This window comes from Herbaspirillum sp. SJZ106, from assembly GCF_006715495.1.
GTDB lineage: Bacteria > Pseudomonadota > Gammaproteobacteria > Burkholderiales > Burkholderiaceae_D > Herbaspirillum.
Window position 1 is genome coordinate 67013 of record NZ_VFNI01000004.1, and the last position, 112994, is coordinate 180006.

Sequence of the window (112994 nt, forward strand, 5' to 3'; positions counted from 1 at the left end):
CGACAAGGCAGACAAGGCAGACAAGGCAGACAAGGCAGACAAGGCAGACAAGGCAGACAAGGCAGACAAGGCAGACAAGGCAGACAAGGCAGACAAGGCAGACAAAGGCGAGAAACAGGACAAGGCCGCGAAAGAGCCGAAAGATGCCAAGGAGGCCCGTCATCTGGCCGCCAGAGGCGACGGCAAGACCGGCGGCGACCGCAACGAAGCGGTGGCAGAACCCATATCGGCAGCCCCGGCTGCCACGCAATCCAAGACAGCATGACAGACACTCCAATGCCCGGCACTGAGCCGGCACCGGCGCCGGGCGATTACCGCTGCGGCTATATCGCCATCGTGGGCCGTCCCAACGTCGGGAAATCGACCCTGATGAACGTCCTGGTCGGCGCCAAGGTCAGCATTACCTCGCGCAAGGCCCAGACCACGCGCCATCGCATCACCGGCATCCAGACCATCGGCGATACCCAATACGTCTACGTCGATACGCCGGGCTTCCAGACCCGCCACAGCAATGCGCTGAACAAGACGCTCAACCGCACCGTCACCAACACGCTGACGGCGGCCGATGTGATCCTGTTCGTGATCGAGGCCGGCACGTTCGGCCCGGCCGACAAGCAGGTGCTGGATCTGCTGCCGGCCAATGTGCCGTGCATCCTGGTACTGAACAAGTCGGACCGCAGCAAGGACAAGGCCACACTGATGCCGTTCGCGCAGGAAGTCGCCTCCCATCGCGATTTCGCCGCCGTGGTGCCGGTCTCGGCCAAGCAGCGTTTCCAGCTGGATCGCCTGCAGGAAGAGATCCGCAAGCTGCTGCCGCACAATCCGCCGATGTTCGACGAAGACGACATCACCGACCGCAGCGAGAAATTCCTGGCCTCCGAGATCGTGCGCGAGAAGGTATTCCGCTTCGTCGGGGAAGAGCTGCCCTACACCAGCACCGTGCTGGTCGAGAAGTTCGAGCAGGAAGGCAACCTGCGCCGCGTGTTCGCCGCCATCCTGGTCGAGCGCGACACCCACAAGGCCATGGTGATCGGCCAGAAGGGCGCGCGCCTGAAGGAAATCTCGACCCAGGCCCGGCTCGACATGGAGCGCCTGTTCGGCGGCCCGGTCTATCTGGAAATCTGGGTCAAGGTCAAATCCGGCTGGGCCGACAACGAAGCCGGTTTGCGCGCCTACGGCTACGAGTGACCTGGCCGGCAGGCGCAGCAGCGCATTCAATGGCATACCGCCGCCCAGCTTGACGCGGCACAACGCATTCAGGACGGATATTTGATGACTACCGTGCTTTCCGAATCCCAGCTTGCCGCCCAGGTTGACGGCGTCGCCGAACAGGCGCTCCATGTTGCGCCGGCCAGGGCCGAAGCCAAAAAGCCCGCGCGCGCACCGGCGCGCAGCCGCGCCGTGCCGGAGAAGGAGCACCGGATCCAGGCGCAGCCGGGCTTCATCCTGCACAGCTACCCCTATAAGGAAACCAGCCTGATCGTCGACGTGTTTTCACGCGACCATGGCCGGGTGGCGCTGGTGGCCAAGGGCGCCAAGCGCCCGCATTCCAAGCTGCGCGGCGCGCTGCAGACGTTCCAGCCGCTCTCGCTGTCGTGGAGCGGCAAGTCCGAAGTGCGCACGCTGACCGACGCGGAATGGGTAGGCGGCCTGCTGCCGCTGGAGAAGTCGGCGCTGCTGTGCGGCTTCTACCTCAACGAATTGCTGGTCAAGCTGCTGGCGCGCGAAGATGCGCACCCGGCGCTGTTCGACCATTACGTGGCCACCCTGAACAAGCTGGCACATGGCGAGAATGCCCCCATCGTGCTGCGCCAGTTCGAACGCTTCCTCCTCAAGCAAACCGGCGTGGCCGGCAACTGGAGCCTGTGCACCGTCAGCGGCAAGACGGTACGGCCGGATGGCGTCTATGTGGTCGATCCGGAGCAGGGCACCCGCCCCGAGCGCCTGTCCGACCGGGCGCCCAAGGTGTCCGGCAAGACCCTGCTGGACATGGAGCGCGAAGACTACAGCGACCCGACTACCCAACTGCAAAGCAAATTCCTGATGCGCTACCTGCTGGCCCACCATCTCGGCGGCGCCCAGCTCAATACGCGCCAGATCCTGATTGACCTGATGCAGCTTTGATCCGGCTGGCACAGGCAAGCCGTTCGCATCCCGGATTGGCGCATGGTTTGATGCGGCCCCACCGGGCATGCGCCGATATGGATAAAATCACCGGTTTCCCGGCGCCGTGCAGGCGCCACTTTGACAGAACCAAGCACACACGATTCCAGACGCCATGAGTTTCCTGCAGCCGGCCGGCCCATCCATTGAACTGGGCATCAATATCGACCACGTCGCCACCTTGCGCAATGCCCGCGGCACGGCCTATCCCGATCCGCTCAAGGCCGCGCTGGAAGCGGAAGAAGCCGGCGCCGACGCCATCACGCTGCACCTGCGCGAAGACCGCCGCCACATCCGCGACGCCGACGTCAAGGCGATCCGTCCGCTGCTGACGACTCGCATGAACCTGGAAGCGGCGGTGACGCGCGAGATGATCGATTTCGCCTGCGTCATCAAGCCGCAGGACGTCTGCCTGGTGCCGGAAAAACGCACCGAGGTGACTACCGAAGGCGGCCTCGACGTGATCGGCCATTTTGCCGAGGTGCAGGCGGCGATCCGCCAGTTGCAACAGGAGGGCGTGCGCGTTTCCCTGTTCATCGATCCCGATCCGCAGCAGATCAGGGCCGCGGCCGAAGCAGGCGCGCCGGTCATCGAACTGCATACCGGCCGCTATGCCGACGCCGCCAGCCAGAAGGAACAGCAGGACGAGCTGGAGCGTATCCAGAGCAGCGTGCTGGAAGGCATCAAGCTGGGCCTGAAGGTCAATGCCGGGCACGGCTTGCATTACACCAACGTGCAGGCGATCGCCGCCATCCCGCAAATCGCCGAGCTCAATATCGGCCATGCGGTGGTGGCGCATGCGGTGTTCGCCGGCTGGCGCAATGCCGTCTCCGAGATGAAGGCGATCATGGTCAAGGCGCGCCTGGCCGCCATCGGCAAGGCCTGAAGGCGGCGCACGCATGATTTACGGCATCGGTACCGACATCCTGCAGATCTCGCGCGTGCAGGCCGCATTGGGCCGCCACGGCGACCGCTTCGCCGAGAAGATCCTGGGGCCGGAAGAAATGCAGAAATACCTGCGCCGCAAGGCCAAGGTCGAAGCGCGCGGCATCCGTTTCCTCGCCACGCGCTTTGCCGCCAAGGAAGCCTTTTCCAAGGCGATTGGCATGGGCATGCGCATGCCCATGACCTGGCGCGCCATGCAGGTGCTGAACGCGCCCAGCGGCAAACCGGTAGCGGTATGCAGCGGCGCCCTGAAGGCGTGGATGGAGCAGCAGGGCCTGTCCGCCCAGGTATCGATTACCGACGAGGCGGAATACGCCGTCGCATTTGTCATTGTGGAGAAGTCATGAGTAAAGCAGGCAAGGCCCTGGGGCCGGTCATGCTGGATGTGGTCGGCACGCGCCTGGAGGCGGACGATATCAAGCGCCTCCAGCACCCGCTGACCGGCGGCGTGATCCTGTTCACCCGCAATTATGAGAATCGCGCCCAATTGGTCGAATTGACCGCGGCCATCCGCCGCGCGCGTCCCGGCATACTGATCGCGGTCGACCATGAGGGCGGCCGCGTGCAGCGCTTCCGCACCGACGGTTTCACCGTGCTGCCGGCCATGGGCAAGCTGGGCCAGGCCTGGGACCGGGACGTGCTGCATGCCGCCAAGCTGGCCACGGCCACCGGCTTCGTGCTGGCCTCCGAACTGCGCGCCTGCGGCATCGACCTGTCGTTCACGCCGGTACTGGACCTCGATTATGGCGAGTCCACGGTCATCGGCGCGCGCGCTTTCCACCGCGACCCGCGTGTGGTCACGCTGCTGGCCAAGAGCCTGAACCACGGCCTGGCGCTAGCGGGCATGGCCAATTGCGGCAAGCATTTCCCCGGCCATGGCTTTGTCGCGGCCGATTCGCATGTGGCTATTCCCGTGGACCAGCGCGAGCTCGACGCTATCCTCGGCGAAGATGCGATGCCCTACGACTGGTTGGGCATGAGCCTGGCGGCAGTGATGCCGGCGCACGTGATCTACCCCAAGGTGGACAAGCATCCCGCCGGTTTTTCGAAGAAGTGGCTGGGCCTGCTGCGCCAGCGTTTCGCCTTCCAGGGCGCCATCTTCAGCGACGACCTCAGCATGCACGGCGCCAGCGTCGCCGGCAGCGCGCTCGATGCGGCGCAGGCCGCCATCGACGCCGGCTGCGATGTCGCGCTGATCTGCAATTCGCCGGACAAGGCCTGGAAGATCCTCAACGGCCTCAAGGGCGGCGCCGATGCCGCCTCGGCGGCGCGCCGCGCGGCGCTGGCGCCGACCTCCGCCGCATTGGACTGGGATGCATTGCAGGCCGATGCGCGCTACCGGGCCGCGCGCGAGCTGGTGCTGTCGCTGTAGTCGCGCCATACGTTTCGCCGTCCAGCCGCCATGCCAGAATCCACCGTTACCCCGCCCGATCCGCGCGAACTCGTGCTGGAGACGGTCGCCCGGCTGCCGCACCTGCCGGGCGTCTACCGCTATTTCGATGCGCAGGACAACGTGCTGTACGTCGGCAAGGCGCGCGACCTGAAGAAGCGCGTTTCCAGCTACTTCCAGAAGACCCTGACCAGTCCGCGCATCGCCATGATGGTCGAGCGCATCGCGCGCCTCGAGACCACCGTCACGCGCAGCGAAGCCGAGGCGCTGCTGCTGGAAAACAACCTGATCAAGACCTTGCGTCCGCGCTTCAACATCCTGTTTCGCGACGACAAGTCCTACCCCTACCTGAAACTCACCGGCCATGCTTACCCCCGCATGGCCTACTACCGCGGCGCGGTCGACAAGCGCAACCAGTACTTCGGACCTTTTCCCAACGCCGGCGCGGTGAAGGAGTCGATCCAGATCCTGCAGAAGGTATTCTTGCTGCGCACCTGTGAAGACACCGTGTTCGCCAACCGCACACGGCCCTGCCTGCTGCACCAGATCCACCGTTGCAGCGGGCCGTGCGTGAAGCTGATCAGCGCCGAGGACTACGCCATCGATGTCGAGAACGCCGCCAAATTCCTGCGCGGACGCCAGGGCGAGGTAATGGAAGCGCTGGAGCAAAAGATGCACGCCTTCGCGGCAGACCTCAAGTTCGAACAGGCGGCCGCGGTGCGCGACCAGATCTCGTCGCTGTCGTCCGTGTTGCACCAGCAGAGCATGGAGACGGTGAGCGACGCCGACATCGACATCATCGCCGTGGTGGTGCAGGGCGGGCGCGCCTGCGTCAACCTGGCGATGGTGCGCGGCGGGCGCCATCTGGGCGACCGCGCCTATTTCCCGACGCAGGTGGACGATGCGCTGGCCACCGGCGAAGAGAGCATCGAAGTGGAAGTGCTCAAGGCCTTCCTGGCGCAGCATTACATCGACAAGTTCATTCCCGCCTCGCTGATCGTCAGCGCCGAGTTCGACGATCCGGCACTGATGGTGGCGCTGATGGAGCAATGCGGCCATCGCATCGCGCTGACCTTCCAGCCCCAGGGCCAGCGTCGCCAATGGCTGGAGATGGCGATCAAGGGCGCGGAGCTGTCGCTGGCGCGGCTGCTGTCGGAGCAGGGCTCGCAGCAAGCGCGCACGCGCGCGCTGGCCGAAGTGCTGGGACTGGAAGGCGAAGACCTGGAAAACCTGCGCGCCGAATGCTTCGACATCAGCCACACCCAGGGCGAAGCGACCCAGGCATCGTGCGTGGTGTTCCACCACCATGCGATGCAGAACGGCGAATACCGCCGCTACAACATCAACGACATCACGCCCGGCGACGACTACGCGGCCATGCGCCAGGTATTGATGCGCCGCTACGAGAAGGTCGCCAACGGCGAAGGCGTGATGCCGGATATCGTCCTTATCGATGGCGGCCGCGGCCAGGTGGAAATGGCGCGCCAGGTGCTGACCGAACTCGGCCTGAACATCAGCCTGATCGTCGGGGTGGCCAAGGGGGAAGGGCGCCGCGTCGGCCTGGAAACGCTGGTGTTCGCCGATGGCCGTCCCTCCCGGGAACTGGGCAAGGAATCGGCTGCGCTGATGCTCATTGCGCAAATCCGCGATGAAGCCCACCGCTTCGCCATCACCGGCATGCGCGCCAAACGCGCCAAGGCGCGCCAGACTTCGCGCCTGGAAGAAATCGAAGGCATCGGCGCCAAGCGGCGGCAGCGTTTGCTGGCGCGCTTCGGCGGCTTGCGCGGCGTGGCCGATGCCAGCGTGGATGAGTTGGCGTCGGTGGAGGGCATCTCGCGCCAGCTGGCCGAAGAGATCTACCGCCAGCTGCATTGAGCTTGCCAAGCGAGGCTTTGCATTGCCCCATGCGCCGCGGACGGGGCGACTCTGCTACTATTCGGTAAAATTTTTTGTGTACGCCGACCCAACACCAACAAGACGTATGCCTTTCAATATTCCCATTTTGCTGACCTGGCTGCGGGTTGCGCTGATTCCGCTGGTCGTCGGCGTGTTCTACCTGCCGGAAATCGGCCTGAACCGCTTTGAGCAAGGCATCGCCTCCACCATCGTGTTCATCGTTGCCGCGCTGACCGACTGGTTCGATGGTTTTCTCGCGCGCCGCTGGAACCAGACTTCGGCGTTCGGCGCCTTCCTCGATCCGGTGGCCGACAAGCTGATGGTGACCGGCGCCTTGCTGGTGCTGGTGCATCTGGGCCGGGTCCATCCCATCATCGCTTTCATCATCATCGGCCGCGAGATCGCGATTTCGGCGCTGCGCGAATGGATGGCCCAGATCGGCGCCTCCAAGTCGGTGGCGGTGAGTTCGCTGGGCAAGATCAAGACCACCGCGCAGATGCTCGCCATCCCCATGCTGCTCTACTACGATACGCTGCTGGGGGTGGTCGACACGCGGCTGTGGGGCGCCATCCTGCTGTTCATCGCGGCGGTGCTGACGGTGTGGTCGATGCTCTACTATTTGCGCAAGGCGATGCCGCTCATCAAGAAGGTGCATGAAAATAGTAATTGATAGTTGACAATTTCAGAGCGCGTCCTATAATAGCGTTCTGTTGTCGATGCGGGAGTAGCTCAGTTGGTAGAGCGATACCTTGCCAAGGTATAGGTCGAGAGTTCGAGACTCTTCTCCCGCTCCAGGTTACTTGGAAAAAAGGAAGCCTAAAAAAGCTTCCTTTTTTTATTGTACGAGGCGCGCACGCATCAGCGATGTGGTCGCAATGAAGGTTGGATCAGTCGATAAGATGTTTGCAAAGAAGTCGTTTGCAAACAACGCGCGTTTTAGGTAGTATGCGTGTCCCCAAGGCGGGGTAGCAAAGTGGTTATGCAGCGGCCTGCAAAGCCGTCTACGCCGGTTCGATCCCGACCCCCGCCTCCAAAACTCCATGCGGGAGTAGCTCAGTTGGTAGAGCGATACCTTGCCAAGGTATAGGTCGAGAGTTCGAGACTCTTCTCCCGCTCCAGATTTCAAGGAGGAAGCCCGCTTCCTCTGGTTGTGCAAACGCAGTACGGTTCCATGCGGGAGTAGCTCAGTTGGTAGAGCGATACCTTGCCAAGGTATAGGTCGAGAGTTCGAGACTCTTCTCCCGCTCCAAATTGTAAAAGAGGAAGCCTGATGGCTTCCTCTTTTCACATCTGCTTCCGGAGTTTCCGGTTTCATCCCCCAGGTTGTCACGCATCCATGCCGCCCCGTCCAGCGGCAGAAAATTGTTTATAGGAAATGTCACGTCGCATAGCATCATTTTTTGAGTGCGGACAACGAAAAGCAACATATCCCCTCCTGCGCGGATGCCCCGGATTGCCAGCGCAGGGTTTCCCATCTACATTGGCAAGTTCAGGCTTGTTGCCTGTCTATCCATATCATTCGGGGGAAACATGGACAGTTTTCAAAAAGAGATTGATGAAAGAACCAATCTCACTGCATCCAACAAGTTCGAGCTTCTGCTGTTCCGTTTGGGGTCGGATGCCTATGGGGAGCGTTCCGAACTGTTCGGCATCAATGTGTTCAAGATCCGCGAAATCGTTCCGATGCCGCCTGTCACCACGGCGGCGGGGACGCAATCGCCGATGCTGGGGATGGTCAACATACGCGGCCAGATCATATCGGTGATCGACCTGCCGGCCGTGGTCGGCTGTGTGCCCAAGACCGGCCTCAACATCCTGCTGGTGACCGAATACGCGCGCAGCACGCAAGCCTTCGCGGTGGAGTCGGTGGATGAGATCGTGCGCCTGGAATGGAGCCAGGTGCTGTCGGCCGAATCCAAGACCGGCGGCAACTTCGTCACCAGCATCGCACGCCTGGACGCCGATAAAGACGCCGGCAGGCTGGCCCAGGTGCTCGATGTCGAACAGATCCTGCACGAGATCATGCCGACCGACCGCAACATGAAAATGGAAAACCTGGGCAAGGGCAGCAAGCATGGCATAAAGGCCGGCACCGTTGCCATCGCCGCGGACGATTCCAAGGTCGCGCGTTCTTTGATCGAGCAGGGGCTGCGCGCCATGGAGATCCCTTTCGAGATGCACATTACCGGCGCCGAGGCCTGGGCCAAGATACAGAAGATGGCGCAGGAAGCGCGCAGCGAAGGGCGGCCGATCACGGACAAGATTTCCTTCGTGCTGACCGATCTGGAAATGCCGGAGATGGACGGCTTTACCTTGACCCGCAACATCAAGCGCGACGAATTCCTGAAAAGTCTTCCTGTGATCATCCATTCTTCGCTGTCGGGTTCGACCAATGAAGACCACGTCAAGAGCGTGGGCGCGGATGCGTATGTCGGCAAGTTCGAGGCCAATGAACTGGCCGCCACGATTTTCGGTGTGCTGGAGCGCGCGTCGGGCTGAGCGGCGAACCTCGCCGGAGGCCGCGGCGGCCATCCAAGGGAGCCCGGGATGGGCTCTTTTGCCAGATGGGAGCGATGTCTTGCCGGCCGCCGCCAGGCGGGCAGGTTGTCCGGCCGGCCGCTGAAAGGGGCCGGCAACGATTGGCCGGGCGCCGGCAATCCTCGCCGGCCGTTGCTCCACCGAATCGAGCCGATCTCTTATACTGTCGCTCTTTCGACTACGCCATGTCGCGCAGCAAGCCGCGACAGGCCCCGCATCCCATGCAGATTCCCGCCATTCCATCGATCCACGATCCCGAGTTGGCGGCGCGGCTCGACCATCGTATCGACGACAAGACCAAGCCGCAAGGCAGCCTGGGCGTGCTGGAGCGGTTGGCGCGCCAGATCGGGCTGATCCAGCGCAGTGAGCGTCCGGCGCTCGCTAGGCCGGCCATCGTGGTTTGCGCCGGCGACCATGGCGTGACTGCGGAAGGAATTTCCGCCTATCCCCAAAGCGTGACCTGGCAGATGGTCGAGAATTTCCTGGCCGGCGGCGCGGCTATCAACGTGTTCGCTCGGCAGAATGACTGCGCATTGCATATCGTCGATGCCGGGGTGAACCATGACTTTGGCGAGCGCCTCGGCCTGGTTGACTGCAAGGTGGCGCCTGGCACCAGAAATTTCTGCGAACAAGCGGCGATGAGCGATCAGGATTGTGCACGCGCGCTGCAGGCCGGCATGCGCTTCGTCGACGGCCTGGACTGCGACGCGCTCGGGTTCGGCGAGATGGGCATCGGCAATACCACCTCGGCGGCGGCGTTGATGGCTGCCTTCACGGGGATTGCGGCCGCCGATTGCGTGGGCGCCGGTACCGGCTTGGATGCCAAGGGCATCGCGCACAAGCGCGACGTCGTCGAGCGCGCCCTGCGCCGGCATGCCGATGCCAGGGCGCCATTGGAGGTGCTGGCGGCATTGGGCGGCTTTGAAATCGCCTTCATTGCCGGCGCCATGCTGCGTGGCGCGCAAAGGCGCATGGTATTGCTGGTCGATGGCTTCATCGTCACCTCGGCCCTGCTGGCCGCGGCGGCTTTGCAGCCCGAGGTGCTGGACTATTGCGTGTTTTCGCATTGCTCCGGCGAAGCCGGCCATCGCCGTATGCTGGACTACCTCAAGGCCCGACCGCTGATGCAACTCGACCTGCGCCTGGGCGAGGGTACCGGCAGCGCGCTGGCATTGCCGCTGTTGCGCGCTGCGGTGAATTTCCTGGAAAGCATGGCGACCTTTTCCGCGGCCGGCGTCAATGGCAAAAATGGCTGAGCATCCGCTGTCCGGGCAACCATATCCTGCGCCCGCCAGCCGTGGCCTGGCGCATCAGCTGCGGCTGTTTTTCATCGCGCTGCAGTTTTTCACGCGCTTGCCGATCCCGCGCTGGGTCGGTTTCCATCCGGACTGGCTGCAGCGCTGCACGCGTTATTTCCCGCTGGTCGGCTGGATCGTCGCCTGGGTGACGGCACTGGTATATGTGCTGGCGGCCCAGTTCTGGCCGCAGGCGGTGGCGGTGCTTTTATCTGTCGCGGCGGGCATCTGGCTGACCGGCGCTTTCCATGAGGACGGCTTTGCCGATGTCTGCGATGGCCTGGGCGGCGGCATCAGCCGGGAGCGTGCGCTGGACATCATGCGCGATTCGCGCGTGGGCGCCTATGGCGCGATCGGCATCGCCATGCTGCTGGCATTGAAGCTGGTGGCGCTCAACGCCATGCTGCCGTTGCAGCTGCTGGCCGCGCTGGGCATCGCCCATCCGCTGTCGCGCTGGCTGGCGACTTGCCTGATCTGGCGGATGGATTACGTGCGCGAAGAGGGCAAGGCCAAGCCGCTGGCGCAGCACATGAAGGGCGGCGAATTCCTGCTCGCGACCGTGTTCGCCGTGTTGCCGGTGATCGGCGTGGCGTATTGGGGACTGATGTCCTGGCAGCGCATCGCCGCCGGCCTCATCTTGGCCGTGGTCGCTACGGCGTGGCTGGCGCGCAAGTTCAGCCGGCGCCTGGGCGGATATACCGGCGACTGCCTGGGCGCCGTCCAGCAATTGAGCGAGACCGCTTTCTACCTGGGTGCGCTGGCCGTGGCTCCCGGCTTTATCGGGAACTGAGCCATGCAACTCCATCTGGTCCGCCATCCGGCGCCCATCCTCGACAAAAGTTATTGCTACGGCAGCAGCGACGTCGCCGTGGCGCCCGACACGCTGGCGTCGTGCTGTGAACGCGTCAGCCTGTTGCTGCCTCGCGCAGCGCCGATTATCTCCAGCCCCTTGCAGCGCTGCGCCGACCTGGCGCTGGCCCTGGCGCAGGCGCTGGATATCGAGAGCATCACCCTCGATCGCGGCTTGCAGGAAATGCATTTCGGCACGTGGGAGCTGCGCGCCTGGGACGATATCGCCTGGGCCGAAGTCGAGGCCTGGAACCGCGATCTGCTGCACCATGCGCCCGGCGGCGGCGAGACGCTGCTGGCGGTGGCCCGGCGCGTATGGGATGTTTTCGATGCGCTGCGTCGCGCTGGCGATGCACAAGCCATCGCGGTATGCCACGGCGGTTCGATCCGCATGCTGCGCGCCTGCGCGGCATGGCATGCCGAACACGGCGCCGATGCCGCGCCCGATGCCGGCGCGATGGAGGCGATCGCCCTGCGGGCCGCGGCTGACAAGCGCGATATCGGATTCGGCGAACTGATTACGCTCGAGATCGACGCCTTGGCGCCGGGCTGATTCCGGCCGCCGCCGATCTCAGATATTTCCTTCTCAGATCTTTCCTTCCAGGCGCAGCGACTCCACCGCGAACTTGATCAGTTCGGCCTGGCCGTCGATATTGAGCTTGCGCTTGATGTTGAGCCGGTGGGTTTCGACGGTGCGCACGCTCAGGTCGAGTTCGCGCGCAATCTGCTTGTTGGATTCGCCGTTGGCGATATGCTTGAGCACCTCGCGCTCGCGCAGCGTCAACAGGTCGCGTTCCGGCAGCGGTTGGGTCAGCTGGCGCAGCAGTGCGGCGCTGTAATAGATCCCGCCCGATTTCACGGTTTCGATGGCTTGCACGATATCCTGGCTGGGGGCGTCCTTGAGCACGTAGCCGCGGGCGCCGGCCTGGATCGACTGCATCACGTATTCGCCCTTGTCATGCATGCTCAGGATCAGCACCGCGATCTCCGGATGGCGGGCGTGGAACTGCGCCGTCAGTTCGATGCCGTTGGTGCCGCGCATGTTGATGTCCATCAGCGCGAGGTCGATATTGCACTGGGCCGCGGCCGCCAGCGCTTCTTCCGCATTGCCGGCTTCGGCCACTACCGCCAGGCCGGGCACCGCTTCCAGCCGGGCGCGCAAGCCGTCGCGCACCAGCGGGTGGTCATCGATCAGCATCACGCGGGTGGTGGCGCAAGGAACGGGCGCTTGGATGTCAGGCATGGGAGCGTTCAAAAGGAGAGTGGCGGGGAACCAGGGCGGTGACCTGCGTGCCGGCCGGGGATGAGTCCAGGGCGAGTTCGCCGCCCACGGCTTCCATGCGTTCCTGCATGTTGCGTAGGCCGATGCCGCGCCGCGGGTGGTCGTCGACCTGGTCGACATTGAAGCCGGCACCGTTGTCGCGCACCTGCAGCATCACGAAGGTTTTCCCGCCGTGCAGGCGCACCGTGATCTCGGTGGCGCCGGCATGGCGCGCGATATTGGTCAACGCTTCCTGCGTCACGCGAAACAGCACGGTATTGACGACGTCCGGCAGCGGGCCGGTGTCGCCCTCGGCGTCGAAATGGATCGTCGTGCCAGCGTCGGCGCCGGTGGTTCCGCGCCATTCCCCGCACAGGTGTTCCAGCGCGGCCGCCAGCCCCAGGTCGTCCAGGATGGCCGGGCGCAGGTCGTGCGAGATGCGCCGCACTTCGGCCAGCACGCCGTTGATTTGCCCGGCGGTTTTTTCAAACGCCCCGCGCGCGGCCTGCACCTGTTCCGGCGTGCCGTTGAGGCGGATCAGCGCGGCTTCGATCTGCAGCTTGATCGATACCAGCCACTGGCTGATGCCGTCATGCAGGTCGCGCGAGAGGCGCGCGCGCTCGTCTTCCTGGGAACGCACTACCCGTTGCGCCAGTTGCCGCAGCTTGGCATCGGCGACGCGGTGTTCGCTGATGTTGAGCAGCAGTCCCGACAAGGCCACCGCCAGCGCGCTCAAGACCGCGATGATGGCGATCATCAGCATGGTCTGGTGGACGTGGCCGGAAATCTGGTTGTCGATCTCCGACAGCGCCGCGTCGACATCGTCGAGATAGATGCCCGTGCCGATCACCCAGCCCCAGCGCGGCAAGCCCGCCACGTAACCGAGCTTGGGCGCGACGTTCTTGCTCGATGGTTTTTGCCACAGGTAGCGTTCGTAGCCGCCGCCCTGGTTGGCGCGCTCGATGAGGTGCTGGATGGTCGGGCTGCCCGAGGCGTCGTGCCAGTCCCACATTGCGGTGCCGACCAATTCAGGTTGGCGCGGGTGCATCACGTTGCGGCCGTTCTGGTCGTAGACGAAAAAATAGCCATCGTCGCTGAACTCCAGGTCGGCCAGGATGCGCTTGGCTTCGTTGCGGATCGCCTCATCGCTGCGGCCGGTGCTGTAAAGGTGGCTGACCGCGTGGATGGCCAGATCCACATAGTGCTTGAGCTCTGCATTCTTGCTGGCCAGATAGGCGGCTTCGATCGAAGCGCGCTGCTGGCGCCCCAGTTCCACTGCCTGGTGCCGCACCACCAGTGCGATGGCGGCAATGGCCAGGCACAGCGGGACAATGGCGAGGAAGATGATTTTCTGGCGCAGTTTCATGACGCGATTCTACCGAATGCTTTTTCACATTCGTCGAAAAGAAGGCGCATTTGCAACGCCGGAGCGGCCCCGGCGCCACGTTTTCCACAGGAATGGAGGTCGATTCGATGCCGTTCTCGGTAATTCTACGTAGAGGCTCTGCGTAGTCCTGCGCTTGTGGGGCCGGCCATCGATATCGAATACTACTGCCCGTTTCTCGAATATTTTTTACGCCGCAGAACGAGGACAAAACGGTGGCATCCACCGCGTTCCCGCCAGTGCGAGAAACGCCCGTTCGAGGACGGGACGCGCCAAGGCAAACACACAATAAAACATTCCTATCACCAAGATCCCCTTCGCGGGAGGAGAACAATGAACCGGACTATTTCCAGGCTGGGCTGGCTCGCGCTGGCCCTGGCAGGCGCATGTGCATGCGCCTACGTTGCGTTGCAGCGCGGCGAATCGATCAACGCGGTATGGCTGGTGGTGGCCTCGGTGTGCGTCTACCTGATCGCCTACCGCTTCTACAGCAAGTTCATCGCCGAGCGGGTACTCGGGCTGGACGGCCAGCGCATGACGCCGGCCTACAAGTTCAACGACGGCCTGGATTACGTGCCGACCAACAAATACGTGCTGTTCGGCCATCATTTCGCCGCCATTGCCGGCGCCGGCCCGCTGGTGGGACCGGTGCTGGCCGCACAGATGGGTTACCTGCCGGGCATGTTGTGGATTTTGGCCGGCGTGGTGTTCGCCGGCGCGGTGCAGGATTTCATGGTGCTGTTCATCTCCAGCCGCCGCGACGGCCGCTCGCTGGGCGACCTGATCAAGTCCGAGCTGGGCCAGGTGCCGGGCGTGATCGCGCTGTTCGGCGCCTTCATGATCATGGTGATCATCCTGGCGGTGCTGGCGCTGATCGTGGTCAAGGCGCTGGCCGAGTCGCCCTGGGGCACCTTCACCGTGGCGGCGACCATTCCCATCGCGCTGTTCATGGGCGTGTATTCGCGCTACATCCGTCCGGGCCGCATCGGCGAGGTGTCGTGGATCGGCTTCGTGCTGCTGATGCTGGCCATCGTCGGCGGCCAGTATGTGCAGGAGCATCCGGCGCTGGGCCACATGTTCACCTTCGACGGCAAGCAACTGACCTGGATGCTGATCGGCTACGGTTTCGTCGCCTCGGTGCTGCCGGTGTGGCTGCTGCTGGCGCCGCGCGATTATCTCTCGACCTTCCTCAAGATCGGCACCATCGCGGCGCTGGCGCTGGGCATCGTGTTCATCGCCCCGCACCTGAAGATGCACGCGGTCACGCGCTTCATCGATGGCAGCGGCCCGGTGTGGTCGGGCTCGCTGTTCCCGTTCCTGTTCATCACCATCGCCTGCGGCGCCGTCTCCGGTTTCCATGCGCTGATCTCCTCGGGCACCACGCCCAAGCTGCTGGAAAATGAAAAGCACGCGCGCTTCATCGGCTATGGCGCGATGCTGATGGAATCCTTCGTCGCCATCATGGCGCTGATCGCCGCTTCCTGCATCGAGCCGGGCATCTACTTCGCCATGAACAGCCCGGCCGCGCTGATCGGCACCACGCCGGAGAATGTGGCCCAGGTGATTTCGCAATGGGGCTTCCACATCACGCCCGAGATGCTGACCCACACCGCGCAGGCGGTCGGCGAGCACACCATCATCTCGCGCGCCGGCGGCGCGCCGACGCTGGCGGTCGGCATGGCGCAGATCCTCTCCGGCGTGACCGGCGAGGCGATGATGGCGTTCTGGTACCACTTCGCCATCCTGTTCGAAGCGCTGTTCATCCTGACCGCGGTGGATGCGGGCACGCGCGCCGGCCGCTTCATGCTGCAGGACCTGCTGGGTGCCTTCATCCCGCCGATGAAGCGCACCGACTCGTGGGCCGCCAGCCTGATCGCCACCGGCCTGTGCGTGGCCGGCTGGGGTTACTTCCTGTACCAGGGCGTGGTCGATCCGCTGGGCGGCATCAATACCCTGTGGCCGCTGTTCGGCATCTCGAACCAGATGCTGGCAGGCATCGCGCTGGTCCTGGCCACCTGCGTGCTGTTCAAGATGAAGCGCGACCGCTTCGCCTGGGTGACGGTGGCGCCGACCGTGTGGCTGCTGGCATGCACCCTGACGGCCGGCTGGCAGAAGGTGTTCGACGACAATCCGCGCGTCGGTTTCCTGGCGCATGCCGCCAAGTACCAGGCCGCGCTGGACGAAGGCAAGCTGCTGGCGCCGGCCAAGTCGATCGAACAGATGCGCCAGGTGATCTTCAACGATTACATCGATGCCGGCCTGGCGGCGATGTTCATGCTGGTGATGGTGAGCGTGCTGGTGTTCGGCATCCGCACTGTGCTCAAGGCGCGTGCGGCCAGTCAGCCCAGCGTGCGGGAAGCGCCGTATGAATCCCTGCCGGCAGCTGCCGTGCAACCGTGACAGGAGCCCGGCCATGAAAATCTCGGGAGCGCTCGCGCAACTGCTGGCCTGGCGTCGCCAGGCCGGCCGCACGCTGAACCTGATGGTCGGCATGCCGGAGTACGACAATTACGTTGCCCACGTGAAGCATGCCCATCCCGACCAATGCGCGATGAGTTATGAGGAGTTCTTCCGCGAAAGGCAGGAAGCGCGCTACGGCGGGAAAGGGCGGGTGGGGCGCTGCTGCTGACCAGGCGCGCATCTGGCCGCACAAGCAAGGAGGCTTCGGGCCTCCTTTTTTGTGGGCCGGCGCCGACGCTTGCGCCATGCCGCGCCGAGGAGAGGGGGCTGGCATGACAAAATGGCATCTTTTGCGGCGCCGCAGTTTTATCCGCCGGCGTGTCCAAATTACGGGCAAATTATTGGAAACCCTTGCCGTGAAAGGATGTCCGATACCCGATAACTGCTTGTCCACAGACTTGTTCACAGCTTCTGTGAGTAACTTTTCATCCGGGGGACAGGCCCGCTCAGGATCGGCGCGCATTTGCGTATAATGCCGGGCTGCCGCAGGCCTGTTGATAGCCTGGCATGATTCCTTTTCCAACAACGAAACGATGCGACGATTGCTGTTACTGCTGCTGACCTTCCTGCTCCCGCTGCAATTGCTGGCGGCGACGGTTGGCGACCTGCCGCCGGCAATTGCCGGCGGGCAGGAGCAACGTTGCGCGTGGGAACCGGGGGCGGCGGCATTGCCCGGCTCCCACGGTTCCTCCGGTTCTATTGCGGACGGCATCGCCCCGGCGGCCGATGCGGTACAGGACATGCTCGCCGTTGCCATGGGGGCCGTGCTGGCGGCGGAATTGCCGCAACCGGCTGTCTCCGTCTCTGCCGCCGACCAGCCGGGCCTCGGCGACGAGGACGGCGATTTCCCCGCCCCCCAGGCGGAGAGCGAAGACCATACCATGCCGGCGCGCATTGCCACGCCGGACGCCTCCTGGCAACCGTTCCCCCATCTCTTCACGGCCCCGTCGGGCTGGCTGTCCTTCCTGCGCGACCAGTTGCGTCCGCCCCCATTAGCCTGATTTCATTTTTCGTGCGCTGACGGCGTGCGCGGCGGCTGTGCCGCCGGCGCGCCTGCGCATGGTTTCGTCTGCCGCCCATTCCGCACGGGAGCGGGCGCATCATCATTCAATCGGGAAAAACCATGAAACGCATCATCCTGTTCCTCGTCACCAACCTTGCCGTGATGCTGGTGTTGAGCTTTACCGCCAGCCTGCTCGGCATCAATCGCTACCTGACCGCCAATGGCATGAATTTCGGCATGCTGCTGGCGTTCTGTGCGCTGATCGGCTTTGGCGGCTCCTTTATCTCGCTGCTCATGTCCAAGACGATCGCCAAGTGGTCGACCGGCGCGCGCGTGATCGAGCAGCCGCAAAATTCCACTGAACTGTGGCTGGTCAATACCGTCCAAAGCCTGGCCACCCGCGCCCGGTTGCCGATGCCGGAAGTCGCTGTCTATGACGGCCCGCCGAATGCCTTCGCCACCGGCGCCAGCAAAAGCAATTCACTGGTGGCGGTGTCCAGCGGCCTGCTGCAGGGGATGACCAAGGAGGAGGTCGAGGCGGTGCTGGCGCACGAAGTGGCGCACATCGCCAATGGCGACATGGTCACGCTCACGCTGATCCAGGGCGTGGTCAATACCTTCGTCATGTTCATCGCCCGCGTGGTCGGGTATTTCGTCGACTCGGCCTTGCGCCGCAACAGCGAGCAGTCCGGGCCGGGCATCGGCTACATGGTGACCGTGATCGTCTGCGAGATTGTGTTCGGCATCCTGGCCAGCGTCATCGTCATGTATTTTTCGCGCCAGCGCGAATTCCGCGCCGACGCCGGCGCCGCTGCCCTGATGGGTTCCAATGCGCCGATGATCAATGCCTTGCGCCGCCTGGGCGGCATGCAGCCTGACGGCTTGCCGCAGAACCTGCAGGCATCCGGCATTTCCGGCCGCGAGTCGTGGCTGGGCCTGTTCTCCAGCCACCCGCCGCTGGCATCGCGCATCGCCGCGTTGCAGGCGCGCCGTTGATCGGCGCTGCCGTCCGCACGGCGTCGCGCCATGCGCCGTGCGGAGGGCCGGAGGCGTCCGTGATAGTCTTTAGGCCGTCGCCGGTGCAGTCTCTGCCGTCTTTTGTGCTGCCGTTCCAAAAAACAATTCAAATCATCCACCTCGAAAGGACCATTGACTGATGCCTCATCACACCCCGCTGATCGCCACCATTGTCGGTGGCCTGGTGCTGGCGTTCATTTTCGGCACCCTGGCCAATCGTTTCAAGATGCCGCCGCTGATCGGCTACCTGGTCGCCGGTATCGCGATCGGCCCGTTCACGCCGGGTTTCGTCGGCGACGCCGACCTGGCGCAGGAGCTGGCCGAGATCGGCGTGATCCTGCTGATGTTCGGCGTCGGCCTGCATTTTTCGCTCAAGGACCTGCTCTCGGTAAAGAACATCGCCATTCCCGGCGCCGTGGCGCAGATCGCCATCGCCACCTTGCTTGGCATGGGGTTGGGATGGGCGCTGGGATGGCCGGTCGGGGAGGGATTCCTGTTCGGCCTGGCCTTGTCGGTGGCCAGCACGGTGGTGTTGCTGACGGCGCTGCAGGAGCGGCGCCTGGTGGAAACCAAGCGCGGGCGCATTGCCGTGGGCTGGCTGATCGTGGAAGACATCGCGATGGTGCTGGCGCTGGTGCTGATCCCGGCGTTGAGCGGCATCCTCGGCGGCAAGGGCGAGGCCATGAGCGGCAATGCCTTGCTGCTGACGCTGGGCATGACGCTGGGCAAGGTGGTGGCCTTCGTGGCGGTGATGCTGATCGTGGGGCGCCGGGTGATTCCGTGGGTTCTGGAGCGGATTGCCGATACCGGCTCGCGTGAGCTGTTTCGCCTGGCGGTGCTGGCGATCGCGCTCGGGTTTGCATTGGGTTCGGCGTATGTGTTCGGGGTATCGTTCGCTCTGGGCGCTTTCTTCGCCGGCATGATCTTGTCGGAGTCCGAACTCAGCCACCGCGCCGCGGAGGAGTCATTGCCGTTGCGCGACGCTTTCGCGGTGCTGTTCTTCGTCTCGGTGGGCATGCTGTTCGACCCGTCGATATTGCTGCGCGAACCGTTGCTGGTGTTGGCCACCGTGCTGATCATCGTGGTCGGCAAATCGCTGGCGGCATTGCTGATCGTGCGTATTTTCGGCCACCCGATGTCGACTGCGCTGACCATCTCCGCCAGTCTGGCGCAGATCGGCGAATTCTCCTTCATCCTGGCGACGCTGGGCATCTCGCTGGACCTGCTGTCGCCGATGGCGCGCGACCTGATCCTGGGCGGCGCGATTCTTTCCATCCTTATCAACCCGCTGCTGTTTTCGCTGCTGGACCGCCTCAAGGCGCGTCTGGAAGCCCGCGAGGGCGTCGAGGCGCCGGCCGAAGCGGCACAGCAGGCAGTCGATCTCGAAGGCCATGTGGTGCTGGTCGGTTACGGCCGCGTCGGACGTGGCATTGGCGAGCAATTGCGGGCCCAGGGCAGGCCCTTCGTGGTGATCGAGGCGCAGATCGAGAATGTCGAAGCCTTGCGCGCCGAAGGCATCCCGGTGTTGTATGGCAATGGCGCGCAGGCCGATCTGCTGGAGCCGGCCGCTATCGAACGCGCGCGCTGGCTGCTGGTAGCCATTCCCGATGTATTCGAAGCCGGCCAGTTGATCGAGCATGCGCGTGCCGCCAATCCTAGCCTGCAGGTGGTGGCGCGGGCCCATTCCGATGCCGAAATCGAGCATCTTGAGAAGCACGGCGCCAACCAGGTAATCATGGGCGAGCGCGAGATTGCCCGCGGCATGCTGGGGGCGCTGGGGCAGGGCGCCTGAGTCCGGCGGACTGGCGGGCGCGCAGGAGCCGGTGGCCAAGATCCATGGCGCTCTGCAGCATTCGCCAGGCCATGATAAAGTCCCGTTTGCCGCGCCGATAGGGTTTGCGCCCGAGGCGCGGCAACAAGTTCTCGGGGCGGGGTGTAATTCCCCACCGGCGGTGATCATGCGACGCCTGTACGGCGCTGGCATGTAGCCCGCGAGCGCCCGGCATGCCGATTCCTTTCGGCGCCGGGGTCAGCAGACCTGGTGCGATCCCGGGGCCGACGGTCACAGTCCGGATGAAAGAGAACGGGATGCGCGATACCGCGCACGCGCGCAGCGCGTGCGGCCGCGCATTCCCACGCCCTGTTTATTCATCGAACAGGAGTCCTGAACCGTGTCTCAAGCCACATCTCAAGCCGCACCTCAAGCAGTATCGCAAACCGCGTCCCACGCCATCCCCCATCCGCGTTTTTCTTTCGGCCATGCCGACCACGGCAAGCGCATCGCCTTTGTCCAGGCCAGCTGGCACAAGGAGATCGTCGACCAGTGCCGCATTGCCTTCACCGAGGAAATCGCCAGGCTGGGCTGGCCCGCCGACAGCATCGATTTCTTCGAGCTGCCGGGGGCTTTTGAAATCCCGTTGCATGCCAAGGTCCTGGCCAAGAGCGGCAAGTATGCGGGCGTAGTTGCCAGCGCCCTGGTCGTCGACGGCGGTATTTATCGCCATGATTTCGTCGCCCAGTCGGTGGTCTCGGCGCTGATGCAAGTCCAGCTGGAAACCGAAGTGCCGGTTTTCTCGGCGGTATTGACGCCGCATCATTTCCATTCGCATGGCGAGCATCAAACCTTCTTCCATGAGCATTTCCTGGTCAAGGGACGCGAAGCGGCCCATGCTTGCGCGACGACTGTCGCCAAACTGGCAGAAATCAGGGCTGCCGAAGGCGCCAAGCCGTCGTTGAACGCGGCCTGATTGGGCCACGATCCGGCGCGCAGCGGCCAACCAGCCCGCTGCGCGCCGGATCGGATTGCCTGGTGTTAATTTTCCTGATGCTTGTGAAGCATTTGCTTACAAACATTACGCCTTTTCTCTAGCAGGGCATCGCGCCGGAGCATATATTCTGGATACGTATTTCAGAATGGATAAAGGAGCTATCGTGAAAAAGTCGATTCCCATGATTGCCGGCATGTTTGCCATCGCGGCAGTGGCCGGCCTGTCCGCCGCGCCGGCCATGGCCGGGCATGTCTCGATCGGCGTGAATATCGGCGTTCCGGGCGCCTATTACGCAGCTCCGCAGCCGGTATATGTCCAGCCTGCGCCGGTGTATGTCGAGCGCGACTACTATCGCCGCCATCGTCATTGGCACCGTCCGCCGCCGCCTCCGTACTGGCATCGTTGATGTGCGGCAGGACGGCTGGGTCTGCAATGATCCAGCCTATCAAAAATGGCGGCCCGGGCCGCCATTTTTATTGTCTTCATCACCTGATTTTACCGATGCCGGCCGCCTGAGCGGCTATTTTTTCGGTTGCGCCTGATCGTCTTCTTCGGTATCGACCAGCAGGTAACGCTCGGCCGCACCGAAGAAACGGTCATAGAAATCGGGGGAGCGAATGGTTTCGCTGGAGACCCGCACCAGGGAATCGTCGCTGGAGCCGAAAGGCATCGAGACCGACCCTAGCACGCCCACGCCAAGACTGGCGGAGGTGTTGCTCTTCTTTAAGGCGAACCCATCCTGGGTGGCGCTGACGAACATGGTCGAGCTTTTGCCGTTGCCATTGGAGGCGCACACGACATGGAACGCGATTTCCATATGTTTGTCGCTGGCCGGCTGGAAGCTCTTGTTGCCATCCATGGTGTTTTCGGTGGTCTTGCTGATGACATAGCCCTGGCCCAGCAACGCCCGGCGCGCCGCTTCGCAGACCGCCTTTTCGGTGCCGGGGAAACTGCGCGAGAAGGCGCTGGTGTCGCTGAATTCTTCCTGGTGGTAGAACGCGGCCTTGTCGGTGGAACAGGCCGACAGGCCCAAAGAGAACACGGCAATCAGGAGCAGGGGATAAGGAAAGCGCGGGCGGGGCATGCAACAAATCTCCGACAACAGGTGGCCTGAATTGTAAGGGATTCGATGCGCGACGGGTTCGAAGAGTTCGTAAATATCGGTAACGGAGCCGTAAGCGCCAGAAACGATGGCGATCTGCCGTGCATGTGCGCGCTTTCCACTTGTTTGCAGCGTTTTGCCGCCGCGCCGGATGCTGCGATTGCGCGCCAGGCCTGCTATCCTGTTTGGCATCATGTCTGTCGGCGCGCCGGATAAGCGCTTCTCAAGCGCTTTTTCTGCAGAGCTCGCCAAACAATCCTCGGGCGCATCCTATGAATTCATTGCAAACTCTCTTCGGCATCGAACATCCATTGATCCAGGCGCCGATGGCCGGCGTTCAACTGCATGGGCTGGCGGCGGCCGTATCCAACGCCGGCGCGCTCGGCTCCCTGCCTGGCGCCATGCTGGCGCCAGCGGCGCTGGCCGAGGAGCTCGGCAAGCTGCGCGCGGCCACGGATAAGCCCTACAACGTCAATTTTTTCGCCCACACCAATCCTGAGCCCGATGCCGTCCACGAGGAGCGTTGGCGCAGGGCCTTGTCTCCATATTATGAAGAGTTCGGCATCGATGCCTCGTCCATTGCCGCAGGCCCCGGCCGCCAGCCGTTCAGCCCGGCGGTGGCCGATTTGCTGGAGGCATTCAAGCCCAAGGTGGTCAGTTTCCATTTCGGGCTGCCGGCGCCGGAGCTGATGCAGCGGCTGCGCAGCTGGGGTGCGCGCATCATCGCTTCGGCCACCACGGTGGAAGAGGCGAAGTGGCTGGCCGAACGCGGCGTCGATGCCATCATTGCCCAAGGCGTGGAGGCAGGCGGCCATCGCGGCATTTTTCTTTCCGACGACCTGACGACCCAGGTCGGGACATTTTGCCTGGTGCCGCAGATCGCCCGCGCCGTGAAACTGCCCGTGATTGCCGCCGGCGGCATTGCTGACGCCAACGGCGTGGCGGCGGCCATGGCGCTGGGCGCGGCCGGCGTGCAAGTCGGCACTGCCTACATGCTGTGTCCGGAAGCGATTACCGGCGCACTGCATCGCGCCGCGTTGAAGAGCGAACGCGCGCGCCATACGGCCTTGACCAATTTGTTTACCGGACGTCCCGCGCGCGGCATCGTCAACCGTGCGATGCGCGAGCTGGGGCCGATCAGTGCGGAAGCGCCGGCATTCCCGTTGGCGACGTCGGGCATCGCTCCTTTGCGCGCCAAGGCCGAGGCTGCCGGGCGCGACGATTTCACTTCGATGTGGGCGGGACAGAACGCAGACGGATGTAAAGAGATCCCGGCAGCAGAGCTGACGCGAGAGCTGGTGGCGGGGCTGCAAACGGCAGGGCATTGATGTGTTCCGGCGCTGCATTTTAGGCATCGGAGGCGCACGGAAATCAGAACGCATCTCATGCCTGTTGTTGCAATGAGTTCTGCCATTTGGCGGGAATGTCGAAATGCCTCGCCAAATTCCGGCTTGCATGCGTAAAATCGCTTATGAAATTACCGTGCTGTTAGTAAGGCCTAATAATTCAATGGTATCGTTTTCCATCAGAACTATCGTGAATCTGCCCGCGACCCGGACGGATTCGAATAACTTCCTTGTTAAAGATAGCAATGGATAAAAATCAGAAAGTGGAATTGGAGCGCATCCAGAAGGAATTGATTGATGCGCACAACAAGGCTGCCTGGCAAATGGCAGCCACCATCATCAAGGCATCCCTTGTCAAGAACGGCATGGATCAGCCACCTACGGCGGCCGAGCTGGCCGCCCTCAATGCCACCATTACCAATTTGCGCAGCGTGGCCGAAGATGCGCTGGAATTGCTCAAGCGCTGACGGGCGTGTCTCCATGATTCCCGATAACCGGGTTCTTCATCGGCTACCTCTTTCTTGATCGTCCTGCTCGCTTGCCTCGCATCCGGCGGCCAAGCCGGTGTCAGGCAGCCGTCTTTGCCGACGGGCGGTTTTATTCGTGGTCCGGCAAAACAATCAGCGGAACTGCGGCGACTCGCTGCTATAATGCGATCCTTTTTCGGCGGCCAGCGCCGTTTCCACACGCCTGAGTGGTGAAATTGGTAGACACAGCGGACTTAAAATCCGCCGCTTACCCGCGAGGGGGCGTACCGGTTCGATTCCGGTCTCAGGCACCAATGCGGCACTGTTCCGCAACCCGGTCAGCGGGATTCCAGACTTCCATTTCCTCCTTTGTCAGCCGGCGCCATCGAGCGCGGAGGCGCGAGCCGTTTCCGATCCGCTTCCATCGGGCCTCGCATCCGGCAAGCCGCGGCGAGAGAGTAAAATGGAGCCTTCATTGATCATGAGGGCCGCGACGATGACAGAAGCAGTAGTGAAGACGGTGCAGTGCATTTCTCCCGGCGGGCTGCACACGATGGCCTACAAGGAATGGGGAGATCCCCGCAACCCCAACGTGCTGGTGTGCGTGCATGGCGTCACGCGCGTGTCGGACGACTTCGACCGCATGGCGCGCGAGCTGTGCGACACCTACCGGGTCGTCTGTCCCGACGTGGTCGGACGCGGCCGTTCCGGGCGCTTGCGCGATCCGCAGTATTACACGGTGCCGCAATACATCAGCGACATGGTGACCTTGCTGGCGCGCCTGGATGCGGAGATTGTCGACTGGTTCGGCACTTCCATGGGCGGCCTGATCGGCATGGGCCTGGCGTCGTTGCCGGACAATCCCATCCGCCGCCTGGTGCTCAATGACATCGGCCCCTCCATCAACGGTTCCGCGCTGGCGCGCATCGGCGAGTACATCGGCCAGGATGTGCGTTTCGACAGCTTCGGCGAAGCCGCGCAATACATCCGCACCATCTCGGCCAGCTTCGGCGCGCACAGCGAGGAGGAATGGCACAAGCTGGCCAGCGACGTGCTGCGCCAGAACGACGACGGCAAGTGGATTCGCCACTACGACCTGTCGCTGGCGGTACCGTTCAAGCTGACCACGCCCGAAGCCGCCACCGTGGCCGAGCAGATGCTGTGGGCCGCATACGATGCCATCCGCTGCCCAACCTTGCTGGTGCGCGGCGCGCATTCCGACCTGTTGCTGCCTGATGTAGCGCAAGCCATGACGCAGCGCGGACCAAGGGCCCGTCTGGTCGAATTGCCTGATGTGGGCCATGCGCCCACCTTCATGCATGCGGACCAGATCGAGATCGCCAAACAGTTCCTGCTGGGCTGAGTTCTCCGCTTTTCCCGGCACGATTCATCTTTACCTGTAACAGCAATAACGCATAAAGGAAGTCACATGTCTGTACAACGCCTGCATGTCGGAAAGCGCCTTTCCGAAGTCGCCATCCATAACGGCACCGTGTATCTGGCCGGCCAGATCGCCGAAGACACGGCCCAGAATATCGAAGGGCAGACCCGCGAGGTGCTGGGCCACATCGACCGCCTGCTGGCCGAAGCCGGCAGCGACAAGAGCAAGATCCTGTCGTGCCAGATCTACCTGGCCGACGTGAAGGACTTCGCCGGCATGAACGCGGTGTGGGACGAGTGGGTCGCGCAAGGCAATGCGCCCCCGCGCGCCACGGTTGAAGCCAAGCTGGCCCGTCCCGAACTGCTGGTGGAAATCATCATCGTCGCGGCCCAGAAGTAAGCAGCCATGGTTTCAGTGGCAACCATACCGGGCGAAGGCCTGGCAGCGATCACCGCCGGTCTGGGGGCCGACGATGCCGCGCGCGTGGCGCAGGCGCTGGCCGAGGTCGAGCCCCTGTATGCGGATAAGCAGATCCTGTCGGGCCAGAACGCACTGCAGTTCGTGTTCTCGGTGGCGTCGGTGCTGACCGCCTTGAATGCGGACGCGCAGACGCGCATTGCCGGGCTGCTGTTCGAAGCGCAGATGCTGCATCCCGGGCTGGAAGAAAAGTGGGAAGAGCGCTTCGGCAAGGAAACTGCCGACCTGGTCGGCAGCGTGCGCCAGCTGATGCGTTTCCATAGCCTGACCTTCCAGCCGCCGCAGCAGGAAGTCCTGCGCGGGAAGAATGCCGCGCAGCAGGCCGCCGCCCAGGTCGAAACGCTGCGCAAGATGCTGCTGGCGATGGCTTCCGACATGCGTGCCGTACTGGTGCGCCTGGCTTCCCGCGTGGCGACCTTGCGCTATTTTGCCGAGACCAAGCAGGAAAACGAGAGCAGCCGCCAATACGCGCGCCAAACCTTCGATCTCTATGCGCCGCTGGCCAACCGGCTTGGCATCTGGCAGCTCAAGTGGGAGCTGGAAGACTTGTCTTTCCGCTTCCTGGAGCCGGCCACCTACAAGCGCATCGCCAAGATGCTGGAAGAGAAGCGGCTAGAGCGCGAACAGTTCGTGGCCAGCGCGATCGCCCGTTTGCGCTCGGAGCTCGCATCGCAGGATATCAAGGCCGAAGTCAGCGGCCGGCCCAAGCACATTTACAGCATCTGGAACAAGATGCGCGGCAAGGCGATCGACTTTTCGGAGCTCTATGATGTGCGCGCGTTCCGGGTGATCGTCGACGACGTCAAGACCTGCTATACGGTGCTGGGCATCGTGCACGATATCTGGACGCCGATTCCCGAGGAGTTCGACGACTATATTTCCCGCCCCAAGCAAAACGGCTACCAGTCCTTGCACACGGTCGTGGTGGCCGAGGACGGCCGGGCGCTGGAAGTGCAGATCCGTACCCATGAGATGCACCATTTTGCCGAATACGGCGTGGCGGCGCACTGGCGTTACAAGGAAAGCGGCGGTTCAAATTTCTCCGCGCAAAAGTACGACGAGAAAATCGCGTGGCTGCGCCAGCTGCTGGCCTGGAAATCCGAGGTCACCGACGCCGTGGTGGACCAGGATGAGGTACGCCGCGACTGGGTGGAAAAACTCAAGGCGACCACGCTTGACGAACGCATCTATGTGTTGACGCCGCAGGCGCGGGTGATCGAGCTGCCCAACGGCGCCACGCCGATCGATTTCGCCTACCACTTGCACAGCGATGTCGGCCACCGTTGCCGCGGCGCGCGGGTGGATGGCGTGATGGTGCCGCTGAACACGCCGTTGAAGAACGGCCAGACGGTGGAGATCATTACCGTCAAGAGCGGCCCGGGCGTCGGGCCGTCGCGCGACTGGTTGAGTCCGGGTTATGCGGCGAGCTCGCGCACCCGTTCCAAGGTGCGCGCCTGGTTCAATGCGATCGAGCAGCAAGAGACCTTGTCGGTGGGCCGCGGCCTGCTGGAAAAGACCTTGCAGCGCGAGGGCAAGACCGCGGTCAACCTGGAAGAACTGGCCCAGAAACTGGGCTTCGCCAAGGTGGATGACCTGTGCCTGTCGCTGGGCAAGGATGAGTTCAGCCTGCGCCACGTCGAGCAGGCGCTGCACGACGCCGAAGCCAAGAAGCCGGAGATCGACGACGAGGCTGCGATTACCCGCAAGAGCCGCGCATCGAGCATCGTGCAAGGCGCCAAGTCCGGCGTGCTGGTGGTTGGCACGGATGGTTTGCTGACCCAACTGGCACGCTGCTGCAAGCCGGCGCCGCCGGATCCGATCGCCGGTTTCGTCACGCGCGGCAAGGGCGTGTCGATCCACCGCGCGAGCTGCAAGAACTTCGCCGAGATGAGTTCCCATGCGCCTGAGCGCGTGATCCAGACGACCTGGGGAGCGCCGGCCAAGGATACGGTCTATCCGGTCGATATCTTTGTGCTGGCCAATGACCGGCAGGGCTTGCTGCGCGATATTTCGGATATCTTCCTGCGCGACAAAATCAATGTGATCGGCGTGAGCACGCAAAGCGCGCGCGGCCATGCGCGCATGGCCTTTACCGCCGAAATCGCTTCGACCGAACAACTGCAGAAGGCCTTGGCGGTGATTCGGGAGGTAAAGGGCGTCATTGAGGTGAAGCGGCAATAGATGTGTGCAGGGAAGTGGGCCGGAACTGCCCGCGCGCATGCATGCGCGTTGGCAGTTCCGTCGCCGTGGTGCGCAAAGGCATGGCCGGATGAGAAAAATATTTCAGGTTTTTTCTTTTACCCCTTTGCAAATTTTAAAAAGCCACCTATAATCTCGCTTCTTCGTTAGGCGCGTAGCTCAGCTGGTTAGAGCACTACCTTGACATGGTAGGGGTCGTTGGTTCGAGTCCAATCGTGCCTACCAATTCTTCTGATGGTTCAGTCGAGTTGGGCAGCGAAGTCAAACTGAAATGGAAGCGCGTTCGCGGCTTCCATTTTTGTTTTCCGCCCTCCGTTTTTACTTTTCCCTGGTTTTTGATTCGGCGTGTATGTTTGCTTCGCGTGGGATGCGTGCGGCCGGAGGGGTGCAAGGCCGGCTTGGGTATTGGCCTGGCGCATGAGATTGGCTGCCGGATGGCGCGCTTGCAGTTCATGCTGATGTAAATATTGGTGATTATTATTTTGCTGTATTGCGGAAACTTTTTAAAAATGTTTTAAACTTGAGGCTAAGTTTTTTCTTGCTCTTTCTCTTCAGGTTTTATCTTTATTACAGGCGTTCGATTACCTATGGCTGCAGATGATCAGTATTTCCTCGTGGTTGATGACTTTTCAACAATGCGGCGCATCGTTAGCGGATTGCTGAAAGAGTTGGAGTACAGCAAGATTGTCGAGGCCGATGACGGTTCTTCTGCCATGAAGGTGCTGGAGGCGGGCGCCTTGCCGGTGACTTTTGTGCTTACCGACTGGAACATGCCGGTAATGGACGGCTTGACGCTGCTCAAGAAGATCCGTTCGACGCCGTCGCTGAGCCATCTGCCGGTGCTGATGATTACCGCGGAGGCCAAGAAGGAGAATATCGTCGAGGCCGCGCAGTCGGGCGCCGATGGTTATATCGTCAAGCCTTTTAATGCGGCGACTTTGAAGGAAAAGATCGAAAAGATTCTGGCGCGGCGCGCCAATCTGGAAAAGACATAAGCGGAAAAGGTATTTCCCCTTGAATGAAAAACGGCATCCTGATGGATGCCGTTTTTCATGTGCGCGCCGGTTCGGTGTGTCGAAAGGGCGGCGTTAATCCTGTTTGAGCCCGAAATAGGGGAGGATGTCGCCGCGCGTCCACGATTTGATTTCGTCGCCGTTGAGCAGCACCCGGTATTCCTGGTGGCGCATGCCGTCGTCCAGTTCCACGGTGCGGCTTTGCAGCGTGTATTCAACGTTGTTGATGACGGTAGGGTGTTCGATGCAATTGCGTTCGTTTGCCATGATGCGATTCTCCATAATCCATCGAAATCCTAGCATGAGGATGGGGATAAATTGATGACACGTGGCTCGTTGGCGGCATATTTGCATTTGTAAGGCGAGTCAGGCGGCCGGTTTTTTGCGTGATCCTCCTGCCGGGAGGCGGCGTGATCGATAGTTTCGTCTGCATGTGACTGCGCGTACTTGGAAACAGTGTTGTTTTTCTGTTATCCATGTTGACCGCGGCAAAAGGAAGATCCGGTGGGGCGGATAAATTAATTTGCTATAATTTCGGCTTGCGCTGGCTGTCGTCCTGGAAAGTTGAAAAGGCGGCAATGCGGCATGGCGATGGATCCACAACATTCTGTAAGAGCGAGAAAGGCAAACCGGTTATGACACCGCGAACTACCACCGAGTTTTTTGCGCGACGCTAGTCGGGTTCTTTTTCGTTTTCTGAAAAAGCGCGGCTGGTCCGCGTTTTTTTTCGTCCGTCATTTCGACATCAATACCCTAATCAGGCAAGGCAGCGCGGCTGCCGACATGGAGTGCTAAATGGTTTCAGTTCGTCTTCCCGATGGTTCGCAACGCCAATTCGATGGCCCGGTGACAGTGGCACAGGTCGCCGCCAATATCGGCGCCGGCCTGGCCAAGGCCGCGCTGGCCGGCCGTATCGACGGCAAGCTGGTCGATACCTCGTATCTGATCGACAAGGATTCCGACCTCGCCATCGTGACCGACAAGGATGCGGACGGCCTGGAAGTGATCCGCCACTCGACCGCCCACTTGCTGGCCTACGCGGTCAAGGAGTTGTTTCCCGACGCGCAGGTGACCATCGGCCCGGTGATCGACAACGGGTTCTACTACGACTTCTCGTACAAGCGTCCTTTCACGCCGGACGACCTGGCCGCCATCGAAAAGAAGATGGCCGAGCTGGCCAAGAAGGATGAGCCGGTGACCCGCAAGGTATTGCCGCGCGACGAAGCGGTGGCTTACTTCAAGTCGATCGGCGAGGACTACAAGGCGGAAATCATCGCGTCCATTCCGCAAAACGAGGATGTGTCGCTATACACCGAAGGCAGCTTCACCGACCTGTGCCGGGGCCCGCACGTGCCCTCTACCGGCAAGCTCAAGGTATTCAAGCTGATGAAGCTGGCCGGCGCTTACTGGCGCGGCGACTCCAACAACGAGATGCTGCAGCGTGTCTACGGCACCGCCTGGGCCAAGAAGGAAGACCAGGAAGCCTACCTGCACATGCTGGAAGAGGCCGAGAAGCGCGACCACCGCAAACTCGGTCGCGCCCTGGACCTGTTCCATTTCCAGGACGAGGCGCCGGGCCTGATCTTCTGGCACCCCAAGGGCTGGTCGATCTGGCAACAGGTCGAGCAATACATGCGCCGGGTCTACCAGGATAGCGGCTACCAGGAAGTGAAGGCGCCGCAGATCCTGGATCGCTCGCTGTGGGAAAAGACCGGTCACTGGGATAACTACCGTGAAAACATGTTCACCACCGAGTCGGAGAACCGCGCCTATGCGCTGAAGCCGATGAATTGCCCGGGCCATATCCAGATCTTCAACTCTGGCCTGCACAGCTACCGCGATTTGCCGCTGCGTTACGGCGAATTCGGTCAATGCCACCGCAACGAGCCTTCCGGCGCGCTGCACGGCATGATGCGCGTGCGCGGCTTTACCCAGGATGACGGCCACATCTTCTGTACCGAAGACCAGGTGCAGGAAGAGGTAGCGGCCTTCAACCAGGTGGTGCGCGAGGTGTATGACAACTTCGGTTTCAAGGAGGTGGCGGTCAAGCTGGCCCTGCGCCCGGAAAAGCGCATCGGCGCCGAAGAGGTCTGGGACAAGGCGGAAAACGCGCTGCGTGAAGCCATCCGCGCATCCGGTTCGGAGTGGGAAGAGCTGCCGGGCGAGGGGGCTTTCTATGGCCCCAAGATCGAATACCACCTGAAGGACTCGATCGGCCGTTCCTGGCAGTGCGGCACCATGCAGGTCGATTTCTCGATGCCGGCGCGCCTGGGCGCGGAATATGTCACGGAAGACAACGGTCGCAAGGTGCCGGTCATGCTGCATCGGGCGATCGTCGGTTCGCTGGAGCGTTTCATCGCGATCCTGATCGAAAACCACGCCGGCGCCATGCCGCTGTGGCTCGCTCCGGTGCAGGTTGTTGTCCTGAATATTTCCGACGCGCAAGCCGATTACGTGAAGAACGTTGCACAAACGCTGAAAAAACAAGGGTTTAGGGTAGAGACCGATTTGCGTAACGAAAAGATTACCTATAAAATACGGCAGCATTCTATTCAGAAGCCGCCCTATATTCTGGTTGTCGGCGATAAAGAACGGGATGCAAACACAGTGGCCGTGCGTGCGCGGGGCAATGTCGATCTGGGCGTAATGTCCATCGACACCTTGGTGGAGCGCCTCAAGACTGAGGTCGACACCAAAGCCTGAACGGGGAAGCGGAAGCTTCCCTCCCAGCGCAACCGCACGGCTTAATTTATTGGATTTGAAAAGGATACTGCAATAGCTACTGACAAGTCGCATCGCCTGAATCGCGAAATCACAGCGCCGGAAGTGCGCTTATCGGGCGTCAATAACGAGCCGCTGGGCATCGTCAGTTTGGCTGAAGCCTTGCGTTTGTCGGAAGAGGCTGAAGTGGATCTGGTGGAAATCGCACCGACTGCGCAACCCCCGGTTTGCCGCCTGATGGATTACGGCAAGTTCAAGTACCAGGAGCAGAAGAAGGCCCACGAAGCCAAGCTCAAGCAGAAGGTCATCCAGGTCAAGGAAGTCAAGTTCCGCCCGGGTACCGATGATGGCGATTACAACATCAAGCTGCGTAACCTGACCAAGTTTCTGGAAGAAGGCGACAAGACCAAGATCACGCTGCGTTTCCGCGGCCGTGAGATGGCGCACCAGGAAATCGGCATGCGCATGCTGGAGCGCTTGAAGGCAGACCTGGAGCCGTACGGCCAGGTCGAGCAGTTCCCCAAGATGGAAGGCCGCCAGATGATCATGGTGCTGGCGCCCAAGAAAAAGAAGTAAGTCGAGGTTTGCCGTATCCGGATGGCGTCTGCCGATGCCATCCGCGCTGTGAAAGCAGCGCAGTGCAGGGCCGACAAAGGATTTGCCTGTTGCAGTCAAATGCGATGGGCAAAAGCAGCGGCGGGTGGAATACCCTCCGCTGTCAAATAAGTGAGAGCAGGCATCAAAGAGCAGCGAGCATTGCTGCCACCTGCAATCATCAAAAAATGGAGCTGTCCGCAAGGACAGAGTTGCTATGCCTAAGATGAAATCGAAGAGCAGCGCGAAGAAGCGTTTTCGCGTGCGCCCGGGCGGTACCGTCAAGCGCGGTCAAGCCTTCAAGCGTCACATCCTGACCAAGAAGACCACCAAGAACAAGCGTCAACTGCGCGGTACCGAGGGCGTCCATGAGACGAACCTGAATTCCGTTCGCGCAATGCTGCCGTTCGCTTAACCTCACACTCAATTAAGGAGCTACTATGCCTAGAGTCAAACGTGGGGTAACAGCGCGTGCCCGTCACAAGAAAGTCCTCGCCCTGGCCAAGGGTTACCGCGGTCGCCGCAAAAACGTCTACCGTATCGCCAAGCAAGCAGTCATGCGCGCTGGCCAATACGCGTACCGTGACCGCCGTAACAAGAAGCGCGTGTTCCGCGCCCTGTGGATCGCCCGTATCAACGCCGCTGCCCGTCAGCATGGCGTGACCTACAGCGTGTTCATGAACGGCCTGAAGAAAGCCTCGATCGAACTGGACCGCAAGGTTCTGGCCGACATGGCTGTCACCGACAAGGCAGCATTCGCCGCCATCGTCAACCAGGTGAAGGCCAACATCGCTGCCGCCTAAATCGTCAGCGTGTTTGCGGCCGCCGGCCGCTTCTACGTCAAGTACAGCAGCCGGCGCTGCAATCCTGCGGGGCAAAGGTGAAATACCGATGCCCCGTATGTTTTTGATCCGCCGCTTGGTGGATCTTCTTCTTTTCGACTTCGTCGTCGGATTTTCGATTGGAGCGAGACTTACCGCATGAATCCCCTAGACCAACTTGTGGCACAGGCGCAGAGCGATTTTGCCGCCGCGACCGACGCTGCCGCACTGGAAAACGCCAAGGCAAAATATCTGGGCAAGACCGGCCAGATCACCGAGCAGATGAAGGGGCTGGGCAAGCTGGCCCCTGAGGAACGCAAGGCGCAGGGGGCGATCATCAATGTCGCCAAGGAACAGATCGAAAACGCGCTGACCGCACGCCGTGACGAACTGTCCAACGCGCAGATGCAGGCGCGCCTGAATGCGGAAGCCATCGACGTCACGCTGCCGGGCCGCGGCCGCGGCGTGGGCGGGATCCACCCGGTGATGCGCTCGTGGCAGCGCGTCGAGGAAATCTTCCGCTCGATCGGCTTCGACGTGGCCGACGGTCCCGAGATCGAAACCGACTGGACCAATTTCACCGCACTGAACAGCCCGGAAAACCATCCCGCGCGTTCGATGCAGGATACCTTCTACATCGAAGGCAACGACACGCAGGGCAAGCCCTTGCTGCTGCGTACCCACACCAGCCCGATGCAAGTGCGCTACGCGCGCATGAACAAGCCGCCGATCAAGGTGATCGCGCCGGGCCGGACCTACCGCGTCGACAGCGATGCCACCCACTCGCCGATGTTCCACCAGGTCGAAGGCCTGTGGATCGCCGAGGACATCAGCTTCGCCGACCTGAAGGGCGTCTACCTCAACTTCGTCAAGGCCTTCTTTGAGACCGACGACCTGCAGGTGCGTTTCCGCCCGTCCTATTTCCCGTTCACCGAACCCTCGGCCGAAATCGACATCGCCTTCGGCAGCGGTCCGTTGAAGGGCCGCTGGCTGGAAGTCTCCGGCGCCGGCCAGGTACACCCGACCGTGGTGCGCAACATGGGCCTGGATCCCGAGCAATACATCGGTTTCGCGTTCGGCTCCGGCCTTGAGCGCCTGACCATGCTGCGCTATGGGATCAACGACCTGCGCCTGTTCTACGAAGGCGACCTGCGTTTCCTCAAGCAATTCAATTAAACCGATAACGAGCGGCGCCGCCTGCGTGGGCGGCGCGCGTCCGGCTGATAGCTGAAAGTCTGAATCATGCAATTCTCCGAAAACTGGTTGCGCACGATGGTCAATCCGAACATGACGTCGGATGAACTCTCGCATTTGCTGACGATGTCCGGCCTGGAAGTGGAAGAGGTGGAGCCGGTCGCGCCGCCGTTCACCAACGTGGTGGTGGGCGAAGTGCTGGAAGTGACCAAGCATCCCGATGCCGACCGCTTGAACGTGTGCCGCGTCAACGTGCATACCGGCACCATCCTCAACATCGTGTGCGGCGCGCCCAACGTGCGCCCCGGATTGAAGGTGCCATGCGCCATGGTCGGCGCCGTGCTGCCGCCGGGCGCCGATGGCAAGCCCTTCGAGATCAAGGTCGGCAAGCTGCGCGGCGTGGAGTCGCAGGGCATGCTGTGCTCGGCGCGCGAACTGAAGCTGTCGGAAGACCATGGCGGCCTGATGGAGCTGCCCGACGACGCGCCGGTCGGCCAGAACTTCCGTGACTACCTGCAACTGAACGACCTCAAGTTCACCATCAAGCTCACCCCCAACAAGGCCGACTGCCTGTCGGTGCTGGGCGTGGCGCGCGAAGTGTCGGCCCTGACCGGCACGCCGCTGAAGGCGCCGGCATTCCAGCCGGTGGCCGCCAACCTGGATGAGAAGCTGCCGGTACGCATTTCCGCGCCCGACCTGTGCGGCCGCTTCGCCGGCCGCGTGATCCGCGGCCTCAACGCCAAGGCGCCGACCCCGCAATGGATGAAGCAGCGCCTGGAGCGCAGCGGCCAGCGCCCGATCTCGGCGCTGGTGGATATCTCCAACTACGTGATGCTGGAACTGGGCCGTCCGTCGCACGTGTTCGACCTGGACAAGATCCACGGCAGCCTGGATGTGCGCTGGGGCAAGCAGGGCGAATCGCTCAAGCTCCTCAACGGCAATACCGTGGAAGTCGACGAATGGGTCGGCGTGATCTCCGACGACCGCGAGCTCGAATCGCTGGCCGGCATCATGGGTGGCGACGCCACCGCCGTGTCGCTGGACACCGCCAATATCTACCTGGAAGCCGCCTTCTGGTTCCCGCAGTCGATCCAGGGTCGCGCCCGTCGCTACAATTTCTCGACCGATGCCGCGCACCGTTTCGAACGGGGCGTCGACTTCGCCACCGTGGTCGAACATATCGAGCGCATCACCGCGCTGCTGGTCGAGATCTGCGGCACGCCCGATACCAAGATCGGTCCGGTCGACGACCAGGTCGTCAACCTGCCCAAGCGCAATCCGGTGCAATTGCGCACCGCGCGCGCGGCCAAGGTGATCGGGGTTGACATCACCGACGCGATGGTGGCCGACATCTTCACGCGCCTGGGCTTGCAATTCACGCAAGAGCCCGGCCTGTTCTCGGTGACGCCGCCGTCCTACCGTTTCGACCTCGAGATCGAGGAAGACCTGATCGAAGAGGTCGCGCGCGTCTACGGCTTCGAGAACATTCCGGCGTTGCCGCCGGTAGCGGCCAACGCCATGCGCATCGCGCCGGAAGCGTCGCGTTCCCTGTTTGCGATCCGCCGCCTGCTGGCCGACCAGGATTATCAGGAAGTGGTCAATTTCAGTTTCGTCGAAACGGCATGGGAAGCGGATTTCGCCGGCAATGCCGATCCGATCAGGCTGCTCAATCCTATCGCCAGCCAGATGGGCGTCATGCGCTCATCGCTCATCGCCGGCCTGGTGGCCAATGCGCGCTACAACATCAATCGCAAGGCCGGGCGCATTCGCGTGTTTGAAGTCGGTGCGGTATTTGCCAGGAACCCGGCCATCGCCGACGGCCCGCTGTCGGTGGCCGGCTTCGAGCAGCCCAAGCGCGTCGGCGCGCTGGCCTATGGGCCGGTGGCTGAAGAGCAGTGGGGCCAGCCCAGCCGCAATGTGGATTTCTTCGACGTCAAGGCCGATCTGGAAGCCTTGTTTGCGCCGCGCACGCTGCGTTTTTCCAAGGTTGAGCATCCGGCCCTGCATCCGGGCCGTTCGGCCAGCGTGATGCTGGGCGAAGAAGTGATCGGCGTGATCGGCGAATTGCACCCCAAGTGGCAGCAGAAGTACGACCTGCCATTGCCGCCGGTGGTGTTCGAAGTGAGTGCTGATGCACTGCAGCAGCGCGACTTGCCGTCCTATGCCGACATCTCCAAATTCCCGGCCGTCAGCCGCGACCTCGCGCTGGTCGTCAAGCAGCCGGTGGCAGCCCAGCAACTGCTGGATATTTTCGCCGCGGAGAAGCAGGCCAATCCGGCATGCGCTATCATCCAAGCCATTGTTTTATTTGATGAATATCAAGGCAAGGGACTGGAAAATGACGAAAAAAGCCTTGCGTTCCGATTCACCATGCAAGATACTCAAAACACCCTTCAGGATGACAAAGTCGACGTTGCGATGAGTGCACTGGTGACAGCTGCAAGCGCAAAGCTTGGCGCCAGATTGCGTGCCTGATGTGAGTCCCCGAAAAATAATTACGGACCGGAACCGGTAACACGGACCAAGCCATTCATCGCCATGAACAACGTGAATTCAAACGAATTTCAATCCGTGCTGGATGCCGACCTGCAACGCGCCGTGCTGGAATCCCAGGCGCGCTCGCAGGCCGAGAAAAACCTGCCGACCCTGACCAAGGCCGAACTGGCCGAACTTTTATTTGAACAGGTCGGTCTGAACAAGCGCGAAGCAAAAGACATGGTGGAAACCTTTTTCGATGAGATTCGCAACGCGCTTGAGCGCGGCGAGGCGGTCAAGCTGTCCGGATTCGGCAACTTCCAGTTGCGCGACAAGCCCCAGCGCCCGGGCCGCAACCCCAAGACCGGCGAAGAAATTCCCATTACGGCAAGGCGCGTGGTCACGTTCCACGCCAGCCAGAAATTGAAGGAAATGGTGGAGCTCTCCAGCGGCAACTCCGTTGAACTGTCCGTCTAATCTATGAACGATCGTGTCAACAAACCTGCGGCAATCGTCTTGCCGCCGATTCCCGCCAAGCGCTATTTCACGATCGGCGAAGTCAGCGAATTGTGCGGCGTCAAGCCGCACGTGCTGCGCTACTGGGAGCAGGAATTCACCCAGTTGAAGCCGGTCAAGCGCCGCGGCAACCGCCGCTATTACCAGCATCATGAAGTGCTGCTGATCCGCCGCATCCGCGAGCTGCTGTACGAGCAGGGCTTTACCATCAGCGGCGCGCGCAACAAACTGGACGGAAGCAATGAAGCTGAGCAGGCCGACCTTTCCGGCAAGCCGACCGTCAGCCTGGATGAGGCGGGCATCGAGAAGATGCGCGAAGAACTGCGCGCGGTGCTGCATATCCTGAAACCCGGGATGCTTGCCTGATTTTCGCCGATCTGGTGGCGAACAAGAAGACGCTGCATGATGCAGCGTTTTTTTATGGAGACGCCGCTTGCGAGGGCGCGATGCCGACGTCGCGAAAGGATAAACATATGAAATATCAATGGCGGCCCATGGCGGCCGCGGACCTGCCGGCGGTCATGGCCATGGCTGCTGTCGTGCATGCAGGCTATTTCGAAGAGCAACGGGTGTTTGCCGAACGCCTGGCATTGTTCGCGCCAGGATGCTGGATCGCCCAATGCGTGGATGGCGTGCTGCCGGCGCAAGCGGTCGGCTATGCGGTGATGCACCCGGCGCGCTTGGGGCAGCCGCCGGCGCTCAATTCCCTCCTGCAAGCGCTGGACGATCGTGCCGATTGCCTCTACCTGCATGATGTGGCCCTGCTTGCCGATGCGCGCGGAGCGGGGCTTGGCCGTGCCTTGTTGCAGATCCTGCGCGAGCAGATGCGGCGCGCCGGCCTCAAGCAGGCGGCGCTGGTCGCCGTGCACAATTCCAGGCCGTATTGGGAAGCGGCGGGCTTCGCCGTCCTGCCGCAGGCGCCGGCAGCATTGCTGGAAAAACTGGCGAGCTACGATGCGCAGGCCGCCTACATGGTCATGGCGCCGGACGACCTCATCGGGTAAGCGCGCAGGGTAACGGTGTACAACGCCAGGCCATCTGCAATGCCGGAGCCGACATTGCCGGTTGCCTGCCGCTTTAAAGCGGCTCGGTGCGGATAAACGCCTGCTCGCGGCCCGACAACTTCATCGCCACCTCCTCAAGCAGGTCATGGGTCGGAGCAGGTTTGCCGAGCACGCCCAGCAACAGTGCAGCAACGAGCACGGCGGGTGTCCATTTCGCCGAGAGCGGGCCTGGCGCAAAATCGTAACCCCGGCAAAAAAACCATGCGGCCGCCGCACCGGTCAGCAGGCCGGCAATGACTTCCGATTCCGAGTGCATGTGCAGCAGCAGGCGCGATACGCCGACGGTCAGCGCCAGCGCGGTGGCAATGCCCAGCAGCGCCAGGTGCAGGTGCGATGCGCGATCCCGGCCGAGCAGGAATGCCGATGCCAGGTAGACTGCCGTCGCCGAGGCGGTATGGCCGCTGATGCCGGTGAAATTGAAGAGGGGCGGGCGGATATTCCAGCCCATGAACAGGAGCTTGCTGACGACCACCAGCAGCATCGCGCAAAAGAAATAAAAAAGCCATCGGGCAGCCTGTTTCCAGGCGCCGTTCAATGCGAGCCAGGCTGAAAGAACCAGGGCGCCGGGGACAGTGACGGCACTGTCGCCAAAGAAAGTGACTGCATTCCAGATCATCATCGATAAGTCAAAAGAGAAGCGAAGTTGTTCAAGCGCGGCCAGCGTTATCGTCGCCGGCGCCGCAGGTTGGCGCGCCATGCATTGGCCCCGTGGCAAGTGTGCCAGTTACGGCAGACCTGGGGGCGTGCGGGATGGAGTGTTTTGGCGCGCAAGAATTCACCGCAATCTCATCGGGCGTGCTCATGCAGGAGTAATTTTCGGCATCTCGTCGCATTGTCCTACAGCGCATGTGGGTATCTGCTGATTGACTTTTTTTCGCCAATTTTCCTACCACATTAATTTTCATATTGCAATAATTTTTCAACATTTTTTTTGCTTAAATGTAGAAAATGATGCATGATGACATCTGACTTTTTTCTGTTGCGATGCAGCAATGAGGCTGTTTGAAAAATCTCATTTATTGCGATACTCACAACAAAAAGGAATATTAGCAGAATGATTTTGCGGTTTTCATCCGTTTTTCCCGGCCGTTCAGGCAGCCCCTTGATCGCTCTCGCAGCCTTGGGGATGCTGCATCCGGCCTGCGCGGCCGATGCCGACGGCAAGGTTGTCACGCCTTATGTGCAGTACTCGATTCTCTATGACGATAATTTGCTGCGTCTGCGCAATGAAAGTGCCGCGCTGTCCGCAGTCGGCACTACGCAGATGTCCGATTATGCGCGCACTGCCGTCGGCGGGATCAAGATCGACAAGTCGATCAGCCGCCAGCGCATCATGCTCGATGCGAGCTTGAATCGGACCGATTTCGATTATTTCAGGCAGTTCGATAACAGCGGCAAGGACTTGAAGGCGGATTGGGGTTGGACGGCCGGCAACTATCTGTCCGGCGATGTCGGCTATGTCTATTCCGAGGCGCTGACCCCATTCCAGAATTTCCGGGTGTTCGAGAAGAACATGCGGACCCAGAAAACAAGCTATGCGACGGCTGCATGGCGCATGCATCCGGACTGGACCCTGCGCACGCAATTTACGCGCTTCAGCCTGGATTACGACTTGGCGTCGCAACTGTCCAATACGCTGGAGCAGAACTCGGCCGAGCTGGGCCTGGACTACACCGCGCGCAGCGGCAGTGTGGCGGGCATCCAATTGCGCCATTCGCGCGGTACTTTCCCGTACTCCACCGTCATCAGCGGCACCGAAATCAACAACTCGTTCAAGCAGGATGAGATCAAGGCGAAGGTCCTGTGGCTGTTCAGCGGCAAGACGCGCTTGCAGTTCCTGGGCGGCTGGGTTGACCGCAAGCGCGACATGTCCGGCGCGGCCGATTATTCGGGCTTCAATGCGCGCGCGATTGCAGACTGGGCAGTCACCGGCCAGACCCTGTTGACCGTCAACCTGTGGCGTGAAATCGGCGGCTTGAGCGATGTCGATGCGAACTATGCGCTGACCAACGGCGTCAGCCTCGGCGCGAAACTGCAATCTTCCGACAAGCTGCGTTTCGACGGTTTCCTGGATGTTGAAAAGCGCAATTACAACGGTGCGGCAGTCATTACCGGCGTGACGCCATCGTCCCGCCGCGACAAGTATGAAAGGGCCAGCCTGAGCGTGACTTACTCGCCGACAACATCGTTGTCACTGATCGGCTCGATCTTTCGAGAACATCTGCAGTCGAACATCGATAGTCTGGGTTACGTCTCCAATGGTGTGGCGGTCACAACACGCTATGAGTTCTGAGGTCCGAAATGAATGAGATCCATGACCACTTGCCCTTGCCGAACATCAAGCCGAATTCGGTGGCGTTGCTTTTCAAGCGTTTCCTGGAACCCTCGCTTGTCGTTTCCTGCCTGTGGCTGATCGCCAAGATCGAACGGCAACCTTTCAGCGGCGATTATTGGGTGCTGGCCATCATGGCGTTTTTCGCCAGTTCCTACATCTTCGGGGAAATGCACGGGCGGCGCTTGCGGCACAACCCCAAAAGCGTGCGATGGATTGCGCCGATTTTCATCGACTGGCTGCTGGTCGTGGCGGTGCTCGCGGTGCTGGGTTATGTCTGCGAACTGTACAGCTTGTTCACTCTCAAGATCCTGGCGCCGTGGGTGATCGGCACGCCGTTCGGACTGGTAGTGAGCCAGCATGTGCAGTCGCGCGTCATGAAGGACATGCGCACCAAGGGCGATATCGAAAAGGCCATCATTATCGGCGTCAACCCCGCATCGCTGAAACTGGCCGAGCGCCTGGCCGACTACCCGGCGCTGATGCTCAACCTGATGGGCTACTTCGACGACCGGGCAGTGGGCCGCCAGCCCGAAGGCACCTACACGCCCCTGCTGGGGAAGATGTCCGACGTGGCGGCCTATGTACGCGAGCACGGCATCAACCGGGTCTACATCAGCATGCCGATCTCGGCGCAGCCGCGGGTGCTGCAGGTCATCGACGAATTGCAGGACACGACTGCGTCGGTCTACTTCATCCCCGACATCTACATCTTCAACCTGATCCAGGCCCGCTTCGACTATGTCGGCGGCATGGCGGTGATGGCCATCTGCGAGACGCCCTTTACCGGCATCAACAAATTCGTCAAGCGCGCCAGCGATGTCGTGCTGGCGTCGATCATCCAGCTGATGCTGCTGCCGGTGATGCTGGTGATCGCGGTCTGCGTCAAGGCGACCTCGCCCGGGCCGGTGATCTTCAAGCAACGTCGTTACGGCCTGGACGGCGAGGAAATCGTGGTCTACAAGTTCCGCTCGATGACGGTGATGGAGGATGGCGGCAGCGTGCAGCAGGCCACCAAGGGCGACATGCGCCTGACCAGGATCGGCGGTTTCCTGCGCAAGACGTCGCTGGACGAACTGCCCCAGTTCTTCAACGTCCTCCAGGGGCGCATGAGCATCGTCGGCCCGCGCCCGCATGCGGTGGCCCACAACGAGCTCTACCGCAAGCAGATCAAGGGTTACATGCTGCGCCACAAGGTCAAGCCCGGCATCACCGGCTGGGCGCAGGTCAACGGCCTGCGCGGCGAGACCGAGACGCTGGACAAGATGCGGGCGCGTATCGAATTCGACCTCGAATACCTGCGCCGCTGGTCGCTGGCATTCGACCTGTGGATCATCATGCAGACCGTGCGCATGGTGCTCAAGAAAGAGAACGCGTACTAAGAAGAAAAATAGCGCGCGGCTCACGTTCGTTCGAATGGCCATGAGATCGCCATCTGCCAATTCGAGGCGAGTTGGCCAAGACTGGCGCGCAGAACCCGCTGGAGTCAGCGCCATCGCCGTCATTCCCAGAGGCGGCCGGCAGCGCTGCTGTTGTCCACGATGCCGCAGGGCTGGGGCCGGCGCAACGAATGCCGTGGCAAGCCAGAGCCAGAATGAAAAAGATGCACAAACCGGAAAATTGGAGTCGAAAAATGATGAAAAGAGTTTTGCTGTTGTTGCTCGGATTGATGATTGCAGGCTGGGGCCCGGCCTCGACTGCAGCCGACATCCCGCTGGGACCGGGCGATGTGATCAAGGTCAGTGTCTTCGGCAGCGACGACCTCACGTTGGAAACCCGCGTCAGCGAAGCCGGCAGCATCAGCTATCCGATGATCGGCGACGTCCAGGTGGCCGGCCTGTCGCCCGCGCAGGCATCGCGCAAGATGGCCGACCTGCTGCAGAAGGGCGGTTTTCTGGTCAACCCGCAAGTCAATATCCTGGTGACGGTTCCGCAAAGCCAGATGATTTCAGTACTGGGGCAGGTGATCAAGCCTGGCCGCTATCCGCTGGACGGGCAGCGCAACGTGGCCGATGTGATCGCGCTGGCAGGCGGTGTCTCGCCCGATGGCGGCGACAGCGTGACCATCGTGCATACCGAGAATGGCCAGGTGACCAAGAAGCAGGTCGATATCTACGACCTGACCCACAACGGCGACGGCACGGCCTTGCCTTTCGTCGGGTCTAACGACGTGGTCTATGTCGAGCGTTCGCAGAAGTTCTATATCTACGGCGAAGTGCAGCGCCCCGGCATGTACCGCCTGGAGCGCGGCACTACCTTGCTGCAGGCCTTGTCGATCGGCGGCGGCCTGACCCTGCGCGGCACCGAGCGCGGCCTGCTGGTCAAGCGCAAGACCGAAAGCGGCGAGACGCAAGAGCTCTCGCTGAAGAAGGACGACCTGTTGAAGCCGGACGATGTCGTCTACGTCAAGGAAAGCTGGTTCTGACAGCGCGGTTTCCCACCATTACCAAGTAACCCTGGCCGAACCGGCCGCGAAGAGGTAGCAATATGAATCTGTCACAATTTCTGCTGATACTGCGGGCCCACCTGAAGATCATCCTGGCGATCTTCGGCGTCACCGTGCTCACCACCATCGTCGTCAGCCTGCTGCTGCCCAAGCAATACAAAGCGACTTCATCGGTAGTGCTCAACTACAAGGCCAACGATCCGGTCACCGGCCTGGTGGTGACGGCGCAGGCGCTGCCGGGCTATATGCCGACCCAGGTCGACATCATCAACAGCCGCAGCGTCGCCCTGCGCGTCATCGACGACCTGAAGCTGGCCGAGCAGCCGGCGATCAAGCAGAGCTTCGCCAACGACAACGGCGGCAATAGCGACATCCGCAACTGGCTGACCGATGTCTTGCTGAAGAACCTGGATGCCGTCGCCTCCAAGGACAGCAGCGTGATCGACATCACCTACAAGGGCGCCGATCCGCAATTGGCCGCGACCCTGGCCAACGCCTTCGCCGAAGCCTACCAGCAGGTGAGCGTGCAACTGAAGCTGGAGCCGACCCGCAAGGCGTCCCAATACTTCAACGACCAGATCAAGGTGCTGCGCGACAACTTCGAAAAGGCGCAAGCCAAGCTGTCGGCGTACCAGCAGGAGCATGGCATCACCAACATGGACAACCGCCTGGATGTGGAGAACAACCGCCTCAATGACCTCTCGACCCAACTGGTGCTGACCCAGGCCGCAGTGTCGGAAGCCACTTCGCGCCGCAACCAGGCCAACGGTTCCGCGGCCGACTCGCCGGACGTCAACTCCAATCCGCTGATCCAGACCCTCAAGGCCAACCTGGCCGGCGCCCAAGCGCGCTTTGAACAGGCGGCGCGCCGCCTGGGCGTCAACCACCCCGGCTACCAGACCGCCAAGGCGGAAGTGGATGGCTTGCGGGCCCAGCTCAACTCGGCGATCGCCTCCACCTCGGCCAGCGTGGGCACCAATGCCACCATCCTGCAAAAGCGCGAATCCGAAATCCGCGCCGAATTCAACGCGCAAAAGATCAAGGTGCTGGAACTGAACCGCACCCGCGATGAAATGTCGGTGCTGCAACGCGACCTCGACAGCGCCCAGCGCGCCTTCGAGCTGACCTCCCAGCGCTTTACGCAAACCAACCTGGAAGGGCAGTCCAACCAGTCCGACGTCGCCATCCTGGCCAGCGCCGTGCCGCCGACCAAGCCATCCAGCCCGCGCATCCTGATCAACACGCTGCTGTCGATCTTCGTCGGCGCCATCCTGGGCGTGGCCGCTGCGCTGGGCCTGGAGCTGCTCAACCGCCGCGTGCGCTCCGAGGAAGACCTGATCGAAGGCCTGGGCATCCAGGTGCTCGGCCAGCTGGCGCGGCCGGCGCAAGGCAAGACGCGCGTGCAGCGCCTGGGGTTGAGGAACGGCCCCAGGGCCTTGGGCGCATAGCCGCCTTTTTAGCCGATTTTTTCCGGCGAGTTTCGTCACGCTTGGCTGCGCCACCGTGCACCACCAACCCCCAACAGGACTTGACGAATATGGACACTGTAACTTTGATCAATGACAAGAATGTCGGCGGCGTGCTGCCGAACCAATCGATTGGCGCAATCCTGGTCGACAGCGGCAAGCTCACTGCCGACAAGGCCGAGCGCATCATGCGGCTGCAGCGCGAACGCGGCATGCGGTTTGGCGATGCCGCCATCGAACTGGGGTTCCTGGCGCCGGCCGATATCGAGCAGGCGCTGTCGCGCCAGTTCGACTATCCCTATCTGCTCAAGGGCGAAAGCCATGTCAGCGAAGAAGTCGTCGCCGCCTACAACCCTTTCAGCCCGCAAGTCGAAGAGCTGCGGGCGCTGCGCAGCCAGCTGATGCTGCGCTGGTTCGACGCCAGCGCCGGCCGCAAGGCGTTGACCATCATTAGCGCCGACAAGGGCGAAGGGCGCAGCTTCATCGCCGCCAACCTGGCGGTGGTGTTCTCGCAGTTGGGCGAACGCACCCTGCTGATCGACGCCGACATGCGGCAACCGCGCCAGCACAAGCTGTTTGGCCTGGATAACCGCAACGGCCTGTCGGCCATCCTGGCCGGCCGCGGCGCGCGCGAGGCGGCGATCCATCGCGTGCCTTCGCTGATCGACCTGTCGGTGCTGACCGCCGGCCCCACGCCGCCCAACCCGCAAGAGCTGCTGGGCCGCACCGCGTTCCAGCAATTGCTGCAACAGGTGGCGCCGCTGTTCGACGTGATCCTGATCGACACGCCGGCCCATTCCGAATGCGCCGACAGCCAGATGGTGGCCGGCCGCAGCGGCGCCTCGCTGATCGTGGTGCGCAAGAACGTCAGCCATATTTCCTCGGTGCGCGAGCTGGTCGACAGTTCGGCCAACGCCAGCGTGGCAGTGGTCGGCAGCGTGCTCAACGAGTTCTGAACGGACTGCGGCAGGAGCTGCCCTGGATCGCGATCGCGCCGGGCGTGCAACGGGAAGGCTGTTGAGGAAAACGGATGATGGAAAAAAATAATGGAAGCAAATAATGGAAGCAAATGATGGCTGACGGCTTTTTCAGCGCCAACCAGCGCAGCAAGATCGCCGCGGCATTGTTCAACCTGGCGTTCAACTGCCTGCCGGGTTTCGGCCTCAGGCGCGGGTTCCTCAGGATGCTGGGTTTTCGCATCGGGGAAAAGGTATCGATCCATTCCTGGGTGACGTTTTTCGAGGCCAGGCGGAATGTGCGGATCGGCTCCAACGTCACTATCAACGGCGGCTGCTATCTCGACAACCGCCTGGGCATCGACATCGGCAACAACGTGAACATTTCGCACGACGTGAAGATCTATACGCTGGGTCACGACATCGACGATCCGCAATGCGCGGCTGTCGGCGGCAAGGTCACCATCCATGACGACGCATGGATCTTTCCCAACGTGCTGATCATGCCCAAGGTGGTGATCGGACGCGGCGCCGTGGTGTACCCGGGCAGCGTCGTGACCCGCGACGTCGGCGAGCTGGAAGTGGTCGGCGGCAACCCGGCGCGCAAGATCCGCATGCGCCGCGACGACATCCAATACCGGATCGATTATCCGGTCTGGTTCGCCAAGTGAATTGCAGCCCAAGGGCGGCGCCGGTCCGGGCGCGCCCTGTCAACCGCCAACGCCAAGAACCCCGATGCACAAGACCATGAACCCGCCAGACCCACATGCCGGCCGCGCCAAGATTGCCTATATCCCGATGGAGGATGTGGGCAATGAATACACGACGCGCATGCGCGAGCTGCTGGCCGGCTATGGCGATGTAGTGCGCTACGAAGGCACCAGGGCCTGGGCCCTGCGCTTGCTCAAGGGGCGTTTCTGGCGCTATGACTACGCGGTGCTGAACTGGATGGAGAACGAGTTCGTCGACCTGCGCAGCGGCCGCATCTCATGGAAGGGATTCGCCAAGGTGCTGGCCAAGACCATGGTCATCAAGGCCGGCGTGCGGCGCCTGGTCTACGTGCGCCACAACAATTATCCGCATGCTGCGCAAGGGCCGGCGATGGAGCGTTCGCGCAAGCTGGTGGACTGGTACTGCCGCCTGTTCGCCAATGTGGTGTCGCATTCCGGCGCGCTGACCGCAGCGGGCGCCGTCTATTGCCCGCATCCACTGTACCGCCTCGCCGAACAGCGCGACGCCGACTTGCCGCGCGCCTTGCCGGAGGAGTACTTCGTGGTGTTCGGGCGCATTTCGCGCTACAAGAAGATCGAACAGCTGATCGCCGCTTTTCCCGCCAACCGCAACCTGGTGGTGGCCGGCGCCGTCGCCGACGAAGCCTATGCGCAGAGCCTGCTGGCGCTGCGGCGGGACAATGTCATCGTCATGCCCGGCAAACTGAGCGAGGCGCAGGCGCAAAAGCTGGTGTCCGGGGCGCGCGGCGTGGTGATTTCGCATGCCGATGCCGATGTGGTGGTCAGCGGCACCTTTTTTTACGCAATGTCGGTGCGCCGCCCGGTGTTCGCCATCGAAACGCCGTTCCTGCGCTGGGTGGCGCCGCGCGTGGGCGATGAGCTGGTGCGCCTGGGCCGCGACATGCGCGAGCTGTGCGCGGCCATTGCCGCGGCCGCGCCGGTTGAGCTCGCGCAGGAGCTGTCGGCGCGTATCGAGGAACAGTTCGGCGACGAAGCCGTGCGCCGCGCGCTCGGCCTGGCGCTGGGAAGGGGAGCCTGACATGTCGGCCATTTCCAACGCGCGCTGGGTCTCGCTTTCGCAGGGCACCCGCATCCTGACCCAGGTGATCGGCATGACGGTGCTGGCGCGGCTGCTGCAACCGCATGCCTATGGCCTCATGGCCATGGCCGCCATCGTCACCAACCTGGCCTATCTGTTCAAGGACATGGGCACCTCGGCGGCCGTGATCCAGGCCAAGGAGATTTCACGCGAGACCGCCAGCACCATCCACTGGGCCAACCTCGGCCTGGGCGTGCTGATCTGCATCCTGATCCTGTTGGCGGCGCCGGTGATGGCGACCGTGTTTCGCGAGCCGGGCCTGGCCGATGTGCTGTATATGCTGGCCTGGGTGTTTCCCATCGTCAGTTTCAGCGTGGTGCACCAGGCCTTGCTGGAGCGCGAATCGAAGTTCGCCGTAGTGGCCAAGGCCGAAGCGCTGGCCGCCTTGATCGGCCTGGCCGTCGCGCTGGGGCTGGCGTGGCAGGGCGCCGGCGTGTTCAGCCTGGTGCTGCAGATGATCGTGTCCACCGTGGTTTCCACCGCCATCATCCTGTGGAACTCGGAATTCAAGGCCTTGCGCCACTGGCGCCGCGAGGAATTCAAATCCATCGCCGGTTTCAGCGGCAACCTGTCGTTGTTCAACGTGGTGCTGTACCTCTCGCGCAATGCCGACAGCATGATCGTCGGCCGCCTGCTGGGCGCGCAGGTGCTGGGCGCCTACTCGATCGCCTATCGGGTGATGCTGTTCCCCGTGCAGAACATGAGCTACGTGGTTTCGCGCGCGCTATATCCGGTGATGAGCCGCCAGCAGGACAACCAGGGCGAGCTGGCCAGGCTGTACCTGAAGTCGGTCAGCTTCATCGCCTTCCTCACGGCGCCGCTGATGGGGGGGCTGTTCGCGTTGCGCGAACCGTTCGTGGACGTGGTGCTGGGGCCGAAATGGTCGGCCGCGGCGGTGGTGATCGCCTGGCTGGCGCCGGTCGGGTTCATCCAGTCGGTGATCAGCACTACCGGCGCCATCTTCATGACCAGCAACCGCACCGATCTGTTGCTGCGTATCGGCGTGCTTTCTACCGTGGTACAGATCGCGGCCTTCTTCGTCGGCGCGCACTGGGGCGTGGAAGGCGTCGCCATCGCCTACCTGGCTGCCAGCGTCGTCAATGCCTGGCCTGCGTTGCATTACAGCGGACGTCTCATCGGCGTGGGTTTCGGCGACTTGCTGCGGGTGCTGTACCGCTCGCTGCTGCTGACGCTGGCAATGTGCGCGGCGGTGCGTTACGTGCACATGGGCCTGATGGCGGCCGGCTGGTCCGAACTGGACAGCCTGGCCATCAACGTGATCCTCGGCGCCGGCGTCTACCTGGTCGGCAGCCTGCTGGCCAACCGGCCGCAGGTCGGGCATTTCATCTCGTTCTTCCGCCGGAGGCCGGCGGCATGAGCCATTCCCGGACAACCCGCCGCCGTGCCGCCAGGCAAGGCATGGCCCAGCACAAGACAGGAGCATGAATGGCTATCGTCAGCGTGGTGATTCCATCCTATAACCGCGGACATTGCATCCGCGAGTCGATCGACAGCGTCCTGCAACAAACCGTGCAGGACATTGAAATCATCGTGGTCGATGACGCCTCCAAGGACGACACGCGCGCCCAGGTCGAGTCCATCGCCGATCCGCGCGTGCGCTACCTTGCACACGCCACCAACCGCGGCGGCGGCGCCGCGCGCAATACCGGCATCCAGGCCGCCAGCGCCGACTTCATCGCCTTTCTCGACAGCGACGATACCTGGGCCGTCGACAAGCTCGAACTGCAACTGGCCGAACTGGAACGCAGGGGCCCCGACTATGGCTTCGTCTACACCTGGCTGATCGGCGTCGATCCGCAAGGCAAGGAGCTGTGGCGATTCAACGATGTGCTCGACGGCGCCAGGGTCGCCGCGCTGTTCATGCGCAATGCGGTAGGCACCTTCTCCAGCGTGATGGTCCGCCGCAGCGCCCTGGTCGCCGCCGGCGGTATGGATGAACAGATGCGCAGCTGCCAGGACTGGGACCTGTTCGTGCGCATCAACCAGGTCACCAAGATCTGCTGCGTGCAGCAATACCTGGTGCGCTACCTGCAGAACTCGGGCGACCGGCATCGCATCTCGGCCAATCCGGCCAAGATCATCGCCGGCCACCAGCGCATGCTGTCCAAGCTGCGCCCGCAACTGGAAGAAATGGGCGCGGCGGTCAAGGTCGCGACCTTCAAGGAGTTTGCCAAGGTATTCGTGTCGGCGGCCTCGCTGGGCAACGTCGCCCGCATGATCGCCGAAGTGCTCAGGCTGATGCCCACTCCGTCCAACCTGGTGTGGGCATTGTTGACGCTGGCGCGCGTGTGCAAGCGCAAGATCACCCGCAATGTCGGATATTGAAAATGAACAACGCAACGGGCCGGCGGCCAGGGCGGGAGGAAAGCCAACCATGAACAGAAAAGATTTCCAGACATCGCAGTGGGCCCTCCTGGGAGGCATGCTGTTGCTGGCGCTGCTGATCGGGATGGTCGTGCCGGTCTTCGCCGGCATGGTGGGCGACAGCTACGCCCGCCTGGTGGCGCTGCCGGCGTTGTTCATCCTGGGCGGGCTGATGATCTTCAACCGCACGCTGCTGCTGCTGATCATCGTGCTGCTGCGCTCGGCCGGGGACATCGTCCTGGAAGCCACGCGCGCGACCAATGCTACCGGCTTCTCGCCCGGCCTGGGCGGCGCCATCAATGCGCTGATCATCCTCATCGCCTTCCTGTTCGTGGTGGAAAAACCGCAGCGCCTGCCGCGCGCGGTCATGGTGCCGTGGATCATCCTGCTGGGCGTGTCGTTCTACGGCCTGGCGGTGTCGCCGGAACTGGGCGCGGCCCTCAAGATCGTGCTGTCGCTGCTGTCGTACTGCGCCATGTTCATCTGCGCGTTCTACATCGTGCGCACGCCCGAGGATTTCCGTTCGCTGGTGAAGCTGGTGATCTGGTCGTCGGTGCTGCCGGCCCTGTATGGCGTGGTGACCGTGGCGCTCAATGCGCGCGGCGGCCTGAGCGGTTTCCGCCTGCAAAGCACTTTCGGCCATGCCAACATCCTGGCCTTCTACCTCACGCTGGTGCTGTCCATGGGTCTGTATGTGCTGAAGAGCCCGGATTTCCGCCTGACGCAATTGAAGCGGATCGGCCTGATGTCGTGGATGTTCTTCCTGATGGGCCTGCTGCTGCTGACGCAGACCCGCAGCGCGTGGATCGCCTGCTTCCTGATGTTCTTCCTGTACGGCACATTGTTCGAACGGCGCTATCTGCTGTACCTGATGGTGCTGCCGCTTATCGCGCTGATGATCCCCAGCGTGCATGAGCGCATCGCGCAGCTCGACAGCGGCAACACGGTCGAGACATATGCCAAGCTCAATTCCTTCGCCTGGCGCGTGCTGCTGTGGAAATCGGGGCTGAACTGGATGTCGCCGTCGCATTACCTGCAGGGCTACGGCGTCGAATCCTTCCTGCATTATTCGGTGGTGTTCTTCCCGCTGGCCGGCGGCATGCCGTGGGGGGCGCACAGCGTCTACGTCCAGTGGTTCTTCGATACCGGACTGGTCGGCATCGCGGCATATTTTTTCGTGTTCTATGCCGTCATCCGCATGCTGGCCAAACTCTATCCGACCGACAAGCTGGCGGCATGCATGCTGATCTTCATTGCGGTCGAGCATCTGGTGGTGTCGGCTTCCGACAACGTGCTGGCCTACCTCGCCTTCAACTGGTACTTCTGGCTGCTGTGCGGCGCCGGTTGTGCGCTGTACTACAACAGCGACGCCTACCGGGCGGAGCAGGAGCGGCGGCGCCAGAAAAAGCTCCCAGGCCACCGCCTGTCCACTGCCGCGCGCGTGCGCTGAGCGACAACCTGCGCTACGTCCCACTTTCACATTCAGATAACGACGGTGCCCATGAAAATCGCCTACCTGGTGAACCAGTATCCCAAAGTCAGTCACAGCTTCATCCGGCGCGAGATCGCCGCGATGGAAAGGCAAGGTTTCGAGGTGCAGCGCATCGCGCTGCGCGGCTGGGACGCCGAGGTGGTCGACCGGGATGACAAGGCCGAGCGCGAGCGCACCGAGTATGTGCTGCGCGATGGCATGGGCGCCTTGCTCAAGGATGTCGTGGGCGCGGCGCTCGAGCGGCCGCAGGCTTTTCTCAAGTCGCTGGTGCTGGCCATGCGCATGGCGCGCAATGGCGAACGCGCGTTGCCTTACCACCTGGCCTACCTGGCCGAGGCGGCGAGGGTGGTGCGGATGATGCGGCGCAGCGGCGCCTTGCATCTGCATGCGCACTTCGGCACCAATTCGGCCGAGATCGCGATGCTGGCGCAATGCCTGGGCGGCGCCCAGTACAGTTTCACCGTGCACGGCCCGGAGGAGTTCGACAAACCGGTGCAGCTTGGCCTGGGCGAGAAGATCCATCGCTCCGCCTTTACCGTGGCCATCAGTTCCTACGGCCGCAGCCAGTTGTTCCGCTGGGCCGGTCACCGCGACTGGCGCAAGGTCGGCATCGTGCATTGCGGGCTGGAGCCGGCTTTTTATGCCGGCGAGCAAAGCGCGCCGTCCGCCGCGCCGCGCCTGGTGTGCGTGGGCCGCCTGTGCGAGCAGAAGGGGCAGTTGCTGCTGGTGGAAGCCGCGCATCTGCTGGAGCAGGCCGGTGTCGGTTTCGAGCTGGTCCTGGCCGGCGACGGCGAAATGCGCCGGGAAATCGAGGGCGTCATCGCGCAGTACGGCCTGCAGGAGAAAATCCGCATCACCGGCTGGATCGGCAGCGAGCAGGTGCGCGCCGAGCTGCTGGCTGCGCGCGCGCTGGTGCTGCCCAGTTTCGCCGAGGGCTTGCCGGTGGTGCTGATGGAGGCGATGTCCTTGCATCGCCCGGTGCTGACCACCTATGTGGCCGGCATCCCGGAGCTGGTGAAAGACGATGAGAACGGCTGGCTGTTCCCCGCCGGCGATATCGAGGAACTGGCGCGCGCCATGCGCGCTTGCCTGGAAAGTTCGCCCGCCCGGCTGGAACAGATGGGGCGCGCGGCCTATGCGCGCGTGGTGGAACGGCACTCGGTCGATACCGAGGCCGGCAAGCTGGCCGCCATGATTCGCGGTTCTCTGCCTGCGCCAGCGGGGGCGGCGCTTTGAACCTGGCGCATACACAGCACAAGGAAATTCCATCCCTGGATGGGTGGCGGGCGGTAGCCATCGCCATCGTCTTCCTGAGCCATGCGGGGCTGGGCGAACTGGTGCCGGGCGGGCTCGGCGTCACCATCTTCTTCTTTCTCAGCGGCTACCTGATTACCACGCTGCTGCTGCGGGAGTACGGCGCGACCCGCACCATTCACATCCGCAATTTCTATATCCGCCGCGCCCTGCGCCTGACGCCGCCCCTGGTGCTGGTGCTGGTGGGCGCCTACCTGCTGACGGCCGCCGGGCTGCTGCAGGGGACTGCCACCTGGCGCGGCTTCTTCGCCCAGTTGTTCTACTTCGCGAATTACTACGTGCTGTTCTTCGATCCCGGGCACACGGTTCCGGCGGGTACCGGCATCTTCTGGTCGCTGGCGGTGGAAGAACATTTCTACTTTGTCTTTCCGGCCTTGTTGCTGCTGCTGTTGGGGCGTATCCGCCACGCGCTCATTCCGCTGTTCCTGGCGCTGCTGTGCGTGCTGGTGCTGGCGTGGCGCCTGCATCTGGTGGCGCTGCCGGATGTCTCGATGTCGCGCACTTACTATGCGACCGATACCCGCATCGACTCGATCCTGTACGGCTGCATCCTGGCCACGGTCAGTTTGCCGCAGCGCTGGCAGGCAGCATTGCGCAGCAAGACCGCCAGCCGCCTGGGCATCGCCGGCGGCGCCCTGGTGATCCTGCTGACCTTGCTGGTGCGCGAGGAATCGTTCCGCGAGGGACTGCGCTATTCGCTGCAGGGGCTGGCGCTCATTCCATTGTTTTATTACTCGATCGGCGACCGCACGAGCTTGCTCCACCGGCTGTTGAACTTGCCGCTGGTGCGCAAGATCGGCGTCTATTCGTATTCGATCTATCTGATCCACCACATCCTGTTGGAGAACCTGGATGCAATGAGTTCATCGCCGCTGCTCAACGGCCTGGCGGCAGCCGCAGTGGCGCTGTTGTTCGCGTTCCTGATCGACCGTTACCTCGACACGTATCTGCGGCAACTGCGCGTGCGCTTCCGCTAGGGCGTCCACCACCCGTTACCGTTACCCGGAAAACATTTTCAACAAGACCGACATGGCAATCGCAAAAGCTCACGAACACGGCACCTCGCTGCATCCGCAATATCGTCCTGATATCGACGGCCTGCGCGCGATCGCCGTTCTGTCGGTGCTGGTATTCCACGCCTTTCCGGAGGTCTTGCCGGGCGGCTTCATCGGCGTCGACATCTTTTTTGTCATCTCGGGTTTCCTGATTTCGCTGATCATCTTCAAGAACCTGGAGCAGGGGCGTTTTGGCATCGTCGAGTTCTACATCCGCCGCATCCGCCGCATCTTCCCGGCGCTGATGACGGTGATGCTGCTATGCATCGCCGGCGGCTGGATGCTGTTGTACGCCGACGAGTACAAGCAACTGGGCAAGCATTTGTTCGGCGGCTCCAGTTTCATCTCCAACTTCCTGTTCTGGAAAGAGAGCAACTACTTCGACAACGCGGCCGAGACCAAGCCGCTGCTGCACCTGTGGAGCCTGGCCATCGAGGAGCAGTTCTACTTGTTCTGGCCGCTGCTGCTGGCGTTCGTGTGGCGGCGCAAGTGGGGTTTCCTGCGCATCATGGGCGCGATCGGGCTGGTGTCGTTCGCGGTCAACCTCTACCTGGTCGGGCATGACCAGACCGCGGCCTTCTATTCGCCGCTGTCGCGCTTCTGGGAACTGATGGTCGGCGGCGCGCTGGCCTACATCAACCTGCACCGGCCGCAACTGAACCGCATCCATCGCGACCTGCAGTCGGTGCTGGGCCTGGCGCTGCTGGTGATCGGCTTTGCGGCAATCAACAACACCAGGGCATTCCCTGGCGTGTGGGCCTTGCTGCCGACCGTGGGCGCCTTCCTGATCCTGTCGGCGGGGCCGGGGGCATGGTGCAACCGCAAGTTGCTGGCCAGCCGCGTGCCGGTATGGTTCGGCCTGATCAGCTATCCCCTGTACCTGTGGCATTGGCCGCTGCTGGCCTTCGCCACCATCATCGAAGGCGCCACGCCGAACCCCGCCCTCCGCCTGGGCGCGGCGCTGGCGGCCATTGTGCTGGCCTGGTTCACTTACCGTTTCATCGAACGTCCGCTGCGCAGCGCCAACAGCCTGCGCCCTGTGTGGGCGCTGGCGGCGGCCAATGTGGCGGTCGGCGTGGTCGGGCTGGGGATCTACTTCAACGGCGGCTTCGTGCAGCGGCCGTTGAATGAGCGGCTCGACTTCATCGCCGCCGGCGATGTCTTCCTTGGATCGCGCAATTCCGACGCCAGCTGTCCCAAATTCAACCAGAGCAAGATCCTGCCGGAAGAGGTCTGCCTGTCCAACTCCGCCACGCCCAGGGTCATGTTCGTCGGCGACAGCCACATGATGGCTTTGCATTCGGCGGTCTATTCGCATGCGGTCAAGGCCAGTTCCATCATGGTGGCCGGACATTCCTGTTACCTCTACCCGAACCTGCCCTACAAGGCCGGCGGCGCGCATGACTGGGGCAACAACTGCACCGCGATTGCGCAGGAGGCGCTGGCCGTGGCCGCGCGCACGCCCTCCATCGATACGGTGGTGATCAGCAATACCTATCCGCGCGGCGACCTGGCCAAGGCTTCGCGCTATGAACTGGCCGGCAAGCCGCTGTCGCAGCGCGAAGCTTTCCTGGCCGGCAACGCCAGCCTGATCGGACAGTTCCAGAAGATGGGCAAGAAGGTGGTGTACGTGATGGACGTGCCGCACCTCAAGCGCGATCCGCATGCCTGCGTGAGCCGCTTCGATGCCGCGGCCGAGCGTGACTGCGCCTACACGCCGCAAGAGAACGCGGCCTTGCGCGCGCAATACAACGATGCCGTGAAGGCATTGCAGGCCAGCTTGCCGGGGCTGGCGGTGTACGACCCGACGCCGGTGTTCTGCGGCGACGGCAAGTGCATGGCCAAGGTCCAGGGCAAGTATTTGTACAACGATAACCAGCATATCAGCGTGACCGCGTCGCAGATGGTGCTGGAGCGGATGGCGCAGCAGGGCCTGCTGCAGTTGCAGCAGCCATGACCAGGCGGCCGGCGCGAGCCGGCGGAAAAAAGCCCGCGGCCGGGATGGCCGCGGGCAATGCCGGGAAGCGGGTGCTTCAGTTGGCGCGCAGCAGTTGGCCGCCGACCTTGGAGCCGGCGCCGATGCCGCTCTGGGCGTAGACGATCGCCAGCGGGTTGACGCCGCCCCATTGGAAGGTGGCGCTCTGGCCGTTGTCCAGGAAGCCGGTATCGACCAGGGTCTTGTTGCCGTTGCCCTTGTCGACCACGGTCAGGCGCAGCTTGCCGCCGCCGGTGGTCCTGGCGGTGAGCTTGTAGCTCACGCCGGCGGTGGGCAAGGCCCATGACACCGGGTGCAGGTTGTTGCTGTTGTAGTTCACCACCTGCGATGGCGTGGTAGTAGCCGGAAACACCACGGCCTGCTCCCACGACTGGTAGGCGCCGGCCACGGTGCCCGACTGCAGCGTCCAGTTGCCGCGCATGGAGAGCAGGTTGAGGTTCTTCTCCGGCGTGAAGGCGTTGCCGTTGCCGTCGATCCAGCCCTTGGCGCCGGTCACCCGGCGCAGGTTGGCGCGGATCAGCTGCAGCTGGTTGGCGTTATCGGTGTTCCAGCCGTTGCGGTGCAGGTTGATGTCCGAACCGATCTCGGCATAGATGGAAAACGGCGTGCCGACGTTGGTGTCGACCACATAGGCGCCGAAGCGCTTGAGCGTTTCGGCCACCTTGCGCAAGTCGGCATCGGTGATCTGGGCGGTATCGAAGGACGGCGGCAGCATCAGCAGCGAGCCTTCCGGGAAGGCGCCGGTGTTGACGGTGGCGGCGTTCCAGTCGGCGGTAGTGGCCGGGAACACATAGGTCGGATTGGCCGACAGGCCGTTGGTGGTGAGCGACAGGCACAACGCATGCGGATAGTAAGGCGCGCTTCGGTCGGCCACTTCGTGGATGCGCATGAGCCCGCCCGCGGCCGGCACGCCGGTGGCGCGGGCGCCCTGGTAGTAATGGCCGGGCTCGGGCCAGCCGCTGCCGTCGAGCCTGGTCCAGGCGTATTGGGTGGCGACCCATTGCGTGCCTTCCTTCTTCAGTTGCCAGAAGGAATGGATGATCCCGGTGACCGGGTCGACGATGTCGGCGTGGCCATCGCTGCCGGAGGCCGGCGCGGCCGAGGCGGGCCAGCGCGGAATGGTGACGTCGTGGTAGGTCTCGTCGTCGGCGTTGAGCAGGCCTTTCTTGCCGCTGGGGCCCTTGACGGTCACCGGGCCGTCATTGGCCACGGCGAGGAAGATGCCGGTGGAATAGGCGCCGGTGCTGATGGAAGGGTAGTAGGACGAAGTGGGAATGACGTCGCCGGCGAAGGTCGGTTCGACCGGGCGGCTGTTCCACAAAGAGTTGGCGGCAAAGGGTTGTTGGTAAGTGCCGAATTCGGCCGCCTTTGCCTGCATCGGAAGCGTCATGGAAAAGCTCAGCAGTAGTGCGGTAGCCATGGCGCTTCGTAAGCGGATTCGTTTTTTCATGCGGACTCCTTGTGATGGGATGGGACGAGGGATTACTGCAGAGCTGGACAGGGAAGGATGGTGCTTGGATTTTTGTTTTTCAGCATAGGGATGAGGGAGTGAATTCATACCGAGACAAGTAAAGAATTGGTGTGGGCGACTGGTATGCGAGTGCACTTGTCGGAGATCGTTCAGTTGCACTGTGCAGTAATGAAGATTCGCATGCTGTGATGCCGCATTTTTTATTCAAATTTTTCTTCCGGGTGAATTTATTTTCCCATCATGCTGGTCAAAGAAGTGGTTTTCCTGAGGGGGATAACGATTTTTGAATGACAACCTCAACAAGGGAAGACATATGGAAATGAATTTTGCGGTGCAGCTAATTTTGCTCCTTGGCCTGAGCTTGCTGGCTATTCCCGTTTGCGTGCTGCTGGTGCAGGCGATGGCGGCAATCATTGCGCAGCATCATGCGACCCGCTTGAGGGTGCAGCGACCGCGCATCGCGGTCTTGATGCCGGCCCACAATGAGGCGGGCGGCATCGTCAAGGTGATCGCCAGCGTGCGCGCACAACTGCAAGCCGGCGACCGCTTGCTGGTGGTGGCCGACAACTGTTCCGACAATACTGCCGAGCTTGCGCGCAGCGCGGGCGCCCAGGTGACCGAGCGCTTTCATGACCAGAAACGCGGCAAGGGTTACGCGCTTGACCACGGCATCGCCCACCTGGCCGCCGATGTGCCGGAGGTGGTGATCATCGTCGACGCCGATTGCATTCCCGAGCCCGGTGCGCTGGATATGGTGGCGCGCGCCGCCGCCCACAGCGGCCGTCCGGTGCAGGCGCTTTACCTGATGTATTCGCCGGCCGGGGCCGGGCCGATGCGCAAGATCGCGGAGTTTGCGTGGCTGGTGAAGAACCTGGTGCGTCCGCTCGGCTTCCAGCACCTCGGCTTGCCATGCCAGTTGATGGGTACCGGCATGGCCTTCCCCTGGAAGCTCATCAGTAAGGCCGAGCTGGCGACCGGACATATCGTCGAAGACATGAAGCTGGGCGTGGACCTTGCGCGCGCGGGGCGGGCGCCGCTGTTTTGCCCGGAAGCGCTGGTGTACAGCTATTTTCCCAGCAGCGAGGCCGGTTCCCGTACGCAGCGCACCCGCTGGGAGCACGGCCATATGAGCGTGATCCTGACGCAGGTGCCGCGTTTGCTGGCCGCCGGCGTCGGCTCCGGCAACGGGGCGTTGCTGGGGCTGGCGCTGGACCTGTGCGTGCCGCCGCTGGCATTGCTGGTGTTGCTATGCGCGGGAGCGTTGACGGTGTCGCTGCTGGCGTGGGCGGTGTTCTCGCTGTGGGCGCCGGCATTCGTGGCGGCCTTGCTGGTGCTGGCCATCGGCGTGTCCATTGTGGCAGCCTGGATGCAGTACGGCAGGAAGGTGATCTCCTTCGGCGAACTGATGATGGCGGCGCTCTACGTGCTGGGCAAGCTGCCGCTCTATCTGAAATTCCTGGTCAGTCGCCAGGTGGAATGGGTGAGGTCGAAACGTGATACAGAATAATCAGGCACAGGCCGCGCAGGAGGAACAGGTTCCGGCGGCGGTTCCGGCGGTGTCGGCCGATTTCGACCGTGACGTCCATTGCATCCTCGGGCTGCCGTTTGACCGGGTGAGCGTTGAGCAGGCGGCCGACCGGCTGCGTATTGCCGCCCGTGACGGGCACCGCTGCTTCTTCTCCACTCCCAACCTGAATTTCGCGATCGCTTGCATGCACGATCCGGCGTTCCGCCATTCGGTCATCCAGAGCGATCTCTCCATTGCCGACGGCATGCCGTTGATATGGATCGCCAGGGCGCTGGGCATTCCATTGCATGAGCGCGTGGCCGGTTCCAGCCTGTTCCAGGCCTTGCGCCTGGCGGATGCGCGTCGGCCTGCGGCGCGCCTGGAGCGCCCGCTCAAGGTGTACTTCTTTGGCGGGCCGCCGGGGGTGGCCGAAGCCGCCAGCATCAGGCTCAATGCAGAGCAGTCGCAGATGCGGTGCGTGGGTTTCAATTCGCCGGGATTCGGTAGTGTGGCGCAGATGAGCGACGCCAAATCCATCGAACAGATCAACCGCAGCGGCGCCGATTTCCTGGTGGTGGCGCTGGGCGCCAAGAAGGGCCAGGAGTGGATCAGGTACAACCTGCCGGCGCTTCAAGTGCCACTGGTGAGCCATCTCGGCGCGGTGATCAATTTCGTGGCGGGAACGGTCTCGCGCGCGCCCGGGTGGCTGCAGAAATGCGGCCTCGAATGGGTCTGGCGTATCAAGGAAGAGCCCAAACTGTGGCGCCGTTATTGGGACGATGGCGCGGCGCTGCTGCAGTTGTTGGCCACGCGCGTGGTGCCGGCCATGCTGGCCAGGCGCAAGCGGCCAGCCAAGCCTGAATTCGACCGTGCCGCCCTGACGGTGCGCGATGAGGGGGACCGCATTGTCCTGGTGTTGTCCGGCGCCTGGGGCGAAGAAAACATCGACCGTTTGCGTCCCGCCCTCAAGCAACTGGCCGCGTCGCCGGCCATTCTGGCCTATATCGATCTGGCCGCAACGGATTTCGTCGACAGCGCGGTACTGGCGCTGCTGATGCTGCTGCAAGGAGACTGCATGGACAAGGCCCGCTCGCTGCAACTGGCCAACCTGTCGCCGGCCTTGCGCCGCCTGTTGCGCTGGCATTGCGCCGAGTACCTGGTCGAACCGGCCGGCCGTGCGGATTGAGGTTGCGGCCACACGATCGACCAGTATCAGTTTCTTTTTTTTGCATACTTCCCGAGGAAAGCGCGCTATGAAAATTACAGTTATTGGCACCGGCTACGTCGGCCTGGTCACAGGCACCTGCCTGGCGGAAATGGGCAACGATGTCTTGTGCCTGGACCTGGACGCGAACAAGATCAAGGTGCTCAACGAGGGCGGCATCCCGATCCATGAGCCCGGCCTGCAGGACATGGTGCAGCGGAACAAGGCGGCTAACCGCCTGAACTTCACCACCAGCATCGAGGAGAGCGTGGCATTCGGCGAGCTGCAGTTCATCGCGGTCGGCACGCCGCCCGACGAGGACGGTTCGGCCGACTTGCAATACGTGCTGGCGGCGGCGCGCAATATCGGCAAGTACATGACCGGCTACAAAGTGGTCATCGACAAGTCGACCGTGCCGGTGGGCACCGCCGATAAGGTGCGCGAGGCGATCGGCGCCGAGCTGGCAGCGCGCGGCGTGCAGCAGGAGTTCGCGGTGGTCTCCAATCCCGAGTTCCTCAAGGAGGGCGCGGCGGTGGAAGATTTCATGCGGCCGGACCGCATCGTCATCGGCGCCGACGACCAGCGCGCCATCACCGCCATGCGCGACCTGTACGCGCCGTTCATCCGCAACCATGACCGCGTGATCGTCATGGATGTGCGTTCGGCCGAACTGACCAAGTACGCCGCCAACGCCATGCTGGCGACCCGCATCTCGTTCATGAACGAACTGGCCAACCTGGCCGACAAGCTGGGGGCCGACATCGAACAGATCCGGGTGGGCATCGGTTCGGATCCGCGCATCGGCTTCCATTTCCTTTACCCCGGCTGCGGCTATGGCGGCTCCTGCTTTCCCAAGGATGTGCAGGCGCTGATCAGTACCGCCGATGAAAACGGCATCGGTCTGAAGGTGCTGCGCGCGGTGGAAGACGCCAACGACGACCAGAAGCATGTGCTGCTCAACAAGATCCGCAGCCGTTTCGGTTCGGACCTGCGCGGCATGACCTTTGCGCTGTGGGGCCTGGCGTTCAAGCCCAATACCGACGACATGCGCGCGGCATCGAGTCGCGTGGTGATCGAAGGCCTGTGGGAAATGGGCGCCGTCGTGCGCGCCTACGACCCGGTGGCGATGAACGAGGCGCGCCGCATCTACGGCAACGACGACCGCCTGGCCTATGCCGATTCGCCGTCGGGCGCCGTGGCCGGCGCCGATGCCCTGGTCATCGTGACCGAGTGGAAGGAATTCCGTGCGCCCAACTTCGACGCCATCAGGCAGGCGCTGAAGCATCCGGTGATCTTCGACGGCCGCAATCTCTATTCGCCGGAGCAACTGCGCAGGAAGGATTTCGAATACTTCGCCATTGGCCGCCGCTGATCTCCCTTGCCGCTTCCGGCATGGCGTTAAAGATCGAATTCAACCAGCATGAGGACACTATGAAAGCGATGATTCTGGCGGCAGGCAAGGGAACGCGGGTAAGGCCGCTGACCTACGAGTTGCCCAAACCGATGATTCCCATCCTGGGCAAGCCGGTGATGGAATACCTGGTCGAACACCTGGTGAAGTATGGCATCCATGACATCATGGTCAATGTCAGCTACCTGCACGAAAAGATCGAGGATTACTTCGGCGATGGCCAGCGCTTCGGCGCGCGCATCGGTTATTCCTTTGAGGGCTACGTGGACGATGCCGGCACGGTGCATCCCCATCCAATCGGTTCCGCCGGCGGCATGAAGAAGATCCAGGAATTCGGCGGTTTCTTCGACGAAACCACCCTGGTCATCTGCGGCGATGCGCTGATCGACCTGGATATCCAGTCCGCGCTGTTCGAACACCGCAGCAAGGGCGCAATGGTCAGCGTGATCACCAGGGAGGTGCCGCTGGAACAGGTTTCCAGCTACGGCGTGGTGGTGGCCGACCAGGATGGCCGCGTGCAGTCCTTCCAGGAAAAGCCTAAACGCGAAGAGGCCTTGTCCAACCTGGCCAGCACCGGCATCTACATCATGGAACCGGAAGTGCTGGCGCTGATCCCGCGCGATACCGTGTTCGACATCGGCTCGGACCTGTTCCCGTTGCTGGTGGAGAAGAAACTGCCGTTTTTCGCGCAGAAGCGCTTTTTCAACTGGATCGACATCGGCAACGTCACCGATTTCTGGGCCGTGCTGCAAGGCGTGCTCAGCGGCAAGGTGGCGCAGATGTATGTGCCTGGAACGCAGGTGCGGCAAGGCTTGTGGGTCGGCCTGAATACCCGCATCGATTGGGAGGGCTCGACCATCGAAGGGCCGGTGTATATTGGCGCCGGCACCCATGTCGAAGCCGGCTGCAAGATCGTCGGCCCTTCCTGGATCGGCCATGGCAGCCACATTTGCGCAGGATCCGAGATCATCAGGAGCGTGTTGTTCGAGTACACTCGCACCGCGCCTGGCACCAAGGTGGAAGAATCGGTCGTTTGCGGCCAATACAGCGTGACGCGCGAGGGCGACATGAAGCATATTTCCGAATACGCCGACAACCATTGGAATGACGCCCGGGACCGGCGCGTCAAGCCACGAAAACAAGCCTGAAACACCTGATTTGCGAGGAAACCATGAAAATTTATCCCGTCATCCTTTCCGGCGGTTCCGGCACCCGTTTGTGGCCTCTGTCGCGCGCTGCGTTGCCCAAGCAGCTGATCTCGGTCGTGGGCCAGCGCACCATGCTGCAAGACACGGTGGCCCGCGTGAACAACTGGCCGCAGATCATGCCGCCCTTGTTCGTGTGCGGCAACGACCATCGCTTCATGGTGGCCGAGCAGATGCGCGAGATCGGCGTCAAGCCGCTGGCGATCATGCTCGAGCCGGTGGGGCGAAACACCGCTCCGGCGGTGGCGGCCGCGGCCCATCTGCTGGCCAGGCGCGACCCGGAGGCGGTCATGCTGGTGCTGCCGGCCGATCATGTGATCGATGATGTGGACGCCTTCAGGGATGCCGTGTCGCGCGCGTCCGAAGCGGTCGCCGGCGGCGCCCTGGCGACGTTCGGCATCTTGCCCTCGGCGCCCGAGACCGGTTACGGCTATATCCGCCGCGGCAAGCCGGTTGCCGGCGTCGGCAATGCCTTTGTGGTGGACAAGTTCGTCGAAAAGCCGGATCTCGCCACCGCCAAGGTATTCCTTGAAGAAGGCAACTATTCCTGGAACAGCGGCATGTTCCTCTTCAAGGCCGCCGATTATCTGGAAGAGCTGAACACGCACCGCCCGGACATCGCCGCGCCGGTCGGGCAAGCGGTCGCCAACGGTTATGATGATCTCGATTTCTGCCGGCTGGAGCAGGCCAGCTTCGAGGCCACGCCTGCCGAATCGATCGATTACGCGGTCATGGAAAAGACCCGGAAGGCGGTGGTGGTGCTGGCCGATATCGGCTGGAGCGATGTCGGCTCATGGAGCGCCTTGTGGGCGGTGCAGGAAAGCGATGCCAATGGCAACGTGGCGCGCGGCGACGTGCTGCTGCAGGATGTCTCGGATACCCTGGTGCGCGCCGAGAGCCGCATGGTGGCGGCCTTGGGCGTCGAGAACCTGATCATCGTCGAAACCGACGACGCGGTGCTGGTCGCGCACAAGGACAAGGTGCAGGACGTCAAGAAGATCGTCGATGCCCTGAAGTCGTCCGGACGCAGCGAGCACCTGTACCACAAGCGCGTATTCCGTCCGTGGGGCAGCTATGAGAGCGTCGCCGAGGGCGAGCGTTTCCAGGTCAAGCGCATCATCGTCAAGCCGGGCGAAAAGCTCTCGCTGCAGATGCACCACCACCGCGCCGAACACTGGGTGGTGGTCAGCGGCACCGCCCTGGTGACGCGCGGGGAGGAGGTCAAGCTGCTGAGCGAGAACGAATCGATCTATCTGCCCATCGGCGTGACGCACCGCCTGGAGAACCCGGGCAAGCTGCCGCTGCACTTGATTGAGGTGCAGTCGGGAAGTTATCTCGGCGAAGACGACATCGTGCGCTTTGAGGACATCTACAAGCGCGTCTAGCAATCGTTACCGGGACGACTGCGGCAGTGAATGCATGCCATGCATTCACTGCGTGCAGAATAAGAAAAATTATTTATATCAATGGCTTAAGCCGCTCTTCCCAGGGTTTTCCACAGGCTTGCCCCCATTTTCCGGGGATAAGTGGGAGCGCGCGGCGACCGGCGAAGATGAAACGCGGGAAATGCTGCAATGCGTTGGCCGGAAGGTCTTTTTCTACGGCGCAAGATGAAAAAGCAGGCGCGTTGCACGCCTTTGCACCGTTTTTGGAAAACGGTTTTCAATCAATGGCTTGGATGAGTTTTCCTCAGCTTTTCCACAGGCCTGTCCCCGAATTGTGTGAACAACTTTGGTAGAAGCGGCAGGGGGGGCCGCCTGTGGAAAAGGTTGCGTGCCGGCGCCGGCTGGCGCTTGCTAGTGCTTATTTCTTGGCGCCGGCGGCGGTGTGCCATAGCCGCGCCATTTGTTCCGCGCTGCTGCGCAGCAAATCAGGCGCGTCGGCGATGGCATCTTGCAAGCTGCCGGGGCCGAATACGATGGAGAAGCAACCCGAGAAGCTGCCTTGCAGTTCGCCCAGCGATTTGCGGTCGATGCCGCCGGAGAGCAGCGTGGTCGGCACGCCGGCGCGGCGCGCCCGTTGGCTGGCGATGAAGGGTGCTTTGCCATGCAAGGTTTGAGCGTCGCTGCGCCCTTCGCCGGTGATGAGCCAGTCGGCGCCGGCCAGCGCCCCGTCCAGGTCGATATGGTCGGCCACCGTTTCGGCGCCGGAGCGGAACTCCGCCCCCAGCATCAGCAATGCGTAACCCAGCCCGCCCGCCGCGCCGGCGCCGGGTTTGCCGCAAGCGGAATGTCCCAGTTCCTTTTCCAGCACTGCGGCGAAGTGAGCCAGCGAACGGTCCAGCAATCCGACTTGTTCGGGCGTGACGCCTTTTTGCGGGCCGAATACCGCGGTGGCGCCCTCATCGCCGCACAGGGGATTGTTGACGTCGGACATGGCCACGATCCTGGCGTCCCTGATGCGGGCGTCGATGCCGGAGGCGTCGATGCGCGTCACCTTGTGCAATTGCGCGGGCAGCGGCGGTACGGCTTCGCCGGCCGCATCGTAGAGTTTCAGGCCGAGCGCGCACAGCAGGCCGGCGCCGCCGTCATTGGTGCTGCTGCCGCCCAGTCCGACCAGGAAATGGCGTGCGCCGCGATCCAGCAGCTTGAGCATGGCGTCGCCCACGCCCAGGGTACTGCGCTGCTCCACCGGCACGGCGATGCCGGCGGCATCGGTCAGGCCGACGATGGCGGCCGATTCGATCACCGCGCTGCCGTCCTTGAGGATGCCGACCGGACAGTCGGCGAGTTGCCCCGCAGCGTTGCGGCAGGTCAGGGCAAGGCGTTCGCCGCCGGCATGCATCAGCGCATCCAGCGTGCCTTCGCCGCCGTCGGCGATCGGCCGCAGGCGTATCTGCGCGCCGGGAATGGCGGCTTGTATGCCGGCGCCGATGGCGGCGGCGACTTCTTCAGCGGTCAGCGAGCCTTTGAAGGAGTCGGGGGCGATGACGACGATGGGCGGGCGTGGCGATGTGCTGGTGTTGGTCATGGATATGGTTTGGAAAAGGCGCCGTGGCGGCATTGCCGTGCGGTTGCCAGGGATTGCGGGAGTCTCTCTGCTTGTTCTGGGTGCGAGTCGCAACGGAATCCTTGATGGGGACCCGCTGCAACCAGGCAATTATATAAGCAGAGCTTTATCCGGTTATTGAAGCGAAAGTATAGGGACTAGAGAATGTTGACGCAGGTTTCTCGCGGGCAAGGCTGGACGGCGCACGCGGCGCGTAACAAAAGGTAAGGGCGGTGGATGCGCGCGCGCGGCTGCGGCATATTCAATCCATTACCGGCCTTGCGCGCCGGAGGAGCAACAACCATGAAGCGTTTTCTGTATCTGCTTGCGGCGCCCGCAGTGTTGCTGCTGAGCGGCTGCGTGGCGGTGCCATACGATCCTTATTACGGAGGGCCGGTGGCCTATCCGGCGCAGCCGGTATATGCGGCCCCTTATCCCTATTATTCCTATCCGTCGACCTCGATTTACTTCGGCTACGGTGGCGGATGGGGCGGCGGCCGGGGGCATTGGCGCCGCTAAAGGGCGGTTCAAGGTACGGCAGGATCGCCGCGATGGCGGCATCCTGCGGTTTCGGCGTTGAAAAAAGCATGGAACCCGGGCGCGTCGAGGCGTACAAAACCGTTAAAATATCGCGTCCTCGACATGGCACATGGCTGACGGCGCGTGGGGCGCTGCGGTAGCTGTCGGTGCTGTTGCCTCTTTTTCCTCCATTGCGCTGAATATCAGGAACCGCTGCCGTACGGTATGAGTTTTTTCAGTTCGTTCACCCGATCAGACATTGTTTCCCGAGCACGACGCCGAACCGTGCTGGGCCTCGTGCTGTCGGTACTGATCCACGCCGGCATGTTCATGGTGTTGCGGGCCAAGCTGAGCGAGCCGCCCCGCGTCGAAACTTCCGGCAAGCCGGATGCGCCGCTGCAAGTGACCTTTATCAAGCCGCCACCCCGGCCCGAACCGTCGGCGGCTCCTCCTCCCCCGAAAACCCCGGCGCCGCCGAAGAAACAGGCGGCCAAGGCGCCGCCCAAACGCAGCGCCGCCGCTCCCCGCAAGACCGAAACGGCGCGGGCCGCGCCGGCGCCGGTCGCTCCCGAGGGAACCGTGCCGCCGGTGACGCAAGCATCGCCGGAGATGGACTTCAGTTCCATGATCAATCGTAACCGCGAGCGCCGGCAAGCGCTGGAAGATGCCGCGGCGCGGGAGAACGCGGCTGCGCGTGCGGCGGAAAATCCCTCCGCCAATGACATCGCAAAGGCCAATATCGCGTTCCAGGAGCAGCGCGGACGCGGCACCAACGGCGTATTCGAGATCGTCAGCAAGGGGCCCCGCGTGGCCCAGTATTCTTTCCGCGGCTGGACCAGCGACCAGCGGCGCAGCCAGAGGCAATTGATCGAGGTCGATGCCGGCCCGGGCGGCAATGTCGAACTGGCGGTGGTGGACAGCATGATTGCGCTGATCCGGAAATACTATTCCGGCGATTTCAACTGGGATTCGCAACGTTTGGGACGGATAGTGGTGCTGTCGGCCCGCCAGAGCGACACCAAGGGGTTGCAGGCCTTCCTGTTGAAGGAATTCTTCGGTACCGGCGGCTGATGCCGTTGCGGCGGCATCGGGTTGGATTGCCTTCCTGACATGCCTTCATGGAAAATTCCCGCGGAATTCCAACGTTCCATTGATCTATTGATCTATTGATGCCCAGTCAGGCGTTGCCGGGGATTTGGCATGGAATAAGATTTCCGTGCGGAAAATCAAAATATTTCGTGCTAGGATGCATATTGTTTCTGCATGGCAAATGGGCATTCCAATGGACATCGAATTGACCGGTGAAGAATTGCGCTGGATGTACAGCGTATTCAAGGGCGAATTTCGCATCGTCCCGCCGCGCATCGTCAAGAGCGTCATCTCCAAGGGACTGGGCATTCCCAACCTCGGCGGCGCGTTCAACCTGACGCGCGCCGGCAGGGATGTGTTCCGCCGGACGCCACAAGGCCAGGGTGATGAGCCGGCGGATGAGGAAATGCATATCATCCGCTCCAAGGCCCGTTCGCGCAGTAACTGGCGCCTGGGATGAGTGTTGCTCCGGATTTCCAGCGGCGCCGGCGAGAATATTGATGGCGCCGAGAAATAGTTGAGCAAAAAACACATGTCCTGTTATAATTGCGAGCTCAGTCGGGGCGTAGCGCAGCCTGGTAGCGTACTTGCATGGGGTGCAAGGGGTCGAGTGTTCGAATCACTCCGTCCCGACCAAAAAACAAGCGTTCGCAGTTGATGCGGACAAAGAAAACCGCCGTCAGAACTTGTTCTGGCGGCGGTTTTTTTTCATGTGACCGCCGCTGCTTCCGCTCCCGGCGTCCGGGATTTTAGGCGGGCGAGGCCGGCCCGGGCGTTACACAAATACACAATTTCAGGTCTACATCGCGCTTGCTTCGGGCGTTATCTGATCACCACGAACGGCATGTGGAGATCCGGGGGCGACTTTCGATCCTCCGGGGAACAATTCGCCAAACAAGATCAGGAGCGCAAGAATGAAAATCCATTTATTGATTCCGGCTGTTGCCGCAACACTCGTCCTGGGTGGCTGCGTGGTGACGCCGCCTACGGTGCGGCCGGCTTATGTCGCGCCTCCCGGAGTGGTCTACGTTGAACCCACCTATGTATCGCCAGGGCCCGGTTATGTCTGGGAATACCATGCCCATTATGGCTGGGGCTGGCATCACCCGCAGTATGGCTGGCATCGGGGGTGGCGTTGAGGCTGCAAGCCCGGCCAGTGGCAGTGACGTAAAAAAACAGCGGTCGATCCGCTGTTTTTTTTATGGTCTTGCCGTCATGACGCCGGTTTCATGCAATCCGGTGTTCCAGCGTGAGGTGTTTCAGTTCGGCGATCGCCGCCAGTTTTTCGCGCAAGGCGGTTTGGCTGACGCGCGCCGGAGCTGAGACGCTGACGATAGCCGCGTGCGCGGCCGGACCGATGCGCCATACATGCAAATCGTCGATGCGGGTTCCGTCGCCGTCGAGCGCATGGCGGATCCGGCGCGCAAGGCGGTCGTCGGTGACGTCGAGCAATACGGCGGAAGTTTCGCGCAGCAGCGAATAAGACCAGCGCGCGATCACCGCCGCACCCACCACCCCCATCAGCGGGTCGAGCCAGGTCCAGCCCAGGTAAAGGCCGGCCAGCAAGGCGCCGATGGCCAGCACCGAGGTCAGCGCATCGGCCAGGACATGGATATAGGCCGAGCGCAGATTGTTGTCATGGTCATCGGCATGGCGATGGTCGCCGCCGTGGGAGTGCTGGTGCGCATGCTCATCGCCATGATGCGCGTGCCCGTGTCCGTGCCTGGCCAGCAGCAGCGCGCTGGCGATGTTGACTGCCAGGCCGATGGCAGCGATGGCGATGGCTTCGCCGAACTGCACCGTGGTCGGCCGCGCAAGCCGCCAGAGGGATTCGGCGCCGATGCCGATGGATACCCCGGCCAGCGCCAGGGCCGAGGCAAAGCCGGCCAGGTCCCCGACCTTGCCGGTGCCGAAGCTAAAGCGCGTATCGCGCGCATGGCGTCGCGCGAACACATAGGCGCCAACCGAGATCGCCAGCGCCCCGGCATGGGTGGCCATGTGAAAGCCATCGGCCAGCAGCGCCATCGATCCGGTGAGGTAGCCGGCGATGATTTCCGCCGCCATCATCGCGGCGGTCAGCAGGACGACCCACAGCGTGCGTCTGGTATTGCGGTCATGGTCGGCGCCGAGGTAGATGTGTTCATGCGCGGAGGAGGTCGGTTGCATAGGCGTTCCTATTTTGAATAGCGGCGAATTGCCTGCAGTACTTCTTCCAATCCCTGGCTGCGTTCATGGTCGGACAGGCCGGGGCGGGCGACATGTTCGCGCGCATGGGCCTGGATCAATTCATCCATCAGGCCGTTGAGCGCGCCCCGGATGGCGGCCGCCAGATGCAAGGTTTTGCTGCAATCGGCATCGGCTTCCAGCGCGCGATCCAAGGCTTGCAACTGGCCGCCGATGCGGCGCACGCGCTTGAGCAGCTGGTTCTTGTGCTGCGCAATGTGGCTCATACCATACCCCCCTATCCTATATGAGGCGGATTGTATCGCCATATCCGGCGTTTGTGCCGCTTCCGGCGGGCGATGTCATTGAGACAATCCCGCACGGAAAACAGGCGAACAGATGTGCGTTCATAAGCTATGCGTAAGTTATCCGCTCTACATTGTGGACAATGCGGCTCTTTATGCACGCAGCCATGCCTGCCTTGAAGCAGGCGCTGATAAGCGGAATATCCGCAGGGAGACAAGCGATGGCAAAGTTGAAGGCAAACTCCAAGGGTTGCATGAGGGCTTGGAGCATCAGGCTGTTGCCCTGGGTAGTTGGCGTGCTGGCAGGAGTCGGCCTGGCTTTCGCGCTGGAGGCGTTGCATGCCGGTGCGGCGCTGGGCGCGCCCTTACCGGCTTGCCTGGCGGTGCTGGCCGCGCTGGCGTGCTCCGCCCTGGCGCAACGCCGGCGCAATCCGGGCGGCGCGCAACTGGTCGAGAAGGTCGGCAACGAGATCGACCACATCATGATCGGCGCCGCCGAAACCTCCTTCTTCGTCGATTCCATCAAGGGCAAGATCAGCAAGGACGTCGACGCGGCCAATAACATCGCGGCCAGTGCCGAGCAAAGCGCGGCCAGCACCGAACAGATTGCCGTCAATGCCGAACGCGCTTCGGCCATCGCCTCCAAGGTGCGTTCGGAAAGCATCAGCGGCCGCACCGAGGTCGACCACGGCTTGCAGCAGATCGGCCAGGCGCGCACCGATGCGCAGGCGGCTTCCGGCATGATGGCTCAGCTGCAGGAAAAATCGCGCCGCATCCATGGCATCACCGAAGTCATCAGCGAGATTGCGGCCCGCACCAATCTGCTGGCGCTCAATGCCGCCATCGAGGCCGCGCGCGCGGGAGAGCAGGGCCGCGGGTTTGCCGTGGTGGCCGGAGAGGTGCGCCAGCTGGCGCAACGCACCAAGGAGGCCACGGACGATATCGGCGTGATGGTGCGCGCCATCAATGAAGAGGCCGAGCGTGCCGCATCGGGCATGAATGCGCTCAGCGGCCGCGTGCTGGAAGCGGCCCAGAATGTCGAGAAGGTGCATGCGCTGCTCAATGGCATCGAGCGTTCGGCCAGCCAGTCCCAAGAGCAGATCGAGGAGATCGCCCTGGCTTCGCGCGAACATGTGCAGACCACGCAAAACATCGCCGAATCCATATCGGCCATTCGCAACGGAATGCTGCAGACCGACGCCGAACTGCCGCGCGTGGCGGCGTCGGCGATGGCCTTGTCGGAGCGCGCCGAAATCGTGTTCGAGGCGATCGCCGAAAGCGGCGCGGGCACGGCGCACGATGCGATCCGCGCGGCGGCGGCCGAAGGCGCGCATCGGGTCGGCCGGCTGTTTGAGGAGTCGATCGCCGCTGGGCGCATCACCGAAGCGGCGCTGTTCGACCGCACTTACAAGCCTATCCCGAATACCTCGCCGCAAAAACATGCGACGCTGTTCGACGGTTTTACCGACCGTGTGCTGCCGCAGATCCAGGAGGCCCTGCTTGAGCGGATGCCGCAACTGGCGTATGCCGGCGCGGTCGACAATAACGGCTATTTCCCCACGCATAACAAGAAGTTTTCGCAGCCGTTGACGGGCAACTATGACGTCGATCTGGTCAACAACCGGACCAAGCGCATCTTCAGCGACCGCACCGGCAAGCGTTGCGGCGCAAATACCAAGCCTTTCCTGTTGCAAACGTATAAGCGCGATACCGGAGAGGTGATGCACGACCTGTCGGTGCCGATCTATGTCAACGGCAAACACTGGGGCGGTTTCCGTGTCGGCTACCGTTCAAGCCATGCGCCGGCGCCGTCCGCGGCGGCGGCCAGGGCGCAGCCAGCCGGCCGCCCCGGTATCGCAAAAGCGTAGGCCGGCTTGGCAAGCCTGCTTGACGTGGCGCAATAGGGGGGTAATTCCGCTTCATTTCCAAGGTTGATTCGCTTGACCCCGTTCAGCGACTGATAGATTATTCGACAAGGGGGAACCCCGCCCGCGAGGAGCAGGGAAAGCAGAAATCATATGCATTCGCGCCGTTGGCGCGATGTGCCAGAGAAGGAAAATCAGTGAAGCCTACTGTGCCAAGCAAGGGGGAGACCGGGAAGGAGTTCGATTTCACCGGCCGCGATTTCGAGCGTGTCAGGGGACTTATCTATCAGCGTGCGGGCATCGCCTTGGCCGACAGCAAGCAGGAGATGGTCTACAGCCGCCTGGCGCGCCGCCTGCGCGCGACCGGCATCACCTCGTTCAATCAGTACCTCGATATGCTCGAGCGTACCCATGATTCCGATGAGTGGGAGGCATTTACCAATGCGCTGACCACCAACCTGACTTCATTTTTCCGGGAGTCGCACCATTTCCCGATTCTCGCCGATTTTGTCAAGACGCTAAAGGAGCCCGCTTCCATCTGGTGCTCGGCGGCATCGACCGGCGAGGAACCCTATACCATTGCCATGACGGTGTGCGAGGCTTATGGAACGCTGACGCCGCCGGTGCAGATCATCGCGACCGACATCGATACCAATGTATTGGCGACCGGCGCCAATGGCATTTATCCGATGGAGCGCATCGAGAAGCTGGCGCCGGAGCGGGTGAAAAAGTTCTTCCTGCGCGGCAAGGGCAACCATGAGGGCTATGTGCGCGTGCGGCCGGAGTTGCGCAAGCTGATCACCTTCAAGCAATTGAACCTGCTGGCAGACGGCTGGCCGATCAGCGGCCAGTTCGACGTCATCTTCTGCCGCAACGTGATGATTTACTTCGACAAGCCGACCCAGAGCAAGATCTTGTCGCGATTCGTGCCCCTGATGAAACCCCATGCCTTGCTGTTTGCCGGGCATTCGGAAAACTTCCTGTACGTTTCCGACGCCCTCAAACTCAAGGGGAAGACGGTCTACGAACTGAATGCGGCGCAGCGTGGCGCAAGGAACAAGACATGAGTCAAGCACCCGAGCAGTTTGCCACCAACCTTTACTACGATCGCACGTTCGACTGCGATGCGGCGAAGATCCTGCCGGGGGAGTATTACTTTACCCATAAGGACATGATGATCGTCACGGTCCTGGGGTCTTGCGTCTCGGCCTGTATCCGCGACCGGGTATCGGGCATCGGCGGCATGAACCACTTCATGCTGCCAGACGGCGGCGGCGATGACGGCAGCCCGGTGTCGGCATCGGCGCGCTACGGCACCTATGCCATGGAAATCCTGATCAACGACGTGCTCAAGGCCGGCGCGCGCCGCGATAACCTGGAGGCCAAGGTGTTCGGTGGCGGCAATGTGCTGCGCGGGTTTTCCGCCATCAACGTCGGCGAACGCAATGCCGAATTCGTCCGGCGCTATCTCAAGGCGGAAAGCATCCGCGTCGTGGCCGAGGATCTGAACGACATCTGGCCGCGCAAGGTGTATTTTTTTCCGCGAACCGGCAAGGTCCTGGTCAAGAAACTGAAGCAACTGCACAACGATACGCTGGCGGTGCGGGAAAAGGCTTATGCAAGCAAACTGGTTACCAAGCCGGTGGGCGGCGAAGTCGACCTGTTCTGAGCGTGGCCGCCCCTGCAGCAGGCAGGCGCGGCAAGCAATACGGAAAGCATGGTTATGAAAATAAAAGTACTCATCGTTGACGACTCCGCGCTGATTCGCAGCGTGATGCGTGAAATTATCGGCAGCCAGCCGGACATGGAAGTGGTAGGCGTGGCGCCCGACCCGATCATTGCCCGCGAACTGATCAAGCAGACCAACCCGGACGTGCTGACGCTGGACGTCGAAATGCCGCGCATGGACGGCCTGGATTTCCTGGAAAAGCTGATGCGCCTGCGCCCCATGCCGGTGGTGATGGTGTCTTCGCTGACCGAGCGCGGCTCGGAAATCACCTTGCGCGCGCTCGAACTGGGGGCGATCGATTTCGTCACCAAGCCCAAGATATCGATCCAGAGCGGCATGCAGGAATATGCCGATATGATCGCCGACAAGATCCGGGCCGCCTCCAAGGCGCGGGTAAAGGCCCGCGCGCCGCGCGCGGCCGAGCAGGGGCATGTGCCGGGCGAGGCCTTACCGCAGATCCGCAATCCGCTCACCAGCAGCGAAAAGCTGATCATCATCGGCGCTTCCACCGGCGGCACCGAAGCCATCAAGGAGTTCCTCATCCGCATGCCCTCGGACTGCCCCGGCATCCTGATCACCCAGCACATGCCGGAAGGCTTTACCCGTTCCTTTGCGCAGCGCCTCAACAACCTGTGCAAGATATCGGTGACCGAATCGGCCGGCAACGAACGCGTACTGCCCGGCCATGCCTACATCGCCCCCGGCCACTCGCACCTGAAGCTGGTGCGCAGCGGCGCCAACTACATGACCCAGCTCGACCAGGGGCCGCCGGTCAACCGTCACCGGCCATCGGTGGACGTGCTGTTCCAGTCGGCCGCGGCCTGCGCCGGCAAGAACGCCGTCGGCGTGATCCTGACCGGCATGGGCAAGGACGGCGCCCAGGGCATGCTGGAGATGAAGGGGGCCGGCGCCTACAATTTCGCCCAGGATGAAGCCTCCTGCGTGGTGTTCGGCATGCCGCGCGAAGCCATCGCAATCGGCGCCGCGCACGAGGTGCTGTCGCTGCAGGCGATGCCGGGCAGGGTGCTGGCATGGCTGGCCGAGCACGGCAGCCGGGCGTTGCGCGTATAAAACACGGCGGCAGCGCCGATTCCACTGCCATTTTCGTGGTTGCTGCACTACAATGCCGTGGCGCAGAAGAGGGGCGCATGGACGGAATGTCGCGTGCGTACGGAATAAGAAAGAGGGACGGTTCAAGTTCGCATGCGGGCTTGCCGTTAACCAAGAAATCAATTGATCAGATGGAGTCTTAGCATGTCGGGTCCCAATACCAAGTTCTTAGTCGTCGATGACTTTTCGACCATGCGCCGCATCGTGCGCAACCTGCTCAAGGAATTGGGCTACACCAACGTGGACGAGGCCGAGGATGGCGTGCAGGCGCTGCAAAAGTTGCGCAGCGACCAATTCGACTTCGTCGTCTCCGACTGGAACATGCCCAACATGGACGGCCTGACCATGCTGCAGGAAATCCGCAAGGACCCGTCGCTGTCCAAGCTGCCGGTGTTGATGGTCACGGCCGAAGCCAAGAAGGAAAACATCGTGGCCGCCGCCCAGGCCGGTGCCAACGGCTACGTGGTCAAGCCCTTCACCGCGGCGACGCTGGACGAGAAGCTGGCCAAGATTTTCGAAAAGATGGCCGCAGGTGGCTGAGGTGAGCGAGGACGCAAACGCCCCAGCCACGGGCGTGCTCAACGAGGAGGTACTCTCCCGCATCGGGCACATGACGCGCAACCTGCACGACAGCCTGCGCGGCCTGGGTTTCGACCGCTTGCTGGAAAGGGCCGCCAGCGACATGCCGGACGCGCGCGACCGCCTCGAATACGTGGCGCGCATGACCGAACAGGCGGCGCAGCGCGTACTCACGGCCACCGAGCTGGCCAGCCCGCTGCAAGAGCGCATCAAGGATGGCGCCGCCGAACTCAAGGCGCAGTGGGATGCGGCGGGGGCATCGGGCCTGTCCGAAGCGGGTTATCTGGCGCTGGGAACGAAGACATCGGCATTCCTGGCCCAGGCAGTCGAGGACAGCAGCGTCACCAAGCAGCAATTGCTCGATATCATGATGGCCCAGGATTTCCAGGACCTGACCGGGCAGGTGATCAAGCGCGTCACCCAATTGGCGCACGATCTGGAGTCGCAATTGGTGCAACTGCTGGTGGATTATTCGCCCGGCGAGGCGAAGAAGGAAGACACCGGCCTCCTGAACGGGCCTCAGATCGACCCGGCCGGCAAGGATGTGATCGCCAACCAGGGGCAGGTCGACGACCTGCTGGAAAGCCTGGGCTTCTGAGAAAGCGCGGCAGGCCGTTGTCGCAATGGCAATGGCCTGGTCTTGCGGGATGCAGCGACGTGCGAAACGCGCGAAACGCACGATGCGCCGGGGCGCATCCCTGGCGATGCGGCATTCCCGGCGAAAATCCGGCCGGAGCAGGTCGGATGTTGTCGTTCCAGCCTTTTTTCTTTCCTTTTCGATACGATCCGTTTTGCCACAGGCAGAGACTTGTGTTTTTGCCTAGTCCGAAATGGGGGACCTTTTTGCCCCTATTCCCCTGATGATACCGATGCCGGCTCCCCAATAATTCTGGCTATCGTTCTCGAAATCCGTCTATCAATCGGGAATGCAGTTTATGCAGGGGGATTCGGCAAATGGCCGACGACAGCGACATGGAGCGGACCGAGCCCGCCACGAGCAAACGTCTTGAGCGTGCTCGTGAGCAGGGCGATGTGCCACGTTCGCGTGAAATGGCGACGTGCGTGCTGCTGCTCATCGGCGGTTGCTGCGTATGGATGTTCAGCGGGCCGCTGGTGACCAGCCTGGACCGCATCATGGTCGCCGCCTTCACCTTCGAGCGTGCCGCGGCGTATGACCATATCGTGCTGTTCGACATGCTCAGCGCGCACTTCGTCGATGTCGCCATCGCCATCATCCCGATCGCATTCCTGATGACCCTGGCCGCGGTGGCTTCGCCGTTGATTCTCGGGGGCTGGCTGTTCAACACCGAGTCGCTGCTCCCCAAATTCAGCAAGCTCAACCCGGTCAAGGGCTTCACCAACATGTTTTCCCTCAATTCGCTGGCCGAATTGCTCAAGGCCGTGCTCAAGACCTTGCTGGTCGGCACGATCGCCTGGCTGGCGATCAAGAGCCAGATCGACGCGGTGATGGGGCTGGGCGTCGAGTCGATCAAGACCAGCAGCCAGCATTCGGCGCACCTGCTGTGGGTCAGCTTCATCATCATCGTGTCGTCGCTCATTTTCATCGCCATCCTGGACGTGCCGTACCAGATCTGGAACTACGGCAAGAAGCTGCGCATGACGCGCCAAGAAGTCAAGCAGGAACACAAGGAAGCCGAAGGCGACCCGCATATCAAGGGCAAGATCCGCGCGATGCAGCGCGCCATGGCCCGTCGCCGGATGATGGCCGAGGTGCCGACCGCCGACGTCGTGGTGACCAACCCGACCCACTACGCGGTCGCGCTGAAATACACCGAGGGCAAGATGGGCGCGCCCAAGGTGGTGGCCAAGGGCGCCGACGACATCGCCGCCAAGATCCGCGAACTGGCGCGCGAGCACAAAGTGCCGTTGCTGGAGGCGCCGCCGCTGGCGCGTGCGCTGCACACCCATACCGAAATCGGCGACGAGATTCCGGAAGCCCTTTATACCGCCGTGGCCGAAGTGCTGGCCTATGTCTTCCAATTGCGCACCTACGGCCAGTTTGGCGGCCACCGGCCGACCGAGCCGACCGAGCTTCAGGTGCCCAGTGAACTCGATCCGGCCACGGCGACCAAGTCGCGGGCGGCGCGGCGTAGAACGATGCAATGACTATGGCCAAACTCAATACCATGAAACTGCCGGCCTGGGTGCCGGTGAAAAGCTCGCGGGCGATGGCCGCGCCCATCCTGATCGTCATGATGCTGGCGATGATGGTGTTGCCGTTGCCGGCCTTCATGCTGGACCTGCTGTTCAGCTTCAACATCTCGTTGTCGGTCATCGTGCTGATGACGGCGCTGTACACCGTCAAGCCGCTGGACTTCATCGCCTTCCCGGCCGTGCTGCTGGTATCCACCATGCTGCGCCTGTCGCTCAACGTCGCCTCGACCCGGGTGGTCCTGACCGAGGGGCATACAGGGCCTGACGCGGCCGGCAAGGTGATCGAAGCCTTCGGCCACTTCCTGATCGGCGGCAATTACACGGTCGGCATCGTCGTGTTCGTGATCCTGACCATCATCAACTTCATGGTGGTGACCAAGGGCGCTGGCCGTATCGCCGAAGTGGGCGCGCGTTTCACCCTGGATGCGATGCCGGGCAAGCAGATGGCGATCGACGCCGACCTCAACGCCGGCCTGATCGGCGAGCCCGAAGCCCGGGCCCGCCGCAAGGAAGTGGCACAGGAGTCCGAGTTCTACGGCGCCATGGACGGCGCCAGTAAATACGTGCGGGGCGACGCCGTGGCCGGCATCATCGTGACGGTGGTCAACATCGTCGGCGGCCTGGTGGTCGGCATGGTGCAGCACGACCTGGCATTCGACACCGCACTGAAGAACTACACCTTGCTGGCCATCGGCGACGGCCTCGTGGCGCAGATCCCTTCCCTGATCATCTCGACCGCGGCCGGCGTGGTGGTCTCGCGCGTGGCCAACGACCAGGACGTGGGCGGGCAACTGATCAACCAATTGTTCGCCAAGCCGGAAGTGCTCTACATCACCGCCGTCATCATCGGCGGCATGGGCCTGATTCCGGGAATGCCGCACTTCGCGTTCATTGTCCTGGCCGCCGCCATGGCCGGCAGCGCCTACGTCATCGGCAACCGCAAGGAACTGGCCAAGACCGCCGCTGCGCAACCGGAATCGGTCACCGCCGCGCCGACCCAGGAAACGGAAGAAGCCACCTGGCAAGACGTCATGCCGGTCGATACGCTGGGCCTGGAGGTCGGTTACCGCTTGATTCCCCTGGTCGACAAGGCGCAAGGGGGCGAGCTGCTCAAGCGCATCAAGGGCATCCGCAAGAAATTCGCGCAGGAGGTCGGCTTCCTGTCGCCGCCCATCCATATCCGCGATAACCTGGAGCTGAAACCGTCGGCCTACCGCATCACCCTCAAGGGCGTGGAAGTGGGCAAGGGCGAAGCGCATGCCGGGCAGTATCTGGCCATCAATCCAGGCATGGTCACCGGGCCGTTGCCGGGCATGATGACCAGCGATCCAGCGTTCGGCCTGCCGGCGGTGTGGATCGACAACAGCCTGCGCGAACAGGCTTCCACGATGGGCTATACCGTGGTCGATGCCGGCACCGTGGTGGCGACCCACCTGAACCACCTGATCACCACCCATGCGGCCGAGCTGCTGGGGCGCCAGGAAGTGCAAAGCCTGCTGGACCACCTGGCCAAGGAAGCGCCCAAGCTGGTCGAGGACCTGGTGCCGAAGATGCTGCCGCTGGGCACGCTGCAGAAGGTGCTGCAGAACCTGCTGCTGGAAGGCGTGCACATCCGCGACATGCGTACCGTCATCGAAACGCTGGCCGAGCATGCGGCGCGCATCCAGGAGCCCAACGAGCTCACCGCGATCGTGCGTATCGCGCTGGGCCGCGCGATCGTGCAACAGATTTTCCCGGGCGACAGCGAACTGTCCGTCATGACCCTGGATGTCAAGCTCGAGCGATTGCTGCTGCAGGCCTTGCAGGCCGGCGGCGACAGCGGCGGCATCGAACCCGGCCTGGCCGATTCGCTGGTTGCGCAAACCGAACAGGCGGCGCAGCGCCAGGAGCAACTGGGCCTGACGCCGGTATTGCTGGTTCCCGCGCCGTTGCGCGCATTGCTGTCGCGCTTCCTGCGGCGCGCCATGCCGCAGTTGCGGGTGCTGTCCCATTCTGAAATACCAGATTCGAAAACGATTAAAGTTACCAGCCTAGTTGGAGGGCAAGCATGAACGTCAAGAAATTTATCGCCAATTCGTCTCGCGAAGCGTGGCGCCAGGTACGTGAAGCGCTCGGCCCGGATGCCGTCATCCTCTCCAACCGCAACATTCCCGACGGGGTGGAAATCCTGGCGATGGCCAATGAGGACATGACCACGCTGGTGGCTCCCGGAGCCGCGCGCGAAGCGGTGACCCGGCCCCAGGCAGCATCGCTGCAGCAGCAGTCGGGCTTGCCGCCGGCGCCGCCATCCAGGCGCCCGGCCTTGCTGTCCTCGCCGCTGGCGCAGCAGCCGCCGCGGGCGCCGCGCGCCGAATCCGGGCCGTTGCTGGACCAGCCGCCGCTCGGCCTGATCGCTCCCAGGCCGGCCGAGCCAGCCGCGCCTGCCGACGCCCGTGTCTGGCGCAGCCGCAGCAGCGACCAGCGCCGTGCGCGCGATGCGGCGCAGCAAGGCGGGCAGGAGCAGGCCCCGCGCTCCTCGCTACCTGAATTCGACGGCAAGGATTATGATGAAATCCTGTCGGAAGTGATGAGCGAGATCCGTTCCATGCGCGGCGTGCTGGAAACGCAACTGGCGGAGATTTCCTGGGGCGGCACGCAAAAGCGCGAGCCCCTGAAGGCCCTGGTCATGAAGGAAATGCTGGCGGCCGGTTTCAGCGCCAGCCTGTCGCGCCTGATCACCGAAAACCTGCCCAACAACTCCAAGTCGCAGGACATCATGTTCTGGGTCAAGTCGGTGCTGGCGCGCAACCTCAATACGCTGGCCAGCGAAAGCGAATTGCTGGAAAACGGCGGCGTGTTCGCCATGGTTGGGCCGACCGGCGTGGGCAAGACCACGACGACCGCGAAACTGGCGGCGCGTTGCGTGATGCGCCACGGCTCCGGCAAGCTGGCGCTGATCACAACCGACGGCTACCGTATCGGCGGCTACGAGCAACTGCGCATCTACGGCAAGATCCTGGGAGTGATGGTGCACTCGGTCAAGGATGAAACCGACCTGCGCATTGCGCTGGAAGAACTCAAGGGCAAGCATACCGTGCTTATCGATACCGCCGGCGTGGGCCAGCGCGACCAGATGGTGGCCGAGCAGGAGGCGATGCTGGCCGGCGCCGGCGTCGACATCAAGCGCTTGCTGTGCCTGAACGCCACCGCCACCGGTGGCACCCTCAACGAGGTGGTGCATGCCTACTCGGGCTCGGGCCTGGCCGGCTGCATCGTCACTAAACTGGACGAGGCGGCCACCATCGGCAATGTGCTCGACGTGGTGATCCGCCACAAGCTCAACCTGCACTATGTGGCCAACGGCCAGCGGGTGCCGGAAGACCTGCATGTGGCCAACAAGCTCTACCTGGCCGACCGCGCCTTCAAGCAAAAGCGCGAAACCGCGCCGTTCGAATTCCAGGAGGGCGAGTTGCCGGTGGTGGTGGGGCCGACCGCGCTTTCCATGAATGACAAAGGCTTGCGAGAGGTGACCTTTGGCTAGTTACGACATCGACCAGGCGGCAGGACTGCGCCGGATGCTGGAGCGTCCGGTGCCGCGCCTGTTTACCTTTTTGTCGGTACTGGGCGAGGAAGAGAAGAGCGCGATGCTGATCAACCTGGCGGCATCGCTGAGCCAGGCCGGCCATCAGGTGCTGCTGGTTGACGGCGGCGTTGCGTCATCGGGCTTGCTGACGCGCATCGGCCTGCGCCACGATGTCGCCACGCTGCAGGAAGTCGCCCGCATGGAGCGGCCCTTGCATGAAGCGGTGCGCCTGCTTCCTGAGGGTTTTTCGATGGCCCGCATCGCGCGCCGCGCGGTGCCCGCGGCCGGCCATCCGCAAGCGGGCCGGCTGGTCTCGATCTTCGATACGCTCATTGAGCAGGCCGAAATCACGCTGGTCAACGGCGTATTGGCGGAGGATGACTCGTTTCCGGTATCGACCATGGAAATGGGGGAGATCGTCATCCAGCTCTCCACCAGCGCATCGTCGATCAAGGCCGCCTATGTGCTTTTGAAGAGCTTGACCGACAGGATCGGGCGCCGTCCGTTCAGCCTCATCATCAACGATGCGACCGAAGCGGAAGCGCAGACCGTCTATGCCAACATGGCGCAGGCGGCCAGTCGTTACCTGGCGGCGCAATTGAATTTCCTCGGATCGGTTCCGGCTGACGATCATATCCGGCGCGCCTGCGGGCAAGGCAGGGCGGTGATGGACGTGTTCCCGTTCGCGGGCGCGTCGATCGCCTTCCATCGCTTGGCCAAGCAACTGGCAGGGCAGGATGCGGCAAAAAGCGCTTACGGCATGGCAACCGACGGTGCAAGTCTCGGAGTGTGACGTGCATGTATAACGTCAAGGGAAAAACAGGCAAGAACGATTTGCTGGAGCTGCATGCGCCGCTGGTCAAGAAGCTGGCGCATCAGCTCAAGGCGAAGTTGCCCCCTAGCGTCGAGGTGGACGACCTGATCCAGGCCGGCATGATAGGCCTGCTGGACGCGGTCAACCGTTATGAGGAAACGCACGGCGCACAGTTCGAGACCTATGCCGTGCAGCGCATCCGCGGCGCCATGCTGGACGAGTTGCGCAGCAGCGACTGGCTGCCGCGCAGCATCCGCCAGAACGCGCGCAAGGTGGAAGATGCGATGCAGGCGCTGCTGCAGAAACTGGGGCGCCAACCGCAAGAGAACGAAGTGGCGCAGCACATGAAGCTCAGCCTGGCCGAATATCAGGCCATGCTCACCGATTGCGGCGGCCACCAGTTGATCTACTATGAAGACTTCCACGATGACGACAGCGGCCATGAGCATTTCCTCGATCGCTACCAATCGGCCGAAACCGACAATCCGCTGCAGAACCTGATCAACGGGGGCTTTCGCGAGGCCGTGGTCGAGTCGATCCGGGCCTTGCCGGAGCGCGAGCAAATCCTGATGGGTTTGTATTACGAGCAGGAGATGAACCTGAAGGAAATTGGCGCCGTCATGGGCGTGTCCGAATCGCGCGTATGCCAGCTGCACAGCCAGGCGATATCGCGCATGCGTTCCTACCTGCGCGAGCATGCCTGGTCCGGGGTGGCCTGAATCCCGCTGCTGATGCGCCCCATGGCGTGGTCAGGGCACGGCAATCACAGAAAAACGGCATGTACTACCGTAACGCCGCTTAGTTAAGGCTAACTCTCTCGCGCAATCATCAAGAATCCGTTCGGGCTGAGTAGACCCGCCAGGGCCGTATCGAAGCCAGCGTGCCGGCGTCAGCGGGTCTTGCCTGCCCTTCGATACGCTGCTACGCAGCTACTCAGGGCGAACGGGGTCTGAAGTGCACAAACACAAATGCCGTTCCGTTAAGGCTCATTCTGAGCTACTCACCACAGAATCCGTTCGGGCTGAGTAGGCCCGCCAGGGCCGTATCGAAGCCAGCGCGCCAGCGTTAGCGGTCTTGCCTGCCCTTCGATACGCTGATGCGCAGCTACTCAGGGCGAACGGAGTCTGGATCCCACAAACAAAAATGCCGTTCAGCGCTTAACTGAACGGCATTACGGTATGCACCGGGCTTTTTTATATGGCTTGCGCCGATTCCCGGTCGAGGAACCTGCGGTCGGATTTACACCACGCCAAGGCGGCGGCCGACCGATTTGATGCTGCTTTGGCCATCCGGGCCATAGAAGTTGCCCGCGTTGGACTTGCCTTGCAGGATGGTCAGCGCGCTTTGGTTGATCGACAGTTTCTTGCCGATCAGGAGGCCGTTGACGCGGTTCAGTTCCTTGGCGTCTTGCGCCAGGTCGAACAGGGCAGCCCAGATTTCCTTGTCGTCATCCGAACCTTGTTCATTCATCCACTGTTGCATGCCGCTTTCATCGTCGGCATAGCCAAGGCTGGCCAGGAGCTGGTGGCGCTGGCCGGCGAGGGTGGTCATTTCGGCAACGATGGTGGCCTTTTCGCCGATGAGGTCGGTCATGCCTTCGGACGCGGTCTCGGAGAGCAATGCTTGCTCCTGGCGCAGTTTTTCAACCAGCCGGGCCAGTGCCGTTTTTTCCTGTGTCAGGCTGTGTGCCGGGTTGCTCATGGTCTGTGATGGTTCGTGCGAATCCGGGTTAGGCCTTGCGCGCGTTGATCAGCGTCTGGACGGTATCGAACAGGCCGCTGGCGACCTTGTCCGGGTCGACCTGGAAAGTGCCGTTGGCGATGGCCGCCTTGATTTCCGCGACCTTCTTCGCATCGAAGCTGCCGTTGGCCTTGGTTTCCAGTGACTGGTAAGTGGCCGACAGGCGCACGTTGTCCGAGGCGGCGGCCGTCGAGGCTGCGCTGTTGCCGGTTTGCGCTCCCGGACGCGGCTGGGCCTGGGTTTGCTCGGTGGTGCGTCCGGCGGTGGATTTCAGGGCGTCATTAACATTCACGGCAGTATTCCTTGTAGGGTGAGGGTGCTTCGCACCGCCTGTCGCTTTGATTATCGGCTATTTTTCCGCAAACTTTAACAACTGGCGCCGCAATTTGAACCCTGTCGCCATCTTTCCTGGCATCCGTTCGATGCGGGTTCCTGGAAGAAACATGTTGCCCTGTATTAATAGTTGATTTCCAGAATGCCGCCTGCCTTGGCAATGCCGCTGACCACCTGTCCGGCCGCTGTCCGCGCTTGCGCCATTTGCCCCTCGGAGGCGTTGGACAGGGCGCGCGCCTCGGTTGAGATCTGGAAGCCGGGACCATTGGAGACGACGCGTACCGGCTGGCCTTGCTGCACCACGCGCTGGTTGCGCACGGTATCCATGCGCAGGGGAGTGCCGGCGCGCACCGACATGGAGGCGACCCGCCCGACGGCCTGGGATTCGTCGGTAATGATGCCGTTAGGCAATCCCGACAAATCGCCGCGCATGCGCGTGACGTCGGCGGCGCTGATGGTTTGTCCCTGGACCAGCGGCACGGCCGCCACCAGGTAATCCGATACCACCCGGACGTTGGCACGCACATAAACAGTCCACGGGGAGGGCGCCACGCATTTGATGCCGATGGTGGTCCTGCCCCACAGGCGCGCGCCATTCGGCATGAAGGCTTGCGGTTCGATGCAGGCGTTCAGGTTCAGGCGGGGATCCACCGGATCGACATCGACGGTGACGCTGCCCGGCAAGCCGGAGGTCTGCGTCTTGAGGAATTGCTCGGCGACCTGCTGCAGCGCCGGCAAGTCCTGGCGCTGGGGGGCATTCGGGTCTGCTTGGGCGAACGCGCCTTGGAAGCCGCAAGCCAGCAGGGCGAGGACGGCCGCGGCATGGCGCAATACGCGGGAAGGCTGTTTCATTTTGTGCAACTCGCCCCGGACGGGGCATTGGCGAATCTTGGCAGCAATGTTACTTCGCGCGCGCGAGGTCAAAAGCAGGAACAAGGGAGGCTTTTCTCTGCTTATCGCCCATTAAACTTCCGGGGGCAACCGTATGATCGAGCTTATGTAATTCCATCATCGGCGCAGTCCGCGATAACTTGAGCGGCGCCGGCATTCCAGGAGGGCCAGATGGTCTCAAAGCTCGACGACTATTTCCGCTTCAACGAACTGGCGCTGAACCTGCGGGCCCAGCGCCAGCAGGTGCTGGCATCCAATATCGCCAACGCCGATACCCCGAACTACAAGGCGCGCGACGTCAATTTCGCCGATGCGCTCAAGAATGCGCTGGACAATAAATCGACCGCGTTGCCTCCGCTGCGGTTGGCGCGTACCGCAGCGGCGCACGTCGCCGGCGAGGCAGCCGGTTCGGGCGAGGGCAGCATTGGCGGTTCGCCGCTGCTGTACCGCACCGCGACCCAGGGCAGCGTCGACGGCAATACCGTCGACATGGACGTCGAGCGCAATGAGTTCGTCGACAACGGCATTCGTTACGAAGCCGGCGTCACCGCAGTCAACGGCCAGATCAAGGCCATGATTAACGCCATCCAACCGGGTTGATAAGCCATGTCCCTCTCTAATATCTTCAATGTTGCCGGCTCGGCCATGAGCGCCCAGGCGCAGCGCCTGAATGCCGTGGCGAGCAATATCGCCAACGCCGACAGCGCCACCAGCCCCGACGGCACGCCCTACAAAGCCAAGCAGGTGGTGTTCCAGGCGATCCCGGTCGGCGACGTCAAGGACAGCGGCGTGAAGGTCGCGGCAGTGGTCGAAGATCAGGCGCCGCCCAAGCTGGTCTACGATCCCAAGCACCCGATGGCCGACGCCAACGGCTACGTGGCGATGCCCAATGTCAATCCGGTCGAGGAAATGGTCAACATGATCTCCGCCTCGCGCTCTTACCAGACCAACGTGGAAACGATGAACACCGCCAAGTCCATGCTGGTTAAAACCCTCACCATCGGCCAATAGGACTCTAGCCCATGACCACCGTATCTTCCGACCTGCTGACGGCCATGAACGGCACCGGCGGCACGAGCTCCTCCAGCGGCTCGGGCGGCCTCAACGACAATAGCGCAGATGCGATCCAGAACCGCTTCCTGACGCTCTTGATCGCCCAGATGAAGAACCAGGATCCCAGCAACCCGATGGACAACTCGCAGCTGACCACGCAAATGGCGCAACTGTCGACCGTCTCGGGCATCAGCCAGCTCAATACTACGCTGTCGACCCTGATGGGCAACCTGAGCTCCTCGCAGGCGCTGCAGTCGGCCAACATGATCGGCCACAGCGTGCTGGCGCCGGGCAACAGCATCCAACTGACCTCGGACACGACCAAGGCCGAGGACGGCACCGAAACCACGACGCAAAAGGCGGTGTTCGGCGTGCAGCTGGATTCGACGGCGTCTTCGGTCATCGTCACCGTCAAGGATTCCACCGGCGCCGTGGTGCGCACGATGGACCTGGGGCCGCAGGCGGCCGGCACGATGCCGGTGATCTGGGATGGCACCAACGACGTCGGCAGCAAGGCCGCGGACGGCAATTACACCTTTACCGTGACGGCCGCCAACAACGGCGTCGGCGTGAATGCGACCGCGCTCGCATTCGGCACCGTCGCCAGCGTGACCACGGCCGCCGATGGCAGCATCAAGCTCAACGTCTCGAACATCGGCACCATCAAGCCGACCGACGTCGTGCAAATTCTTTAATCGTCATTACCGACAGGGAGCAACAAATGGGTTTTCAACAAGGTTTGAGCGGACTGAACGGCGCGGCAAAGAGCCTGGATGTCATCGGTAATAACGTGGCCAACGCCAGCACCGTCGGCTTCAAGGAAGCGCAGGCGCAGTTCGCCGACATGTACGCCAATTCGATGAACCGTTCCGGCAATTCGCCGGTAGGTATCGGTGTGATGGTGGCCAATGTGGCTCAGGCGTTTACTCAGGGCAATATCTCCACGACGAACAATCCGCTGGACATCGCCATCAACGGCGACGGATTTTTCCAACTGGCATCCAGCCCGGACAGCAAGGCGCCGATGTATGGCCGCAATGGCCAGTTTGAACTGGACAAGAACGGCTACATCATCAATCCAAGCATGAATGGGGCTTACCTGATGGGGTATGCCGCAGGCGTGTCCGGCGGCGACCCGGTCGCGCTGAAGATCGATACCTCGGCGATGCCGGCCACGGCTACCACCAAAGTCAGCACCAAGGTGAACCTGGATTCGCGCCAGAGCGTGCCGACCGTGACCCCTTTCGATCCGGCCCAGCCGAATTCGTACAATAACTCGACCGGTGTGACGATGTACGACAGCCTCGGCAATCCGTACAGCGTGCAGACTTACTATGTGAAGAATGCGACCACAGGCACCCCGCCGACCACCACCTGGGATATTTACGCGACCATCGACGGCACAACCGTGACCAACGGCGCAACGCCGCCGGCTCCCTTGGCCATCGGCACGATGACCTTCGACTCTACCGGCGCGATGACCGCGACCACCGGCATGACGCTGGACATGACCAATTACACCAAGGCTGGCGGCACCTTCCCGGGAACCATCGCTTTGTCGTACACCGGTTCGACCCAGACCGGTTCGGCTTTCGTCAACCTGGCGCAAAGCCAGGATGGCATGATGCCGGGTACGCTCTCGAGCTTCTCGATCGCCAAGGATGGCAGCATCATCGGCTCCTACAGCAACCAGCAAACCAAGACTCTGGGGCAGGTGGTCCTGGTGAATTTTGCCAACCCGAACGGCTTGCAGCCGATCGGCAACAACCTGTACCAGGCAACTGCAGAAGCCGGCTCCCCGCTGGTCGGTACGCCTACGAGCGGCAGCTTCGGCACGTTGCAATCGCGCGCGGTGGAAGACTCCAACGTCGACCTGACCGCCGAACTGGTCAACATGATCGTGGCCCAGCGCGTCTACCAGGCCAACTCGCAAACCATCAAGGTGCAGGATACCGTCTTGCAGACCCTGGTCAGCATGCGCTGATCGGGTGATGGGCGCGCCTTCCGGGGCGCATATGCTTCACAGCCGCCGGCCGCGCCGGCGGCCGGTTTCAATCAGCGGCAGAGCCAGGCTTTGCCGCGCAGAGGGGTTCTATGGATCGTCTGGTCTACACAGCGATGTCGGGCGCCAAGCACACGCTCGAGCAACAGGCCACCGCCAGCAACAACCTGGCCAATGCCACCACCACGGGTTTTCGCGCCCAGCTCAATACGTTCCGTTCGGCGCCGGTGGTGGGCGACGGCTTGCCCACGCGCGCCTTCGTGGTGGACTCCACGGCGGGCAACGATTTCTCGCAAGGCCCGATCCAGGACACCGGCCGCGCGCTCGACGTAGCGGTGCAGGGCCGCGGCTGGATCGCCGTGCAAACGGCCGATGGCGGCGAGGCCTATACCCGCAACGGCAGCTTCAAGACCACCGAGAACGGTATCCTGCAGACCCAGTCCGGACAGCCTGTGCTGGGCGACGGCGGCCCGATCACCATCCCGCCCGATGTGACGGTGGCGATCGCTGCCGACGGCACCGTGTCCACCATCCCGACCGACGGCATTCCGAATGCGGTCAACATCCTGGGCCGCATCAAGCTGGTCAATCCTGACGACAAGAACCTCAAGCGCGGCGACGACGGCATGTTCCGCACCATCAACGGCGGCGCCGCCCAGCCCGATGCCAATGTGCGGCTGGCCAGCGGCGCGCTGGAAGGCAGCAACGTGAACGTGGTGGAGGCGATGGTCAATATGATCAACCTCTCGCGCCAGTTCGAGATGAACATGAAGATGATCCAGACCGCCGAAAGCGATGCGACCAAGGCGACCCAGATCCTGTCCTTGACCTGACTATCCTGATTGCCTCGGTGTAATCGCCGATTACCGGAGAAATAAATGATTCGTTCCCTTTGGATTTCCAAGACTGGCCTGGATGCGCAGCAGACGCAGCTGGACGTGATTTCGAACAACCTGGCCAACGTCAGCACCAACGGTTTCAAGCGTTCGCGCGCCGTGTTCGAAGACCTGCTGTACCAGACCGTGCGCCAGCCCGGCGCGCAATCGTCGCAACAGACCCAGCTGCCGTCGGGTTTGCAGATCGGTACCGGCGTGCGTCCGGTGGCGACCGAGCGCATCTTCACGCAGGGCAACGTCAACCAGACCAACAACGACAAGGACCTGGCCATCCAGGGCGCGGGTTTCTTCCAGATCCTGCTGCCGGACGGCACCACCGCCTATACCCGCGACGGCTCCTTCCAGACCGACAACCAGGGCCAGCTGGTGACCTCCAGCGGCTACACATTGCAGCCGCCGATCACCATTCCCCTCAATACCACCAAGCTGTCGGTCGGCCGCGACGGCACCGTCTCGATCATGCAGGCCGGTTCGACTGCCAGCACGCAGATCGGCACCATCCAGGTGGCGACCTTCATCAACCCGGCCGGCCTGGAAAGCCGCGGCGAGAACCTGTATGTGGAAACCTCCGCATCGGGCACGCCCAACCCCAATACGCCGGGCACCAATGGCGCCGGCGCGCTGTGGCAAGGCTATGTGGAAACCTCGAACGTCAACGTGGTGGAAGAACTGGTCAACATGATCCAGACCCAGCGTGCCTATGAAATCAACAGCAAGGCGATCACCACCTCGGATCAGATGCTGGCCAAGATTTCGCAGTTGTAATCGTCACGCAGTTGAATGGGTAGTTAGCAGTTTGAAGAAGGAAGAGGCAAATATGAATCGCTTGCTGAAGTTCGCCGCCGTAGTGGGCACATTTGCCGTCGCCGGCTGCAACACCGTGCCCGAATCGATCGTCAAGGGGCCGATGACGGCGCGCCCCCAGCCAGCGTCGTATGCGCCAGCCACGTCCGGCGCGATCTTCCAGTCGGCAGTCTATCGGCCGTTGCTGGAAGACCGCCGTGCGCGCCTGGTGGGCGATACGCTGACCATTGTGATCAATGAAAGAACCAGCGCAGGCAAGACCGCCGGCAGTTCGGCCAGCAAGACCGGCACGGTCGCATCGCCGGCACCGACCATCTTCGGCACCACCATCAAGGAACTGTCGGCCAGCGGCACGTCTTCCAACAAGTTTGAAGACAAGGGGGCAGTCAGCTCCAGCAATACCTTTACCGGCACCATCGGCGTGACCGTCACGGAGGTGCTCCCCAACGGCAACCTGGTGGTGAGCGGGGAAAAGCAGGTGGCCCTCGACAAGGGAGTGGAATACGTACGCTTTTCGGGCACCGTGAGTCCGGACAATATCCAGACCGGCAATACCGTTTCCTCGACCGTGGTGTCCGACGCCAAGGTCGAATACCGCACCAATACCCGCGTCGACATGGCGGAGTTCATGTCGTCGCTGGGACGTTTCTTCTTTAGCGTGTCTCCTTTCTGATGTGGGGTTTTGTCATGTTCGTGGAAAGGTTTTCCGCTGTTAACCTGGTTCGCAAGGGGCTGCTGGCCGTTGCGGCGGGGCTGTGCGTGGCCGCAGCCATGCCGGCGCATGCCGAGCGCCTCAAGGATCTTGCCAGCATCCAGGGCGTGCGCCAGAACCAGCTGGTCGGCTACGGTCTCGTGGTCGGCCTTGACGGTAGCGGCGACCAGACCACCCAGACCCCGTTTACCGTGCAAAGCGTGATCAGCATGCTGCAGCAGCTGGGCGTGAACGTGCCGACCGGCACCAGCAACAACATGCAGTTGAAGAACGTGGCGGCGGCAATGGTGACGGCGACCTTGCCGGCCTTTGCGCAGCCGGGGCAACTGATCGACGTCACGGTTTCTTCCATCGGCAACGCCAAGAGCATCCGCGGCGGCACGTTGCTGATGGCGCCCCTGAAAGGCGCCGACGGCCAGATCTACGCAATCGCCCAGGGCAACGTCGTGGTCGGCGGTGCGGGCGCCTCGGCCGCGGGCAGCAGTACCACCATCAACCATCTGAGCGCCGGGCGCATCTCGGGCGGGGCCACCGTGGAGCGCGCGGTTCCCAGCGCGCTGGGCGGCGGGGACGTGGTCATGCTGGAGCTCAACGACAACGACTTTTCCACCGCCAGCCGCGTGGTGGATGCGCTCAACAAGCGTTTCGGTTCGGATACCGCGGTGGCGCAGGACGGACGGGTGATCCGCGTGCGCGCGCCGATTTCCAGCGGCGACCGCGTGGCCTTCCTGGGCGCGCTGGAAAACATCGATGTGACGCCCGGCAAGCTGTCGGCCAAGGTCATCCTGAACGCCCGCACCGGCTCGGTGGTGATGAACCAGAGCGTGATGCTGGAGACTTGCGCAGTGTCGCACGGCAACCTGTCGGTGGTGATCCAGGCCGACAATGCGGTGAGCCAGCCCAACGCTTTTGCAGGCGGGCAGACCGCAGGCGTCCAGAACGCGCAGATCTCGATCAACAAGGAGCCCGGCAAGGTCATGCTGCTCAAGGGCGGCGCTTCGCTGGCCGATGTGGTCAAGGCGCTCAACGCCATCGGAGCGACGCCGCAGGATCTGCTGGCGATCTTGCAAGCCATGAAGGCGGCCGGTTCGCTGCGCGCCGAGCTTGAAGTGATTTGATCGCCAGGACGGCGCTGATGCAACAAGGCAGCAAGGACGAAGCCGCACTCGGCTTTGCCAACAGATAACTGATCGCCAATCAAGGTACTTCATGCTCAACAAGATCAACCCATCCAATCCGACCGACAATCTGGCTGTCGATGCGAATGGGCTGAACAGCCTGCGCGAGGCGGCGCGGCAGAATGGAAATTCGCCGGAGGCGATCAAGGGCGCGGCCAAGCAGTTCGAGGCGCTGTTCCTGAACATGATGATGAAAAGCATGCGCGACGCCACGCCGCAGAATGGCCCGTTCGATAACGAACAGACCAAGATGTTCACCTCCATGCTGGACCAGCAGATGAGCCAGAACCTGGCGCAGCGCGGCATCGGCCTGGCCGATGTGCTCACGCGCCAGCTGTCGGCCGCATTGCCGAAGAAGTTGCCGGATGCGCAAGACCTGGAGCAACAGCAACTGGACGACGGTTTGCCGATGAACATCCCGCTGGCCAAGGACATGAGCGAGGCCGACCGTGCCAGGTTCGTCCAGAGCTTTGCCAGCCAACAAGCCGCCGATGGCGCCGACCGCGACGGGCAGGGGCGCAACAAGCGCCGTTCCAACAAGCCCGCCCACGTCGAGGCCTTCCAGAGTCGCCTGCAGGCAGATGCCGAAATAGCCAGCCGCATGACCGGCATTCCGGCCAAGTTCATGCTGGCCCAGGCGGCGCTGGAAACCGGCTGGGGCAAAAAGGAAATCATCTCCCGCGACGGGCGCTCGGCGCACAACCTGTTCGGCATCAAGGCCACCGGCAATTGGAAGGGCAAGGTTGTCGAAGCGACCACGATCGAATACATCAACGGCAAGCCGCAAAAGCGCGTGGAAAAATTCCGTGCTTACGATTCGTATGCCGACGCTTTCCGCGACTACGCCAATTTGCTGCGCAGTAACCCGCGTTACGAGAAGGTGCTCGCCAGTGCGCAAGACGCGCACGGATTCGCCTATGGCCTGCAACGCGCAGGTTACGCGACCGATCCGCACTATGCCGAGAAGCTCTCCCGCATCATCCGCCAATCCTTGTCGGCATAAGAACCGGCTCATACGCTTATCGGGAGTGGTTCGATGGCCCGATGGCATGGTGAATACAGGTTTTTAGCACGCGTACAATGCCGATCGGGTGCCGTCCGGCAACAAAAACGGACGGCCCGATCTAAAGTTTTTGTAAAGCGTGCCGTAGACTTGGTTATTCCGTTAAAGAAGATCCAGCATGGCAACCAATATCTTTAGCATCGGTCAGAGCGCGTTGCAGGCAGCGATGGCGGCGCAAGCCACGACCAGCCACAACATCTCGAATGCGACCACCCCCGGCTACAACCGCCAGGTTGTCGTGCAAAGCACGGCCGGCGGCATCAACTATGGTTATGGCTTTGTCGGGCAGGGTACCCAGGTTGCCGAGATCAAGCGCGTCTATAACGATTTCCTGGTCAAGCAGCAGCTGGCATCGCAGACCACGGCCAGTTCGCTGGACTCCTACTATTCGCAGATCTCCCAGCTCGACAACTTGCTGGCCGACAGTGACGCCGGCTTGTCGCCCGCGCTGCAGGATTTCTTCAAGGCTGTCCAGAACCTGGCCTCCAATCCGAATACCGATGCCTCGCGCCAATCCGTGCTGTCGATGGCTTCCACCCTGGTGGCGCGCTTCCAGAGCCTGAACGACCAGATGGCGCAAAGCCGCACCAGCGTCAATAACCAGATCACTTCGACTGTGAGCACGGTCAACTCGTATGCAGCCCAGCTGTCCGAGCTCAACAAGGCCATCGTCAAGGCGCAAGGCGCCGGCGGCGGCCAGGCGCCGAACGACCTGCTGGACCAGCGCGACCAGGTGATCGCCGAGATCAACAAGTATGTCAAGGTCAGCATCGTGCCGCAGGACAGCGGCGCGGTCAGCGTGTTCATCGGTTCCGGCCAGCCGCTGGTGATGGGCGACCAGGTGACCACGCTGGTGGCCACGCCTTCGGTGGATGACGTCTCGCGCCTGCAGATCGGCTATCCGGTGGCCGGCGGTAAAACCGCCATCATTCCCGACAGTTTCTTCTACGACGGCGGCAGCCTGGGCGGTTTGCTCAAATACCGCACGGAAACGCTCGACCCGGCGCAGAATTCCCTGGGCCGCATCGCCACCATCCTCGGTTCCACCTTCAACGACCAGCAAAAGCTGGGCCTGGACCAGAACGGCGTGGCCGGCACCGACTTTTTCAACATCGCCAAGCCGGCGGTGTCGGGCAAGTCGACCAATAGCGCCACCGCGTCCATGACGGCGACCATTACCAACGCCTCGGCGCTGACGACCAGCGACTACACGCTGTCTTATGACGGCACCAACTACACCGTCACCCGCTTGTCCGACAATACCCAGACCGTGATCAACCCGGCTGCCGTGCCGGCGCCGGTGGTGGATGGAGTGTCATATTCCGGGGTGACCATGGCCGCTGGCGACAGCTTCAGGATCAAGCCCACCGTCGATGGCGCCGCGCAACTGTCGCTGGCGCTGAACAATACCCAATTGATCGCGGCTGCGGCGCCCATCGTCACCGGCGGCAATGCCGCCAGCAGCGTAGGCCTGACGACGGCCGGCAATACCGGCAGCGGCGTCACATCCAACACGGCGCTGGATACCTCGGTGTTCGTGCAAGGCTCGACACTGGGTTTTGCCGTCACTACCGGTGGCGGCGGTCAACTGCAACTTACCGGCACTTGGGCGGGGGTGACTCCCGCGCCATCCATCATCGTCACCGCCCCCGACGGCACATCGTCCACGGTAGCGGCGGGTACGGCATTCGATTATGTCCCGGGCTCGACCCTGAGCAGCGGCGGGGTCAGTTTCACGCTGTCGGGCACGCCGGCTACCGGCGACAATTTCAATTTCGCGCCGGTGGCGGGCAACAAGGGAACGGCCTCCATCAGCGCCGGCTCGGTCGACTCCAGTTATCTGGCATCGCCGCTGACCGCGCCGGTGAAGATGACCTATTCGACCACCGCGCCGGTCGGTTTTGCGATTTCCCCGGCGGTGCCGGCGGCCGGCGGCGTCATTACCCACAAGGATGGCACGACTACGCCCATCGCCGGCGGCGCGACCTCCTTGCCGTATGTCCCCGGCGATTCCTATACCTTCGGCGGCATGACGTTCGCCATCAGCGGGCAACCGGCCAACGGCGACCAGTTCACCATCTCGCCCAATACCAACGGCACCGCCGACAACCGTAACGCGCTGTTGCTGGCAGGCTTGCAGACCAAGAACACCATCGGCAATACCACCTATCAGGGCTCGTATTCGCAACTGGTGGCCACCATTGGCAACAAGACCAACGAAATCAACGTGACCAACACCGCCGAGAAGGCGCGTCTGGCATCGATTACGGCGGAACAGCAATCCGAGTCCGGCGTCAACCAGGATGAGGAACTGGCCAACATGATCAAGAACCAGCAGCAGTACCAGGCTGCGGCCAAGATCATCCAGGCGGCCAGCGATATGCTCAACGTGCTGTTCACGTTGGGTAATTGATCGAGGATTTGAAGGAATACCGACATGCGTATCAGTACCCAGATGTTGTATCAGATGAGCAATAACGATCTGACAAACATGCAAAGCCAGCTCCTCAAGCTGAACCAGCAGGTCTCGGCCGGCCAGAAGGTATTGGTGCCGTCGGACGACCCGGTAGCATCCGCCCGCGCGCTGGACTTGAAGCAGAGCCAGGATCTCAACGCCCAGTACAAGATCAACCGCCAGAACGCCAACAGTTCGCTGGCGCAGGTTGCCAGTACGCTCTCCAGCTTCACCGACATGCTGACCAAGCTGAAGTCGGACGTGATCAAGGCTGGCAACCAGTCGTTCAGCAATGCCGAACGCACCAACCTGGCCGCCGAGCTCAAGGGCAACTTCCAGGAAGTGCTGGGCTATGCCAATGTCACCGATGGCCAGGGCAATTATCTGTTCTCCGGCTTCAAGAGCACCACCCAGCCGTTCACGCTGGATGGCAACGGCAACGCGGTGTACAACGGCGACCAGGGCGCGATGAGCTTGCAGGTCGATTCGTCGCGCCAGATGGAGATCAGCACTTCCGGGCAATCCATCTTCCAGGGCAATGGCCAGGATATCTTCCAGACCATGAACAACCTGATCAACGTGTTGTCGATGCCGGTGACCGAGGCCGCCAACCAGGCTGACGAAACGGCGGCCAATACCTTTGAATATCCGGCCGGCTCGGGGCAGTTTCCGATCCAGGCTTACAAGACCGCGCAGGCGACGCTGGATGCGACCGATCCCAATGATCCAGCATATGCCGCTAATTTTTCCGCTGCTGCCGCCGCCAAGCTCAAGGCCGACGCCGCCGAGGCGGCGCGCACTCCGGTGACCGGCAGCCAGGCTTACCTGACGAAGCAGCTGGCCAAGTTCAATACGCAATTCGACGGCATGATCAACAACGTCGGCACCGCCACCGCATCGGTCGGCGCGCGCCAGAATGAACTCGACAGCCTGGACGCCGCTGGCGAGACCAAGAATGTGAACTACACGGCGACGATCAACGACCTGCTGGGCCGCAATACCTCCGACATGTCTGAACTGATCAGCGATTTGACGCTGAAGCAGACTTACCTGGCGGCGGCGCAAAAGGTGTTCGTGTCGACCAGTAGCCTGACGTTGCTGAACTACCTGAAGTAAGAAGCGAGAAGCGGCATCGCGCGCATCGGGTGCGCAGGCGCAAGAAAAGAAAAAGGCGAACGATGTTCGCCTTTTTTCATTCCGGCGACCCGTCCTGAATCAGGTTGGCACTTTCCGGCGAGGGGAGGGAGTGTCAAATGGCGCAACGGATACGGCGTGGCCAGCGGGATTACAGCCTGCTGGGCCGGTGCGGCCGGGCACCTGGGGTCAGGGTTTGGGGGCGGCGCCGATAGGCGGCACGCTGCCCAGCAGGCGCACCATTTCGATACCGTCGGAGAGGAAGTGCTGCAGCGGCGTGAGCATGTAAGGCAGGCCCATGCCGATCAGGATGAAGCCGGCCAGCATGGTGATCGAAAAACCGATGCCGAACAGGTTCAGCTGCGGCGCCGCGCGCGTCAGGATGCCCAGCGCAAAGTTGGTGATCAGCAGCGCGATGAGCAGCGGCAGCGACAATTGCAGCCCCATGCTGAACACCCGCGCGCCCCACAGGGCCAGGCTGTGGAAGCCTTCGGCGGTGATCGGCTGGGCGCCGATGGGCAGGGTATGGAAACTGTCTGCCATGACCGAGAGCAGGATCAGGTGGCCGTTCAGGCTCAGGAACACCATGGTCGCCAGCAGCGAATACACCTGGCTGACCACCGAGGTGCGGCCCTGGGTCTGCGGATCGAAGAAGGCGGCGAAGGACAGGCCCATGGTGGCGCTGGTGAGTTCGCCCGCGGCTTCGACGGCGGCGAACACGATACGCATGGCAAAGCCCATGGACAGGCCGATGACCAGTTGCTGGGCCAGGATCAGCAAGCCGCCCATCGACATCGGGTCCAGCGCGGACGGCACCGGCACGTCGGGGGCGATCACCAGCGCGATCGCGATTCCCAGCATCACCTTGACCAGCATGGGGACGCTGGCGCTGCCGAACGGCGGTGCGATCGCCAGCAGGCCCAGGATACGGGTAGTCGGCCAGATGAACATGGCGATCCACGTATAGAGTTGCTGGCTGGTGAAATTGATCATCTGACGCTGTGCCGCGGGCCGGCTGAGATGCCGGCCTGCAAAGGAGGATGGACGCGCGCTGCGCGGCCTTATTGGACCATGGCGGGGATGCCGCTGAACATGGTGCGCATGTAGTCCAGTATGACGGTGAGGATCCACGGGCCGGCGATGATGAGCGCCAGGAACACGCCGACCAGCTTGGGAATGAACGACAGGGTCTGTTCGTTGATCTGGGTGGCAGCCTGGAAAATGCTGACCAGCAAGCCGATGATGAGCGCCGTCAGCAGCATCGGCGCGGCGATCATCAGGGTGACTTCCATGGCCTGGCGGCCCATGCTCATGACGCTTTCAGGAGTCATCTGGCTCTCCGGAGGGGGTGATGGTGAAGCTGGTCATGGCGCCCTCTAATAAAAACTTTGGGCAAGGGAGCCGATCAACAATTGCCAACCGTCGACCAGCACGAACAGCATCAGTTTGAACGGCAGCGAAACGATGGCCGGCGACATCATCATCATCCCCATGGACATCAGGATACTGGCCACCACCATGTCGATGATGAGGAAAGGGATGAAGATGGCAAAGCCGATCTGGAACGCGGTCTTGAGCTCGCTGGTGACGAAGGCCGGGATCAGGAGGCGCAGCGGCACGTCTTCCGGCCCTTGCAGCTCGGGGCCGCGCGAGAGCTTGACGTACAGCGCCAGGTCGGACTGGCGGGTCTGCTTGAGCATGAACTCCTTGAGCGGCGCGGCGCCTTTGTCGAGCGCCTCCATCATCTGGATCTTGTTTTCCGAAAAGGGCTGGTAGGCGTCGGTGTAGATGCGGTCGAACACCGGCCCCATCACGAAGAAGGTCAGGAACAGCGACAAGCCCACCAGCACCTGGGTGGGCGGCGTCGATTGCGTGCCCAGGGCCTGGCGCAGCAGCGACAGCACGATCACGATGCGGGTGAAACACGTCATCATCAGCAGCGCCGCCGGAATGAACGACAGCGATGTCAGCAGCAGCATCGTCTGGATCGGCAGCGTGTAATTCGTGCCGCCGCCAGGCGCTGGCGTGCTGTTCAGTGCGGGGATGCCTTGCTGGGCCGATGCCGCCAGCGGCAGGCACAGCAGGAGGAGCAGCCAGAAACGGCCGGAGCGCAGCAGCGATGCCGCGCCGGCGGTCCATGGGCGAAGTCGGGAAGCGTGTCCGAAGCGGGTCCCTTGCGGGTTAGGTTGTGCTGCCATCATTGCCTGCGCGACCGCCGCTGGCGGGGTCGCTGTTACGTTTGTCCATGGTGTGCCGCAGCCAGGAAGAAAATGCCGGCCCGTTTGTTTTGGCGGACTGGGCCGCCACGTTTTCCTGGCGCGGCATGGTGGCCAGCGCATTGACGCGGCCGGGGGCGACGCCGACCACGATCCACTGGTCGCCCACCTCGATCACCATCACGCGCTCGCGCGTGCCTACGCTGACGCCGCCGATCACCTTGGCCGCGGCATTGCCGGCCTGGTTCTGCGCCAGGCCGAAACGCTTGAACAGCCAGGCGATGCCGGCCATCAGCGCCAATACCGCAGTCAGGCCGAGCAGCATGGTAAGCACGCTGCCGCCGGATGAGGACAGGGGCGACCCCGCCGGCGCGGACGCGCTTGCGTTGTCCGCCCAGGCCAGGTTGAGGTGGAACATGCAGCCGGCGCCCAGGAGGAGCAGGGCGGCCATGAGCCTGGAAGCTGATGGCGCGGGCCGTGAGCTGCGTGAAGGGGATGTGGCGAAGAGGCGATTCATCGAATGGCGGTCGCGGCGCTCAGCGGTTGAGCTTGCGGATGCGTTCTGCCGGCGTGATGATGTCGGTCAGGCGGATGCCGAATTTGTCGTTGACCACCACCACTTCGCCCTGGGCGATCAGGCAGCCGTTGACCAGCACGTCCATCGGTTCGCCGGCCATGCCGTCAAGCTCGACCACCGAGCCTTGCGCCAGTTGCAGCAGGTTCTTGATGGCGATCTTGGTGCGGCCCAGTTCGACTGTCAGCTGAACCGGGATGTCGAGGATGAAATCGATGTCGTTAGGCGTGTTGGTCTGGATGTCGCTCGAGCTCAGGTCTTTGAACACGGTGGCAGCCGCCGGCTGGGCGGCGATGCCTTGTTCGTCTTCCATCTGGCCTTTTTTCTGCTCTGCCTCGGCTTGCGTCTGTTCGGCCATGGCCGCGCCCCACGGATCATCCTCCGCCGCGGTTTGACCTTCTACGTTCTCATCAGCCATTGCTACTCTCCTTGAAAGCTTTCCGGTGGTTCATTTTGGGTGATGGAAAGCAGCTTTTCGACGCGCAGGGCGTATTGGCCATTGAACTGGCCGTAGCTGCATTCCATCACTGGCACGCCATCGACCTGTGCATTGACGGTCTGCGCGGTTTGCAGCGGGATCACATCGCCGACCTTCATGTTGAGCAGGTCGGTAAAGGTAACGCGGGCGGTGCCGAAATTGACGATCAGTTCGACTTCGGCGGTCTGGATCTGCTGCTTCATCAGGCGGATCCAGCGCTTGTCGACTTCCAGCGCCTCGCCCTGCATGCTGCTGGTGAGGCGGTCGCGCACCGGTTCGATCATCGAGTAGGGCGTGCAGATGTGGATTTCTCCGCTGACCGGGCCCAGCTCGATGGTGAAGGTGGTGGCCACGACCACTTCGTTGGGCGTGGCGATGTTGGCGAACTGGGTGTTCATTTCCGAGCGGATGAATTCGAATTCGATCGGATAGATCGGTTCCCAGGACTTGGAATAGGTCTCGAAGGTGATTTCCAGCACGCGCATGATGATGCGCTGCTCGGTGGGCGTGAATTCGCGGCCTTCGATGCGGGTATGGAAGCGGCCGTCGCCGCCGAACATGTTGTCCACCAGCATGAACACGAACTGCGGGTCGAACACCACCAGGCCGATCCCGCGGAAGGGCTTGATGTGGACCAGGTTCAGGTTGGTCGGCACCACCAGGTTGCGGATGAACTCGCTGTACTTGGACACCTTCACCGGGCCGACCGAGATCTCGGCGGTGCGGTGGATGAAGTTGAACAGGCCGATGCGGAACAGGCGGGCGAAACGCTCGTTGATGATTTCAAGCGTGGGCATGCGCCCGCGGACGATGCGCTCCTGCGTTGCCAGGTTATAGGTACGTACCGTACCGGGAGCTTCTTCGACGGTCTTTTCGTCGTCTTCATCTCCCGTCACGCCCTTCAATAGGGCATCGACTTCTTCCTGCGATAGAAAGTGCTCGGCCATGGTCTCTGACTTCTCTTACGCTCTTACTGCTGTTGGATCACGAAGGACGTATAGAACACGTCGGTGATCACGGGGCCCTTGCCGCTGCCGGAGAAGGGTTCGCCCAACTGGTCGATGATCTCGTCGGTCAATTTGCGCTTGCCTTCGCTGGTCAGCAGCTCGGATGCTTTCTTGCTCGACAGTACCATCAGCAGGCGGCTGCGCACTTGCGGCATGTACAGCTTGAGCGCTTCGGCGGTCGCGCCGTTGGGCACTTGCAGGGTCATGGCCACTTGCAGGTAGTGGTCGCCGGTTTCCTGCTGCAGGTTGACGACGAACGGCTCGATGACCACGAAGGTCGGCGCCTTGGCTTCGACCTTCTCGTCGGCGCGCTCGTCGTCCTTCTTGTTCTTGCCGCCCATCATGAAAAACGCTGCCCCGCCGATCGCCAGCACCAGCACCACGCCGACGATGATGAACAGCATCTTCTTGCTGGACTTCGCCGGAGCCGTATCCGCTTCGGCGCCTTTGGCCGGGGCCTTTCCTTTTGTTGCCATCTACTTTCCTTTCTGTTCGTCAGCGCGTGTAGCCTGATGTGTGCTTATCGGCAAAGAATTCTTATTGTTGAGTCCGGCGCGGACGATAATTCGATTCCCCGGTGTTGCCTGTGCGCTTGTTGCCTGTTTTCCTGATCTCTCCGGATTCAAGCGAAGGTGTCGACCAGGCCCAGGCCGCCGCCGGTGACGGCGGCATTGCCCGTGGCGGCTGCGATATCGCCATCCTCGCCCTTGCCGCCGAAGCTGCCGGAAGAGGAGGGAGCGCGCGCCTGCTGGCCGTTGGCGCCTTGTTGCTGGTTGGGCATGCCGGTATTGACGGTGGCCTGGCCCAGCTGGATGCCGGCCTGGTCCATCATTTCGCGCAGTTTGGGCATGGCCGCTTCCAGCGCCTGCTTGACTTCGGGCTGGGCCGTGGTGAAGGTGGCGTCGGCCTGCGAGTTGTTCACGCTGAGCACCACCTGCAGCGGGCCCAGGTCGGGGGGATTCAGCGTCAGCGAGGCGCTTTGGATGCCGCCGCTGACCATCCAGGTGATTTTCTGGCCGACCGCCTGGTCCCAGCCGGCGCTGCCGACGTTGGGCTGGATCTTGTCGGTATAGGCCGCGAACACGGCTCGCGGCTGGTTGGCCGCCATGGCCTGCTGCATCGCCGGCATGACTGCCGGGGCCGGGGTGGCCTGCGGAGCATCCTGCTTCAACGCGGCCAGTTCCGGCGCGGCTTTGGCGGTTTGGGCGCGGGACGCCAGCGCGCTGGCATCTTCCTTCGGTGCAGCCTTGGCATCGGCGCTGCTCAAATCGATGGCGGGTTTGGCGTCCTTGGCCGGGCGTGCCGCGGCATCGGCATGCTGCTGTGCGGATTCGGGGACGGCTTCCGTCTTGCCGCCGTTGGCGTTGTTGACGTTGTTGGCATTGACGCTGCCTTGCAGGGCCGCGAAGTCGATTTTCTTGTCCTTGCCGCCCAGTGCCTGGGGTTGTTCATCGCTATCGCCACGCAGCGACGACTGCTTCGATACGCCGCGCTTGGCTTGCGCCAGCAGGTCGGCATCGGCGTTTTCGCCCTTGCTGTCGGTTGCCGGCTTGACCGCGTTCTGCCCGAGGTTGGCGACCAGGGCCAGCAGTTCGGCAGAAGCCTGGGCGGTGCTGTCGTCGGCCTGGTCTTCGTCTTTGTCGTCGCTTTGCTTCTTGTCGGCCGAGGCGGTCGACGAGGCGGTGGAGGAAGAGGATGTGGCGGCCTTGTTGGCGGTGGCCGCGGGTTGCGCAGGCTGGCTGGGCTGCGCTGGCGCTTCGGCCGCGCGCGGCTTGTCCTGCGACCTGTTTTCGGCGTTGCGGTTGCTGACCTGGCTGTTGAGCACCTGGTTGAACGGGGCGTCGGCAGTGAAGCTGTCGGCCGGATTGGACGAGCGCGAACCGGTGGCGGCGCTTTGCGAGCCGGTGATCACATTCAACAGCGGCAGGGATGTGTTCATGGGATAGTCCTGTCCAGTAACTTGCTGATCGTTGTTGCGTCGGTCGTTCGTTTATCGTTTGTAGAAGGTAATGCGCGAGGCATGTTCATCCGTTGTCTTCTGGTCGCGGCGGTTTTCCTGCTGCAATTGCTTTTCCCTGGCGCGCGTGGCCAGCGTGTCATAGGACATGCGCTTGCGTTCGCAGGCTTGCCATGCCAGCCGCGCATCGGCCACTTTCTGCTGGGTGCTGTACACCACATCCTGCTGGCCGGTGATGGCGGTATCGATCTTTTCAATGAAGAGCTGGAAGTTGCGGTAGCTCAGCGCCGTCAGGCCGGTGGTCAGTGTTTCCTGGAAGCGTGCGGCGTAATCGTCGCGATATTGTTGCAAAATGGCAAGTTTCTGCTGCGCCTCTTCGCCCACGCGGATCGCCCGGCCGAGACGCTTGGTTGCTTCGTCGGTCTCTTTCGTCGCCAGGTCGATCAGCGTCTCGAGTGCAGAGGGGGTAGCCATGATAGCTTTGATTATATTTTTGGGGGCCGGCGCTCAATCAACCGAATAGAGCGGTAAGTTGCCTCAAGCTCTCTGATACATCGGCCCGCTCCTGGATTGCCTGCTGCAAAAACGCCTCGATTCTTGGCAATAAGGCAATGGCCTCGTCCAGGACGGGGTCGCTGCCGGCGGCATAGGCGCCCACGCTGATGAGGTCGCGATTGCGCTGATAGCGGGAATACAGCTGTTTCAGATGGCGCGCGCGGCGCTGGTGTTCTTCGTCGGTGATGCTGTGCATAGCCCGGCTGATCGATTGTTCGATATCGATGGCGGGATAATGCCCGGCTTCGGCCAGTTGCCGGTTGAGCACGATGTGGCCGTCCAGGATCGCGCGCGCGGCGTCGGCGATCGGATCCTGCTGGTCGTCGCCTTCGGTCAGCACGGTGTAGAAGGCGGTGATGGAGCCGCCGCCTTCTTCGCCGTTGCCGGCGCGTTCGACCAGGGCTGGCAGTTTGGCAAATACCGAGGGCGGGTAACCCTTGGTGGCCGGCGGTTCGCCGATGGCCAGGGCGATTTCGCGCTGGGCCATGGCGTAACGCGTGAGCGAGTCCATGATCAGCAGCACATCCTTGCCCTGGTCGCGGAAGTGTTCGGCGATGGCGGTGCAATAGGCGGCGCCTTGCAGGCGCATCAGCGGCGGGGTATCGGCCGGGGCGGCGACCACCACCGAGCGCGCCAGGCCTTCGGGGCCGAGGATCTGTTCGATGAATTCCTTGACTTCGCGGCCGCGTTCGCCGATCAGCCCGACCACGATCACGTCGGCGCTGGTATAGCGCGCCATCATCCCCAGCAAGACGCTCTTGCCCACGCCTGAACCTGCGAACAAGCCCATGCGCTGGCCACGGCCGACGGTGAGCATGGTGTTGATGGCGCGCACGCCGGTGTCCAGGATGTCGCGGATGGGCGCGCGGTTGAGCGGGTTGGCGGCGCGCACGGCCAGCGGCGCCGAGCGTTCGGTATGCAGGGGGCCGAGGTTGTCGAGCGGGCGGCCGGCGCCGTCGAGCACGCGGCCGAGCAATTCGTCGCCGACCGGCAGGCGGCGGCTGTGTTCGTCGGCGCGGCGCGGCGTGAAGCTGATGGGGCCGGTGCGCGGCGGCGGCTTGACCGGCTCGACAGGAAACACGCGGGTTCCGGGCACGATGCCTTCGACATCGCTTTGCGGCATGAGGAACAGGCGTTCGTCCTGGAACCCGACCACTTCGGCTTCGATCATGGTGCCGTTGGGCAGGGGCACGTTGCAGGGGCTGCCGACCGGCAGTTTCAGGCCGACCGCTTCCATCACCAAGCCGGCCACGCGCGTGATGCGCCCGGCGGTCTGGGTGGCTTCGGTCATGTCTATCAGGCTGCGGCAGTTATGCAGATAAGCTTGCCACAGGCTGCTGTGGGAGGGCATCGGGGAGTTCATGCGGCGCCCCCCAGGCAGCGGTCGAATCGGGCCGGACGAACGGGCGGCATGGCGTCAGTCCAGCCAGTCAAGTTGTTTGGAGAGCGATTCGGCCAGGCGTTTCCAGCGTGTCTGCGTCGTGGCGTCGATCTGGTTGCTGCGGGTTTCGACGCGGCAGCCGCCGCGTTCGATCTGCGCATCTTCTTCGATCTTCCAGTGATGCTTGGCCAGCTCGTCGCCCATGTGTTCGCGCACCAGCGCGGCATCCTCGGGGTGAAGCGAGAGGATGGCCGGCAATTGCAACACCGGCAGCGAATGGATGGCGGCGCTGACGGTGGGCAGGACCAGTTCCGGGCGGGCGTTGAGCGCGGTCTTGAGCATGGCCTTGGACAGGTCCAGCGCGAGGTCGAGCAGTTCCGGCGCCATGGTCTCGCTGCATTGCGCGACTTCGGCGCCGAAGTTGGCGGCGATCTGGCGGAAGTGCTGGATGACTTCGTTGATTTCTTTCTGGCCTTGCTGCAACCCGGCCATGTAGCCTTCGGCGCGGCCCGCCTCCAGGCCGTGCTGGCGGCCTTCGGCAAAACCTTCCTGGCGGGCGGCTTCGCGGATGGCGTCGAGTTGCTCGGCAGTCAGCTGCGGCGGCGGTGGCGGCTCTTCGTCGAGCGGATCTTCGTAGGCTGCGGGCTCAGGTTCCGGCTCAGGTTCCGGCTCGTTGAAAGACGCCAGCTCCCAGCGCTGGTAGGGCGTCATTTCTTCCTTGGGGATGATCTTCGCACGCATGGCTTTAGATTAACTCCAACCGGACTGCATCAGATGAAGGCATCTTCGCCCTTGGCGCCCAGCACGATCTGCCCTTCGTCGGCCAGGCGGCGCACGATCTGCAGGATCGCCTTTTGCTGCGCATCGACTTCGGACAGGCGGACCGGGCCCTTGGACTCCAGGTCTTCCTTCATCATTTCCGCCGCGCGCTGCGACATGTTCGCAAAAATCTTGTCGCGCAGGCCCTGCGAGGCGCCCTTGAGCGCGACGATGAGCGATTCGGACTGGACTTCGCGCAGCAGCAGCTGGATGCCGCGGCCGTCGATGTCGATGATGTTCTCGAAGACGAACATCTCGTCCATGATCTTCTGCGCCATGTCCTCGTCGTAGGAGCGCAGGTTGTTCATGACCGAGGTTTCGTTCTCGCCGGACATGAAGTTGAGGATCTCGGCCGCGGTGCGGATGCCGCCCATCTGCTGTTTCTTCAGGCTTTCGTTGCCGGTCAGCAGCTTGGTCAGGACGTCGTTCAACTCCCGCAACGCGGCCGGCTGCACGCCGTCGAGGGTGGCAATGCGCAGGATCACGTCGTTGCGCAGGCGTTCCGTGAAATTGTTGATGATGCCGCAGGCATGGTCGCGCTCCAGGTGGACCAGGATGGTGGCGATGATCTGCGGGTGTTCGTTGCGGATGAGTTCGGCCACCGACTGCGCGTCCATCCACTTGAGGCTTTCGATGCCGCTGGCATCGCGCCCGCCCAGGATGCGGTTGAGCAGGGAGGTCGCCTTGTCGTCGCCCAGCGCCTTGGTGAGCACGCTGCGGATGTATTCGTCCGAATCCAGGCCCAGCGAGGAGGCCTGGCCGGTTTCGGCCACGAACGCTTCCAGCACGACATTGATTTCTTCGAAGCTGACGTTTTTGAGTGCCGACATGGCGGCGCCGAGCTTCTGGACTTCGCGCGGGCCGAGGTATTTCATGACCTCGGCGGCCTCGTCCTCGCCCAGTGCCAACATCAGGATGGCACCTTTTTGAACGCCGTCGTTACTCATTATTCACCCATGCCTTAATGATGCTTGCCACCAGTTTGGGATCGTTCTTGGCCCACTGCTTGGCGATTTCGAGGTTGGCCTTGTACTGGGCGCGCTCATCGATTTCGGCTTCGCCGCCGGACAGGTTGACGATGGCGTCCGGATCGTCGGGATCGAAGCCGGCGGCGACCGCGGCAGCCGCTGCGGCGGCTTCGGCCTCGGCCTTTTCCTTCTCCAGGCGCTCGCGTTCTTCGCGTCCCGACAGTTTCCAGATGATCGGGCGCAGCACGCCGAAGTAGAGGTACAGCAGCACGGCGGCCAGCAGCACATACTTGCCGATTTCCTTGGCCAGTTCGATCATGTTCGGCTGCTTCCACAGCGGCAGTTCCGGCTCGAGATCGGTGCTGAACTGGGTGTTGACCACGTTGAGCGAATCGCCGCGATCCTTGTTGTAGCCCATCGCTTCCTTGACCAGGTCGGTGATCTGGTTGCGTTCGGCTTCGGTCAGCGCACGCATGACGATCTTGCCGGTGTTGTCGACGGTGCGCTTGTAGTTCACCACCACGGCCACCGTCAGGCGGCGCACGCCGCCCATGGGCTGCTGCGTATAACGGACGGTCTTGTCGACCTCGTAGTTGATCGTTTCGTCCTTGCGCGAATTGCCGCTGGCGGTGGGGGCGGGAGCCGCGCCATTAGGCGTGCCGGCTGCGCCGGCCTGGCCCGGCGGCGCCGGATTGACGATCTGGGCGGTGGCCGGTGCCGGGGGCTGGTTGGTCAGCGCGCCCGGAACGCCGGAGGTGCCGGTCGACGAATTGGACGCTTCGCTGCTTTGCTTGCTGCGCACCGCGGCAGTGTCCTGCGTCTGGTTCGGCTTGTAGGTTTCGGCGGCTTGCTCGGTGCGCGAGAAGTCGACGTCTGCCGTCGCTTCGGCGCGCACGTTGCCATTGCCGACGATGGGGGCAATGATCGATTCGACGCGCTTGACGATGTCTTGCTGCAGGTCCTGGACGTACTTGAGCTGGGTCGGATCCAGAGTATTGGTCTGGGCTTGCTTGGTGGTGTCGGAGAGCAGGTTGCCGTTCTGGTCGACGATGGTGACGGCCTTGGGCGAGAGTTCGGGCACGCTGCTGGCTACCAGGTGGACGATGGCGCTGACTTGCTGCCCATCCAGGAAGCGGCCGGGGTAGAGGCTCAGCACCACGGAGGCGGTCGGCTTTTGCTGGTCGCGCACGAAGACCGAGGCCTTGGGCAGGGCCAGGTGCACGCGGGCGGTCTGCACCGACGACAGCGATTGCACTGAGCGCGCCAGTTCGCCCTCGAGCGCGCGCTGGAAGTTGACCTGTTCAAGGAACTGGGAAATGCCGAGTTTCTGGTTTTCCATCAGCTCGAAGCCGACGTTGCCGCCCTTGGGCAGGCCTTGCGCCGCCAGTTTCAGGCGCGCGTCATGCACCATGTTCTCGGGCACGAGGATGGCCGTGCCGCCGTCCGAGTACTTGTAGGGCACGTTCATCTGCTGCAGCGAGGCCACGATGGCGCCGCCGTCGCGGTCATTGAAGTTGGAGAACAGAACCCGGTACTCGACCTTCTGGCTCCACATCCAGATGCCGATCATCAGGGCGACGGTGGCCGCCGCGGCGACGATGAGCAAGATGCGCCGGCCTTGTTGCGAGCGGGCATAGCCGAGCACGCCCCCCTGGTTGGCGCTCATTTGATCGGATGCAGCATTTCCCGCAGTGCCGTGTTCGTCTGCGGGAGAGTTTGGGTCGCTGGTCATCGTACCATCGGCTGCTACCGCCATGATTTCCCCTCTGGCGTACCCTCGGTTGCCAGGTTGATAATGACTTTGTTCACTGCTTATTTGTCCTTGAATAGGATTTTTGCTTAGTGTGGATTGTCCGTGCAGCGGGGGAATTTGATCGGCCGAACAGAATGGCAAATTCCCCGCTTATTGTTGCGAGTTGTAAATGCAATGATGTTAAGGTGCTGATGTAGAAAGCGGCATTGCGGGTAGCGTGCCCAGGGCAATGGCGAAGACTGAAATCGCGAGGTGGAATATGGCAGTTGAGAGTGCAATCGATACCAGCAGGATTGAGGCGATGGTGGCGCAGCTGAAGGCCGCGGCGGCCCGCGCGCAGGGCGCGGCAGTGCCGGTGGTGCCTGCTTCGGCAGTCGAGAAGGCCGCGCCGCGGGTGGACTTTTCCGACGTGCTCAAAGGTGCGATCGACCAGGTCAACGATTCGCAGAAGCAGGCCGCCAGGATGTCCCAGGCGTTTGCGTTGGGCGACGATAACATCAACCTTTCCGATGTCATGGTCGCGTCGCAGAAGGCCAGTATTTCATTCCAGACCAGCATCCAGGTGCGCAACAAACTGGTGTCGGCTTACCGCGATATCATGACGATGCAGGTGTGACGGAATTGTGTTGACGTTTGTCAGTTTTTCCGGCGATCAAGTTTGTTGCTGGAGCAGCAATAAAAAACCCGCATCGGCGGGTTTTTTATTGGGCAGGCGGGATCGTAAACAGGTTCTTAAAGCATGCCTGAGGCTTTGGCGTTCTGTTCGCGTTCCAGCTTGGTGATGAAGCGTTGGACGGCGGATTCGACTGCGCGCGAGAGATTGACGAATTCGCAGCCAAAGCGGTTGACCGTCTTGCCGGTGGCCATCTTGAATTCCTTGCAGTCACGGATCTGCAGCTTGACCGAAACGAGGGTGTTATCGGCCAGTTCCAGTTGGCAGTCTTCGTAGATCACGCCGGTGGTGGTCGGCAGGATCTTTTTTTCATCCGTAATGCCGACGCCGCCACCGCTGATATTGTTGAGCTGCGTGATGACGGTAGCGAAAGAGCCGTCCGGCTGGGTGATGCGGAAGGTGCAGCGCAGCGGTTTGGCGATCGGCGTGGCGATGCGGAAATATTCGCGGCGCTGCAGGCGCACCAGGCTGGCGGGAATGCCGACCTTCAGCGCCGGCCGGTTCTGGTATTGGACGTGGTACGCCTTGTCGGCGGTAAAGGTGATGCGGATGTTGTTGTACAGCGCCTCGAAACCGATGCGGTTGCTGGTAACGATATTCTCATTGAGCGACGCGCTGGGGGCGGCATCGATGATCAGGGCATCGGCATCTTCATCGATTTCCAGTATCGACGTGATGATGGACTCGTCGCCACCCTTGATCAGCAGGCTCAGCAGCTGGTTTTTCTCCAGCATGTTGTTGAGAAGGGAAATGATTTCCCTCCGTGAGTGAACCCGGTATGGGCTGTCGTCATCGATCTCGTCGTGGTTAGCCATCTGCGTTTCTTGTACGTCTGAATTCAGCGAATGGGATCGCCTTCCCCTGAAGTATTTGTAGTGGTAATTGACCCTATATCATACATCACGGGCTCGCTTAATTGCATATTTTCAATACGATATAACCAGGCCAGCAATTCGGCGACAGTGCGATATAAGGCGGGCGGGATCTGCTGGTCCAGTTCGACTTGCATCAGCAGCGAAACCAGTTCTTTGGATTCGTGGATATAGACGCCGCTTTCCTGGGCGCGGGCAATGATGGCCTCGGCCACCAATCCGCTGCCTTTGGCGACGACCGTAGGGGCAGCCTGGCTGGCGTTATAGGCGAGCGCAACCGCGTTCTGCAGGGGGATATTAGGTTTCTCCATCTTGCTTGACGATCAGCGAGTCCAGAGAAGTGCCGGCGGCCGACATGGCGTCGGCGAACATGGCGCTGTTGCTGCGCAGGGCGGCGGCGGTTTTTTCATTGTCGGTCTTGACCTGGACGTGGATCTGCTGGCCGATCAGCCGGATCGACGCCGAGATGCCGCCAAGGTGCTCGAAATTGAAGCGCACCAGGCTATGCCAGGCCGGGGGCGCGGCCTCTTCATCCTGTTGCTGGGAATTGCCGTCCTGGTGTTCCTGGCTGATTTCCCATTCCATATGCTGTCCTAGCCAGACTTCGCCGTGCCAGACGAGGCGCTGCTGTTCCAGGGCGTTGAGCTGCAGGTTGATGATCTGTCCCAGCTGGCTTTGGGCCGGGTCGTTCTGGTTCAGCAGGTTGATGTCGCCGGCATGTTGGCGGGCGACCTGGGCCTGCGGTTCCTTCATCAGTTCTTCCAGCGGCCGCTTGCCTTCCGCCCAGGCTGCGACATGGGACTCGTAAAATACGCCGCTGTTGGCGATGGCGTCGTGCAGCGCTGTGGCGACCTGGGCGGCCGGTGCGCCGGCTTGCGATACCAGTGCGGCAGGAGAGGATGCGTGGTTGGCGACGCTGCCTTGCTGGGATGCCTGCAGCAAGCTGTCGATCAGCTTGCCGGCGTTGCTGAGGGTCGTGGTGGTGCTGGCGGGGGCATTGGATTGCGCTTGCCTGTTGCCTTTGGCGCCGGGATCGAGCGGGATTTCTTCGTTTTCGGCGACCTGGTCGGCGCCTTCGCGGGTGACTGCCCGCAGCGACTGCAGGTCTTTCTGCATGGCGCGCCCGGCGGTGCTGAGCGACACCGCGGCGCTTTCCTCGTCGGCCTGGAGGTTGCTTTCCTTGATGGAAAAGGTAGGGCGGGGATCCTTGGAGACGAGCGTCAATACCAGCGAGTCGCCGGTGCGCGCGTTGGCCGGCAGTACCATGCGTGCCGCGGTATTGGCGATGCGCACCAGGTAGGTGCCGTCATTGAAATTGGAGAGGATGCGCCCAGGCATCTGCTGCCCGATGGCGATTTGCGCCAGGCGGCTGAAGGCCTCCTGCCTGGTATCGGCGACCGAAACGATCGCGGTCGCGGCCACGGCGGCGTTGACGGGCTGGACGGCGCTGGCGATGTCGGCCCGCGGCAGCATGGTCAGTTACCTGTGCCGTAGGTATTGAGCAGTTTTTGTTCTGTCTGGTTGCTTTGGATAAGCGCCGACAGGCGGCGCAGGCCCGGCTCCGTCAAGTTGCGGATATCGCGGTCATCCTCCAGGATTTTCCGGATGATGTCGACCTTGCGATGGCGGTGCTGCTCGGAAAGGGAAACGTTATCTTCAAAGTTCTTGAGGGTGGCGATATGCTTGCCGCACTGGATTTCCAGCGAGGCCAGCAATTCCCAGTCGCTGGCGCGTGCGGCGGACAGCATCTCGTCGGTCAATGTGGCAATCGACTCATAAATGGCGATGACGTGATCACCGTTCATATTCACGCTTTCGCAAAGCTGTTTTGGGGATGGCCGGCGCCGCTGGCGACCGGCATTTGCGGTGCCGCATGTTCCGCCACGCTCGGCCCGATTTGTTCCCAGGCTGAACGGATGTCGTCGAGCAGTCCATGGATCTCGGTCAGGATGGCCGGGTTGTTGCTGGCATTGGCTTCGAACAGGCGGCGGCTCATGTATTCGTACAGCGCGTCCAGGTTCAGCGCCAGGTCGCCGCCGACATCCTTGTTGAGGCTGGCGCGCAGGCCGTTGTCGATGATCAGGATGGCCTTGGTGATGGACTCGCCCTTGTTCTTGATATCGCCTTCGGCCATGTACTTCTTCGCCAGCGAAATGGCGACCAATGCGCCATCGAACAGCATGGTAATGAGTTTGTGCGGGCTGGCGGCAAGCACGCCGGTTTCCATGCCGATATTGGCGTAGGCGTTTGCCCCGCGTTTCATGCTTCCGAACATGACGTTCTCCTATGTTCGCCGTATCAGCGTCAGCTGCTTGCCTTGGGCAGGTTGGCCAATTGCTGGGTCAGGTAGCTTTGCGTCGCCGCCATGCTGGCCAGGGTGATGTTGAGCTGGTTGAACTGGTTGGTGTAGGCATCCTTCATGTTCGACAGGCGGGCTTGCACCGCCGTCTGGCGATCCTGGTTGATTTTCAGGCTGGCTTGCAGGCCATTGGTCTTGGAGGCAATGATGCCGTTGTCGCTCAGGATGCCGGTCAAGAGGGATTGCAACTTGGTGACGATACCATTTTTGGACGAGGTGGTGTTGGTGGTATCGGGGTCGGTGGCGTTGAACAGGTTGGCGATGCCGGCAAAATTGCTGCTGGCCGCCGTCGACAGTTTGGTTGCGTCAAGCGCAAGCGTGCCGTCTTTTTGGAAAGAAATGCCAATATCGGACAGCGTTCTGATGCCGTTGCCGCCATCCACCGAGCTGAACAGCGTGCTGCGCAACTGGGTCATGATGTTTTGCACCGACGATTCGCTGGCCAGCGGCGAGGACGTCGAGGCTTCCCCGAGCTTGGTCGACGGCGTCTGCTTGGTCATGTCGGCGATGGCCTTGGCCAGCGTGTTGTATGCCGAAACGAAGCTGTTGGCCGCCGAGGTGACGCCGGTAGTGTCGTTGGAAATATTCAGGGTGAAGTTGTCGGCCGAGGTGGTGACCTTGGCCAGGTTCAGCGTGACGCCGGAAATGACGTTTTCGACCTTGTTGCTGGGGCTGGTGACGGTCACGCCGTCAATCGACAGCTTGGCATCCTGCGCCTTGAGCAACTGGCCCATGCCGCTCATGGTGAGGCCTGAATAGTCGCCGGTGCCGGTCAACGAGACCGCGCTGGTCGCCGCCGAGCCGGTTGGGGTCAGCACCAGGTGGTCGTTGCTGCCGTCGTTGCTGATGCTGGCCGTGACGTTGGCGCCGGCGGCATTGATCGAAGCCATCACTTCGCTCAGGCTGATCGAACCGTCGTTGTCGGCGTCATTGAGCGTGATGGCCGTGGTCGTGTCGCCGACTTTCAGGCTCAGGGTGCCGTTGGTGGGGCTGTATGGCTGGCCCGGCGTCACATTGGGCGAGGTGAGCGTGCCGCTTGGGTCGAACGAGAAGGCGGCGTAATTGTCGGTGCCGGTGATCTTGATGGTGTTGGCGGCGCCGCTGTCCTTGGCCGTGATCACCAGATGGTCGTTGGTGCCGTCGCTGACGATGGTGGCATTGACGCCGGCGTCGCTGGCGTTGATGGCATCGCGCACGCCCTGCAGGGTGTTGGTGGTCGGCTTGATGATGGTGGTCGAGCCGGTGCCCGTCTTGATCGCCAGCAGGCCCTTCTCGAATGTGGCGCCGGGAGCGAATCCGGTCGAACTCAGCTTTTGCGTCTGCGCCAGTTGGGAGACGGACACGCTGTAGCTGCCCGAGGTGGCCTGCGATGCATCGCGCGGCGCCTGGGTCTGGGTCATCCTGCTCGGGGTCGAGCTGGATGCGTCATAGGCAAAACGGGACAGGGTGTTGTTGGCCGTGACCTTGATGGTGTTGGCCGTGCCGCCGGTATTGGATTCCAGTACCAGGTGGTCGCCGGTGCTGTCGGTAACGATGGACGCGGTCACGCCTGCCTTGGAGGCATTGATCGCATCGCGCACGCCGGCCAGGGTCGCGTCGGCCTTGAGCGTGATGAACGTGGGCGAGTTGGTGCCGACCTTGATGGCGAGCGAGTCGCCGGCATTGAATATTGTGCCGCTGGAAACGCCGTCAGACTTGATTTTCTGCGCGAGGACCTTGGTCGACGCGTCGGTGTTGACGTCGGCGGTGAATGGGTCGGTGGTGAGGCTGGTGCCGGTGCCGGCATTGTTGACGGTGCTTTTTTGCGAGCTGAA

General features: G+C 62.4%; 110 protein-coding genes, 7 tRNA genes, 1 pseudogene and 1 riboswitch (1 of these 119 cut by a window edge). Of the genes and pseudogenes, 87 read left to right on the forward strand and 31 right to left on the reverse strand.

The features are described from left to right. The 16 genes and pseudogenes from FB598_RS20755 to FB598_RS13470 all read left to right on the forward strand — a co-directional run. Nucleotides 1–265: pseudogene (locus FB598_RS20755) on the forward strand (hypothetical protein); the annotation flags it as partial. Then, nucleotides 262–1188, forward strand: coding sequence for a GTPase Era (era, locus tag FB598_RS13400; RefSeq protein ID WP_141916095.1), 927 nt, complete (start codon nt 262–264; stop codon nt 1186–1188). The pseudogene FB598_RS20755 and the gene era, both read left to right, overlap by 4 nt. Nucleotides 1189–1272: 84 nt before the next feature. Further along, nucleotides 1273–2124, forward strand: coding sequence for a DNA repair protein RecO (gene recO, locus FB598_RS13405; protein WP_141915900.1), 852 nt, complete (start codon nt 1273–1275; stop codon nt 2122–2124). 154 nt (nt 2125–2278) lie between these two features. After that, entirely contained in the window at nt 2279–3049 is a 771-nt protein-coding gene (pdxJ, locus tag FB598_RS13410; protein WP_141915898.1) for a pyridoxine 5'-phosphate synthase, read from the forward strand. 13 nt (nt 3050–3062) lie between these two features. Beyond that, a complete protein-coding gene (gene acpS, locus FB598_RS13415) occupies nt 3063–3455 on the forward strand; it encodes a holo-ACP synthase (RefSeq protein WP_141915895.1) in 393 nt (130 codons plus the stop codon). Beyond that, nucleotides 3452–4480 (forward strand): beta-N-acetylhexosaminidase, encoded by a 1029-nt coding sequence (gene nagZ / locus FB598_RS13420; RefSeq protein WP_141915893.1) that lies wholly within the window; start codon nt 3452–3454, stop codon nt 4478–4480. Before acpS ends, nagZ begins: the two co-directional genes overlap by 4 nt. A 30-nt stretch (nt 4481–4510) precedes the next feature. Beyond that, nucleotides 4511–6373, forward strand: a complete 1863-nt coding sequence (gene uvrC, locus FB598_RS13425; protein WP_141915890.1) for an excinuclease ABC subunit UvrC — start codon at nt 4511–4513, stop codon at nt 6371–6373. Between the two features lie 106 nt (nt 6374–6479). Then, entirely contained in the window at nt 6480–7064 is a 585-nt protein-coding gene (gene pgsA, locus FB598_RS13430) for a CDP-diacylglycerol--glycerol-3-phosphate 3-phosphatidyltransferase (RefSeq protein WP_141915888.1), read from the forward strand. Between the two features lie 48 nt (nt 7065–7112). Next, a tRNA-Gly gene (locus FB598_RS13435) sits at nt 7113–7188 on the forward strand. Between the two features lie 165 nt (nt 7189–7353). Beyond that, a tRNA-Cys gene (locus FB598_RS13440) sits at nt 7354–7427 on the forward strand. Between the two features lie 9 nt (nt 7428–7436). Beyond that, a tRNA-Gly gene (locus FB598_RS13445) sits at nt 7437–7512 on the forward strand. 55 nt (nt 7513–7567) lie between these two features. Next, nucleotides 7568–7643, forward strand: a tRNA-Gly gene (locus tag FB598_RS13450). A gap of 281 nt (nt 7644–7924) precedes the next feature. Next, a complete protein-coding gene (locus FB598_RS13455) occupies nt 7925–8893 on the forward strand; it encodes a chemotaxis protein (RefSeq protein ID WP_141915884.1) in 969 nt (322 codons plus the stop codon). Nucleotides 8894–9153: 260 nt separating this feature from the next. Continuing rightward, a complete protein-coding gene (gene cobT, locus FB598_RS13460) occupies nt 9154–10188 on the forward strand; it encodes a nicotinate-nucleotide--dimethylbenzimidazole phosphoribosyltransferase (RefSeq protein ID WP_141915882.1) in 1035 nt (344 codons plus the stop codon). Then, nucleotides 10181–11017 (forward strand): adenosylcobinamide-GDP ribazoletransferase, encoded by an 837-nt coding sequence (locus FB598_RS13465; RefSeq protein WP_141916092.1) that lies wholly within the window; start codon nt 10181–10183, stop codon nt 11015–11017. Before cobT ends, FB598_RS13465 begins: the two co-directional genes overlap by 8 nt. Nucleotides 11018–11020: 3 nt before the next feature. Then, nucleotides 11021–11629, forward strand: a complete 609-nt coding sequence (locus FB598_RS13470; RefSeq protein ID WP_141915879.1) for a histidine phosphatase family protein — start codon at nt 11021–11023, stop codon at nt 11627–11629. A gap of 33 nt (nt 11630–11662) precedes the next feature. On the opposite strand, the gene FB598_RS13475 is transcribed toward FB598_RS13470, so the two are convergent. After that, nucleotides 11663–12319, reverse strand: coding sequence for a response regulator transcription factor (locus FB598_RS13475; protein ID WP_141915877.1), 657 nt, complete (start codon nt 12317–12319; stop codon nt 11663–11665). Next, the gene (locus FB598_RS13480) at nt 12312–13703 is read right to left on the reverse strand and encodes a cache domain-containing protein (protein ID WP_141915875.1); all 1392 of its coding nucleotides are present in this window, start codon (nt 13701–13703) and stop codon (nt 12312–12314) included. Before FB598_RS13480 ends, FB598_RS13475 begins: the two co-directional genes overlap by 8 nt. Nucleotides 13704–14054: 351 nt before the next feature. Between FB598_RS13480 and FB598_RS13485 the strand changes: the two genes are divergently transcribed. From FB598_RS13485 to FB598_RS13515, 7 genes are all read left to right on the forward strand, one after another. Then, nucleotides 14055–16121: a carbon starvation CstA family protein gene (locus FB598_RS13485; protein ID WP_141915873.1), complete on the forward strand. Its 2067-nt coding sequence runs from the start codon at nt 14055–14057 to the stop codon at nt 16119–16121. Nucleotides 16122–16134: 13 nt separating this feature from the next. Beyond that, nucleotides 16135–16350: a YbdD/YjiX family protein gene (locus tag FB598_RS13490; protein ID WP_141915871.1), complete on the forward strand. Its 216-nt coding sequence runs from the start codon at nt 16135–16137 to the stop codon at nt 16348–16350. Nucleotides 16351–16714: 364 nt separating this feature from the next. Next, the gene (locus FB598_RS13495) at nt 16715–17182 is read left to right on the forward strand and encodes a hypothetical protein (protein ID WP_141915868.1); all 468 of its coding nucleotides are present in this window, start codon (nt 16715–16717) and stop codon (nt 17180–17182) included. A gap of 122 nt (nt 17183–17304) precedes the next feature. After that, complete coding sequence (gene htpX, locus FB598_RS13500; RefSeq protein WP_141915865.1) at nt 17305–18180, forward strand: protease HtpX; 876 nt, start codon at nt 17305–17307, stop codon at nt 18178–18180. 160 nt (nt 18181–18340) lie between these two features. Then, entirely contained in the window at nt 18341–19993 is a 1653-nt protein-coding gene (ybaL, locus tag FB598_RS13505) for a YbaL family putative K(+) efflux transporter (RefSeq protein WP_141915862.1), read from the forward strand. A 123-nt stretch (nt 19994–20116) separates the two neighbouring features. Next, nucleotides 20117–20290: riboswitch (FMN riboswitch) on the forward strand. Between the two features lie 142 nt (nt 20291–20432). Further along, the gene (locus FB598_RS13510; protein WP_141916089.1) at nt 20433–20948 is read left to right on the forward strand and encodes a 6,7-dimethyl-8-ribityllumazine synthase; all 516 of its coding nucleotides are present in this window, start codon (nt 20433–20435) and stop codon (nt 20946–20948) included. Nucleotides 20949–21132: 184 nt separating this feature from the next. Continuing rightward, nucleotides 21133–21375 (forward strand): hypothetical protein, encoded by a 243-nt coding sequence (locus FB598_RS13515; protein ID WP_183405848.1) that lies wholly within the window; start codon nt 21133–21135, stop codon nt 21373–21375. 114 nt (nt 21376–21489) lie between these two features. Here FB598_RS13515 and FB598_RS13520 read toward each other — a convergent pair whose 3' ends face one another. Next, entirely contained in the window at nt 21490–22323 is an 834-nt protein-coding gene (locus tag FB598_RS13520) for a DUF2242 domain-containing protein (protein WP_255464023.1), read from the reverse strand. A 20-nt stretch (nt 22324–22343) separates the two neighbouring features. Here FB598_RS13520 and FB598_RS13525 point away from each other — a divergent pair, with 20 nt between their 5' ends. The 9 genes from FB598_RS13525 (at nt 22344) to FB598_RS13565 (ending at nt 28936) form a co-directional block, all read left to right on the forward strand. Then, a complete protein-coding gene (locus tag FB598_RS13525) occupies nt 22344–23399 on the forward strand; it encodes a nitronate monooxygenase family protein (RefSeq protein ID WP_141915860.1) in 1056 nt (351 codons plus the stop codon). Nucleotides 23400–23662: 263 nt separating this feature from the next. After that, nucleotides 23663–23884, forward strand: a complete 222-nt coding sequence (locus FB598_RS13530; RefSeq protein WP_050466415.1) for a hypothetical protein — start codon at nt 23663–23665, stop codon at nt 23882–23884. A gap of 221 nt (nt 23885–24105) precedes the next feature. Continuing rightward, nucleotides 24106–24198, forward strand: a tRNA-Leu gene (locus FB598_RS13535). Nucleotides 24199–24380: 182 nt separating this feature from the next. Next, a complete protein-coding gene (locus FB598_RS13540; RefSeq protein WP_141915858.1) occupies nt 24381–25247 on the forward strand; it encodes an alpha/beta fold hydrolase in 867 nt (288 codons plus the stop codon). Between the two features lie 66 nt (nt 25248–25313). Next, a complete protein-coding gene (locus FB598_RS13545) occupies nt 25314–25664 on the forward strand; it encodes a RidA family protein (RefSeq protein WP_141915855.1) in 351 nt (116 codons plus the stop codon). A 6-nt stretch (nt 25665–25670) separates the two neighbouring features. Beyond that, the gene (locus FB598_RS13550) at nt 25671–27923 is read left to right on the forward strand and encodes a bifunctional (p)ppGpp synthetase/guanosine-3',5'-bis(diphosphate) 3'-pyrophosphohydrolase (RefSeq protein ID WP_141915853.1); all 2253 of its coding nucleotides are present in this window, start codon (nt 25671–25673) and stop codon (nt 27921–27923) included. Nucleotides 27924–28089: 166 nt separating this feature from the next. Continuing rightward, nucleotides 28090–28166 (forward strand) — tRNA-Val (locus tag FB598_RS13555). Beyond that, complete coding sequence (locus tag FB598_RS13560) at nt 28157–28405, forward strand: hypothetical protein (RefSeq protein ID WP_141915850.1); 249 nt, start codon at nt 28157–28159, stop codon at nt 28403–28405. Before FB598_RS13555 ends, FB598_RS13560 begins: the two co-directional genes overlap by 10 nt. 123 nt (nt 28406–28528) lie before the next feature. Then, nucleotides 28529–28936, forward strand: coding sequence for a response regulator (locus tag FB598_RS13565; RefSeq protein WP_141915847.1), 408 nt, complete (start codon nt 28529–28531; stop codon nt 28934–28936). A 93-nt stretch (nt 28937–29029) separates the two neighbouring features. Here FB598_RS13565 and FB598_RS13570 read toward each other — a convergent pair whose 3' ends face one another. After that, nucleotides 29030–29221: a hypothetical protein gene (locus FB598_RS13570; protein WP_141915844.1), complete on the reverse strand. Its 192-nt coding sequence runs from the start codon at nt 29219–29221 to the stop codon at nt 29030–29032. Between the two features lie 528 nt (nt 29222–29749). Between FB598_RS13570 and thrS the strand changes: the two genes are divergently transcribed. The 9 genes from thrS to FB598_RS13615 all read left to right on the forward strand — a co-directional run bounded on the left by thrS (nt 29750) and on the right by FB598_RS13615 (nt 38279). After that, nucleotides 29750–31657 (forward strand): threonine--tRNA ligase, encoded by a 1908-nt coding sequence (thrS, locus tag FB598_RS13575; RefSeq protein ID WP_141915842.1) that lies wholly within the window; start codon nt 29750–29752, stop codon nt 31655–31657. 72 nt (nt 31658–31729) lie between these two features. Further along, nucleotides 31730–32251 carry a translation initiation factor IF-3 gene (gene infC, locus FB598_RS13580; protein WP_141915840.1) on the forward strand — a complete coding sequence of 174 codons (522 nt, stop codon included), beginning with the start codon at nt 31730–31732 and terminating at the stop codon, nt 32249–32251. 235 nt (nt 32252–32486) lie between these two features. Then, a complete protein-coding gene (rpmI, locus tag FB598_RS13585) occupies nt 32487–32684 on the forward strand; it encodes a 50S ribosomal protein L35 (protein ID WP_006712688.1) in 198 nt (65 codons plus the stop codon). Nucleotides 32685–32709: 25 nt separating this feature from the next. After that, nucleotides 32710–33072, forward strand: coding sequence for a 50S ribosomal protein L20 (rplT, locus tag FB598_RS13590; RefSeq protein ID WP_141915837.1), 363 nt, complete (start codon nt 32710–32712; stop codon nt 33070–33072). 177 nt (nt 33073–33249) lie between these two features. Beyond that, a complete protein-coding gene (pheS, locus tag FB598_RS13595; protein WP_141915835.1) occupies nt 33250–34266 on the forward strand; it encodes a phenylalanine--tRNA ligase subunit alpha in 1017 nt (338 codons plus the stop codon). Between the two features lie 66 nt (nt 34267–34332). Then, complete coding sequence (gene pheT / locus FB598_RS13600) at nt 34333–36759, forward strand: phenylalanine--tRNA ligase subunit beta (RefSeq protein WP_141915833.1); 2427 nt, start codon at nt 34333–34335, stop codon at nt 36757–36759. Nucleotides 36760–36822: 63 nt separating this feature from the next. Beyond that, nucleotides 36823–37236, forward strand: coding sequence for an integration host factor subunit alpha (locus tag FB598_RS13605; protein WP_141915830.1), 414 nt, complete (start codon nt 36823–36825; stop codon nt 37234–37236). Between the two features lie 3 nt (nt 37237–37239). After that, complete coding sequence (locus FB598_RS13610; RefSeq protein WP_141915827.1) at nt 37240–37641, forward strand: MerR family transcriptional regulator; 402 nt, start codon at nt 37240–37242, stop codon at nt 37639–37641. Between the two features lie 107 nt (nt 37642–37748). Continuing rightward, nucleotides 37749–38279, forward strand: a complete 531-nt coding sequence (locus FB598_RS13615; protein WP_141915825.1) for a GNAT family N-acetyltransferase — start codon at nt 37749–37751, stop codon at nt 38277–38279. Nucleotides 38280–38352: 73 nt separating this feature from the next. On the opposite strand, the gene FB598_RS13620 is transcribed toward FB598_RS13615, so the two are convergent. Continuing rightward, nucleotides 38353–39036, reverse strand: a complete 684-nt coding sequence (locus tag FB598_RS13620) for a phosphatase PAP2 family protein (protein WP_255464024.1) — start codon at nt 39034–39036, stop codon at nt 38353–38355. Nucleotides 39037–39441: 405 nt separating this feature from the next. On the opposite strand from FB598_RS13620, the gene epsL reads away from it, so the two are divergent. The 13 genes from epsL (at nt 39442) to FB598_RS13680 (ending at nt 55572) form a co-directional block, all read left to right on the forward strand. Continuing rightward, nucleotides 39442–40632, forward strand: a complete 1191-nt coding sequence (gene epsL, locus FB598_RS13625) for an XrtB/PEP-CTERM-associated polysaccharide biosynthesis outer membrane protein EpsL (protein ID WP_255464025.1) — start codon at nt 39442–39444, stop codon at nt 40630–40632. An 8-nt stretch (nt 40633–40640) separates the two neighbouring features. Beyond that, nucleotides 40641–42053 (forward strand): undecaprenyl-phosphate glucose phosphotransferase, encoded by a 1413-nt coding sequence (locus tag FB598_RS13630; RefSeq protein WP_141915823.1) that lies wholly within the window; start codon nt 40641–40643, stop codon nt 42051–42053. Nucleotides 42054–42307: 254 nt separating this feature from the next. Then, nucleotides 42308–43096: a polysaccharide export protein EpsE gene (gene epsE, locus FB598_RS13635; RefSeq protein ID WP_141916077.1), complete on the forward strand. Its 789-nt coding sequence runs from the start codon at nt 42308–42310 to the stop codon at nt 43094–43096. Between the two features lie 62 nt (nt 43097–43158). After that, nucleotides 43159–44565, forward strand: coding sequence for a chain length determinant protein EpsF (epsF, locus tag FB598_RS13640; RefSeq protein ID WP_141915821.1), 1407 nt, complete (start codon nt 43159–43161; stop codon nt 44563–44565). An 89-nt stretch (nt 44566–44654) separates the two neighbouring features. Next, nucleotides 44655–45539, forward strand: a complete 885-nt coding sequence (gene epsG / locus FB598_RS13645; RefSeq protein WP_141915818.1) for a chain length determinant protein tyrosine kinase EpsG — start codon at nt 44655–44657, stop codon at nt 45537–45539. 116 nt (nt 45540–45655) lie between these two features. Beyond that, nucleotides 45656–46210, forward strand: a complete 555-nt coding sequence (locus tag FB598_RS13650) for an acyltransferase (protein WP_141915815.1) — start codon at nt 45656–45658, stop codon at nt 46208–46210. A gap of 76 nt (nt 46211–46286) precedes the next feature. Next, entirely contained in the window at nt 46287–47309 is a 1023-nt protein-coding gene (locus FB598_RS20760; RefSeq protein ID WP_183405849.1) for a hypothetical protein, read from the forward strand. A 1-nt stretch (nt 47310) separates the two neighbouring features. Beyond that, nucleotides 47311–48747, forward strand: a complete 1437-nt coding sequence (locus FB598_RS13655) for an MOP flippase family protein (RefSeq protein ID WP_183405850.1) — start codon at nt 47311–47313, stop codon at nt 48745–48747. Between the two features lie 68 nt (nt 48748–48815). Next, nucleotides 48816–49715, forward strand: a complete 900-nt coding sequence (locus FB598_RS13660; protein ID WP_141915810.1) for a glycosyltransferase family 2 protein — start codon at nt 48816–48818, stop codon at nt 49713–49715. 49 nt (nt 49716–49764) lie between these two features. After that, nucleotides 49765–51204, forward strand: a complete 1440-nt coding sequence (locus FB598_RS13665; protein ID WP_141915807.1) for an O-antigen ligase — start codon at nt 49765–49767, stop codon at nt 51202–51204. Between the two features lie 51 nt (nt 51205–51255). Next, nucleotides 51256–52482, forward strand: a complete 1227-nt coding sequence (locus tag FB598_RS13670) for a glycosyltransferase family 4 protein (protein WP_141915805.1) — start codon at nt 51256–51258, stop codon at nt 52480–52482. Beyond that, entirely contained in the window at nt 52479–53537 is a 1059-nt protein-coding gene (locus FB598_RS13675) for an acyltransferase (RefSeq protein WP_141915802.1), read from the forward strand. Before FB598_RS13670 ends, FB598_RS13675 begins: the two co-directional genes overlap by 4 nt. Nucleotides 53538–53589: 52 nt before the next feature. Then, entirely contained in the window at nt 53590–55572 is a 1983-nt protein-coding gene (locus tag FB598_RS13680) for an acyltransferase family protein (RefSeq protein ID WP_141915800.1), read from the forward strand. Nucleotides 55573–55648: 76 nt separating this feature from the next. Here FB598_RS13680 and FB598_RS13685 read toward each other — a convergent pair whose 3' ends face one another. Then, the gene (locus tag FB598_RS13685; protein WP_255464026.1) at nt 55649–57031 is read right to left on the reverse strand and encodes an Atrophin-1 multi-domain protein; all 1383 of its coding nucleotides are present in this window, start codon (nt 57029–57031) and stop codon (nt 55649–55651) included. Nucleotides 57032–57395: 364 nt separating this feature from the next. Here FB598_RS13685 and FB598_RS13690 point away from each other — a divergent pair, with 364 nt between their 5' ends. From FB598_RS13690 to FB598_RS13710, 5 genes are all read left to right on the forward strand, one after another. Continuing rightward, nucleotides 57396–58589: a glycosyltransferase family 2 protein gene (locus FB598_RS13690; protein WP_141915797.1), complete on the forward strand. Its 1194-nt coding sequence runs from the start codon at nt 57396–57398 to the stop codon at nt 58587–58589. Continuing rightward, nucleotides 58576–59775 (forward strand): WecB/TagA/CpsF family glycosyltransferase, encoded by a 1200-nt coding sequence (locus FB598_RS13695; RefSeq protein WP_255515773.1) that lies wholly within the window; start codon nt 58576–58578, stop codon nt 59773–59775. The genes FB598_RS13690 and FB598_RS13695 overlap by 14 nt, the downstream gene beginning before the upstream one ends. 67 nt (nt 59776–59842) lie before the next feature. Continuing rightward, nucleotides 59843–61165: a UDP-glucose/GDP-mannose dehydrogenase family protein gene (locus FB598_RS13700; protein WP_141915794.1), complete on the forward strand. Its 1323-nt coding sequence runs from the start codon at nt 59843–59845 to the stop codon at nt 61163–61165. A 68-nt stretch (nt 61166–61233) separates the two neighbouring features. Further along, nucleotides 61234–62352: a sugar phosphate nucleotidyltransferase gene (locus tag FB598_RS13705; protein WP_141916069.1), complete on the forward strand. Its 1119-nt coding sequence runs from the start codon at nt 61234–61236 to the stop codon at nt 62350–62352. 23 nt (nt 62353–62375) lie between these two features. Then, nucleotides 62376–63794, forward strand: coding sequence for a mannose-1-phosphate guanylyltransferase/mannose-6-phosphate isomerase (locus tag FB598_RS13710; protein WP_141915792.1), 1419 nt, complete (start codon nt 62376–62378; stop codon nt 63792–63794). 418 nt (nt 63795–64212) lie between these two features. Here the strand turns inward: FB598_RS13710 and FB598_RS13715 are convergent, their stop codons facing one another. After that, nucleotides 64213–65379 (reverse strand): glycerate kinase, encoded by a 1167-nt coding sequence (locus FB598_RS13715; protein ID WP_141915790.1) that lies wholly within the window; start codon nt 65377–65379, stop codon nt 64213–64215. A gap of 321 nt (nt 65380–65700) precedes the next feature. On the opposite strand from FB598_RS13715, the gene FB598_RS13720 reads away from it, so the two are divergent. From FB598_RS13720 to FB598_RS13740, 5 genes are all read left to right on the forward strand, one after another. Then, the gene (locus FB598_RS13720) at nt 65701–65916 is read left to right on the forward strand and encodes a hypothetical protein (protein WP_141915788.1); all 216 of its coding nucleotides are present in this window, start codon (nt 65701–65703) and stop codon (nt 65914–65916) included. 285 nt (nt 65917–66201) lie between these two features. Then, a complete protein-coding gene (locus FB598_RS13725) occupies nt 66202–66987 on the forward strand; it encodes a hypothetical protein (protein ID WP_255515774.1) in 786 nt (261 codons plus the stop codon). 211 nt (nt 66988–67198) lie between these two features. Next, complete coding sequence (locus FB598_RS13730) at nt 67199–67465, forward strand: hypothetical protein (protein WP_141915785.1); 267 nt, start codon at nt 67199–67201, stop codon at nt 67463–67465. 99 nt (nt 67466–67564) lie between these two features. Further along, nucleotides 67565–67641: transfer RNA gene (locus FB598_RS13735), tRNA-Pro, on the forward strand. Nucleotides 67642–67919: 278 nt separating this feature from the next. Then, a complete protein-coding gene (locus tag FB598_RS13740) occupies nt 67920–68144 on the forward strand; it encodes a hypothetical protein (RefSeq protein ID WP_141915782.1) in 225 nt (74 codons plus the stop codon). Between the two features lie 88 nt (nt 68145–68232). Here the strand turns inward: FB598_RS13740 and dmeF are convergent, their stop codons facing one another. Both dmeF and FB598_RS13750 read right to left on the reverse strand, forming a co-directional pair. Further along, entirely contained in the window at nt 68233–69171 is a 939-nt protein-coding gene (dmeF, locus tag FB598_RS13745) for a CDF family Co(II)/Ni(II) efflux transporter DmeF (RefSeq protein ID WP_141915779.1), read from the reverse strand. Nucleotides 69172–69179: 8 nt separating this feature from the next. Further along, nucleotides 69180–69455: a metal/formaldehyde-sensitive transcriptional repressor gene (locus tag FB598_RS13750; protein ID WP_141915777.1), complete on the reverse strand. Its 276-nt coding sequence runs from the start codon at nt 69453–69455 to the stop codon at nt 69180–69182. Between the two features lie 272 nt (nt 69456–69727). On the opposite strand from FB598_RS13750, the gene FB598_RS13755 reads away from it, so the two are divergent. The 11 genes from FB598_RS13755 (at nt 69728) to FB598_RS13805 (ending at nt 82026) form a co-directional block, all read left to right on the forward strand. Beyond that, on the forward strand, nt 69728–71341 hold the full coding sequence (locus tag FB598_RS13755) for a methyl-accepting chemotaxis protein (RefSeq protein ID WP_255517180.1): 1614 nt from the start codon (nt 69728–69730) through the stop codon (nt 71339–71341). A gap of 194 nt (nt 71342–71535) precedes the next feature. After that, nucleotides 71536–72405: a CheR family methyltransferase gene (locus FB598_RS13760; RefSeq protein WP_141915771.1), complete on the forward strand. Its 870-nt coding sequence runs from the start codon at nt 71536–71538 to the stop codon at nt 72403–72405. Further along, the gene (cheD, locus tag FB598_RS13765) at nt 72402–73007 is read left to right on the forward strand and encodes a chemoreceptor glutamine deamidase CheD (RefSeq protein ID WP_141915768.1); all 606 of its coding nucleotides are present in this window, start codon (nt 72402–72404) and stop codon (nt 73005–73007) included. The genes FB598_RS13760 and cheD overlap by 4 nt, the downstream gene beginning before the upstream one ends. Before the next feature lie 54 nt (nt 73008–73061). Next, nucleotides 73062–74138 (forward strand): chemotaxis response regulator protein-glutamate methylesterase, encoded by a 1077-nt coding sequence (locus FB598_RS13770; protein WP_141915766.1) that lies wholly within the window; start codon nt 73062–73064, stop codon nt 74136–74138. A 183-nt stretch (nt 74139–74321) separates the two neighbouring features. Next, entirely contained in the window at nt 74322–74717 is a 396-nt protein-coding gene (gene cheY, locus FB598_RS13775; protein ID WP_050466451.1) for a chemotaxis response regulator CheY, read from the forward strand. Continuing rightward, complete coding sequence (gene cheZ, locus FB598_RS13780; RefSeq protein ID WP_141915763.1) at nt 74710–75354, forward strand: protein phosphatase CheZ; 645 nt, start codon at nt 74710–74712, stop codon at nt 75352–75354. The genes cheY and cheZ overlap by 8 nt, the downstream gene beginning before the upstream one ends. 356 nt (nt 75355–75710) lie before the next feature. After that, nucleotides 75711–76883: a flagellar biosynthesis protein FlhB gene (gene flhB, locus FB598_RS13785; RefSeq protein WP_141915760.1), complete on the forward strand. Its 1173-nt coding sequence runs from the start codon at nt 75711–75713 to the stop codon at nt 76881–76883. Nucleotides 76884–76885: 2 nt separating this feature from the next. Beyond that, the gene (gene flhA / locus FB598_RS13790; protein WP_141916065.1) at nt 76886–78982 is read left to right on the forward strand and encodes a flagellar biosynthesis protein FlhA; all 2097 of its coding nucleotides are present in this window, start codon (nt 76886–76888) and stop codon (nt 78980–78982) included. Beyond that, a complete protein-coding gene (gene flhF, locus FB598_RS13795) occupies nt 78979–80451 on the forward strand; it encodes a flagellar biosynthesis protein FlhF (RefSeq protein WP_141915757.1) in 1473 nt (490 codons plus the stop codon). Before flhA ends, flhF begins: the two co-directional genes overlap by 4 nt. Before the next feature lie 34 nt (nt 80452–80485). Then, nucleotides 80486–81286: a MinD/ParA family protein gene (locus FB598_RS13800; protein WP_141916064.1), complete on the forward strand. Its 801-nt coding sequence runs from the start codon at nt 80486–80488 to the stop codon at nt 81284–81286. Nucleotides 81287–81291: 5 nt separating this feature from the next. Beyond that, nucleotides 81292–82026 (forward strand): RNA polymerase sigma factor FliA, encoded by a 735-nt coding sequence (locus FB598_RS13805; RefSeq protein ID WP_141915755.1) that lies wholly within the window; start codon nt 81292–81294, stop codon nt 82024–82026. 520 nt (nt 82027–82546) lie between these two features. Here FB598_RS13805 and FB598_RS13810 read toward each other — a convergent pair. The 3 genes from FB598_RS13810 to flgA form a co-directional block, all read right to left on the reverse strand. Next, the gene (locus FB598_RS13810) at nt 82547–83008 is read right to left on the reverse strand and encodes a flagella synthesis protein FlgN (protein ID WP_141915752.1); all 462 of its coding nucleotides are present in this window, start codon (nt 83006–83008) and stop codon (nt 82547–82549) included. Between the two features lie 28 nt (nt 83009–83036). Beyond that, nucleotides 83037–83339, reverse strand: a complete 303-nt coding sequence (flgM, locus tag FB598_RS13815; RefSeq protein WP_141915750.1) for a flagellar biosynthesis anti-sigma factor FlgM — start codon at nt 83337–83339, stop codon at nt 83037–83039. A gap of 164 nt (nt 83340–83503) precedes the next feature. Continuing rightward, entirely contained in the window at nt 83504–84232 is a 729-nt protein-coding gene (flgA, locus tag FB598_RS13820) for a flagellar basal body P-ring formation chaperone FlgA (protein ID WP_183405853.1), read from the reverse strand. A 210-nt stretch (nt 84233–84442) separates the two neighbouring features. Between flgA and flgB the strand changes: the two genes are divergently transcribed. The 11 genes from flgB to flgL all read left to right on the forward strand — a co-directional run bounded on the left by flgB (nt 84443) and on the right by flgL (nt 95550). Then, a complete protein-coding gene (gene flgB, locus FB598_RS13825; RefSeq protein WP_141915748.1) occupies nt 84443–84871 on the forward strand; it encodes a flagellar basal body rod protein FlgB in 429 nt (142 codons plus the stop codon). A 6-nt stretch (nt 84872–84877) separates the two neighbouring features. Further along, the gene (gene flgC / locus FB598_RS13830) at nt 84878–85282 is read left to right on the forward strand and encodes a flagellar basal body rod protein FlgC (protein ID WP_141915746.1); all 405 of its coding nucleotides are present in this window, start codon (nt 84878–84880) and stop codon (nt 85280–85282) included. Between the two features lie 11 nt (nt 85283–85293). Beyond that, nucleotides 85294–86019: a flagellar hook assembly protein FlgD gene (locus FB598_RS13835; RefSeq protein ID WP_141915744.1), complete on the forward strand. Its 726-nt coding sequence runs from the start codon at nt 85294–85296 to the stop codon at nt 86017–86019. Between the two features lie 26 nt (nt 86020–86045). After that, nucleotides 86046–87308, forward strand: coding sequence for a flagellar hook protein FlgE (gene flgE, locus FB598_RS13840; RefSeq protein ID WP_141915742.1), 1263 nt, complete (start codon nt 86046–86048; stop codon nt 87306–87308). A 110-nt stretch (nt 87309–87418) separates the two neighbouring features. Then, nucleotides 87419–88159, forward strand: coding sequence for a flagellar basal-body rod protein FlgF (gene flgF, locus FB598_RS13845; RefSeq protein ID WP_141915740.1), 741 nt, complete (start codon nt 87419–87421; stop codon nt 88157–88159). A gap of 45 nt (nt 88160–88204) precedes the next feature. Then, complete coding sequence (gene flgG, locus FB598_RS13850; RefSeq protein WP_141915738.1) at nt 88205–88987, forward strand: flagellar basal-body rod protein FlgG; 783 nt, start codon at nt 88205–88207, stop codon at nt 88985–88987. A gap of 52 nt (nt 88988–89039) precedes the next feature. Continuing rightward, nucleotides 89040–89699 (forward strand): flagellar basal body L-ring protein FlgH, encoded by a 660-nt coding sequence (locus FB598_RS13855; protein WP_141915736.1) that lies wholly within the window; start codon nt 89040–89042, stop codon nt 89697–89699. A 98-nt stretch (nt 89700–89797) separates the two neighbouring features. Continuing rightward, nucleotides 89798–90856, forward strand: a complete 1059-nt coding sequence (locus tag FB598_RS13860; RefSeq protein ID WP_255464040.1) for a flagellar basal body P-ring protein FlgI — start codon at nt 89798–89800, stop codon at nt 90854–90856. A gap of 91 nt (nt 90857–90947) precedes the next feature. Continuing rightward, nucleotides 90948–91919, forward strand: a complete 972-nt coding sequence (gene flgJ, locus FB598_RS13865; RefSeq protein ID WP_141915732.1) for a flagellar assembly peptidoglycan hydrolase FlgJ — start codon at nt 90948–90950, stop codon at nt 91917–91919. A gap of 178 nt (nt 91920–92097) precedes the next feature. Then, entirely contained in the window at nt 92098–94392 is a 2295-nt protein-coding gene (gene flgK / locus FB598_RS13870) for a flagellar hook-associated protein FlgK (protein WP_141915730.1), read from the forward strand. A 24-nt stretch (nt 94393–94416) separates the two neighbouring features. Beyond that, the gene (gene flgL / locus FB598_RS13875; RefSeq protein WP_141915728.1) at nt 94417–95550 is read left to right on the forward strand and encodes a flagellar hook-associated protein FlgL; all 1134 of its coding nucleotides are present in this window, start codon (nt 94417–94419) and stop codon (nt 95548–95550) included. Nucleotides 95551–95757: 207 nt separating this feature from the next. Here flgL and fliR read toward each other — a convergent pair whose 3' ends face one another. The 13 genes from fliR to fliF form a co-directional block, all read right to left on the reverse strand. After that, on the reverse strand, nt 95758–96561 hold the full coding sequence (gene fliR / locus FB598_RS13880) for a flagellar biosynthetic protein FliR (RefSeq protein ID WP_141915725.1): 804 nt from the start codon (nt 96559–96561) through the stop codon (nt 95758–95760). Nucleotides 96562–96629: 68 nt separating this feature from the next. After that, nucleotides 96630–96899 (reverse strand): flagellar biosynthesis protein FliQ, encoded by a 270-nt coding sequence (gene fliQ / locus FB598_RS13885; protein WP_141915724.1) that lies wholly within the window; start codon nt 96897–96899, stop codon nt 96630–96632. A 45-nt stretch (nt 96900–96944) separates the two neighbouring features. Beyond that, nucleotides 96945–97766, reverse strand: a complete 822-nt coding sequence (fliP, locus tag FB598_RS13890; RefSeq protein WP_370454701.1) for a flagellar type III secretion system pore protein FliP — start codon at nt 97764–97766, stop codon at nt 96945–96947. After that, nucleotides 97750–98235 (reverse strand): flagellar biosynthetic protein FliO, encoded by a 486-nt coding sequence (gene fliO, locus FB598_RS13895; RefSeq protein WP_141915722.1) that lies wholly within the window; start codon nt 98233–98235, stop codon nt 97750–97752. Before fliO ends, fliP begins: the two co-directional genes overlap by 17 nt. 85 nt (nt 98236–98320) lie before the next feature. Next, nucleotides 98321–98776, reverse strand: coding sequence for a flagellar motor switch protein FliN (gene fliN / locus FB598_RS13900; protein ID WP_141915720.1), 456 nt, complete (start codon nt 98774–98776; stop codon nt 98321–98323). Between the two features lie 2 nt (nt 98777–98778). Further along, nucleotides 98779–99783 carry a flagellar motor switch protein FliM gene (gene fliM / locus FB598_RS13905; protein WP_141915718.1) on the reverse strand — a complete coding sequence of 335 codons (1005 nt, stop codon included), beginning with the start codon at nt 99781–99783 and terminating at the stop codon, nt 98779–98781. A 23-nt stretch (nt 99784–99806) separates the two neighbouring features. Continuing rightward, nucleotides 99807–100319 (reverse strand): flagellar basal body-associated protein FliL, encoded by a 513-nt coding sequence (gene fliL, locus FB598_RS13910; RefSeq protein WP_141915716.1) that lies wholly within the window; start codon nt 100317–100319, stop codon nt 99807–99809. Nucleotides 100320–100465: 146 nt separating this feature from the next. Then, complete coding sequence (locus FB598_RS13915; RefSeq protein ID WP_141915714.1) at nt 100466–101782, reverse strand: flagellar hook-length control protein FliK; 1317 nt, start codon at nt 101780–101782, stop codon at nt 100466–100468. 51 nt (nt 101783–101833) lie between these two features. Further along, nucleotides 101834–102274, reverse strand: coding sequence for a flagellar export protein FliJ (gene fliJ, locus FB598_RS13920; RefSeq protein ID WP_141915711.1), 441 nt, complete (start codon nt 102272–102274; stop codon nt 101834–101836). 37 nt (nt 102275–102311) lie between these two features. Beyond that, entirely contained in the window at nt 102312–103718 is a 1407-nt protein-coding gene (gene fliI / locus FB598_RS13925; protein ID WP_141915709.1) for a flagellar protein export ATPase FliI, read from the reverse strand. A gap of 54 nt (nt 103719–103772) precedes the next feature. Beyond that, entirely contained in the window at nt 103773–104477 is a 705-nt protein-coding gene (gene fliH / locus FB598_RS13930) for a flagellar assembly protein FliH (RefSeq protein WP_141915707.1), read from the reverse strand. Nucleotides 104478–104506: 29 nt separating this feature from the next. Beyond that, nucleotides 104507–105502, reverse strand: coding sequence for a flagellar motor switch protein FliG (gene fliG, locus FB598_RS13935; RefSeq protein WP_141915704.1), 996 nt, complete (start codon nt 105500–105502; stop codon nt 104507–104509). Continuing rightward, nucleotides 105495–107279, reverse strand: coding sequence for a flagellar basal-body MS-ring/collar protein FliF (fliF, locus tag FB598_RS13940; RefSeq protein WP_141915702.1), 1785 nt, complete (start codon nt 107277–107279; stop codon nt 105495–105497). The genes fliG and fliF overlap by 8 nt, the downstream gene beginning before the upstream one ends. Nucleotides 107280–107535: 256 nt before the next feature. Between fliF and fliE the strand changes: the two genes are divergently transcribed. Then, a complete protein-coding gene (gene fliE / locus FB598_RS13945) occupies nt 107536–107892 on the forward strand; it encodes a flagellar hook-basal body complex protein FliE (RefSeq protein ID WP_141916061.1) in 357 nt (118 codons plus the stop codon). A 116-nt stretch (nt 107893–108008) separates the two neighbouring features. On the opposite strand, the gene FB598_RS13950 is transcribed toward fliE, so the two are convergent. The 6 genes in view from FB598_RS13950 to fliD are tightly spaced (at most 29 nt apart) and all read right to left on the reverse strand, a layout consistent with a single transcriptional unit that may run on beyond the window. Further along, nucleotides 108009–108764, reverse strand: a complete 756-nt coding sequence (locus FB598_RS13950; RefSeq protein WP_141915700.1) for a flagellar brake protein — start codon at nt 108762–108764, stop codon at nt 108009–108011. Nucleotides 108765–108787: 23 nt separating this feature from the next. Further along, complete coding sequence (locus tag FB598_RS13955) at nt 108788–109132, reverse strand: EscU/YscU/HrcU family type III secretion system export apparatus switch protein (RefSeq protein WP_141915697.1); 345 nt, start codon at nt 109130–109132, stop codon at nt 108788–108790. Further along, nucleotides 109119–110294 carry a flagellar hook-length control protein FliK gene (locus FB598_RS13960; protein ID WP_141915695.1) on the reverse strand — a complete coding sequence of 392 codons (1176 nt, stop codon included), beginning with the start codon at nt 110292–110294 and terminating at the stop codon, nt 109119–109121. Before FB598_RS13960 ends, FB598_RS13955 begins: the two co-directional genes overlap by 14 nt. Before the next feature lie 2 nt (nt 110295–110296). After that, a complete protein-coding gene (locus FB598_RS13965; RefSeq protein WP_141915693.1) occupies nt 110297–110626 on the reverse strand; it encodes a flagellar protein FliT in 330 nt (109 codons plus the stop codon). Nucleotides 110627–110628: 2 nt separating this feature from the next. Next, complete coding sequence (gene fliS / locus FB598_RS13970) at nt 110629–111096, reverse strand: flagellar export chaperone FliS (RefSeq protein ID WP_141915690.1); 468 nt, start codon at nt 111094–111096, stop codon at nt 110629–110631. 29 nt (nt 111097–111125) lie between these two features. Continuing rightward, nucleotides 111126–112994 carry the 3' portion of a flagellar filament capping protein FliD gene (gene fliD, locus FB598_RS13975; RefSeq protein WP_141915688.1) on the reverse strand. It continues 213 nt past the right edge of the window, so only the last 1869 of its 2082 coding nucleotides appear in the window; the start codon falls outside the window, past its right edge; it ends in the stop codon at nt 111126–111128.

Excerpts from the sequence above, each read along its gene's own strand:
- era (WP_141916095.1), top strand. The coding sequence starts at position 262 with ATGACAGACACTCCAATGCCCGGCACTGAGCCGGCACCGGCGCCGGGC.
- recO (WP_141915900.1), top strand. The coding sequence starts at position 1,273 with ATGACTACCGTGCTTTCCGAATCCCAGCTTGCCGCCCAGGTTGACGGC.
- pdxJ (WP_141915898.1), top strand. The coding sequence starts at position 2,279 with ATGAGTTTCCTGCAGCCGGCCGGCCCATCCATTGAACTGGGCATCAAT.
- acpS (WP_141915895.1), top strand. The coding sequence starts at position 3,063 with ATGATTTACGGCATCGGTACCGACATCCTGCAGATCTCGCGCGTGCAG.
- nagZ (WP_141915893.1), top strand. The coding sequence starts at position 3,452 with ATGAGTAAAGCAGGCAAGGCCCTGGGGCCGGTCATGCTGGATGTGGTC.
- uvrC (WP_141915890.1), top strand. The coding sequence starts at position 4,511 with ATGCCAGAATCCACCGTTACCCCGCCCGATCCGCGCGAACTCGTGCTG.
- pgsA (WP_141915888.1), top strand. The coding sequence starts at position 6,480 with ATGCCTTTCAATATTCCCATTTTGCTGACCTGGCTGCGGGTTGCGCTG.
- FB598_RS13455 (WP_141915884.1), top strand. The coding sequence starts at position 7,925 with ATGGACAGTTTTCAAAAAGAGATTGATGAAAGAACCAATCTCACTGCA.
- cobT (WP_141915882.1), top strand. The coding sequence starts at position 9,154 with ATGCAGATTCCCGCCATTCCATCGATCCACGATCCCGAGTTGGCGGCG.
- FB598_RS13465 (WP_141916092.1), top strand. The coding sequence starts at position 10,181 with ATGGCTGAGCATCCGCTGTCCGGGCAACCATATCCTGCGCCCGCCAGC.
- FB598_RS13470 (WP_141915879.1), top strand. The coding sequence starts at position 11,021 with ATGCAACTCCATCTGGTCCGCCATCCGGCGCCCATCCTCGACAAAAGT.
- FB598_RS13475 (WP_141915877.1), bottom strand. The coding sequence starts at position 12,319 with ATGCCTGACATCCAAGCGCCCGTTCCTTGCGCCACCACCCGCGTGATG.
- FB598_RS13480 (WP_141915875.1), bottom strand. The coding sequence starts at position 13,703 with ATGAAACTGCGCCAGAAAATCATCTTCCTCGCCATTGTCCCGCTGTGC.
- FB598_RS13485 (WP_141915873.1), top strand. The coding sequence starts at position 14,055 with ATGAACCGGACTATTTCCAGGCTGGGCTGGCTCGCGCTGGCCCTGGCA.
- FB598_RS13490 (WP_141915871.1), top strand. The coding sequence starts at position 16,135 with ATGAAAATCTCGGGAGCGCTCGCGCAACTGCTGGCCTGGCGTCGCCAG.
- FB598_RS13495 (WP_141915868.1), top strand. The coding sequence starts at position 16,715 with ATGCGACGATTGCTGTTACTGCTGCTGACCTTCCTGCTCCCGCTGCAA.
- htpX (WP_141915865.1), top strand. The coding sequence starts at position 17,305 with ATGAAACGCATCATCCTGTTCCTCGTCACCAACCTTGCCGTGATGCTG.
- ybaL (WP_141915862.1), top strand. The coding sequence starts at position 18,341 with ATGCCTCATCACACCCCGCTGATCGCCACCATTGTCGGTGGCCTGGTG.
- FB598_RS13525 (WP_141915860.1), top strand. The coding sequence starts at position 22,344 with ATGAATTCATTGCAAACTCTCTTCGGCATCGAACATCCATTGATCCAG.
- FB598_RS13530 (WP_050466415.1), top strand. The coding sequence starts at position 23,663 with ATGGATAAAAATCAGAAAGTGGAATTGGAGCGCATCCAGAAGGAATTG.
- FB598_RS13540 (WP_141915858.1), top strand. The coding sequence starts at position 24,381 with ATGACAGAAGCAGTAGTGAAGACGGTGCAGTGCATTTCTCCCGGCGGG.
- FB598_RS13545 (WP_141915855.1), top strand. The coding sequence starts at position 25,314 with ATGTCTGTACAACGCCTGCATGTCGGAAAGCGCCTTTCCGAAGTCGCC.
- FB598_RS13550 (WP_141915853.1), top strand. The coding sequence starts at position 25,671 with ATGGTTTCAGTGGCAACCATACCGGGCGAAGGCCTGGCAGCGATCACC.
- FB598_RS13565 (WP_141915847.1), top strand. The coding sequence starts at position 28,529 with ATGGCTGCAGATGATCAGTATTTCCTCGTGGTTGATGACTTTTCAACA.
- FB598_RS13570 (WP_141915844.1), bottom strand. The coding sequence starts at position 29,221 with ATGGCAAACGAACGCAATTGCATCGAACACCCTACCGTCATCAACAAC.
- thrS (WP_141915842.1), top strand. The coding sequence starts at position 29,750 with ATGGTTTCAGTTCGTCTTCCCGATGGTTCGCAACGCCAATTCGATGGC.
- rpmI (WP_006712688.1), top strand. The coding sequence starts at position 32,487 with ATGCCTAAGATGAAATCGAAGAGCAGCGCGAAGAAGCGTTTTCGCGTG.
- rplT (WP_141915837.1), top strand. The coding sequence starts at position 32,710 with ATGCCTAGAGTCAAACGTGGGGTAACAGCGCGTGCCCGTCACAAGAAA.
- pheS (WP_141915835.1), top strand. The coding sequence starts at position 33,250 with ATGAATCCCCTAGACCAACTTGTGGCACAGGCGCAGAGCGATTTTGCC.
- pheT (WP_141915833.1), top strand. The coding sequence starts at position 34,333 with ATGCAATTCTCCGAAAACTGGTTGCGCACGATGGTCAATCCGAACATG.
- FB598_RS13605 (WP_141915830.1), top strand. The coding sequence starts at position 36,823 with ATGAACAACGTGAATTCAAACGAATTTCAATCCGTGCTGGATGCCGAC.
- FB598_RS13610 (WP_141915827.1), top strand. The coding sequence starts at position 37,240 with ATGAACGATCGTGTCAACAAACCTGCGGCAATCGTCTTGCCGCCGATT.
- FB598_RS13615 (WP_141915825.1), top strand. The coding sequence starts at position 37,749 with ATGAAATATCAATGGCGGCCCATGGCGGCCGCGGACCTGCCGGCGGTC.
- FB598_RS13620 (WP_255464024.1), bottom strand. The coding sequence starts at position 39,036 with ATGGCGCGCCAACCTGCGGCGCCGGCGACGATAACGCTGGCCGCGCTT.
- FB598_RS13630 (WP_141915823.1), top strand. The coding sequence starts at position 40,641 with ATGAATGAGATCCATGACCACTTGCCCTTGCCGAACATCAAGCCGAAT.
- epsE (WP_141916077.1), top strand. The coding sequence starts at position 42,308 with ATGAAAAGAGTTTTGCTGTTGTTGCTCGGATTGATGATTGCAGGCTGG.
- epsF (WP_141915821.1), top strand. The coding sequence starts at position 43,159 with ATGAATCTGTCACAATTTCTGCTGATACTGCGGGCCCACCTGAAGATC.
- epsG (WP_141915818.1), top strand. The coding sequence starts at position 44,655 with ATGGACACTGTAACTTTGATCAATGACAAGAATGTCGGCGGCGTGCTG.
- FB598_RS13650 (WP_141915815.1), top strand. The coding sequence starts at position 45,656 with ATGGCTGACGGCTTTTTCAGCGCCAACCAGCGCAGCAAGATCGCCGCG.
- FB598_RS20760 (WP_183405849.1), top strand. The coding sequence starts at position 46,287 with ATGAACCCGCCAGACCCACATGCCGGCCGCGCCAAGATTGCCTATATC.
- FB598_RS13655 (WP_183405850.1), top strand. The coding sequence starts at position 47,311 with ATGTCGGCCATTTCCAACGCGCGCTGGGTCTCGCTTTCGCAGGGCACC.
- FB598_RS13660 (WP_141915810.1), top strand. The coding sequence starts at position 48,816 with ATGGCTATCGTCAGCGTGGTGATTCCATCCTATAACCGCGGACATTGC.
- FB598_RS13665 (WP_141915807.1), top strand. The coding sequence starts at position 49,765 with ATGAACAGAAAAGATTTCCAGACATCGCAGTGGGCCCTCCTGGGAGGC.
- FB598_RS13670 (WP_141915805.1), top strand. The coding sequence starts at position 51,256 with ATGAAAATCGCCTACCTGGTGAACCAGTATCCCAAAGTCAGTCACAGC.
- FB598_RS13680 (WP_141915800.1), top strand. The coding sequence starts at position 53,590 with ATGGCAATCGCAAAAGCTCACGAACACGGCACCTCGCTGCATCCGCAA.
- FB598_RS13685 (WP_255464026.1), bottom strand. The coding sequence starts at position 57,031 with ATGGCTACCGCACTACTGCTGAGCTTTTCCATGACGCTTCCGATGCAG.
- FB598_RS13690 (WP_141915797.1), top strand. The coding sequence starts at position 57,396 with ATGGAAATGAATTTTGCGGTGCAGCTAATTTTGCTCCTTGGCCTGAGC.
- FB598_RS13700 (WP_141915794.1), top strand. The coding sequence starts at position 59,843 with ATGAAAATTACAGTTATTGGCACCGGCTACGTCGGCCTGGTCACAGGC.
- FB598_RS13705 (WP_141916069.1), top strand. The coding sequence starts at position 61,234 with ATGATTCTGGCGGCAGGCAAGGGAACGCGGGTAAGGCCGCTGACCTAC.
- FB598_RS13710 (WP_141915792.1), top strand. The coding sequence starts at position 62,376 with ATGAAAATTTATCCCGTCATCCTTTCCGGCGGTTCCGGCACCCGTTTG.
- FB598_RS13715 (WP_141915790.1), bottom strand. The coding sequence starts at position 65,379 with ATGACCAACACCAGCACATCGCCACGCCCGCCCATCGTCGTCATCGCC.
- FB598_RS13720 (WP_141915788.1), top strand. The coding sequence starts at position 65,701 with ATGAAGCGTTTTCTGTATCTGCTTGCGGCGCCCGCAGTGTTGCTGCTG.
- FB598_RS13730 (WP_141915785.1), top strand. The coding sequence starts at position 67,199 with ATGGACATCGAATTGACCGGTGAAGAATTGCGCTGGATGTACAGCGTA.
- FB598_RS13740 (WP_141915782.1), top strand. The coding sequence starts at position 67,920 with ATGAAAATCCATTTATTGATTCCGGCTGTTGCCGCAACACTCGTCCTG.
- dmeF (WP_141915779.1), bottom strand. The coding sequence starts at position 69,171 with ATGCAACCGACCTCCTCCGCGCATGAACACATCTACCTCGGCGCCGAC.
- FB598_RS13750 (WP_141915777.1), bottom strand. The coding sequence starts at position 69,455 with ATGAGCCACATTGCGCAGCACAAGAACCAGCTGCTCAAGCGCGTGCGC.
- FB598_RS13755 (WP_255517180.1), top strand. The coding sequence starts at position 69,728 with ATGAGGGCTTGGAGCATCAGGCTGTTGCCCTGGGTAGTTGGCGTGCTG.
- cheD (WP_141915768.1), top strand. The coding sequence starts at position 72,402 with ATGAGTCAAGCACCCGAGCAGTTTGCCACCAACCTTTACTACGATCGC.
- FB598_RS13770 (WP_141915766.1), top strand. The coding sequence starts at position 73,062 with ATGAAAATAAAAGTACTCATCGTTGACGACTCCGCGCTGATTCGCAGC.
- cheY (WP_050466451.1), top strand. The coding sequence starts at position 74,322 with ATGTCGGGTCCCAATACCAAGTTCTTAGTCGTCGATGACTTTTCGACC.
- flhB (WP_141915760.1), top strand. The coding sequence starts at position 75,711 with ATGGCCGACGACAGCGACATGGAGCGGACCGAGCCCGCCACGAGCAAA.
- flhA (WP_141916065.1), top strand. The coding sequence starts at position 76,886 with ATGGCCAAACTCAATACCATGAAACTGCCGGCCTGGGTGCCGGTGAAA.
- flhF (WP_141915757.1), top strand. The coding sequence starts at position 78,979 with ATGAACGTCAAGAAATTTATCGCCAATTCGTCTCGCGAAGCGTGGCGC.
- FB598_RS13800 (WP_141916064.1), top strand. The coding sequence starts at position 80,486 with ATGCTGGAGCGTCCGGTGCCGCGCCTGTTTACCTTTTTGTCGGTACTG.
- FB598_RS13805 (WP_141915755.1), top strand. The coding sequence starts at position 81,292 with ATGTATAACGTCAAGGGAAAAACAGGCAAGAACGATTTGCTGGAGCTG.
- FB598_RS13810 (WP_141915752.1), bottom strand. The coding sequence starts at position 83,008 with ATGAGCAACCCGGCACACAGCCTGACACAGGAAAAAACGGCACTGGCC.
- flgA (WP_183405853.1), bottom strand. The coding sequence starts at position 84,232 with ATGAAACAGCCTTCCCGCGTATTGCGCCATGCCGCGGCCGTCCTCGCC.
- flgB (WP_141915748.1), top strand. The coding sequence starts at position 84,443 with ATGGTCTCAAAGCTCGACGACTATTTCCGCTTCAACGAACTGGCGCTG.
- flgC (WP_141915746.1), top strand. The coding sequence starts at position 84,878 with ATGTCCCTCTCTAATATCTTCAATGTTGCCGGCTCGGCCATGAGCGCC.
- FB598_RS13835 (WP_141915744.1), top strand. The coding sequence starts at position 85,294 with ATGACCACCGTATCTTCCGACCTGCTGACGGCCATGAACGGCACCGGC.
- flgE (WP_141915742.1), top strand. The coding sequence starts at position 86,046 with ATGGGTTTTCAACAAGGTTTGAGCGGACTGAACGGCGCGGCAAAGAGC.
- flgF (WP_141915740.1), top strand. The coding sequence starts at position 87,419 with ATGGATCGTCTGGTCTACACAGCGATGTCGGGCGCCAAGCACACGCTC.
- flgG (WP_141915738.1), top strand. The coding sequence starts at position 88,205 with ATGATTCGTTCCCTTTGGATTTCCAAGACTGGCCTGGATGCGCAGCAG.
- FB598_RS13855 (WP_141915736.1), top strand. The coding sequence starts at position 89,040 with ATGAATCGCTTGCTGAAGTTCGCCGCCGTAGTGGGCACATTTGCCGTC.
- FB598_RS13860 (WP_255464040.1), top strand. The coding sequence starts at position 89,798 with ATGCCGGCGCATGCCGAGCGCCTCAAGGATCTTGCCAGCATCCAGGGC.
- flgJ (WP_141915732.1), top strand. The coding sequence starts at position 90,948 with ATGCTCAACAAGATCAACCCATCCAATCCGACCGACAATCTGGCTGTC.
- flgK (WP_141915730.1), top strand. The coding sequence starts at position 92,098 with ATGGCAACCAATATCTTTAGCATCGGTCAGAGCGCGTTGCAGGCAGCG.
- flgL (WP_141915728.1), top strand. The coding sequence starts at position 94,417 with ATGCGTATCAGTACCCAGATGTTGTATCAGATGAGCAATAACGATCTG.
- fliR (WP_141915725.1), bottom strand. The coding sequence starts at position 96,561 with ATGATCAATTTCACCAGCCAGCAACTCTATACGTGGATCGCCATGTTC.
- fliQ (WP_141915724.1), bottom strand. The coding sequence starts at position 96,899 with ATGACTCCTGAAAGCGTCATGAGCATGGGCCGCCAGGCCATGGAAGTC.
- fliP (WP_370454701.1), bottom strand. The coding sequence starts at position 97,766 with ATGGCAGCACAACCTAACCCGCAAGGGACCCGCTTCGGACACGCTTCC.
- fliO (WP_141915722.1), bottom strand. The coding sequence starts at position 98,235 with ATGGCCGCCCTGCTCCTCCTGGGCGCCGGCTGCATGTTCCACCTCAAC.
- fliN (WP_141915720.1), bottom strand. The coding sequence starts at position 98,776 with ATGGCTGATGAGAACGTAGAAGGTCAAACCGCGGCGGAGGATGATCCG.
- fliM (WP_141915718.1), bottom strand. The coding sequence starts at position 99,783 with ATGGCCGAGCACTTTCTATCGCAGGAAGAAGTCGATGCCCTATTGAAG.
- fliL (WP_141915716.1), bottom strand. The coding sequence starts at position 100,319 with ATGGCAACAAAAGGAAAGGCCCCGGCCAAAGGCGCCGAAGCGGATACG.
- FB598_RS13915 (WP_141915714.1), bottom strand. The coding sequence starts at position 101,782 with ATGAACACATCCCTGCCGCTGTTGAATGTGATCACCGGCTCGCAAAGC.
- fliJ (WP_141915711.1), bottom strand. The coding sequence starts at position 102,274 with ATGGCTACCCCCTCTGCACTCGAGACGCTGATCGACCTGGCGACGAAA.
- fliI (WP_141915709.1), bottom strand. The coding sequence starts at position 103,718 with ATGAACTCCCCGATGCCCTCCCACAGCAGCCTGTGGCAAGCTTATCTG.
- fliH (WP_141915707.1), bottom strand. The coding sequence starts at position 104,477 with ATGCGTGCGAAGATCATCCCCAAGGAAGAAATGACGCCCTACCAGCGC.
- fliG (WP_141915704.1), bottom strand. The coding sequence starts at position 105,502 with ATGAGTAACGACGGCGTTCAAAAAGGTGCCATCCTGATGTTGGCACTG.
- fliF (WP_141915702.1), bottom strand. The coding sequence starts at position 107,279 with ATGGCGGTAGCAGCCGATGGTACGATGACCAGCGACCCAAACTCTCCC.
- fliE (WP_141916061.1), top strand. The coding sequence starts at position 107,536 with ATGGCAGTTGAGAGTGCAATCGATACCAGCAGGATTGAGGCGATGGTG.
- FB598_RS13950 (WP_141915700.1), bottom strand. The coding sequence starts at position 108,764 with ATGGCTAACCACGACGAGATCGATGACGACAGCCCATACCGGGTTCAC.
- FB598_RS13955 (WP_141915697.1), bottom strand. The coding sequence starts at position 109,132 with ATGGAGAAACCTAATATCCCCCTGCAGAACGCGGTTGCGCTCGCCTAT.
- FB598_RS13960 (WP_141915695.1), bottom strand. The coding sequence starts at position 110,294 with ATGCTGCCGCGGGCCGACATCGCCAGCGCCGTCCAGCCCGTCAACGCC.
- FB598_RS13965 (WP_141915693.1), bottom strand. The coding sequence starts at position 110,626 with ATGAACGGTGATCACGTCATCGCCATTTATGAGTCGATTGCCACATTG.
- fliS (WP_141915690.1), bottom strand. The coding sequence starts at position 111,096 with ATGTTCGGAAGCATGAAACGCGGGGCAAACGCCTACGCCAATATCGGC.